Source organism: Streptococcus suis, from assembly GCF_019794555.1.
GTDB classification, from domain to species: domain Bacteria; phylum Bacillota; class Bacilli; order Lactobacillales; family Streptococcaceae; genus Streptococcus; species Streptococcus suis_AB.
The window spans coordinates 1-91,388 of sequence record NZ_JAIMEP010000009.1; the positions used below are offsets into that span (position 1 = coordinate 1).

Below are 91,388 nucleotides of genomic sequence, written 5' to 3' on the forward strand. Positions count from 1 at the left end.
ACTCTATTATACCACAGTACGAGAAAGTACGCAAGAAATGTATACAAAAATTTGACAAAAAAATAGCGCTATATCAATGATTAGAGCACTTTTGCGTCATTCAAACTGTCAAATTCCCGCGCAGACAAATTTCAAGATTAAATATTAGGACGATGTTTTTAAACATCGTTTTTCTATAAATACAAAAAAGGTATAAAAAAAAAATATATCAAAAAAGCATATTAAAAATATTGACAAGGTGATTTTTTGATGATAAAATAAATCCATCAAAAGTAAAGGAGAATTTTATGAAGAAGTTTTTAAAGAATCTCATCATTATGTCTTTATTGGGAGGTTTAATTTTAGCGATTGGTAAAGTTGGAACGAATAAAGTTCAGCCAATGAATGAAATTGATCCAGGACCTGCAAATAGTGTAATTAAATAGATTGTTATATATTATGGGGTTTGATAAGATTTATCCTCACCGGACAAAAATCTTAAATATAAATGAAGGAGAGACACAATGAGTAATTTAATGGAACTTGAAAAATTACCATTCCAAATGGATCAGACTGCTGAGGGACGTCTTTGTGACTATACGTGTTCATACACTGCTTAATAAATTTTAATTTAGTGAGGGGAGGATTTTTATCCTCCCCTCACTAAATTATACAGGCATAAAAGGGAGTAAATAATGGATAATTTAGAAAAGATAATAAATAAAATTCAAAGGTCTTATAAAGAAAAAGGTGCATGGATTTATTTCAATTCTGATAGAGAAATTCCCCAACAAGGTTGGAAAATTCATGTTAGCTCTCAGCTGAAAGATTCTGTAGATATATTCAATATATGCCAGGAAGTACTTTTCGATAAAGATTGTTACTTTAAAGTTGCAAAGGATATGGAAACGCTTAAAAAAATTAATTCACCGAGAGAAACATCATCAACGGCAAATAAATTTATAACGATTTATACAAAGGATAATAGCCAAGCAAGGGAACTTATTTTAGAGTTGAATAGCCTTTTGTATAATTTTGATTCTCCGAAAATATTGTCGGATTTTCAGTGTGGAAAACATTCTTCAGTCCATTACCGCTTTGGAGCCTTCAAAGAGATAAAATCCTATAACAAAGAAACTCGTGAAGTTATCTATATGCTACAGAATGAGAAAGGAGAGCTTGTTGAAGATGTAAGAAACAGCTATTTTTTTATGCCAGAGTGGCAAAATGATTTATTTTCTGAAGATGAGAAGAAAAAATATTTTAATTTATTTGAAGATATCCCTAATCAAAGCGTAATAAATAATTATATATTTGAGAAAATATTAAAAAAGTCGAATAGAGGAAATGTATATCAAGCAATTGATAAAAAAACAAAAGAGAAAGTTATAATAAAACAAGTGCGTCCTTTTATAACAGATGATATGGAGGGTAAATGGTATGCTATAGATGAGCTAAAAAATGAATCTAAAATGTTGAAATATTTTACTAACAAGAAGTATACAGCAAATTTTTTAGATGAATTTGAGATAAATGGAGATAATTTTTTAGTTCAAAGTTACATTGAGGGATTAAACTATTATGACTTTGTTCAACAAGATGTACCAATGAAGATAAAAGAACAAATAGTAGATAAGATAGTTGCTATCATAAATAATATCCATTCTGAAGGTTATAAATTAGTTGATATTTCTCCATCGAATTTCATTTACAGAATAGATGGTAGTGTTCATTTGATTGATTTAGAAAATATAACTCATTCGAGTAATGAAATTAGACGTGTAAAGACTCCTTTTATGGTAAATCCAGATAATGATTTATCCCATAGTTCTTTTTATCAAGATTATTTTTCATTAGCAATGTTGGCGTTTTCTATTTTATCGGGCCAAGTTATGTCATTTTCCAAACGAGATGAAGTCTATGAATTAGATTGTGTTGCAAAAGTAATTCAAACGATAAATTATGCAGAAAGAAATGCAATAATAACCAAGAAGCATTCGTCATGGTTAGTTCATATAATTCATTGTAGTGTAGAAGAGAATAGTAGACAAATAGGATGTGTTCCAATACTTTCAACTTATAAAGAAAATAGTTCAAGTATGAATATTTGGGATCCGAATATAGTTGATTATGAAGGTGAAGCTCAAAAAATTATAGATTATCTTTTAAAAAAAGTTATTGCTGATAATGGAAGAATTGAACGATCTAGTATATTTGGAGAATTTGTAAATCCAGTCTCTTTTCAACACGGAATTTCAGGATATGTAAAATTCATTTCAAAGGTGAATAAAATCTCTGACTTGAGTGCTGTAAAAACTTGGATAAGATATATAGAATCTATTAGGAGAAAAAATAAATATACATATGAAAATTCATTACTATTTGGACAAGCAGGCTATGCTTGGAGTTTAATTGATTTGTATTTAGAAACTGGTGATGAAGATTATAAGTTAATTTGTAAAAGACTTATTCAAGAAATAATGATTTCTTTTTTGGAATCGGAAGAAATCGATTTTGCTCTTGGTAGTGCAGGAATATTACTTACCTTGATAAAGTACTCAAGTATTTTTAAAGATAAAATTGTAAAACAATTTGTGGAAGATAATATTAATAGACTAGCTGATTTTATTGAACAGTTTGATATTAATGAAAGATTTGATGTTTTAAGTTACAGCTTTGCTCATGGGGTATCGGGGATTGCGTACACTCTGGATTGTTATATAAAAAACTTTAATGATGGTACATATCAAAGTTTAGTTGAGAAAGTTAATAATAATGTAGTCAGGTTATTAGAAGAATTTTCATCAGGCAAAAAAGTAGCATATAGTAATTTGGAGTTATCGTGGTGTGAAGGAATATCAGGATTAATTTTATATCTTTGCTTGATTAACCCCCAAAAATACATTAGCATTATAAATAAAGCTCAAGATAGAGTTATTAATAATAGCTTAGCTATGGGAACTTCATACTGTCATGGAGTGAGTAGCTTGATTCAAACATTCGGATATGTAGATAGAAATGCTGATGATATAAATGGATTATTGATTTCAAAATCTTATCGTAAGGAGGATCTTTTAGTTTTTCAGAGCGAAAATAGACATGAAGATTATTTTGATTTTGGAGTAGGGACATTGGGGATTTATTGGGTATTATTAGGTTACCCATTTCCATTTGAGGTATAAAAGGAAAAATTGAGTATGGATATATTTTTGAAAAATAAACTTTATAGAATGTTACTTATAAATCAAATGATTTCATCATTTGGCGATACCATTTTTTATTTGGCCTTAATAAATTATGTTTCTTCATATCCCTTTGCTCCGTTAGCGATTTTATGCATTACAGTTGCAGAAACAATCCCTCAAATATTACAGATATTTACAGGTGGTCTAGCTGACTTTCAAAATAATCGAATTAAGAAATATGTAACGATTTCAGGACTTAAATTTGTGATGTATTCTTTATTAACAATTATTGTCGGAACCAGTAAGTTTAGTTTAATTACTGTTTTTATTATTTGTGGAATTAATTTGATATCAGATACCCTCAGTTATTTTGCAGGATCTATGCTAACCCCGATATATATGAGAATTATAGATGAAGATATAACATCTGCAATGGGATTTAGGCAGGCGGCTATAAGCTCGGTTAACGTTGTTAGCAACACAACAGGAGGACTATTATTGGGGATTCTTTCTGTTGAATTATTTATTGGGATTAATGCATTAACCTTTTTGATAGCTTTTATGGGTGTGTTATCCATAAGTAGATCCCTTAAGGAGGTTGAAGAGAAAATAAATATATATAGAGAACACGTAAATCTACGATTATTGTACAGCCATTTTAGAGAATCTATAAATATATTGAAAAAATTTCCAGTTGTTGTGGAATTATCAACTATATCAATTTTTAGTCAAGTCATTTTGAGTTCTCTATTACCTATGTCAAGCTTGATGCTATTGAAAACTCCCTTTTATTCATTAAAGCCAGCTCAGTCAATTGCTATTTTATCTGTTTTACTATTTTTAGGTTCAGTTATTGGTAATCTTTTTAGTGGTTCTTATTTGAAAGACTTTTCGACTAAAAGAATTTTATTTATCAGTCAGTTTGCACGTCTGTTTATTATTGTTGGATTTTGGTCCGAGAACTATTATATTGTATTACTTTCATCATTATTTTGTGCTGTTACGGTGGGGATAGTCGGTCCACGTATAGGAAAATATACATTTACATTGATTCCAGAAAACGTCATTGGAACAGTACAAGCTGGTCTAGCTGCTCTCAATTTGGTAGTCTCTGGTGTTATTACTATGGGGATTATTGCATTATCTAGTATAGTTGGCTTTAAATTCGGATCGGTAGCATTACTACTTTCAGTTATTATTGTTTTTTTTATTATAAGTCATACAAAAAATCTGGATTAATTGTAATTGGATTTATATTTTAAACTGTCATAATTTTCGATAAAGTGAATGTTACAATATTTATCTGGAAACAGGTATAATATCAATTAATTGTTAAAAATTTTTATGTCATAATATGACAATTTTCCAGCTTTTTTCTGAAAGTGATATATACTTTTCTTAGGAGAAAGCTAGATGTACCAATGGATAAGAGATTTGAGGGAAGATCATGATCTCACTCAAAAGTTTGTTGCAAATTTACTTTCCTTTTCTCATACAAATTATGCAAAAATTGAGAGAGGAGAGGTTGCCTTAACGGCAGATGTTCTTGTGCAGCTTTCTAAACTCTATAACGTTAGTACAGATTACCTATTAGGGTTAACAGATTGTCCAGATAGGATAAAACATAAAATAAAATAGTCTCTCCTTGATTTGTTCATTGACAATTGAATATACCGAGGTGGGACTTTCTTATTTGTCGAGCAATTTAGTGAGATACGCCGTGATAAGAGCGATAATTGTCGGCTATAAAATAGAGTGGTTATCTATCTGCCAAGACCACAAATAAGGACAATGATACTTCTGAACGTTCAGGCTGCCATCGTAAAAGGACAGCGGGTGAAATGCCCATGAGTGATTTAACCAATCATACCCACGGAGGTTAATAATATTAAATAGAGAGAAACTATTATGAAAATTAAATTTGTATCGATTGAGAATAGTATAGCTGAGTGGGCAGATAAAAAAGCTATATTGAGGAGGTGGGAAGGTCTGAATCAATATACACTGAATAGATGGTTAGGTGAAATGAGAGATAATAAGCAGTTTAAAGATTATGTGATTAACCCAACTCATAAACTAGTCTTTATAAATTTGGAAGGTTTTGAAGAGTTTTTAAGATGGAAGCAGAGGGCGGTAAAATAAAGAGAATCATGATATAATATAAAATGGTTATATTTCTATGATTGATTTTTCTTTTCAAGTTTAAGGAAACGAAAATGTACTATAGAACAAAAACTAATTCAAAAGGAGTTACTCGATACGAAGTTGTAGATAAATATAAGGATCCACTAACTGGCAAGTGGAAGACAGCTGTTGTAAGTTATCATAAAAACACAAGTCGCGCTCGAAAACAAGCAGAACGCGAGCTCGAAGATAAAATTGAGAGATTAGTTAATGGCAGTGAAGCTCAATTTAATCCCCAGTTGATAAGAACATTCGGAGAGTTAAAGATGAGTTGGCTAGAAACCTGGTCAGTATCAGTAAAACCTCAGACAGTAAAAAGAGAGGCTTTTGTGATAGAACGTCTTGGTGAAATTATTGGTGATGATTATTTACTCGAACGTTTAACACCGTTATTGATGAAAAAGTGTTTGACTACCTATATGGAGAAATATAATGCGTCACAATCTACTATGATACATATAAAAAGCACTTGTAACAAAATTTTTAACCATGGTGTTCTTTATAATGTTATTCAGTTTTCACCAATGTCTGTAATAAAGCTAGAAACGTCCCTTGAGAAAAAGCGTGAAACAAAGAAAAAACGAGAAGCAAAGTTTTTAGAAATTCATGAAATTAGAGCTTTCTTTGAAACACTAAGTCGAAGAAGAAACCCGAATTATTATGACTTGGCTATAGTTTTACTATTTTCAGGACTGCGAATCGGGGAAGCTGCTTTTACAAAGGAAGATTTTGATGCTGAGAGAGGTATACTACATATTGATAAGGCTTTGCAATATCATGATTTGAAAGTTTCAGAATTCTACTTTGATGAAACTAAAACAATAAATGCTGATCGAGATGTTGCTTTACCTAAAGTGGCTTGTGATGCTATATTAAGGGCTATACAACGAAGTGAAGAGTTTGACCGCTATGCGATTGAAAATCCTTGCGAAGCATTTACATTCTCTGAGAGTGTTTTTAGAACAGAATACGGTTCACCAATAACTTCGCATTCTTTCCGGGAAGTACTTGCTCGTGTTGAAACTGATCTTATTAAAAAACTGCGAAGAGAGATACGGTTTCAAATGGACATAGCATGTAACCCCTCATTCATTTAGACATATGCATATTACCTATTTACAAAGTGAGGGTATGAAAGTTGCTATAAAAGAAATTATGGAACGTGTTGGACATGCTAATTATGAAACAACTATGTTGTATACTCATAGCCAAGGAATATCTCAAAATCAATCAGTTAAAGCCTTAGATAAATTTATTGATAGAAATAATTTTAGATTTGAAGCATTAAAATCTTGGTCTAGCAAATATTCCAAAATATTAAATGATGAAATAGAAAATAATCTTGATTCAAAAATAATTGAATTTTCTTTAGATGATTTTAGAGACAAACTTGGTCTAAAATCAACTTATACACCTAGGCATATAACTGCAAATATAATTCCTAAGATTAAGAAAGATTTATCAAAATATTACAAGTCATTTGATATTTCTTATTTAAGAGAAGGAAAACAAAAGGTTGTTGGTTATAGGTTAACTTGGTGAATACAAAATCTTGGTGCCTGTTTGGTGCCTAATAAAAAACAGGCAGGTTTTTCAAACGAAAAACCTTGCTACGAAAGGATTTATAAACTCATGGCTACTATTCAATGGTTTCCGGGCCACATGTCCAAGGCTCGCCGTCAGGTGCAGGAAAACATCAAGCATGTTGATTTCGTGACCATCTTGGTTGATGCCCGCCTACCTTTATCCAGTCAAAACCCAATGCTGACTAAGATTGTTGGTGACAAGCCCAAACTAATGATTCTAAACAAGGTTGATTTGGCTGACCCTGTTCGTACCAAAGAATGGCAGAGCTATTTTGAAGGTCAAGGCATCCGTACCCTTGCTATCAACTCAAAAGAGCAAGCGACGGTGAAAAAGGTGACCGACGCAGCCAAGAGTCTGATGAAAGACAAGATTGAACGCCTCCGCGAAAGAGGAATTCAAAAAGAAACCCTGCGAACCATGATTATCGGTATTCCAAACGCTGGAAAATCCACTCTCATGAACCGTCTGGCTGGTAAGAAAATCGCCGTTGTCGGAAACAAACCAGGTGTGACGAAGGGTCAACAGTGGCTCAAGTCCAATAAAGATCTTGAAATCCTTGATACACCAGGTATTCTCTGGCCTAAATTTGAGGATCAGGAAGTTGGACTTAAGTTGGCTCTGACAGGAGCCATTAAGGATCAGCTCTTGCCTATGGATGAAGTGACAATTTTTGGTTTGGACTATTTCAAGGCAAACTACCCAGAACGCTTACAAGAGCGGTTCAAGGGTATGGATTTGGAGCAGGAAACACCTGAACTCATCATGTACTGGACTAAAAAATTGGGTTTCCGTGATGATTATGACCGTTTTTATAACCTCTTTGTCAAGGATGTTCGAGACGGGCGTTTGGGCACCTATACATTGGACAAGGTGAGTGACTTAGATGGCAACGATTAAGGAAGTGACTGCTCTGCTAGCTCAGGTGGACAGTCTAGACAGCCCTGTCTGGGCGGACTTAGCTCAGGATGATCGAGCAGGGGTTCAGGCTGCCATCAAGAAACGCCAAAAGGAGTTGGAAAAAGAAGCAGCAGAAGACGCTCGCATAGAAGCTATGCTATGTTACGAAAAAAACCTTTATGAAAATGGGGTGGAGTTCATCGCAGGCATCGACGAAGTCGGCCGGGGGCCTCTAGCAGGTCCTGTGGTGGCAGCTGCAGTTATCTTGCCCAAGGGCTGCAAAATCCGCTACCTCAACGACTCCAAGAAAATTCCAAAGTCCAAGCACGAGGCTATTTACAATGAAATAATTGAGCAAGCTGTAGCAGTCGGTGTGGGCGTCAAAGATGCAGCTGTCATCGACCAGGTCAACATCTACGAGGCGACCAAGTTAGCTATGTTAGAGGCTTTGGGAAAACTGAACCAAGAGCCGGAACACCTCTTGATAGATGCTATGAAGTTGGATTCTTCCATACCGCAAACCTCTATCATCAAGGGCGATGCCAATAGTTTGTCTATCGCAGCAGCCTCAATCGTTGCCAAGGTGACGCGGGACAAGATGATGGCGGATTATGACAAGGAATTCTCAGGCTATGGCTTCGCCAAAAATGCAGGCTATGGAACGTCAGAGCATTTGAAAGGTTTGAACAAGCTAGGAATTACGCCTATTCACCGTAAGACCTTTGAGCCCATTAAGTCTATGGTAGCTGGGGGGAACTAGTCTTGACAGTCTTTTTCTGGTTTTTTTTAGTGGCGATCGGTTTGTTTGCTCTCGTCTATTTCTGGGAGCGGCGGTCGATATTTATCTCATTGTTTACCTTGAATATCCTCGTCTGGGCCTTGGCATGGATTATCTCAACAGGCATTCTCGAAAACAATGAAATCTTGCGCTTGCTGGCTATAGCAGTGGCTATGGTGCTCTTTTTAGCCTTCTTAAGTGGTCCATTTGTCTTGCTTTTCACACTTTATCTAAATGGTTTTCAGATTTTGAAGAGAGAAGGGGTTCGCTTCCATAATTTCCTATCCATGGGACTGGCAGTCGCCCTGACTTTCTATCTCTTCATCGCTCCCTTTGTGGTTCAATCCCTTTCAGACATCACCTTTTTCAATATGGTGTTCGTTTACGTTGGTTTTTTGGCGTCCTATGCCATTATCATCAGCATGCTCTATACCACGTCTAGCTTTGTCAATTTGGTTAATCTTTTCCCTGGAAAGCTGGATTATGTGGTGGTGCTAGGAGCAGGTCTGATTGGTGATAAGGTGACGCCACTTTTGGCTTCGCGGATTGAAAAAGGCATAGCGATCTACCAGAAACATCCTGGCAGCAAGCTCATCATGTCAGGCGGACAGGGTCCTGATGAACTCATAGCTGAAGGTCAAGCTATGGCAAATTATGCCTTGGAGAAAGGAGTGGCTGCTGAAGACATTCTCATCGAAAATCAATCAACCAACACAGAAGAAAATTTGAAATTCTCCTATGCCTTGATGAAATCAAGTAGCCGATTTGCACTTGTAACCAATTACTATCACGTTTTCAGAGCTCTGCTATTGGCACGACAATTGAAAATCAAATGTATCGGCTACGGCGCAAAAACCAGATTTTACTTTAGCCTCAATGCCTTCATTCGGGAATTTGTTGGCTATGTTGTCATGAGTCGAAAGGCGCATTTAGTCTTTTTGAGCATCGTGTCAGCCCTTTACCTGATCGGAGTGATCATCAGTTTAATGCATTAAAAACAGCCTCTAGGTGACTAGAAGCTGTTTTCTTATAACATAAAGTAGACAATGGCGATATATTGCAGTGCTGAAGCTAGTAGGATAAAGAGATGCCAAATCATATGGAAATAGGGCTTTTTCTTGGCGTAGAAGAGGGCGCCAATGGTATAAGATAAACCACCAGCTAGCATTAGAATTCCGAAAACAAGTCCAGTCTTTTGAAGAATGGCTGGCAAGATAAAGACAACCAACCAGCCCATAAAGAGATAGAGAAAAAGGCTGAATTTTTCATTGATTTTTTTGGCAAATATTTTGTAGAGAATGCCAAAAATAGTTAATCCCCACTGCAAACCAACAATTAGATACCCCAACCAACCACCGACCAAGGATAGGGCAACAGGTGTGTAGCTTCCAGCGATAGCAATGTAAATCATGCTATGGTCGATGATACGCAGGATGTATTTGTGGATCGACGCGTAGGGCATGGAGTGATAGATAGAAGAGGATAAGAACATGAGGAAGAGGCTGATGACAAAGATAGACATGCCAACTACCGCTGTCACATTATAATCTTGAAAGGAATGAATAGCTGTAACAGGAAGCAAAGCAAGCATCAATAGAGCTCCAACCGCATGTGTGACACTGTTAGCAACTTCTTCACCAAAGGAAAGTTGTAGGCTTAATTTCAAACTAGGATTCATGTTGGCTCCTTTCTAAATCAACTGTGAGCTGACGGGTTTTATAATAAAGTTTGACGGACTGACAAGCAAATCGGATAATATCAGGTGTTTTTTCGTTCCCTTTATCCCTCATACAATCTACAAAATGATTGTATAGGCTTTCTGAATCACTAGAATTGAGTAACAAGTTTAAGGTTTGACTAATTTCTTGAATAGAAAAGACATTTTTTAATATGGTCAAAGCTATCAACCGTGCCACCTGGTGTTTCTGATATTTTTTCTTAATTGGTTTTTCAATCTGTTTGTGTTTGACGTAGTTATTGATCATTGCAGCAGTTAATACTCTTCGTAAATCAACATTATCCGTTGTCAACTTGCCTTGATGAACCCCAGTTCTATCATCGGCCTCGTTTCCTAGGTTGCTATTGATTTTCATTGAGTATAAACAATTCTGTTCAAGGCTTTCCTGAGAAATGACTATTTGATTTACATACAGCAGGACTTGGTCCAAATACAAATCTAAATCAGGTAATTCATGCCAGTAGGGGAGGGTTTGTTTCATAATCATTCACTTTCTATTATCTAGTATTCATAACTAGATTCTAAGACAATCCTTTTCTATTGTCAAGAAAAAAAGTATCTGCATTCGGAAATGACAGATACTTTCTTCTTATGTTGGTACAACAATTTTTTCTGGCAAGGCCATTTTGTATAGCGAATAAGCGCCATCCAAATTTTTTACGGTGAATCCCATTTCTTTCAAAAGCCGTTCGGCAATGTAAGAACGGAGTCCGCTGTGACAGCTGACGATGTATTCTTTTGCAGGGTCCAACTCGTCAATTCGATCACGTAGTTGATCCAGGGGGATATGAAGAAAGTCCATGAATTGTCCATTTTGAAGCTCTGCTGGATTACGAACATCCAGTAAGATTTTTCCAGCAGCGAGTTCTTCCTCTAACTGGTGCCATTGGATGTTTTGGCTAATTCCTTCAGCGATATTCATGGCAGCATATCCAATCATATTGACAGGGTCTTTGGCTGAGCCAAATGGCGGAGCATAAGTCAATTCTAATTCTGGCAAATCAAAAATTGTTAAACCAGCTTTGATGGCTGTGGCCAGTACATCGATTCGCTTGTCAATCCCTTTTTTTCCAACAGCTTGAGCACCAAAGATTTTACCATCAGTTGGTGAGAAAATGAGTTTTAGAACAATGTCTGTTGCACCAGGATAGTAAACAGCATGGTCTTTACCTGTTGTATGGACAACGGCATGTTTGTAACCTAATGCTTGTACAGCACGTTCGCTTAATCCTGTTGAAGCAGCAGCAAGATCAAAGACCTTAACGATTGCAGTTCCGATTGAACCTTTATTCTTGCGAGGGAGACCTGCAATGACATCGGCCACTTGTCGCCCCTGACGGTTTGCAGGTGAAGCTAATGAAATTAAGGCATCCTGACCTGTGATTTCTTGTTTGACAATGATGGCGTCTCCAACAGCATAGATATGTTTTTGACTAGTTTGATAGTTCTGATCAACTAGTATGCCCCCTCGAAGACCTAGATCGATTCCTGCTTGACTTGCTAATTCACTATCTGGTGCAACACCGACTGAAAGAATTGTAATATCTGAAGCTAAGGTTTGACCATTAGACAGTTCTAATATTTGTCCCTTATCATGAAAAGCGGTAACAGATTGCCCTGTCATCACATGTACACCTTTTTCACTTAACTCTGTCTCAATGTACCGAGCCATTTCCAAATCAAAAGTTGGTAAGACATGAGGAGCTTGCTCAACTAGAGTGACTGTCAGTCCTTTTAGGGCCAAGTTTTCAGCCATCTCTAAACCAATAAAACCAGCACCAATTACAACTGCCTTTCCTGAATTTATTTGTTCTAATTTTGCCATAATCTTATCTAGGTCAGGTACATTCCGCAAGGTAAAGAGATTTTCAGCTTCAGTAATCCCTTTTAGTGGTGGGATGACAGGCTTAGCTCCCGGTGACAAAATGAGTTTATCATAGGATTCCATGATTTCACCATTAGGTGTTTGAACGGTAACTGTTTGAAGGTCAGGGTTGATGTTGACTACCTTGTGGTAGGGGCGGACATCTAAGTTAAATCTATTTCTTAAACTTTCTGGCGTTTGAAGTAATAAGCTATCGTGCTCAGCTATTTCTCCAGAGATATAATAGGGTAGACCACAGTTGGCAAAGGAGACAAATGGCCCTTTTTCAAAAACGATGATTTCTGCATCCTCCATGAGACGACGAAGACGTGTAGCAGCGGACATTCCACCTGCAACACCACCTACAATAATGATTTTCATGTATTTCCTCCTTTAATTGCTCCATTCCATGCATTCATACCACCCTGAATGTTGGTTGCTTGATAGCCTTGCTCTTTGAGAAAATCTGTCGCACGCTGACTGCGCATACCTGATTGACAGATGATAACATAATGTGTATCTTTATTACCTTTGAAAGAATCTAGTTGGCTCAATGGCATATTTTTCGCCTGTGGAATATGACCATTGATAAATTCGTCCTCTTCGCGAACATCAAGTAAAATGGTGTTATCCTCTGTTAGTGTTTGCTCTAAGGCAGAAATTGGAATGCCTTCTCCTGTTGAAAACATTCCTGAAAAAATTTGTTTAAACATATCTACTCCTTTTTAATACCCTGTAGGGTATATAAAATATAACAATTATATAAGTAGGTGTCAAGTATTTTAATTGACATTTTGTAAAACTAACTGTACCATAGTTAGTATGAAAACAGAAAAAAAGAACATGTTAAATCGTCTAAAACGTGCAGAAGGTCAACTTCGTGGTATCCAAAAAATGATTGATGAGGAGCAAGAATGTATTGATATTGTGACTCAATTGAGCGCTGTCCGTTCAAGTATTAATAGTATTATGGGGTTAGTGATTGCTCAAAAAGTACAAGCTTGTATTGAGCATCCATCTGATAATCCGGAAGAACAGGAAGCTCGGTTACAAGAAGCAATCAACTTGATTGTTAAAAAATAGGGGATAGGGTATGCAAACTGAGAGAGAAAAAATGGTTGCTGGCCAATTGTACATTGCAGCGGATCCAGAATTAAGACATATGAGGAAAACCGCCCGTCAACAGATGCAAGACTTTAATAATGAACTTGATGGAGCTAAGCGATCGGAGATTTTGAAGACTTTGTTTGGCAAGACTGGCAATCGCATTTACATGGAACCTAATTTCTATTGTGATTACGGAAGCAACATTCATGTCGGAGAGGATTTCTATGCTAATTTCAACTGTACTATGCTTGATGTCTGTCCGATACGAATTGGGAAAAATGCTATGCTCGGTCCAAATGTTCAATTGTTGACACCATTACATCCTTTAGATCCTGAAGAAAGAAATTCAGGAAAAGAATATGGTGCACCCATTACCATTGGTGATAATTTCTGGGCTGGCGGTGGTGTGACAATCTTACCAGGCGTGACCTTGGGCAACAACGTCGTTGTCGGTGCAGGTAGTGTTGTTACTAAATCTTTTGGCGATAATGTCGTGTTGGCTGGTAATCCTGCGCGTGTTATCAAAGAAATACCTTATCACTAATTCTCCCTTTGGGAGATTTTTTCTTTCCCTTGCGAATTGTATAAGTGAGGTGAAGAAAATGAATAATTTTGAATTGTTTAAATGGAAAAAAGCAGGCTTGTCCAATCTTAATATTAATAAAGTTTTGGCCTATCAAGAAAAACAAGGTAAAAAATTAACTCTACGGAATGTCGCTGTCGTATCTGAATGTAAAAACCCAATTCTTTTCATGGAAAATTATAAGAATTTAGATACGAAAGCTTGCCGGGAGGAATTTAATAAGTATCCATCTTTTTCAATTTTGGATGATATTTATCCCACAGCTTTAAAACAAATTTATAATCCACCAGTTCTCTTATTTTATCAAGGTGATCTTGAATTACTTGAAAAATCAAAATTGGCAGTGGTAGGTACACGCAATGCCAGTGAAAATGGCATTCAATCTGTTCAGAAAATTATCAAAGAACTCAATAACCGCTTTGTCATTGTGAGTGGTATGGCCAGGGGGATTGATACGGCAGCTCATATTGCGAGTTTGAAAAATGGCGGACAAACCATTGCAGTTATTGGAACAGGATTAGATAAGGTATATCCTAAGGAAAACAAGGAGTTACAACACTATATTGGAAAACATCATTTAGTGCTAACAGAGTATGAACCAAATGCCCAGCCTTTAAAATACCATTTCCCTGAGCGAAATCGCATTATTGCCGGATTGGTTGAAGGTCTGGTGGTCTGTGAGGCAAAAATGCGGTCTGGTAGCTTGATTACTTGCGAACGTGCCTTGGAAGAAGGAAGAGAAGTTTATGCCATTCCTGGTTCTATTGTGGATGGAAAATCAGATGGCTGTCATCATTTGATACAGGAAGGAGCAAAGTGCATTACATCAGGTTTGGACATCCTTTCAGACTACCGATTTTAAAACAAGTTTTCCTATAGGAAAATAAAAATCTTGACACTGACTAAAAAATAGTATATTCTTTGTGAGATTAACAATATCAGTAAGGTAAAAGAATGGCTACAAAAACAGTTAGTAAGAAAAAATCAACAACCAAGAAAAATCTTGTGATTGTGGAGTCGCCTGCTAAGGCGAAAACAATTGAAAAGTATCTTGGGAAAAATTATAAGGTTGTTGCTTCAGTAGGACATATTCGTGATTTGAAAAAATCGAGTATGTCTATTGACTTTGACAATAATTATGAACCTGAATATATAAATATTCGGGGAAAAGGTCCACTGATTAATTCATTGAAAAAAGAAGCAAAAAATGCCAAACAAGTCTATTTAGCGAGTGACCCGGACCGTGAAGGGGAGGCTATTTCTTGGCATCTGGCTCACATATTGGGCTTGGATGAAAATGATAAAAACCGTGTTGTCTTCAATGAAATCACAAAAGATGCCGTTAAAAATGCCTTTCAAGAACCACGTGCTATCAACTTAGATTTAGTAGATGCTCAACAAGCGCGTCGTGTTTTGGACCGCATTGTCGGCTACTCTATTTCTCCCATTCTATGGAAGAAGGTTAAAAAAGGTTTGTCTGCAGGGCGTGTCCAATCAGTTGCTCTCAAGCTGATTATTGACCGCGAAAATGAAATCAGTAATTTTAAGCCAGAAGAATACTGGACAATTGATGGAACCTTTAAAAAGGGTAGTAAGAAGTTTCAGGCTTCTTTTTATGGCTTAGATGGTAAGAAGGTCAAAATTGAAACCAACGACCAAGTTAGGGAAATACTTGCTCGTCTTGATGGAAATGACTTTCTTGTCCAGCAGGTTGAACGAAAAGAACGCAAACGAAATGCGCCTCTGCCTTACACAACATCCACCATGCAGATGGATGCGGCCAATAAAATCAACTTCCGTACTCGTAAAACCATGATGGTTGCGCAACAATTATACGAAGGGGTAAGTCTTGGTACAGGCGGTACACAAGGTTTGATTACCTATATGCGTACGGATTCAACTCGTATCAGTCCTGTTGCCCAGGCGCAAGCTGCTGAATTTATTACTGAGCGCTTTGGTTCTAAGTATTCAAAACATAGCAATAAAGTCAAAAATGCTAGTGGTGCACAAGATGCCCACGAAGCCATTCGTCCATCAAATGTAAACTTAACACCAGAGTCGATTGCTAAGTACTTGGATAAAGATCAATTACGACTTTATACTCTTATTTGGAATCGTTTTGTTGCTAGTCAGATGGCTGCGGCAGTCTTTGATACCATGAGTGTCCGTTTGGGACAAAATGGCGTTATCTTCGCTGCTAATGGCAGTCAAATCAAGTTTGATGGTTACATGGCTGTTTATAATGATGCTGATAAAAATAAAATGTTACCAGAAATGGAGGAGGGTGACACTGTTGTTAGAACAGCTACAACTCCTGAACAACATTTCACTCAGCCACCAGCTCGTTATTCTGAAGCCACTTTGATTAAAACCTTGGAAGAAAATGGAGTAGGTCGTCCCTCAACTTATGCACCAACGATTGAAACCATTCAAAAACGGTATTATGTCAAGCTTGCTGCGAAACGATTTGAACCGACAGAGTTGGGTGAAATCGTAAATAAGCTGATTGTTGAATTCTTCCCTGATATCGTAAACGTCACCTTTACAGCTGAAATGGAACAAAAATTGGATGATGTTGAAATTGGGAAAGAGCAGTGGCAGAAGGTCATTGATAGTTTCTACCAGCCATTTAAGGTTGAATTATCAAAGGCTGAGGAACAGATGGAAAAAATCCAAATTAAGGATGAACCAGCTGGCTTTGATTGTGATGTCTGTGGACATGAAATGGTTATTAAATTAGGACGTTTTGGAAAATTCTATGCATGTAGCAATTTCCCGGATTGTCGCAACACCAAGCAAATCACTAAAGAAATTGGTGTGACTTGTCCTGTTTGCCAAAAAGGACAGGTCATTGAACGTAAAAGCAAACGCAACCGTCTTTTCTATGGTTGTGATCGCTACCCAGAGTGTGAATTTACTTCTTGGGACAAGCCAGTCGGGCGTTCTTGTCCGAAATGTGACCACTATCTCGTAGAGAAAAAAGTTCGTGGTGGTGGTAAACAAGTCGTTTGTCCAAATGGTGACTACGAAGAAGAAAAAGTAAAATAATATCAGTCTGGTAACCTATACAGTTACCAAATTTGTGAAACCCCTGTATAATAAAAGCTTAAGATCACTGTGTCAACGACAGGATCTTAAGCTTTTTTCTATTTTAGAGTGACTGATTAGCTGACATTAACGACGCCTTTCAGCGAGAAATAGAATTTTTTTTGAAAAAAATAGTAAGAAGTTCTTGCATTCTTAGGATTTGTATGGTAATATGAATGAGGTTTGAAAAAACTGACCTAAGACAGTAGGGGAGCTAGACTCATAAACATCCTACCGAGGCACAAAACGATTATTGATTTATAAACGTATTTGTACTTTCGTGTCTAGGTTTAGGTGCGATTTTTTTGTGCCTAGCCCAAAATAAAAACGGAGGTAAAAAAATGAGTGAAGCTATTATCGCTAAAAAAGCGGAATTAGTAAATGCCGTTGCTGAGCAAATGAAAGCTGCAACATCTATCGTTGTTGTAGACGCTCGTGGTTTGACAGTAGAACAAGATACAGTTCTTCGTCGTAACTTGCGTGGTGCAGAAGTTGAGTACAAAGTTATCAAAAACTCAATCTTGCGTCGTGCTGCTGAGCAAGCTGGTCTTGAAGGTCTTGCAGAATTGTTTGTAGGTCCATCTGCTGTTGCATTCTCAAACGATGCAGTTGCTCCAGCTAAAACAATTTACGATTTCGCGAAAACTGCTGATGCTCTTGAAATTAAAGGTGGAGCTGTAGAAGGTAAAGTTTCTTCTAAAGAAGAAATCGAAGCACTTGCTACATTGCCAAACCGCGAAGGCATGCTTTCTATGTTGCTTTCTGTACTTCAAGCACCAGTTCGCAACGTTGCATACGCTGTCAAGGCTGTTGCAGAAAAAGAAGACGCTGCTTAATGCGTCAGAGCGTAGCTGCTTAGTGCTACACACTATTTAAATAAACCTAAATTGGAGGAAAATCACAATGGCATTGAACATTGAAAACATTATTGCTGAAATTAAAGAAGCTACTATCCTTGAGCTTAACGACCTTGTTAAAGCTATCGAAGAAGAATTTGGTGTAACTGCAGCTGCTCCTGTAGCTGTTGCTGCGGCTGGTGCTGCTGCTGAAGAAGCTAAAGATTCATTCGACGTTGAATTGACATCTGCTGGCGACAAAAAAGTTGGCGTTATCAAAGTTGTACGTGAAATCACTGGTCTTGGTCTTAAAGAAGCTAAAGAACTTGTTGATGGTGCACCAGCTGTCGTTAAAGAAGGCGTTGCAACTGCAGAAGCTGAAGAAATCAAAGCTAAACTTGAAGAAGCTGGCGCTTCAGTTACTCTTAAATAATAGAGTATCGCAATTTGATTGCGGAAGCCTAGTAAATCAAGGTTTTAGAATTGCTTAGAGCGATAAAAAATCGGGAGAATGTTATTATTCCCCACCAAAACCCCACCAAGATTTAATCTTGGTGGGGTTTTATTTATGGTATAATATGTATATATATCTCTAAGGGTACCCTTAGTCTATTGTGTAAGCAATAGACTAATACTATCAGCTATTAGATAAATCAGTTAAGGAGTCTATTTCATAGCAATAAAGGGAATTACATTAAAAGAGAGTATGAATCGCTCTGTTCAAGCAATTATGCCACTTGATGAAGAAAAAGAGGTTTTTAATCAAAAATTGGTTAGTTATTTGACTCATTTAAAAGACAAAGAGGATGAGTCAGAGGAATACCAGAAAAATCTTCTCAAGGGATTTTTAGAAAGTGTATTGCCTTATAATTTTATTAATACTTCTAGTAGAATAGACCTTGCTATCTATAATGGAAAAGACGCCAATTCGTCACTAGGTATTCTTTTTGAATGCAAGAGTTTGACTAACAAGTCTGAAATGATGTCAACGGAAAAAATCAATTCCAAAGCACTTCAAGAAGTTGTTTATTATTACCTACAAGAGCGCCTATTTAATAAAAATTTAGAAATCAAAAAGTGTATTATCACAAATGGCCTATCTTGGTTTGTGATAGAGGCTAAAGAATTTGAAAAACATTTTTTCAAAAATAAAAAGCTAGTTGACCTCGTGACAAAGTTTCGAAATAATCAACTTTCTAGCAATAAAACAGATTTTTTATATTCTGAAGTTATCGCACCAGAAATTGATAAAGCCATTGAAAAGGGAATCGTGATTGCTCACTTTGATTTACGTCAAGCTTTGGTCAAATCTGGCAAAAACATTGAAATCAAGAAAAATAATCTAACTCAACTTTACCGATTCTTCACAGCAGAGAATCTTCTCAATAAAGAGATTTTTACTGATTCAAACAAACTCAATAAGAATTTCTATGATGAATTGCTTTATTTGATGGGGCTGGAAGAAACGAAGTTAGGGACTTCAAAAATTATCTCACGCTTAAAACCCACCAAACGTCAGCGATATTCTTTTGTTGAGAATATTATTGATAAATTGGAGATGAAAGATGTTCCAAAAGAAAGGCAGGAAGACATTGCTATTCAACTAACAGTTGTCTGGATAAATAGAATTCTATTTTTGAAACTGTTAGAATCTCAGCTGGTGCTGTTCAACAAAGATGAATCGTATAGGTTCTTGACCTATGAAAAACTGCCTAACTTTGAGGAGATTTATAGTTTATTCTTTGCTGTACTTGCTAAGAAAGTGTCGGAAAGAAATGAACGAGTGCAAGAAAAGTTCAGTTATGTCCCTTATCTGAACTCATCACTGTTTGAAGAAACAGAATTAGAAATTTCTAAAGATGGGATTGGTATTGATAGATTACCAGAGGGAGATATTGAAATTTTCTCCAAAACAGCTCTTAAAGGCGTAGATAAAAAACGTAAAAAAGGGAACATCAATTTTATTGAATATCTCTTTGAGTTTTTGGATTCTTATGACTTCTCGACCTCCATCAGCCACCATGAGAAATCTAAGAATGACCTTATCAATGCGTCAGTTCTGGGATTAATTTTTGAGAAAATCAACGGCTACCGTGACGGCTCTTTTTATACGCCAGGCAATATTACCATGTATATGTCACGTAAGGCGATTCGTACAGCAGCAGTGGACAAAGTTAATGAGGCACTCGACTGGCAGTGTGAAACAATCGAAGATATAAAGTTTAATATACGTAATGCTCAGATTGCTAAAAAGGTATCAGATGCGATTGACAGTTTGAAGGTTTGTGACCCAGCGGTTGGATCCGGTCACTTCCTCGTATCAGTCCTGAATGAAATTATTGCTCTTAAAAGTGATTTAAATGTTTTGTTTGACGCTGATGGCAAATATATTGGAAACCTGATTCAATGTTATGTCATCAATGATGAGCTAGTCATTCAAGATATGTCTGGAAATAATTTTTTGTATCAGACAGGTAATCAGCAGTCAGAACAAATTCAAAAGGCAATTTTCAACCAGAAGAGACATATTCTGGAAAATTCGCTCTTTGCAGTTGATATTAACCCAAGTTCGGTCAATATTTGCCGTTTGCGTCTCTGGATTGAACTCTTGAAGTCTTCTTATTACTATCAGGATACTGATACCAACCAACCTGTTTTGACGACTTTGCCAAATATTGATATCAATATTAAAGTAGGCGATAGTCTCTTACATAAGTTTGGATTTGACTATGAATTTGATATGAGAAAAACAGATTTCAAGGACTATCTATCTCTAGTTAAAGACTATAAGGAGACGAATAATAAACGAGTTAAAGCAGAAATCTGGGAGAAAATCGAAAGGCTCAAACATTCCTTTGATGACACAGCTTCAAGCCCTGAATTAAAGAAATTATCTCGGCTCATATCTGAACGAAATAAGGCTGGTGCCATTAGCTTATTTGAGGAAGAAAATAAAAACTCTAAAGAAGTAGCGGAATTAAATAAGCAACTAGCAAAAGCTGAAAAGGAATTGGAATACAGACTGAAAAATCCACTATTCGCTAAAGGTATGGAATGGCGAATGGAATTTCCTGAGATTTTGGGAGAAGCTGGCGAATTTATCGGCTTTGACCTTGTAATTGGGAATCCGCCTTATATCTTTGCTCGTAATCAGTCCTTTACAGATGAGATGAAAGCCTACTATTCAAGGACTTATCAAGTAAGTGAATACCAAGCCAATACCTATACTATATTCATGGAATTGGCTTATCAACTCTTGCGTAAAGGTGGGACATTCTCCTATATCATTCCAAATAATTTTCTGACCATTCAGACCAATTCAAGAGTTCGTCAGTTTATCACGGAGCAGACGAGTGATGTTGTTCTGATCAATTCTCTGGATAAAATTTTTGCGGATGCTAGCGTGGATAACTGTATCATTTTCTTCAAGAAGAATGCGCCAAACTGGATTGAGGTAGCAGAATTACATCACGGCGAGTTCAACACTGTTGGACGAGTTGCGCCAGATTTCTTTGGTGAAATCCCTACCTTTTCAATCTCGATGGTCAAGTATCGTCAGGCGATTGACATCTTCTGGAAAGTCAACCGTTTTCCAATACTAGGACGACCAGAAATTTCCACTGTAAAATCTGGAATCAAAGCCTATGAAACTGGAAAAGGGAATCCTAAAATGACCGCTCAAGATAAGGATAATCGAATTTATCATGCAAGAGAAAGGTTAGACGACTCCTACCGTCCCTATCTTGATGGCGAGAATGTGTCACGCTATAAACTGACTTGGAATGGTGAATATGTCAAGTATGGTGAAAATTTAGCTGCACCAAGAGATAAAGAAATTTTTGAAAAACCACGAATTTTAGTTCGTCAGATTCCAAGTAAATCAACTTATGCTGTTGAAGCTGTTTATACTGATAGTGATGTTATTAACGACTTAAACTCCATGGTCATCACAGATATTCAGGTTAATCCTTTTTATCTTTTAGGTATTTTGAACTCTCGCTTAATCTCTCTTTGGTTTTTCATGAAGTTTGATAAATTCCAACGTCGCCTATTCCCACAGTTCAAAGTTAATGAACTAGGAGATTTTCCAATTCCAGATGCTACTGATTCCCAGCAAGAAGAAATAGCACAGCTTGTTGAACAACTGATGGAGGAGATGAAGAAAGATTCTCCTGACACTGAAACAGTGAACCAGCTTAATCTAGCGATAGACGACTTGGTTATGGACTTGTTTGAATTGACAGAAGAGGAAAAGCAGACAGTTAGAGAGTTTGAGGTATAGAAAGTAGGTATAAATGGCAAAAAGTTTAAAAAGTCAATTACGAGATATTGAGAGAAATTTGGTCAGAGAAACGAATAAAATGGTGAAGAGAGCTAATAAGAAGATAAAGCCCGTTATCCTTCCAACACAACTAGACTCCTCTAAAACAGCACTAAACTTCAACGAATATCATCAAGATAATAGTACTCATGTTTCTGTTAATGGAGATTTGATAAACTCACAGATTGGTGGACAAAATAATGCGTTAAATATTACCTATACTGAGATGGAAATTGAGAGAGTATTTGAGAATATCAGGGAGTACTCTAGGACATTAGATGAAGAAGAACAGACAGAATTAGTGACAATTTTAAATGAGGTACAAGAAGTCGGAAAAGTTGGTAACCATCAAACTTTCTTTGAAAAGCACCCAATACTTGCAATGGCTCTTAGTGCTAGTGTAAGCTGGGGAGTTGAGAATGGAATTGATAGATTAGTTAGTGTCATTTCAAATACATTTAAGTGAAAAGTTTAATATTTAAGTTTGATTAAAAATTAAACAATTATCAAATTTTTTAATATGTTATGAAAAAAAGTTCATTAAATCCAATAGTTTACCTGTCCTTGAAATGGAGGAGTGAGATTTGCTTGACTTAGAAAGAATCTTGAGAAAGATAATCGCTTATAGATTTAAAAAGTTGCGTGGGGATATTCCTTATGAGTTGATTTCATCACAACGTGCTAATATGAATCGGATTGAGCAGGGAATAAATGTAACAAGTGGTAACTTTGTGTCGGATACTTTGCTCGATGAGTATTCTAAATATTTCGGAAAAAGTAAACCAGAATTAATATTTGGAAATGATGCAGAGATAGAAAATACTTTATGTTTCATGTTCCTACAAGTATTTGTCAAAATAATTCCTGATGTTAAGGTGCCTGATATGCAGTATCCATTTAAATCGGAAGAATTTCAAGATGATATTTCTCCAGATACTTATGAAAAATTTAGGGAAATATTTACTATTTTTGGAGATTATTACAGGTGGTATAAAATAAGAAGGTTTGAAGATATTTCCGATAAAGATATTGATGTAGTTTCTATGTTTAAAATAGTATGGGCTTTGCTGAATAAAAAAGTGGTAAGTTCATTTAAGGTGCAAGTAATTACAGAATTTTTTAATGATTCGGAACCTAAATTTAATTTCAATCAAATTAATGTAAAGTTTAATTTATGGTACGAGAAGTATTTTGTGAATAGCATTATACCTGAGTTTTTGCAGAAGTTAAGAACCAATAGTATTTTTAAAATGGGATTTATGGTTAAGGATTTAATTGATAATTTCATAGAAGTAGATTTACCAAAATCCTATCTGGAAGATGTACCGTTGGAAGAATTTTACTTACCAATGAAAAATTATCATATTAGTTTCAAAGAGGACATTTCAGATGAAGATCTTGAGAAATTATCGACTGAAATTGTTGAGATGTTAACACGTGATACTTCTATAAACGGTTTGGATGATATAAAAAGAATAGATGGAGAAAAATTTTTTACGGAATTTGATTTTGTAACTGATGAAAGCATCTCCTTTGTAGATGAGACACGTAGAGTAAGTGCACAGTCTCTTTTGGATTGTATTCTTATGACACCTGACATTTTTGATAGACTCCATGACCTAAATTCAAACGAGAGGAAAATTCCTGGTCTATTGACTGTAAATAGTCAAGCTTCTAAATTATTTCAAATTAAAGTAAATGAAGTATATCTTCAACAGATTGATGAATTAGTGCGTTTTCAAAATATTTATATCAATTTAATAAAGTGGGATAAATTGGAAACATTTCTTTAGACAGAGTAAAATTTGATAAAAAGTGGTTAGTCATTTGTGGCTAGCCATTTTTCTTTTATTCTCAAAAAATGTAAAAACTAAGAACGAAACTGGATATTCATAGATAACAGTTCTCGGTTATACTAAACCTATCAAAGCACAGCAAGGCTTTGATGGTGACCAATCAAAAGAGTTGCAAATCTTTTGATTCGCTTTGTTAGGAAGTTGCTGATTCCTAATACTAAGTATGGGAGAAAATCAAACATGAAAACACGCAATCGTAAAAGTGGCTATTCAGTCAATACCGCAAATGAGTATATCGACCCTAAACAAGCAATTTATTGCATGAGTGTAGAACTTGAACCACAAATTAAGTTTGAAGACAATCAACCTACTGGTGAGATTATCGCTTATAAGGGCTGGTTCTCTCAAAAAGGGCTTCCACCTTTCATGGTGAAGTTTGAAAATGAAGTCACATTGCCACCCTATATGGCAATGGTGCAGTTTGACAATCTTCAAGCCTGCGAAGTCGGCTTCAATGTGTATTTCAAAGCTGATAATATCAGAGTCAGAGAGGTTAAATAATGACCAAGAAGGAATTGTCACAGTATCTTTTACAAAGTCTTAATATGGGGCTTGGAACTTTTATAAAGGGGGAAACCAGTTATACCAATAGTTTTGACTGCAAAATTATGGAAGAAGGATTTCTCTTTCTTCCCCGCTTACCAGCGGGATATATTATTGATGATGAACTCTATCAAAAAATATTCCTAATCGCCAATGCTTCACTCTTCCCTCGTTACACACTATTGAAACAAAATTCTGCCTATTTCATGGCACTTGATACAGAAGATATTCATGTTCAACGTGGGCTATTTTTCCCATGGAAAGAAGGCGTATCTGAACGCTTAGTCATTTCTGACTTGGAAGATTTCGCAAGCTCTCAAAAGGAAACTCTGATTCCTATCATGAAAAATCTATCTCTTGATTTTAACAAGGTCAATCATATTGCCATTGCAGGAAATTCAGGATCAGGTAAATCTTATGCTCTGACCTACTTTCTGAGTCTCTTAAAAGGGATTTCAGAACTGATAATCGTTGACCCTAAATATGATACCCCAAGCAGATGGGCAAGAGAAAATGGTATTGCAGTGATTCACCCTCAAAAGAATCGCTCTAAGTCTGATTTTGTATCGGAAATCAATGAGAATCTAAGTTCGTGCTTAGAGCTTATTCAACAACGCCAAGAAATTCTCTATGAAAATCCTGACCACGAATTTGACCATCTAACCATTGTCATCGATGAAGTTCTGGCACTTTCAGAAGGAGTGAACAAAGTTATCAAAGAATCCTTTTTCTCACTACTTTCTCAAATTGCCTTACTGGGAAGAGCCACTAAAATCCACTTATTGCTGGTTTCGCAAAGATTTGACCATAACACTATTCCGATTTCGGTCAGAGAACAGTTAAATGTCTTGATTCAGATTGGAAATATCAACAAGAAAACGACTCAGTTTCTCTTTCCTGACTTAGACCCTGAAGGCATTGTTATCCCAATTGGTAAAGGTACTGGCTTAATTCAAATTATTGATCATGAACACCCATATCAAGTATTACCTTTACTTTGTCCAACCTACTACACTAAGAAAGGCATTTTATAAAATGAAAAGAAGTTTCTTCCAAAAAACGTTTAACCTTAACCTGAATTTACTTTTCTTTGGTTTTGTTACCTTCTTACTAAGTTATGGATTTCATTTACTAGGCAAACAAATCAAGACAAGTTCTTTCTTGAATTCTCAATCAGTCTTTGTAGATATTCAAACAATGTTACAAGTGGTAGAACAATGTATTCATTCAATAGCATATTTGCTTATTCTGATTGCCATTATTCTAATCTTGACTGAACTCTGTCAGCGAATTATGAAGGACTCAATATGGAACTACTTTAAGTCTGTTTATCAAACCTTACGATTGAGACAATTTCTTAGACAGGAAGAACATTCTGAACCTGTTATGACAATAGAAAATCAAACGGTCACTCGCTTTAATCCTATCCTAAGAAGTTTCAATCGGGTTGTTTCTAAGTGCACGGTGGATGTCCGAAAGGATTCTGTTTCTGTCTTTCTAAAAGTCCCTAAAACGCAACAGGCACAAAAACTCTTGCGAGAAATGGAAGAACATATCAAGGAAGAAATTTCGAGCCGAAATCCCAAGTATTATTTCTCTGCCCCAAATCGGGAGAAAAGCAAGCTCTGGTTCACAGGTACTAAACGGTAAGGGAAAGGGTGGTGCTTGGCTCACGAAGTGAAAGCCAAAAGCACCACTCTTTCTTATAACTGTTTTTAACATGTGTAATGGGGTTACTACGACCCCCATTACACCAATAATCAATAATCATGAAAGGAAGTATATGACAAAAGATAAACGCTCGAATAAATGGGCATTTCTACTCTATCAAGAAAGTGCACCTGATAACTATTTAGAAGTTCTTGAAGAGTTGCATATTCCCTTTGTTTTGAGTCCGTGGCACGATAGAGACGTGAACAAGGAAACAGGAGAAATCAAAAAAGCTCACAAACATGGAGCTCTATTCTTTGAATCTCTCAAGAGTTATTCGCAAGTCTCTGAATTGTTGACTAAACACCTGAAAACTCCTAATCATGTTGAAATTATCATGTCCCCTAAAGGCATGTATGATTATTTTATTCATGCGGAGAATCCAGATAAAACACTCTATGATATAAATGATATTGAATCGGGTTGCGGATTTGAATTAGACAAATTTCTCACTAGCAATAACCATGATAAATTTTTATCTCTGATAATTGATATTATCGAAGAACACAATTTCACTGAGTTTAATAATCTGGTTAGGTATGCGAGAACTGAAAATCCTCAACTGCTTAACTTGATAATGGATAAAACCTATTTCTTTGCTAAATATCTGGATTCAAGAAGATATGCAAGGAGGGAATAAATCTTGACAAGGACAATAAATCATAAACGATTAATGGAGCTTGGTTTTCCAAAGCATACAGCAAGGAATATCATTCATCAAGCTAAATCGATTGCAGTGGCAAAGTTTGAAGAAACTAGCAATTCTTTGGATAATGTGCTAGAATTAAGAAAATCGCTCTTTGACAATTCAAGACTTGACCTTGCCCCTACTTATATCGTAGAAGAATTACTAGGCTTTGAGTTACCTTTTGATAAAGAAAGGAACTTAAAGAATGGCAACTAAAAAATATCGTGGAGTATCGCGAGATAAACAAGGCAAAATTTATTATCAAACAGAGTTTAAAGCAAATGACTTAACTGGTAAGCGACAACGAAAGAAAAGCTATAAAGACCAGTTTGGAAATCCATTCAGGAGTGAAAAACAGGCTTATAATGAATTGTGCCGAGTAAGAGCAGAGTTTCAAATCTCCCAAAATAGGAACGGAGATTACATGACCTTTGCTGAATATATGGAAGAAATTTATCTACCTTATTATAGGCAAACAGTTCAAGCGGTTACCTATAAGACGGCACTTACTCATCATAAAATGTTTGTAGAAATTTTTGGTCACAAGAAATTATCATCTATAACGATTAGAGAGTGCGAGCAATTTAGAATCTATCTGATTGATAAATACTCCCCTAACTATGCTAAAGGTGTTTGGATTCGATTTAAGCAATGTCTGGGCTATGCTGAACGCCTTCAAATTATAGATGAGTTTCCTTGTAAATCGCTTGATAACCCTAAGGGTTCACGACCAGATACAAAATTTTGGACACTGGATGACTTTAGAAAAGTTATTGCAACCTTTGACCTATCGGACTACGAGGCACGACATAGATTTACTGCAATTTGGCTATATTTCTTTACTGGACTTAGAGTATCTGAGGGATTAAGTTTGATTTGGTCTGATATTGATTTTGAAAGAAAGTTGCTTCATGTTCAAAGTACACTTGAGTATGAGGGAAATGGCATTTTCACACGGAAAAATCAGACCAAAACAGAGGCAGGGCTTAGATGGATTGAGCTTGATGATGAAACGGTAGAAGTACTACAACAATGGAGAATCGTACAGGTAGAAAACAATGATGATGATTACGTTCTAGCACGATTTGGAAAACCATTAAGTAAATGTACTTTGAGCCGTATTCTCAAAAGGCATGCAAAAAAAGCAGGAGTAGAAGTAATCACTGGAAAAGGGTTGCGACATTCTCACGACAGTTTTTTGATAAACGTACTGGGAAAAGATGTTCTGTATGTTTCTAAACGTTCCGGACGAGTTGACAAGGCAACTACATTGAATACCTATTCTCATCTGTATGAAAGTCAAAAAGCTAGTGGTGGAAGAGAGATAACCCAAGCACTACATAAGTTTGGAGTATCATCAAACCCCACCAAAACCCCACTAAACTAAATAAGAGAAAGACAAACCTGATTATATCAGCGTTTATAGGCATTGTGTAACTGTTACTCTTAAATAATAGAGTAACTACTCAAGTAGCCTAAAAACATTATTAAACCGCTATTCTTCGGAGTAGCGGTTTTTTGTTGGAAAGAATATCCGTTGGATTTTAAATGAGTATTAGTTACTAAAGTGAGCGATTAATAAATTCAATTTTGTATATCCAAAATCAAACTCCAACAGGGTTCAACGTAGTCTGATTTCAAAATACTATATCTTTGAAATAATTAGAATATTCAGGTTGCTTTTCTTTTTGAATAATGATGTAAGAGGTGTATATGAACGCACTATTGTTTGATGAACGGCCAATAATCGCAAATTCTGTCCAAATGGCTCATACCTTATCTCCGAAACCAATCACAATGGCAATCCCAACTACACCTTCCGTAAATTATCAGGAGTGGATAGTAGCTTGAGTTTTGCCTATACGACGAAATAAAAAAGGATATGCTAACAAAATGAATAAATGTTAGCATATCTTTTTTATTTTTTGTCACGATTAATCAGAATTTATAGAAATGAGAACTGTTATGAGATGAATCATCTCATCAAGTACATCTGCAAGTGAAATCCCCTTTGTATAACTATATTTTTTCGAATAATTTTGCCATTGTTTATTCTGAGTAGGGTCAGATTTGAATCTCTCGAGTAGTTCAATAATCTTTGCAAAATCGAGTTCTGTTACGCGATATGAAAATGTTCTCTGACAGGCATTTTTCAACTGAATGAAGTCAATGGCTTCTTTCTTCAGTTTTGAAAGAATATAGACATCGTAAAAATCTTTGCTTCTACTGTTCAAGAAGTTGCGTGAATAGATGGTTTAAAGTTTCTCAGCTAGAATTGTTTCAATTGTATAAGCAATAATTGGAAAATTGTCTTCATCAAAAATAGCTTTATAGTCGTATGTAATCGGCTGAGGAGTTACAACATCACCTGTCGCAATATCCAAATGGATGACTTGTTTAATATTCTCAAGTTGGCACAAAATGGTTGCTCGATAGCCACCATAGTCATCACTTTCTTTAATAGCAGTGATTGATTGAATCACAAAAGATATACCTTCTTCGGAATCTGCTAAAATTTCCTTGCGTTGCTGCTTCACAGTTTCTTCTGAGAGTGTTATTTGATGGAACAAAAAATCAATATCAACCGTGCTACGAGATTCAACTCCAATAACATTTGACAGCAGGAACCCCCCTTTGAAGATATAGTGATTTGAATAGGTACTTTGACTTAATTTTTTTAAAATCACTTCTAGAAAGTAATAGGTCATCACGGAATTAAAGGTTAATCCAGTATTCTTTGATATTTTATGACAGAGTGCTGTTAACTTAGCTTTATTCATACTAGGACCTCCAGAGTTTGTTTGACCTTGTCCAAGATGTTCATTTTTGTCGCATATTCATAGAGTTTTGTAAGATTTTTTTTAGGATAGTTTCCGTAATGTTGAAGTGTTTTGACAAAAAGCTCAGTGTCTATTTTTTCTCGATGAATCACAAAATCACAGATAATACGTTCGAAATCATACACTCTGACCTCGTTTCCCATAGGGGTTTTTACAAGAGTAATTCCTAGTTCACTATATTCCTTAGAAACGGAATGAATGTTCAGATTTGCTGGAGGAGTATTAAAACGGTAGCCTCTAGGAATGGTTACGTCAAAATATTGAGGAATTTCATCTGTAAATTGTTGTAGGTAAAGCGCTGAGATATAAGAGAAAACAGCCTTGGGATAACGGTACTGAAAGAAGTAGTATTCGTCGTAGTCTCCATACTGGGTTAGGAAAATTCCTTTTTTGACGCGGTAAACAATCCCTTCTTTTTCTAGTCTTGTCAAATATATTGTTGGAATCTTTAGAGCTTTACAATCTTTATAGGTGATAATGCCATTGTGGGTTTCTATAAATTCAAGTAGAATCTCTTTTTTAGACATGTTTACTCCTTCTTATGTTGCTTTTACACTACAATTTTACAACATTTGTAGTGTAAAAGCAACATTTTCTTTTCCCTTAATGTATTGTGATAACAAAATCAAGCCTTCTTTTTTATGATGGTATTGAACTTGGGCTACGAGCTGTACAAAAAAGAGAGTTTCTCCTAGAACGGAAAGTTCATCGTCAAAACTTCTATTTTTGTCGTGCTCGCTTAACGCCCTCGTATCTAATAAAGAGTAACAGTTTGTTGCTACATAAAAAAGAAAAGAAGGACACATTATGACCAAAACATGTAATCATCACTTTCTTGTCAATCAGGAAAAAGGCGAGAAACACGTCTTTCGCAAGAGTAAAAAATATCGCACTCTATGTTCCGTTGCCCTTGGAACCATGGTCGTTGCCCTTGGAACCATGGTGACCGCTGTTGTTGCTTGGGGAGGAACGGTTGCACATGCTGATGAAGTCACATCATCAGTTGACACCACCATCCAACGAACGGAGAATCCAGCCACGAATTTACCAGAAGCACAACCAACCCATGTTTCTGAACAAACTGAAAGTTTAGGGTCAACTGGACAATCTAACGGAGCGGTTGCTGTCACCGTACCGTATGATACGGTAACACAAGCAGTTGAAGAGGCCAAGGCTGAGGGTGTTTCTATGGTTGAAAACAACCTAATTTATTTTAGGTAACACAAGCTCTGTAGCAGAAACTAACCAACAAATTTCAATAGCAGAAGCAGATGCTCAAAAACAGGTTGAGTCTGTCAATGAAGTCACTGAAAGCTACAAAGCTAAAAATGACTGTTCAGCTTCAATTGATAAAAGCAATCGACTATGATAAATATTAGAATTTATTTCCTATTTTTGTTACAATGTAAGCAATGAATGAAAGAAGTGTGATAAAAAAATGAAAAAATACATGTTCGGAATGGTGTGTTGTTTAGTATTAGCTGGTTGTAGCCAGCAGAGTAATTCTACTAAAGTAAGCTCCTCAACATCAACTGAAATTACTGAGTCTCAAACTCAGACAACTAGTAGCTCTGCTCAGAGCTCTTCAACGGGAGAAGAAACGATTGAATCCTCTTCTAGTAGTTCGGAAACAGGAACATCCACAAAGGCAACCTTCAATGGTTCTTATTATAGTGTTCAAGGGAAATATGGTGAAGTAGTTATTGCCAATAAGAAACACCCTCTTGCGAAAGACTATGCACCAGGGGAAAATCCAGAAGCTCTTGCTGCTTTTCAGCAATTAGTTGCAGACATGCAAGCGAAAGGATTTGATGTTTCAAATAATTACAGTGGCTTCCGGTCTTATGAAACCCAGGCTACACTCTACCAATCCTATGTAAATCAAGAAGGACAGGCTGCAGCAGACACTTATTCTGCTCGACCAGGCTATAGTGAGCACCAAACTGGTTTAGCATTTGATTTGTTGGATTCTGCAGGTAATTTGTTAGAAGAACCGACAGCTTCAAAATGGCTAGCAGAAAACGCGCATTTGTACGGATTTATAGTACGCTATCAACCAGGAAAGGAAAGTAGTACTGGCTATATTGCAGAAACGTGGCATGTTCGCTACATTGGTCAAGAAGCAACGGAAATTTATCAATCTGGTTTAACCTTAGAAGAATATTATGGTGTTCCTGGTGGCGATTACCAAGAATAAGCTTATCAAAATAAAAATTTAAGACCGAGACCAAAGATTTGTCCGTATGATTCACTCGTGTTATAATGAATCATCAAACAGTTGGAGGTCCATCATGCTTAAAGCAATGGAAGTATATTTGGTAACAAACGGTAATGGTTTGGAAGCTATTGAGTTTTACAAAGAGGCGCTCGGTGCATCTATCGAACGAGTGAATTTATTCAAAGATTTCTTGCCAGATTGCCCAGCAGAATTGGAAAATTTTGTTATGAATGCACAATTCCGTTTACCGAATGGTCAACGTTTCATGTTGTCAGACAACAACCCAGAAATGCCTTATTCAGTAGGCGATAACATCACTGTTGCCTTGATTACCGATGACGCAGAAACTGCTAAGAATTTCTATGACAAATTATCAGTAGATGCGAAAGCCATTAATATGGAACTTCAAGCAGTTCCATGGTCACCAGCCTATGGCAATGTAACGGATAAATTTGGTATTTCATGGCAAGTGAATGCTGAAGTTGCAAATTATGGTCAGGAATACTACGCAGAACAAGAATAATAACAATTCAAAACGACACAGTCTGAACATGCTGTGTCGTTTTTATAATCTATTTTGTCTTTCTTATTGCGGTAGTTTGCTCCAATATGCCTTGTGAAGAAATACTTGGAGTAAGGTTGCTGCAACCAAAATAAGGGTTAGTAGAGCTGCACTAACATAAACAGCATTATAGGCATTTGCGACAATGATGCTGATAGTGACTAAGATAGCACCAACCATCATGGTCAAGAGGATGCTTCCAGCTATCAGCCATTGCCCACTTCCACGGCCAAATAATTGATTGCTGTTTTGCCAATTGAGAACTAATAGTCGTTGATCGCGCCAATAGTAAATCTGGCCAACCAATAGGGCAGAAAGTAGAAGCCCTATTGTAAAGAAAATGGATAAAAGAAGGTGAACTTTAAATAGCACAAAGGCTAAGGTGAAGTATAAAATAGTTGGAAGTAGGAATTGTACAAATGCGATGACTTTAAATTTTTGAATAGTAAATTGTTTAAAGGAGAGAGGTAATGTACGGATAAAATGATAATTTTCCTTCTCTAGGGACATTGCAACTCCTAAAAATGTTGTTGCACCGGCAAACATACTTCCTAATAGGATACCGATTAACATAGCAATGCCAAAATAATCAGGTGATAGTGTACTCAATCCTCCGTCATTAGCAAATCGTGAGACACTAGGATACAAAGCAAAACCAATCACAACAGGCTGGACAAAACTTTGAACCAACAAGTTGCTATCTTTCAATGTAGATAGATGGTGTTTTACCAAGGCTTTTTGTAAATTACTTGGTAGTTTTGCAGGTTTTTTCTTGCGGGTTTGTCCAGAAACCGCATCAATTTCTAATAACTGATCGAAATAGTGAGGCATTATCTCTTTTACGATATAGTATACTAAGCCAAGTGTGATTGCGAGCGGTAGTAGGAAGTTGATGGCAGTTCCTAGTGATAAAGGTTGGCTGACGATGTAATGAAATCCTACAAAAATTGGAATTATTGGAAAGTTGACAAACCCATTAGATTCTAAAGAAACAACTTGTTGAGATTGAAGAAACAGCATTGCACCAATCGCAATGAGCGTAGACACTGTCATCAGGATTGTTGAAATCATGGTTTTTTGTGAACTTTTACGCAATACTTGACCGATAAAATGCAAAAGGACCAAGTTGATAATGTTTATGAACAGCCACAATACGATAAATGATGGTAGAACAGCAATGAGTGCAGGAGCTCCTCCAATTTGCCAATAGGTAATTGATAAAAGAGAAAGACAGGGCATGAGGAAAGGTAGAACCATGCCTTGTGCAGACAAGACTTTTGCGATGAATACGTCCTGTGAACGCAGTGGTAAAGCGAGGTACAATTTTGTATCCTTACTGTCGTAGAACACTGAGAAAAATCCAGTGAATCCATAGACAATCGACATAATGGCAAAGATAGAAAGTTGGAGTGAGAAAAATCCGACTGATTCTGAATAATCTACGCCTAAAAAGAAAATAGTGTAAATAAAGGCGAACATGATCATCATAAAGATTTGTTGCCGTAGGATACTTTTATAGGCTGAAAATGATGCATTTTTCTTTTTATTCTGTTTCTTTTTGACAGAGGCCAGCAGTTGTGGGTTGGAATATAAAATATTAATTTTAATCAATTCCCAGATGATGGACTTCTTCATACTTCCTCACCTGCCTTATCTTGTTGGCGTCCTGCTAATTCCAGATAAATTGTTTCTAAATCTTTATCTGGATATTGTGATTTCAATTCGTCAAGACTTCCAAGAAAAATCAAGCGGCCTTTTCGTAAAATACCGATACGGTCACATAATTGTTCTGCAACAGACAAAACATGTGTTGAGAATAAGACGGTATTGCCAGCAGCTGCATGTTCTTTCATCATCTGTTTCAAATCAAAGGAAGCCTGTGGATCCAGTCCAGTTAATGGTTCGTCCAATATCCAAATATCAGGATTGGAAATAAGCGCGCCAATGATAATTGTCTTTTGCCGCATACCATGAGAAAAGCTGTCAATGGTTTCGTGCTGACGAGTTGTCATATCGAACAGTTGTCCTAATTTGCCGATTCGTTCATCAATCAAATTCTGAGGGACCTCGTAGACTTTACCCATAAAATTCCAATACTCGTATGCAGTTAGGTGGAGAAAGATATCTGGAGAGTCTGGAACGTAAGCGATACGTTTTTTAATGGCATTGCGGTGTTCAGCTAAATTTAACTGATCGACTAAGACGAGACCCTCAGTCGCTTCAATAATAGAGGTTAATAGACTGATCGTTGTTGTTTTTCCAGCACCATTGTGTCCAATCAAACCGAATATCTCTCCACTTTCAATCCTTAAATTAAGATCGTCAAGTGCAAGGGTTTCGCCATAAGCTTTTGTAACGTGGTCAAATTGTATCATATTTTCCTCCTCATATTTCCCAAGGCTTGCCTATTCTACAAACTTTTAAATGGCATTTCTTTTAGTCATTGAATATTAAACCAATGTATCGTAAAGCCATTTTGGAAGTGTAAAAGAATAACATATTTATATTTTTAATGTTATTATACTACTTTATTAATACAAAATCAATTGTTTTTTTATAGGTAGTGACCATGAAGCTGTTTTAAAGAATTTGAGAATGAATCAGTTTGATGATCAAAAATAGACTTACTATTTCTGATTCTGATATAATTAATCTATGAACGAAATCATTAAACATAAGTTAGAGTTGCTTCCAGATAGTCCTGGTTGTTATCTCCATAAAAACAAGTACGGAAAGATTATTTATGTTGGTAAGGCCAAAAACCTGCGTAATCGGGTGCGGTCTTATTTTCGTGGCGCCCATGATACCAAGACTGAAGCTTTAGTATCTGAAATTGCCGATTTTGAATTTATCGTAACAGATTCCAATATCGAGGCGCTCTTACTAGAAATCAATCTGATTCAGGAAAACAAGCCTCGCTATAACATCATGCTCAAGGATGACAAGTCCTATCCCTTTATCAAAATTACCAAGGAACGTCATCCACGGCTGCTCATTACACGGCAGATTAAGAAGGATGGTGGTCAGTATTTTGGTCCCTATCCAGATGTGGGTGCGGCCAACCAGACCCTCAAACTATTGGAGCGTCTGTATCCTTTCCGCAAGTGCAAATTGCCTGAGAACAAGTACTGTATGTATTATCACTTGGGCCAATGTTTGGCCCACGGGGACAAGATGCCTAGTCTTTCTGATTATGATAAGATGAGTAAGGAAGTTGCTCAATTCTTAACAGGACATGATGATAAGATTGTTAGACAGGTGCAAGAAAAAATGAAAGTTGCTGCAGCCAATCTTGAATTTGAAAGAGCTGCGGAATATCGTGATATTCTTCAATCTATTTCAACCCTACGGACCAAGCAACGTGTGATGGCTCATGACTTGCAAAACCGCGATGTCTTTGGCTACTACGTGGACAAGGGCTGGATGTGTGTACAGGTTTTCTTTGTTCGTCAGGGGAAACTGATTGAGCGGAATGTCAATCTTTTTCCATATTATAATGATGCGGACGAAGACTTTTTGACCTACATTGGTCAGTTTTACAGGGACCAGCAACATTTGATTCCCTCTGAGGTCTTGATACCGCAGGATATTGACCAAGAAGCCGTAGAAGCTCTGGTAGATACTAAGGTCATCAAGCCTCAGCGTGGCGAGAAGAAGCAACTCATCAATTTGGCAACCAAGAATGCGCGTGTTAGTCTGGAGCAGAAGTTTAATCTTTTGGAGAAAAATCTGGAGAAGACGTACGGTGCTGTAGAAAATATCGGTCAGCTTTTGGGGATTCCGACGCCTGTGCGGATTGAGGCTTTCGATAACTCCAACATCATGGGGACCAGTCCTGTATCGGCCATGGTGGTCTTTGAAAATGGGGTGCCTAATAAAAAGGAATACCGCAAGTATAAGATTAAGACGGTGGAGGGACCGGATGACTATGCTTCCATGCGAGAAGTTTTGCAGCGGCGATACAGTCGGGTACTGCGGGACGGTTTGACACCGCCTGATTTGATTATCATTGACGGTGGTCAGGGGCAGGTTAACATTGCCAAGCAGGTCATCGAGCAGGAGTTGGGTATGTCCATTCCCATTGCAGGTTTGCAGAAGAATGACAAGCACCAAACCCATGAATTGCTCTTTGGAAATCCGTTGGAAGTAGTTGAGTTGCCTCGTAATTCACAGGAATTTTTCCTCCTGCATCGGATTCAGGATGAGGTTCACCGCTTTGCCATTGAGTTTCATCGTCAGGTCCGGTCTAAAAATTCTTTCTCATCCAAATTGGATGGTATTGATGGCTTGGGACCAAAACGAAAGCAGGCATTGATGAAACACTTCAAATCAATTGGAAAAATCCAATTGGCAAGTGTCCAAGAAATTGCAGATGTAGGTGTTCCCTATAAGGTGGCGGAGAAAGTCAAAGAAAGCCTTTCTTCAAAGGATGAGAATTGAAAACATTCCCATAATGTGTTAGAATAAACTATCAATGACTGAATAAGGAGAAAGCAATGGCTTTTGGTGAAGAAAAACACAAGAAATCAACATTTGAAAAAGTTACTTTAGTAATTGTTGTCGTGATGGTAGTCGTGACATTAGCAGGCTTGATTTTACCAGCAATCAATGCATTGATGAATTAAGAAACTGTATTCACAGTTCAGCTCTTTTATCTAAGGCTAGTTTTTAAGCTACTCAAGGTTAGTTTTTTCAAGATATTGTCAGTATTTCTTAAAAAAAAACGGCATTGATTCCTTAAAAATGGTTTCTTATTTATTAGCACTTTGTTTGTGAATACAGGATATAAAACGCTATTAAGCGTTTTTTTCTAGGAAAGAATAGGTTAATTATGAGTATGTTTTTAGATACTGCTAAGATTAAGGTCAAGGCAGGTAAGGGAGGCGATGGGATGGTTGCTTTCCGTCGTGAAAAGTATGTACCAAATGGCGGTCCTTGGGGCGGTGATGGAGGTCATGGTGGGAATGTTGTCTTTGTTGTAGATGAAGGCTTGCGTACCCTAATGGATTTCCGTTACAACCGTCGCTTTAAGGCTGACGATGGCGAAAAGGGAATGACCAAGGGCATGCATGGTCGTGGTGCGGAAGATTTAATTGTTCGTGTACCGCAAGGAACAACTGTGCGTGATGCTGATACAGGAAAAATTATTACAGACTTGGTTGAGAATGGGCAGGAATTTGTTATTGCCCACGGTGGTCGTGGTGGTCGTGGAAATATTCGTTTTGCGACACCTAAGAATCCAGCGCCTGAGATTTCTGAAAATGGAGAACCAGGTGAGGAGCGCAATCTTGAATTAGAATTAAAAGTTCTTGCTGATGTTGGTCTAGTTGGTTTTCCATCTGTCGGGAAGTCAACTCTCCTAAGTGTGATTACAGCAGCTAAACCTAAAATTGGTGCCTACCATTTTACAACCATTGTGCCAAATTTGGGAATGGTTCGGACCAAATCTGGCGAGTCATTTGCAGTGGCAGATTTACCTGGTTTGATCGAAGGTGCTAGTCAAGGTGTTGGATTGGGAACGCAATTCCTGCGTCACATCGAGCGGACACGTGTTATCTTGCATGTTTTGGATATGTCCGCTAGTGAAGGTCGTGATCCTTATGATGACTATGTGGCCATCAACAATGAGTTGGAAACTTATAATCTTCGTTTAATGGAGCGCCCTCAAATTATTGTTGCCAATAAGATGGACATGCCAGAGGCAGAGGAACATCTGGAAGAGTTCAAGAAAAAATTAGCTGCCAACTATGATGAGTTTGAAGAATTGCCACAGATTTTCCCAATTTCTGGTATTGCTCACCAAGGTTTGGAAAATCTACTAGAAGCAACAGCAGAATTACTTGAAAAAACACCAGAGTTCTTGCTCTATGATGAAGCTGACTTTCAAGAGGAAGAAGCATATTATGGCTTTCATCCTGATGAACCAGAATTTGAAATCAGTCGTGCAGATGATGCAAGTTGGATACTATCTGGTGACAAGCTGGAAAAACTCTTTACCATGACGAACTTCGATCGCGATGAGTCAGTCATGAAATTTGCTCGCCAGTTACGTGGCATGGGTGTCGATGAAGCTCTTCGAGCGCGTGGAGCCAAGGATGGGGATATCGTCCGTATTGGCAAATTTGAATTTGAGTTTGTGGATTAACGTAGCAGTTTGACTGCAAGTTAACTTGCTAGTCAAACTACGCCAAGTCCTAGGGGACCTTGGCTAGCTACCTTACTAACTTCACCCAAATGGTAGTATCGACCATTTGGGCTCCGTGTCGTAACTTTGGAATCGCATCTAAATCCTAAAGGACTTGATGTAGTACGGTAGCCGCTATGGCGGACTACCTACCAACCTTACTAATTCCGCACAGGCAGTAGTATCGACTGCCTGCGCTCCATGTCGTAACGTTGGAATCACATCTAAGATCTAATGGACTTGATGTAGTACGGTAGCCGCTATGGCGGACTGCCTACCAACCTTACTAATTCCGCACAGGCAGTAGTATCGACTGCCTGTGCTCCATGTCGTAACTTGTCCAGTGGAGTGAAACAGTTTGGGGAACTGTTTCAGCTGGTCGCCTTGAAATATGAAAGCGACCACAGTAGCTCGAGCCAGAAAATTCGAAAGCGAGGTAAGCAGTTTGACTGGTAGTTAACTTGTTAGTCAAACTACGCCAAGTCCTAGGGGAATTTGGCTAGCTACCTTACTAATTTTGTTCCGTTAGTGACGGTTAATTATGAATAAGTAATAAAAAATTGGAGGTCTTTATGGGTGATAAGCCGATATCCTTCAAGGATAAAAATGGGAATTTTGTTTCGGCAGCCGATGTTTGGAATGCTGAAAAATTAGAAGAACTCTTTAACAAGCTTAATCCCAATCGCAAGCTACGATTGGAACGCGAGCGTTTAGCTAAAGAGCAAGAAAAGAGTAGTTAGAAGGTTTTACCTTTCTGAAAAAATGGTCCATTGGACCATTTTTTTTGTTTGAATTTTGATATACTAGACATAGTATATTCAACGAAAGAATGAGAATTTGATATGAAATTAGTCTATACAGATATTCGCAATCCTCTGACGCAGTATTTAACGGATACCGCAGCAGAATTTGCTAAAGAAGGTAAGCGAGTTTTTTATATTGCTCCAAACTCTCTATCCTTTGAGATGGAGCGCAAGGTCTTGGAATACCTGCCTGAACAGGCAACTTTTGATATTATCGTGACCCGTTTTGGGCAATTGGCCCGCTATTTGATGATTGATAGGAAAAAAGCAGGTCAACCGCTGGATGATGTTGGTCTTGCTATGATTTTCTTTCGTGTTCTATCGCAATTTGAAGATGGCGACTTGAAAGTCTATTGTCGTTTACAGACAGATTTTGGTTTTATTAACCAGCTAGTTGCTTTATACAAAGAATTGCAACGGGCAAATATGTCTATTCTGGACTTGGAAGCCATGGAGTCACCAGATAAACAGGCTGATTTGGTAAAGATTTTTCTGGCTGTAACTGACATTTTGTCCAAAGAAGGCTTTGAGCATCAGTCTAAGTTAACACAGCTGACTAGCTTGGTGGAAACTGGTCAGTTGGATGAGCAGTTGAAAAACATCGTGCTGGTGGTAGACGGATTTTCTCGTTTTTCGGCAGAAGAAGAAGCTCTAGTAAGTGCTTTAAATGAACGGGTGTCGGAAATCCTGATTGGTGTATATGCCAGCAAGAAAGCTGTGCAAGCCGCCTATGCGGAAGGGAATGTTTATCAAGCTAACGTTGACTTTTTACGTCAGTTATCAGCGCAGTTCCAGACTAAGGCTACTTATATTGGTCAAGAGCCAGTCTTGGACAGTATCGGTAAATTTTCAAAGAATATGGAAGCCTATTATGACTACAGCGGGACCATGCTTGACTTGACTCCAGCAGACCAAGAAAAAATCCAACTCTGGGAGGTTGTTAACCAAAAAGAAGAGGTGGAGCAAGTTGCAACTGCAATTCGTCAGCATGTGCATCAAGGTGCTCGCTATAAAGACATCTTGTTGCTTTTGGGTGATGTAGATAGCTATAAGTTGCAGATTGGCAAGATTTTTGACAAGTATGATATTCCTTACTATTTTGGCAAGGCAGAGGAGATGAGTCATCATCCGTTGGTCCACTTTGTGGAGTCCTTGGAACGCTTACGTCGCTATCGTTTCCGTGCGGAAGACCTGCTCAATCTCCTCAAATCTGGTTTGTACGCCAGCATTTCACAAAAGGAGCTGGACCTATTTGAGTCTTACATCCTCTTTGCGGATATGAAGGGGCAGGCTGCTTTTTCGAGGGCTTTTTCGGTCAATGGCAGAGCAGACTATGATGCTGAAATCATCAAGGAGAAAAGGCTTGTCTATGATTTGAATGTCTTGGAACCTCTACGTGCTAAGATTATGGAGCCTTTGAACCAGCTGTTTAAGGCAGGTCCCCAATCAGGTGCCAGTTTGCTTGAAAAATTCATGGCCTTTTTGGAGGCAATTGAGCTTCCTAAAAATATGGATAAAATGTCTCGAAATTTGAGTGAAGTAGAGCAAGAAAAAGAAGAGCAGGTCTGGAAAAGTTTTACCCATATTCTAGAGAATTTTTATCAGATTTTCGGAAAAGAAAAATTAAAAATGGATGATTTTCTGGCTATTTTACAGGCTGGTATGCAGGCCAGTCACTATCGTACCGTTCCTGCAACGGTTGATGTGGTCAATGTTAAATCCTATGATTTGATCGAGCCGCACACTGCAAAGTATGTTTATGCTATCGGGATGGGCCAGTCTAATTTTCCAAAAGTTGCTCAGAATACCAGTCTATTGACAGAAGAAGAGATGGAAAAAGTCAATCTTGTCTCGGCTAGTTCCTCACGTTTCGATTTGGTCAGCCGAGAGAATATCAAGAAGAACCATGCTGCCATGATGTCTCTGCTTAATGCTGCGACGGATCAATTAGTTATTTCTACTCCTCAGATTTATAACGAAGGTGAAGATAGTCTCTCCCCTTATATCAAGATTCTCCAAAAAATGGGGCTGAAATCCGAAGAACGTGGTCGGATTAAAACACTTAGTCCGCAAGATATCGGTCACTACAAGAGTCTCTTATCCCGTTTGATTGAGTCGGAAAGACCAAGCCTTGAAACAGAGGAGTGGGAAGGACAGAGGGCCTTCTGGACAGTCTTGGTTCGCCATTTGAAGAAGAAATTGGAGTCGCAAGGCATTGAAATTCCGACCATTACTGGTGATATTGCTTCTAAACAGCTTGCAGCTGATACCTTGGCTGCTTTATATCCAGAGGATAAGCCACTCAATCTTTCAGCATCCAGCTTGACCAATTTCTACAATAACCAATATCTTTACTTTGTACGCAATGTGCTTCGCTTGCGGGAACAGGAATCCATCCATCCGACGGCCTTTCAACACGGGCTCTTCTTGCATCGGATTTTTGAACGAGTGGTCATGGACCAATCTGAACTAGATTTTGATCAAAAAGTGGACAAGGCCATCCTGCGTACACGTGACGAGGCAGAATTTGCTATGTTTTATAACCAAGATGCGGATGCTCGCTATACGGAGGAGGTGCTGGATAAGATTGCTCGCTCCAGTGCGACTATTTTGCGGGATAATGATTTGGTTGAAATTGATGGTCAGGAAAAGAGTTTTCGTCAGGATAAGGCGCTGGTTTTTGACCTTCAAAATGGCAAGAGTGTGCATGTAAATGGTACCATTGATCGCTTGGATACCTTACAAATCAATCAGGCTGTAGGTGTTGTGGATTACAAGTCCAGTGACCAATCTTTTTCAGTTGGGGATTTTTACAATGGTCTAAAACCTCAGTTGGTAACCTACTTGGCAGCTTTACAAGAGCTGGATGAAACCAAGGATAAACCTGTTTTTGGAGCTATGTATTTGCATTTGCAGGATCCGATTATCAAATTAAAAGACACGAAGAATTTAGAACAGCTAGAAGGAGCTGCCAATACTAGCTTGGTTTACAAGGGGCTTTTCTTGAAGGAGGAAAGTCTGGGGCTCAATCATTTTTATCAGACTCGTAACCAACTCTACACGAAAGATGAGTTTGCGGTTTTATTGAACCACAACCAAGAACTATACAAACAAGCTGCCATGGACATTCTGGCTGGTCGCTTTGCTATTAACCCTTATACCAAAGATGGGCGTTCGGTGGCAGGTGAGCAGCTGAAGGCAATCACTGGTTTTGAGGCGGATCGGCACATGGGCATGGCACGGCGGTTGGTCAAAGAGGCCAAGCGTCAAGATTGGATGGAACGAATGAAAGGAGGTCAGGACTAATGGCTTTTGAAGAATTTTTAAGCGCGGAAGAAATCAAGGCTGTGCAGCTGGCGGAAGCCAATTCTGATAAGCAACAAAAACGCACACCTGAGCAGATTGAAGCTATCTATACGCACGGTCAGAATGTTCTGGTCTCTGCATCGGCTGGGTCAGGAAAGACCTTCGTCATGGTTCAACGGATTTTGGATAAGTTGAAGCGTGGCGTCGGGATTGACCAGCTCTTTATCTCGACCTTTACAGTCAAGGCGGCTGGTGAGTTGAAGGAGCGGATCGAGAAAAATCTCAATGAAACCATTGCGGAGACGACCGATATGGAATTGCGACGGCATTTGTCGGCCCAGTTGGCGGATTTGACTAAGGCGGATATTGGGACCATGGACTCCTTTACGCAGAAATTGGTAACGACTTACGGTTATAGCCTTGGTATTTCTCCGCAGTTTCGGATTTTACAAGATGAGACAGAAAAAGCGAGTCTGAAAAAAGAGGTTTTTGACCAGCTCTTTGCAGATTATCTTGAACAGGATGAAAATGGTGCATTCCGCAAACTGGTTCGCAATTTTTCGGGCAACCGTAAGGATAATAGTGGTTTCCGTCAGGTTGTTTATCAGGTGCATGATTTTAGTCAATCGACCAGCAGTCCAACTAAATGGCTGAAAGAGCAGGCTGTTCAAGCTGATTTGTACAGTCAAGAGCGTATTGAGCAGATCTTAGAGCATGGCTTTAAGGAAAAAGTGTTAGACAAGCTCTATCAAGCTGCAGATTTCTTCCGCTACCATGTGGAATGGGGCAGAAATGACTTTGGTTCCGCTAAGTATTTTGCAAATGTGGAAGAAGTTTTGGATTTGCTGACAGGTTTAGATAGCCTGGACCAGAAGGACTTGATGGAGCGGGTTGAAAGAATCCTTCTCATCAATGACCAGTCCAGAGGCAAGGGCCTGACCAATGCCAATCGACCAAAAGATGAGCATTTGATAGCCTTTAAAGAAGAATACAATGCTGGCAAGAGCCAGATTATCTCAGGACTACGAGATTTGGGTCAGGAAGTTTATGAATTGACCCTGCTGAAAGATTATCAGGTTCAAGCTTTGCCAATGCTGATATTATTACGTGACTTTGTCTTGGATTTTTCGCAGGCTTATCTGGATGTCAAAATCAAGGAAGCAGCCTTTGAATTTGGCGATATCGGGCATTTCGCTATTCGTATTTTAGAAGAAAATGCGGACATCCGCCAGTTTTTCCAAGAAAAATACCACGAAGTCATGGTGGACGAGTACCAGGATAACAACCATAGCCAAGAGCGAATGCTGGACCTGCTGTCTAACGGTCACAACCGCTTTATGGTGGGCGATATTAAGCAGTCCATCTATCGATTCCGTCAGGCGGATCCGATGATTTTCCAAGAGAAATTTGAACTGTATCAGGCAAATTCTCAGGCTGGGAAATTGATTTTGCTTAAGGAAAACTTCCGTAGTCAGATTGAGGTTTTGGAGGCAACAAATGCTATTTTCACGCGCCTGATGGACCGTCAAGTAGGGGAAATCAAGTATGACGACACCCACAGTCTAGTGGCTGGTAGTCCTGGTCAAAAAATTGCCCAGCCCAAGCATGAGATGGAATACTTGATTTATGACCAGCAGGATAGCGCAAACTCTTCAACAGATGCTGAGGAGGAAACACCTCTGACTGCCGGTGAAATTGAGGTCGTTGCAAAAGAGATTATTCGTCTTCACAATGAAGAAGGAGCAGACTTCAAGGACATCACTCTCTTGGTGCAAAAACGGACGCACAATGACCTCATTATGTCCATTTTTGAAAAACATGGGATTCCTATTGTGGCAGATGGCGGAGCAGCCTCCTATCTGCAATCTTTGGAAGTCATGATTATGCTGGATACCTTGCGGGTTATCAATAATCCACTCAATGACTATGCCTTGGTTGCCCTGCTTAAATCACCTATGTTCCGATTCGATGAAGATGAACTGACACGGATTTCCTTGCAGGCTGGGACAGGTTTCTTTTACCAGAAAATGGAAATAGCCCATCAAACAAATGGGCAACATCCTGAACTTATGTCAGGAGAGTTGAAGAAGAAAATTAAGGATTTCTTGTCTATCTTAGAAAACTGGCGTGCCTATGCCAAACTGCATTCTATCTATGATTTGATATGGAAGATTTTCAATGAAAAATTCTACTATGACTATGTCGGTGCTCTTCCAAATGGCAGCAAGCGTCAAGCTAATCTCTATGCACTAGGTCTGCGTGCCAACCAGTTTGAAAAAACAGGTTACAAGGGCTTGTCCCGCTTCATCGCCATGATTGACCGTGCCTTAGCAAATGATAAGGATTTGGCAGATGTACAAGAGTTTCTACCGCAAAATGCTGTTCAGCTGATGACCATTCATAAGTCAAAAGGTCTGGAGTTCAAATATGTCTTCCTCATGAACATCGATAAGCGATTTAACTTGGAAGACCATTACCAATCAGTCATCATCAGCCGGAAAAATGGTCTAGGTATCCAATATTTAGCGGATATGAAAGATAAGGTAAATAGCCCATTGCCTCAGGTGCGAGTCTTAATGAACACCCTTCCTTATCAAAATAATCTCCAAGAGCTAAAAATTGCCAATCTTTCAGAACAAATGCGGTTGCTTTACGTTGCACTAACGCGTGCCGAGAAGAAGCTGTATCTGGTTGGAAAGGGCAATGCTGACAAGTTAGCTGAAAAATACGATGGTAAGAAGGAAGATGGCGTACTTGCCCAATCAACTCGTGAAAGTATAGCGACCTTCCAAGATTGGATACTAGCCATTGATGAGGCCTTCTCAGGAGAAGACTTGCACTTCAAGAAAGTCTTTGTAACGGACGAGGATTTGACAGAGGAGAAGATTGGTAAACTGAAATTGAAGAATAAGCTAGAAGACGCCAGCCTTAAAGATATTCGTCAATCAGAAGACATCGCCCAGGCCTTGGACCAGTTGTCTTCTGTCCAAGAGTTGAACGAGCGCTATAAGGCTGCCATTGAATTACCAAGTTTACGGACTCCAAGTCAAATCAAGAAACTCTATGAGCCTGTCTTGGAACAAGAAGGCATGGAAGTTATGGAAAAATACCAGCCCAAACGGACCTTCAACTTGCCAGATTTCTCCAAGAAACCAAAAATCACTGGAGCCCAAGTCGGTTCGGCAGTCCATGAACTTATGCAACGTTTGGATCTGTCTTGGTTGGTGACAGAAGATACGGTAAGAGAAGCTCTAGAAACTGTTCATGCTGAGCAAGCGGTTAAAGATAAAATCAATGTTCAGATGATTTTGGATTTCTTCGATACAGACTTAGGAAGAGAAATTCTAGCCAATACGGACAAACTCCACCGAGAAGCTCCGTTTGCAAGTTTGCAGACTGATCCTGTATCACAGGAACAATTTGTCCTTCGTGGGATTATAGATGGCTACCTACTATATGATGATCATATTGTCCTCTTTGATTACAAGACAGACAAATATGACCAGCCAAGCCAACTCAGCCAACGTTACCAAGCTCAAATGCAACTCTATGCCGAGGCATTGAAAAAAGCCTACAAGATAAATCGTGTAGACTGCCATTTGATATTGCTTGGTGGGGAAAGAATTGAAGTGGTAGAGGTCAATTTGAAGGGTAAGCCTTCATTATGAAAGGTATTGGATAGAGAGTAGGAGATTATATGTCACGTAAACAATTGGTTACACTTACGAATATGTGTATGATAGAGGATAAGGATGGAAATGTAGTAGTTCAGATTCGAGATCCTAAACGGTATCGTTGGTCTGGCGCAGCATTTCCAGGTGGACATATTGAAGAAGGTGAGAATTTCTCTGACTCTGTTATACGTGAGGTTTTTGAAGAGACTGGCTTGACGATTTCAAATCCCCGCTTGGTGGGTACCAAGCACTGGCCTGACAAAGAAGGACATCGCTATATTGTCTTTCTTTATAAGGCTACGGAGTTTTCAGGAACTATCCACTCAACTGAAGAGGGAGAAGTTCGATGGGTTAAGAAATCCGAACTGAGTCAATTGGATTTAGCCTATGATTTGCTTGAAATCGTAAAAGTCATGGATGACCCAACCTTATCTGAATTCTTTTACACCAAGAAGGACCAAACTGGGGAATGGGACCGGAATTTTAGGTGAGGGTTAGGAACTGGTTTGAAAACGTTTTTGAACTTGAATGTAGAATACTAATACTCAATGAAATTCAAAATCCGACTTGTTCCAAAGGTTCGGGGAACCTTTGGAGGTTGGAAAAAGGCGAACGTAGTTCGTTTCGCTCTGATGCAAATAGAACTCTGTTCCTTTTATATTTCAAGGGAACAGGCTGTCAAGCTCCACTGGAGCTTGACAATCATCAAGTCAACAAGGTCTGATTTTGATTTTCGAAGTGTATAAAAAACAGATTGAGTTTTCCTTGTGATACCCAATCTGTTTTTGATTTTTTTGAGGAGATGAATTAAAGGCGATTTTGACGTTCCTTTTCCAAGTAATGATATCTGTACATTGCAAAGTGTTCAATAAGACGGTAACCAAATCCGCCGAGTATGATGAATATTATAATTACAAATAATTGTGTTAAAGTGGTTTGAAAGAAAAATTTCATCACAATGGATATGACTACAAAACCCAAAACCCACCACCAAAGAGTCTGTAAAGGAGTATATTGCCCATTTTCATCATAAATCTTATTTGAAATATATATACTATAAACAGTTAGGTTTCCTAAGACAATGAGAAAATAGGACACAAACGGATTTGGAAAAAGTGAATATAGGAAAAAATTACCTAAAATTGTTAAAGTGAGTAACCATAAGAAAGTTGGCACTTTTAGGATGAAGTATTTCATTCCATCACCTCCCAAAATTAGTATATCAAATAGTAAATAGGGAGACAAGTATTTATGTGTTTTTATTGGCCAGAAGTATTTTCAGAAGCTCCGCTAGTCACTTCTTCACTGGAAGTTGTAGTTGAACTTGTTTCAGTGCTTGTTCCTGTTGAGGAGGAATCAGTAGAAGCAGAGGAGACTTCTGATGTTGCTGTTGAGCTACTTGTAGCTGTTTGAGTCGTCTCATCTGCTGTTGATGTAGAGGAGTCAGTTGAAGAACTACTGGTCGTTCCTTCTTGACTAGAACTTTGTGTAACAGTACTAGAAGGCACTTGTACAGTTGAGCTGCTTGTATTTGACACTGATTGAGCAGATGATTTGGAGCTAAAAGTGTAAATTGTAATACATGCAGTAATAATCCCTAGAATGGATCCAATAAAGGTCAGAACCTTTTGGAAATGGGAAAGACCAGCGACTTTTGTTGTTTTTTCTTTTTTTGTACGTGTATTCATGTTATACCTCCGAACCTAGTGTACGAAATGAAGTTTAAATCTAACTTAAAGAGTGGAAACAAGATGTGAAACGTGATAAAATAGGACTATTGCAAACAAAGGAATGAAAATAATGATCTATTTCGATAACGCAGCCACAACACAGACTCATCCAGAAGTTATTAAAACGTACACGGAAGTTGCTACGAAAATTTGGGGAAATCCCTCCAGCCTGCACAATCTTGGCACTCAGGCGACACGAATCCTAGAAGCATCCCGTAAGCAAATAGCAGAGCTATTGGGGAAAGAAAGCAAGGAAATCTTTTTTACTTCAGGCGGTACAGAAGGTGATAACTGGGTCATTAAAGGTGTCGCATTTGAGAAGGCACATCTGGGTAAGCACATCATCGTTTCAGCTATCGAGCATCCAGCGGTAAAAGAGTCAGCACTTTGGCTCAAAACACAAGGTTTTGAGGTGGATTTGGCTCCGGTCAATGCCCAAGGTTTTGTTGATGTTTCTGCCTTAGAAAGCTTGATTCGTCCAGAAACTACATTGGTTTCTATCATGGCCGTCAACAATGAAATTGGTGCCATTCAGCCCATTCAGGAAATTTCACAACTCCTAGCTGATAAGCCAACCATTTCCTTCCATGTGGATGCTGTGCAGGCTATCGGCAAGGTGCCGACGGAACGGTATTTGACAGACCGAGTTGATTTTGCTAGTTTTTCAGGTCACAAATTCCACTCTGTCAGAGGAGTAGGTTTCGTCTATATTAAAGCTGGCAAGAAAATCGCTCCGCTATTGACAGGAGGAGGACAGGAAAGCGACAAACGCTCAACAACTGAAAATGTGGCAGGTATCGCAGCGACAGCTAAGGCGCTCCGCTTGACCCTGGACAAGGCAGCAGATAGCCAGAAGCAACTGGCAGCTATGAAGCAGATTCTGGTGGATGAATTGAGCAAGTATCAAGATGTGACGGTCTTTTCTGGAATGGAAAACTTTGTACCTAGTATTTTGACCTTTGGAATTAAGAATATTCGTGGTGAGGTCATTGTTCATGCTTTTGAGGACCATCAGATTTACATTTCGACAACCTCAGCCTGCTCGTCTAAGGCAGGGAAACCTGCGGGTACACTAATTGCCATGGGCGTTCCTCAGAAGTTGGCACAAACTGCAGTCCGTGTCAGCTTGGATGATGACAACGATATGGGGCAAATCGAACAATTCCTCACAATTTTTAAACAAATTTATCACAATACACAGAAAGTAAGGTAGAATGAACTATTCAGAAATTATGATTCGCTATGGCGAATTGTCAACTAAAGGGAAAAACAAGATGCGGTTTGTCAACAAACTCCGCAATAATATCAAGCATGTCCTTTCTGTTTACCCAGAAGTGACCGTTTATTTTGACCGTGACCGTGGTCATGTCTATTTGAATGGGGCGGATTATCAGGACGTTTCAGCTTCTTTGAAGAAGATTTTTGGGATCCAAAATTTCGCACCGTCTTATAAGATTGAAAAGTCTGTTCCAGCTTTGAAAGAAGCGGTTGTGGAAATAATGCAGACCATTTACAAGGAAGGGATGACCTTCAAGATTGCTGCGCGTCGTAGTGACCACAATTTTGAATTGGACAGCCGTGACCTTAACCAAGTCCTTGGAGATGCAGTTTTTACAGCTATTCCAAATGTACAGGTACAAATGAAGTCACCAGATATTACTCTGCGAGTGGAGATTCGTCCGGACGCTGCTTATATTTCCCATGAAGAAATCAAGGGGGCAGGTGGTCTGCCAGTTGGAACATCTGGAAAAGGAACGCTTATGTTATCAGGTGGTATTGATTCGCCTGTTGCGGGCTATTTGGCTCTCAAACGTGGGGTTGAAATCGAAGCCCTCCACTTTGCTAGTCCGCCTTATACGAGTCCAGGTGCACTTAAGAAAGCCCATGATTTGACTCGTAAATTGACTGCCTTTGGTGGTAATATCACCTTTATCGAAGTGCCTTTTACAGAAATTCAGGAAGAAATCAAGGAAAAAGCACCTGAAGCTTATTTGATGACCTTGACACGTCGCTTCATGATGCGGATTACAGACCGAGTTCGTGAAGAACGTGGTGCCATGGTTATTATCAATGGTGAAAGTCTAGGACAGGTGGCAAGTCAAACCTTGGAATCGATGCAGGCTATCAATGCGGTGACCAATACACCTGTTATCCGTCCAGTCGTTACCATGGACAAGCTGGAAATCATTGATATTGCTCAAGAAATTGATACCTTTGAAATTTCAATCCAGCCATTTGAGGATTGCTGTACCATCTTTGCCCCTGACCGTCCAAAAACCAACCCGAAAATCAAACATGTCGAGCAGTACGAAGCTCGTATGGATGTAGAAGGATTGGTAGAACGAGCTGTGGCTGGGATTATCGTAACTGAAATCACACCGAAAGAGGAAGTGAAAGACGAAGTGGATAGTTTGATTGAAGACTTACTGTAGCATACAATTATTTCGACATACATGTAAATCCAGTTATTGCTGGATTTTTTAGTTCGAATCGTTCGGAAAAATCGAATTTTTGTGGTATAATGGACTTTCGAAAAAGATATGAAGGAGTTTTTATGAAAAAAGGAGCCTTAACAGGTTTACTACTGTTTGGTATGTTTTTTGGTGCAGGAAATTTGATATTTCCTCCAGCGCTCGGTATTTTGTCTGGTGAATATTTCTGGCCAGCCATTTTAGGATTTGTTGTATCTGGTGTCGGTATTGCCGTGATTGCTTTGATTGTAGGAACACTCAACCCTAAAGGGTACGTGCATGAGATCTCACGTAAGATTTCACCCTTGTTTGCTACTGTTTATCTTGTTGCCTTGTACTTGGCAATTGGACCATTTTTTGCAATTCCACGTACAGCTACAACGTCATTTGAGGTTGGAATTGCTCCATTGTTGGGTGAAGCAAACCTTGGAATTTGGCTATTTGGTTTTACAGCTCTCTACTTTGTGGCAGCCTACCTGATTGCCCTTAATCCTTCTCAGATTTTGAATAGTATTGGACGAATTTTAACTCCAGTATTCGCTATTTTGATTGTTATTTTGGTTGTTCTAGGAGCTATCAAGTATGGTTCGACCAGTCCTCTGCCAGCTGCAGAAGCTTACTCAGCTGGACAGGCTTTTGGTACAGGATTTATTGAAGGATATAACACTTTGGATGCACTTGCCTCTATCGCCTTTAGTGTGGTAGCTGTTAATACCTTGAAACAACTTGGTTTTTCAAGCAAAAAGGAATATGTTTCTACAATTTGGTCAGTTGGTTTAGTCGTTGCTTTAGCCTTCTCAGCTCTGTATGTTGGTTTGGCTTTCCTAGGAAATCATTTCCCTGTTCCGTCTGATGTATTGGCATCTAAGGAAATCCACAAAGGCGTTTACGTTTTATCTCAAGCAACCCAAGCCATCTTTGGACCAAGTGCGCAGATTTTCTTGGCTGCTATGGTTATCGTAACCTGCTTCACTACAACAGCTGGTTTGATTGTGTCTTCTGGTGAATTTTTCGCTGAGCGTTTTCCACGTTTTAGCTACAAAGTATATGCGACTGTCTTTACCTTGATTGGTTTTGGTATTGCCAATCTTGGTTTGAGTAAGATTATTGCCTTCTCTATTCCAGTTCTTTTGATTCTGTATCCAATTACCATCTGTATTGTTTTAATTACTATTGTCAATAAATTTGTTCCTCTGTCAAAACCTGGTATGCAACTGACAGTTGGTGTGGTGACAGTCTTGGCCCTGGTAGAAGTCTTGGCTGGACAATTTGGCTGGTTAGGAATTTCAAACCTAATTGGAGCTCTGCCATTTGCCGAACAATCCTTATCATGGATAACGCCAGCAGTGGTTGGCATCCTGCTCTCGCTCTTCTTGCCGAACAAACAGACCAGCGAAAGCTTTGAAATGTAAAAAAATCATACAAAACACTTGCATTTGCAAGTGTTTTTGTTATAATAGGACTGTTGACTATGCACACCTGTGCAACCGCTCGATTACCGTTTTTTCAAAAATAAGTGGTTCGTCCCACGGTACTAGGCGAGTCTTCACAAAAAATTCGGGCAAGACCCAAAAATCATAGGAGGTGCATAATGAGCACATACGCAATCATTAAAACTGGCGGCAAACAAGTTAAAGTTGAAGTCGGTCAAGCTATCTACGTTGAAAAATTGAACGTTGAAGCAGGTCAAGAAGTTACTTTCGAAGAAGTAGTTCTTGTTGGTGGTGAGAAAACTGTTGTGGGTACTCCACTTGTAGCAGGCGCTACTGTTGTTGGTACTGTTGAAAAACAAGGTAAACAGAAAAAAGTTGTTACCTTCAAGTACAAACCTAAAAAAGGTAGCCACCGCAAACAAGGTCACCGTCAACCTTACACAAAAGTTGTTATCAACGCTATCAACGCTTAAGGCGTAGCTTGAAGCAATCATTACAGAAATTCGGAGGAATAACATATGTTAAACTTGAATCTTGCTAACTTGCAATTTATGGCCCACAAAAAAGGTGGAGGTTCAACGTCAAACGGTCGTGACTCACAAGCGAAACGCCTTGGTGCGAAAGCTGCTGACGGCCAAACTGTATCAGGTGGTTCAATTCTTTACCGTCAACGTGGTACAAAAATCTACCCAGGAGCTAACGTAGGTCGTGGTGGAGATGACACTCTTTACGCTAAAGTAGAAGGCGTTGTACGCTTCGAACGTAAAGGTCGCGATAAGAAACAAGTATCTGTTTACCCAATCGCAAAATAAGTCTGAAAATGGCTTAACAATAGGCTTTCCGAGATTTCGGAAGGCCTGTTTTTTTGTTTTGATACCCACCGTGATACCCAAATTTTAAAAACCAATGTAGGAAGCGAACTTATCAGCAACTTCATTCTTTGCTTTTTGAGTGACATGGCATAGATGTCTATGGTGGTTTGGATGTTCTTGTGACCTAATGTTTCCTGCACTTTCTTGATGGTGGAATCAGCTTTAAAGAGTAGGGAGCAGTGGATGCGTTGGGAGCCGTGTGGTGTAATGCGTTTGAAGTCTAGGTGTTTTCTCCAAACATTTGAAAAATCAATCTTTTGATTGCCATTTTTTTAATGATTAGAAAAAGATACTATCCAACTTTGGACTGATGATTGTTGAAATGTGTGTTTTAACCCTTGGTCTTTCACCCTTTTCTAGGTTGGTATAGAAGTGACGCTTTATGGTGTAATTTGAAGTCTCCCAAAATCTGCATATTTCTGGTATAATAGAAAAAGTAGTATAAAAGAGGATTTCACGATGAATATTCAACAATTACGATACGTAGTGGCTATTGCTAATAGTGGAACGTTTCGAGAAGCAGCGGAAAAGATGTATGTTTCTCAGCCAAGTTTATCCATTTCCATTAAAGATTTGGAAACAGAGCTTGGTTTTCAAATCTTTAGTCGAACCAGTTCTGGCACCTTTTTAACGCAAAAAGGGATGGATTTTTATGAAAAAGCTCAAAATTTGGTAAAAGGTTTTGATCAGTTTGAACATCTTTATTTGCAACCTGAAGAAGGTGAGAAAACTTTTTCTATTTCTAGTCAACACTATGATTTTTTACCTCCATTGATTACCGAGTTTTCGAGACAACATCCACAATATCCTCATTTTCGTATTTTTGAATCAACCACAGCACAAATTTTAGATGAGGTTGCCCAAGGATATAGTGAATTAGGTATTATCTATTTAAATGATAAAAATACGAAAGGTATTATGCAAAAGTTAGATAAACTTCATTTGCAAGCGATTGATTTATCTGATTTCCAAACACATATCTACCTTCGGGAAGACCATCCCTTGACAAATAAAGAGGAGATTGAACCAACAGATTTGGTTGGTTTACCAACTGTTCGATTTACCCAAGAGAAGGAAGCCTATCTATATTATTCAGAAAATCTGATTGACACCTCTGACTCATCAGTAGTTTTTGATGTGACAGATCGAGCTACCTTAAATGGCATTTTAGAACGTACAGACGCTTATGCGACTGGTTCGGGTTACTTGGATGATGAGAGTGTGAATGGGATTACAGTAATACCATTTAAAGGAAAAGTTGACAATCGCATGGTCTACGTTAAACGTGCGAGTGATGAATTGAGTCAATGCGCACAGGATTTTGTGGAGACTATGCAGTCATATTTTGATAAAAAGAAGGAAGAACATGCGTAAATTTGGGTTTCCGCTCCTTGCGGCGGTTTTAATTGCTATTGATCAATATGTGAAAGCTTGGACAGTTGCGAATATTGAGTTAGATTCAGTAAGGGAATTTTTACCTGGTTTCATGAGTTTGGCCTATTTGCGCAATTATGGTGCAGCTTGGTCGATTTTGCAAAATCAACAATGGTTTTTTACGATTGTAACCATTATTGTATTGATTGGGCTAGTTTGGTACTATATTCGACAAATAAAAGGAAGTCTATGGACATTATTCAGTCTTTCTTTGATGATGGCTGGAGCTTTGGGTAACTTTATTGACCGTGTTCGTTTGGGGTATGTTGTTGATATGTTTCACCTGGATTTTATAAATTTTCCGATTTTTAATGTCGCTGATATGTGCTTGTCGGTTGGGGTTGGATTGTTATTTATATGTATATTGAAAGAAGAGTATGATGGAAATAAAGGTTGAAACAGGCGGTGTTCGTCTGGATAAGGCATTGTCAGAATTGACAGAATTATCTCGTTCGGTGGCAAATGACCAAATCAAGGCTGGTCAGGTATTGGTCAATGGTCAAGTAAAGAAGGCAAAATATACTGTACAAGAAGGGGATATCATTACCTATCAAGTACCAGAAATTGAAGAAATTGATTATGTCGCTGAAGATATTCCTTTAGATATTGTTTATCAAGATGAAGATGTCGCTGTTGTCAACAAACCTCAAGGAATGGTTGTGCACCCCTCAGCTGGGCATACTTCCGGGACCTTAGTTAATGCTCTTCTATACCATGTCAAAGACTTGTCTGGCATCAACGGTGTCCTTCGTCCTGGGATTGTTCATCGAATTGATAAGGATACCTCAGGTTTATTAATGATTGCTAAAAATGATGAGGCCCATACAAAACTTGCAGCTGAATTGAAAGATAAAAAATCCCTTCGCAAGTATTGGGCCATTGTACATGGAAACCTTCCTAATGATCGTGGAGTCATTGAAGCTCCTATTGGTCGTTCTGAAAAGGATCGTAAGAAACAGGCTGTGACGGCAAAAGGGAAAGAAGCGGTCACGAGATTCCAAGTATTGGAACGATTTGGTGACTATACCTTAGTTGAATTGACATTAGAAACAGGTAGAACCCACCAAATTCGGGTTCACATGGCTTATATTGGTCATCCAGTTGCTGGGGATGAAGTTTATGGTCCGCGAAAAACGTTAAAAGGACATGGCCAATTTCTCCATGCCAGAACTCTTGGATTCACTCATCCGAGAACTGGAGAAGTAGTTGATTTTACAGCAGAAGCGCCAGCTATTTTTCAAGATACACTAGAATATCTCCGTCGAATTGCTAAAGGCTAGGGTGTTCGAAAACAGACTATTCTCTGAAAAAATAGTGAAAATTTCACTTTGGTGAATGGTTTTGCCTACTTGCTCATTTTTTAAAAAGATGATAGACTAGTACAGATAACATTTGAGGAGAGAATGAATGGAAACTTTACCAAATTGCCCAAAATGCAATTCTGAATACGTTTATGAGGATGGAGCACTATTAGTTTGCCCTGAATGTGCCTATGAATGGAACCCAGCTGATGTGGCTGAAGAAGAAAACGGTCCGGTGGCGATTGATGCAAATGGCAATCGTTTGGCTGATGGGGATACTGTTACACTTATAAAAGACTTGAAAGTCAAGGGTGCACCTAAGGACTTGAAGCAAGGTACACGTGTAAAAGGGATTCGTATTGTCGAAGGTGACCACAACATTGATTGCAAAATCGATGGGTTCGGTGCGATGAAGTTAAAATCTGAGTTCGTTAAGAAAATTTAGTATAGATTTGGAAAGGACTGGTTGACCAGTCTTTTCGCGTTTTTAAAAGGATATTATGAAACATCAAAGTATTTTGTTTTACAGTCGGTGTCTGCTGGCTATTTTAGCTGTTACTGGTACAGCAGTTCCTTCGAATAAAGGCTGCGGTAACAATGTCAATAATGATTACCTGTGTGGTCTATCATTTTATGTTGGCACCACTGGCCGAAGATTTTTGGCGTGTCGAAAATATACTTTGCCACTATGTTGTTCCTTTGTACTTTTTGTTAGATACCATCTTTGTAGATCAGCAGCGCCAGTATAAATGGTTTGATCCGATTTGGTGGACGTTATTACCAGTTCTGTATATGATTTTTGGGTTAATCAATGGCTTTTTCCTCAAGATTCCAATTCCGGATGCCAAGGATAGCCCATTTGCCTATTTCTTTTTAAATGTGCCTAAATATGGCTGGTCGTATGTATTGACCTATGTAGGAATTATTTTTGCAGCATATCTTATCTGCGGATTTGGATTAGCTGGAATCAAGTGTCTACGTGTTGTGCCTAATAAACAGATTAAAAATGATTTCCACTAAAAACCGAAAGTTAGTATTTTTTTCAACAAAAAAATTGTCAAGGACAGTATTTTATGCTATACTCTGCTTAATAAATCCTTTAATACCTGTCCAGAGAGGCAGACAAGGAGTCGGATGATCATTAGGCTGGTCTTGATTGTCTTTTAGTTTACTTTTGATATTGAGCAAGGTTCTCAGCATTGGGAAATAGGAAACAATGTTTTTTATTCGTTGCCATAATAATCGTAGGACTCAAAGACCATATTAGCTGATATTTTCAAAGTCTCCTTGGAAAAGGAGACTTTTTCTATATTTTTTGGAGGTCTTATGAAGACAAAAGAAATCGTTGATGATATGACCATGAAGCGGGCGATTACCCGCATCACATATGAAATTATCGAACGCAACAAAAATTTAGACAATATCGTTCTTGCTGGCATTAAAACACGAGGTGTTTTTATAGCGAAGCGAATTCAAGAAAGGCTGAAGCAAATTGAGGGGATTGATGTACCTCTGGGTGAATTAGATACCAAGCCTTTCCGAGATGATGTGAAAGTTGAAGAAGATACAACGAATTTTACTGCGGATGTCAATGATCGGGATGTCATCTTGGTAGATGATGTACTCTATACTGGACGAACCATTCGTGCAGCAATTGATAATATTGTGTCACTTGGAAGACCCGCTCGCGTTAGTTTGGCTGTATTGGTTGACCGCGGTCATAGAGAATTACCGATTCGTGCAGATTATGTTGGAAAAAATATTCCAACAAGTCGGACAGAGGAAATCATTGTTCATATGACGGAAATTGACCAACAAGATGCTGTTTTATTAGTAGAAGCGGAATAAGTCAAGTAGATTAAAGGCGGTAAGTATCATGACAATTGTAGATGGTAAAGTATCTCTAAAACATTTGGTGACAATGGAAACACTTTCGAATGAAGAAGTGCTGGGACTTATCCAACGGGGATTAGCTTTCAAAAAAGGTGAGCCTGTTGCTTTAAATCGTAAATATTATGCCTCAAATTTATTCTTTGAGGATTCAACACGCACTCACAAATCATTTGAAATGGCTGAACTTAGATTAGACATGGGAATGATAGATTTCGATGCCCGCACGAGTTCGGTAAATAAAGGCGAAACCCTTTATGATACAATTCTAACCATGTCGGCATTAGGGGTCGATATTTGTGTGATTCGACACTCAGAGGTAGATTACTACAAACAATTGATTGATAGTCCGACAATACAGACTTCAATTGTCAATGGAGGAGATGGTTCAGGTCAGCATCCGAGTCAATCTCTGCTTGATTTGATGACAATTTATGAAGAATTTGGCCGCTTTGATCAGTTAAAAATCGCTATTGCAGGGGACATCACTCATTCGAGGGTTGCTAAATCAAATATGCAAATTCTCAAACGATTGGGAGCTGATATTTACTTTACTGGTCCTGAAGAATGGTATGCGGAAGAATTTGATATTTATGGTAAACATGTAAATATTGATGAGATTATTGAAGAAGTAGATGTCTTGATGTTGCTCCGTGTTCAACACGAACGACATGATGGGTCAGAAAGTTTTTCAAAAGAACATTACCATCGTTTGCATGGATTAACTGAGGATAGATATAAACGACTTAAAGAACAGACAATTGTAATGCATCCAGCACCAGTAAATCGTGATGTAGAAATTGCTGATCATTTGGTTGAAGCACCTAAATCACGCATTGTCCGACAAATGCAAAATGGTGTATTTGTCCGAATGGCTATCTTAGAAGCGATAGTGAATGGCAAAGCATAAAAGTTTCCCTTGCACTAGCTTAACAGTTCATCTATTATCGAGCTGAACTGTTAAGCGTCGGACTATTATTTAATTCTATCCGGAGAGATAGAAAATAGAAAGGAGAAGATACAGGTTCGAGTTTCCTATTCGAACACGCCCTAAGGACTGTGCGAAAAAGATAAACGTCGTCTTGATGCTTGGTGCATCAGCGTCGCGTTTCCTATTTTCGCTTTGTCCTTTTAACGGGCTTTGTATCATTGATTATGTCAAAAAGACGATTAATTTTGGAAGATGGAACTATTTTTGAAGGGGAAGCCTTTGGTTCCGAATTAGATGTGACTGGTGAACTGGTTTTTTCAACGGGCATGACAGGTTACCAAGAGTCCATTACAGACCAATCATATAATGGTCAAATTTTAACATTTACGTATCCTTTGGTAGGGAATTATGGTGTCAATCGTGATGATTATGAGTCCATTAATCCAACTTGTAAAGGAGTAGTTGTTAGTGAGTGGGCTAGACGGGCAAGCAACTGGCGGAACCAACTAACATTAGATGAATTTTTAAAAGCAAAAAATATTCCAGGGATTTCTGGTATCGATACGCGTGCCTTAACAAAAATTATTCGTAAACATGGGACTATGAAGGCAACAATTGCAAATGTGGGTGATTCCATTGAGCATTTGACAGATCAGTTGCGTGCGACAGTATTACCGACCAATAATATTCAGCAAGTATCAACGAAAACAGCTTATCCTGCTCCGGGAATTGGGCGTAGCGTGGTCTTGGTTGATTTTGGTTTGAAGCATTCAATCTTACGTGAATTGTCCAAGCGTGAATGCAATGTTACTGTAGTTCCATTTGATACGACAGCAGAAGAAATCTTAGCACTCTCTCCAGATGGTGTGATGTTGTCCAATGGTCCTGGAAATCCAGATGATGTACCGGAAGCGTTGGAGATGATTCGTGGTATCCAAGGGAAAATCCCTATTTTTGGAATTTGTATGGGACATCAATTGTATGCCAAGGCAAATGGTGCTAAGACGTATAAGATGAAGTTTGGACACCGTGGCTTCAACCATGCTGTTAGAGAAATTGTAACTGGTCGTGTAGACTTTACAAGCCAAAACCATGGTTTTGCGGTTTCGCGTGAAGATCTGCCGGATTGTCTCATGATTACGCATGAAGAAATCAACGATAAATCGGTCGAGGGTGTGCGTCATAAATACCTTCCAGGATTCTCGGTACAATTTCACCCAGATGCAGCACCCGGTCCTCACGATGCTAGCTATCTTTTTGATGAATTCATGGACTTGATGGACTCATTTAAACAAGAGCACAATTGACAAACAAAATGTAGTGCGACTTTGAGATTACATGCGCGTATGCAATTGTCCACTAAGCTGAAAAGTTGAGTCGAATTCTGAGAACTAGTGCTGCGTTTTCGTTCAGTTGCTAGCTTAGACACTAGTTTTAAAACCTCAATTATGATTGAATAGAGATTTCAGACATCGGTTGATTATTTCATTCTATCCGGAGAGATAGAAAATAGAAAGGCAAGGGACAGGTCAATGGTTGCCAGCAACTCATTTCCCTACGCCTGCCTCTATGGAGGTCAGGCTATCCCTTGCACTAGCTCGAAAATGGATTAATGTCGAATCCATTTTCTCACGTCGGTCAGAGCAAGTCGGACTTCATGCGAACGCATTTGTCCTCCTACGCAAAGTCCTATGGGATCTTTGCTAACTCTGACACTAGCAGTAAGGTTTAACTAATATCGAGCTAACCCTTACTGCGTCGGACTATTGTTTAATTCTATCCGGAGAGATAGAAAATAGAAAGGCAAGGGACAGGTCGATGGTTGCCAGCAACTCATTTCCCTACGCCTGCCTCTATGGAGGTCAGGCTATCCCTTGCACTAGCTTAACAGTTCATCTATTATCGAGCTGAACTGTTAAGCGTCGGACTTATCTTATTTAATGTCAACCTGTGAGTTGACAAATAGAAAGGAGAAGATACAGGTTTGAGTAAGATTTGATTATCCTATTCGAACACGCCCTAAGGACTGTGCGAAAAAGATAAACGTCGCCTTGATGCTCAGAGCATCAGCGTCGAGTTTCCTATTTTCGCTGTGTCCTCTTAACGGGCTTTGTATCATTAATTATGCCTAAACGTACGGATATTAATAAAATTATGGTGATTGGGTCTGGTCCCATTGTGATTGGTCAGGCTGCGGAGTTTGACTATGCTGGGACACAGGCTTGTCTAGCTTTGAAAGAAGAAGGCTATAGCGTTGTCTTGGTCAATTCAAATCCTGCGACAATCATGACAGATAAAGAAATCGCGGATAAGGTTTACATTGAACCTATCACGATTGAATTTGTTACACGTATTTTGCGGAAAGAGCGTCCAGATGCTCTCTTACCAACACTTGGTGGTCAAACTGGTCTAAATATGGCTATGGAACTGTCTAAAGCTGGTATTTTAGATGAACTTGGTGTTGAGTTATTGGGAACTAAGCTGTCAGCAATTGATCAGGCTGAAGATCGTGATTTATTCAAACAGTTGATGGAGGACCTGAAGCAGCCTATTCCAGAATCTGAGATAGTAACAACAGTTGAAGAAGCTTTAGCTTTTGCTAAGACTATCGGATATCCAGTCATTGTTCGTCCAGCCTTTACCTTAGGAGGTACTGGTGGCGGTATGTGTAGCAATGAGTCTGAGTTGAAAGAAATCGCTGAAAATGGATTGAAACTTTCACCTGTTACTCAATGTTTGATTGAACGTTCTATTGCTGGATTCAAAGAAATAGAATACGAGGTCATGCGTGATGCTGCGGATAATGCTCTTGTTGTATGTAACATGGAAAACTTTGACCCTGTTGGAATTCATACAGGTGACTCGATTGTATTTGCGCCAACTCAGACGCTTTCAGATATTGAAAATCAAATGCTACGTGATGCCAGTCTGACAATCATTCGTGCCTTGAAAATCGAAGGTGGTTGTAATGTTCAGTTGGCTTTAGATCCACATAGTTTCAAATACTACGTCATTGAGGTGAATCCACGTGTTTCTCGTTCATCAGCCTTAGCTTCAAAAGCAACAGGCTATCCAATTGCCAAACTAGCTGCTAAAATTGCTGTCGGTTTGACCTTGGACGAGATGGTTAACCCTGTAACAGGAACAACTTACGCTATGTTTGAACCAGCACTCGACTACGTTGTTGCTAAAATTCCTCGCTTCCCATTTGATAAATTTGAAAAAGGGGAACGTCGTCTTGGTACACAGATGAAAGCAACTGGGGAAGTGATGGCGATAGGTCGTAATATTGAAGAAAGTCTTCTGAAGGCTTGTCGTTCCTTGGAAATTGGTGTTTACCACAATGAAATGCCTGAGCTAAGTCACTTGTCTGATGATGCTTTAGTAGAAAAAATTGTTAAGGCTCAAGATGACCGTCTTTTCTATCTTTCAGAAGGTCTAAGACGAGGATACACTGTTGAAGAGCTTGCTCAATTAACAAAAATTGATATCTTCTTCCTTGATAAACTACTTCATATATTAGAAATCGAGCAGGAATTAGCCATTAATCATGATAATATTGATTTGTTGAAAAAAGCTAAAAAATATGGCTTTGCAGATCGTAAAATTGCAGAACTTTGGGGTAGAACAGAGTCCTATATTCGTCAGTTGCGTACTGATCATAAGATTATTCCTGTTTATAAGATGGTAGACACCTGTGCAGCTGAATTTGAAAGTTCAACACCTTATTTCTATTCGACTTATGAGTGGGAAAATGAATCCATTCGGTCTGAGAAAGAATCTGTCCTTGTGTTAGGATCAGGTCCGATTCGGATTGGGCAGGGTGTTGAGTTTGACTACGCGACAGTCCATTCGGTAAAAGCCATTCAGGCCGCAGGCTATGAAGCGATTATTATGAATTCAAACCCGGAAACAGTTTCGACAGACTTCTCTGTTTCTGATAAGTTATACTTTGAGCCTCTGACTCTTGAAGATGTCCTCAACGTGATTGACTTGGAACAACCAAAGGGTGTTATCGTTCAATTCGGTGGACAGACTGCGATCAACTTGGCGGAACCATTGGAAAAAGCTGGTATTCCAATCTTAGGTACGCAAGTGGCTGATTTGGATCGAGCAGAAGATCGTGATTTGTTTGAAAAAGCCTTGAAAGATTTGGGTATTCCACAACCACCTGGGCAAACTGCGACAAATGAAGAGGAAGCGTTAGAAGCAGCTCGCAAGATTGGATTCCCTGTGCTTGTACGGCCATCTTATGTTTTGGGTGGTCGCGCTATGGAAATTGTTGAAAATGAAAATGATCTACGTTCCTACATGCGAACAGCAGTTAAGGCATCGCCAGAACACCCTGTCTTGGTTGACTCATATATTGTAGGTCGTGAATGTGAAGTGGATGCTATATCAGATGGTACTGATGTTTTAATTCCTGGTATCATGGAGCACATTGAACGTGCTGGGGTTCACTCAGGGGACTCAATGGCAGTTTATCCACCGCAGACTTTATCGAAAAAGGTGCAAGAAACAATTGCGGATTATACTAAACGTCTAGCTATCGGTTTGAACTGTATTGGTATGATGAATATTCAGTTTGTCATCAAAGACGAAATAGTTTATGTCATTGAGGTAAATCCACGTGCCAGTCGTACGGTTCCATTCTTGTCAAAAGTAACAGATATTCCGATGGCGCAAGTGGCAACGAAATTAATTTTGGGGCAAGGCCTTTCAGAACTTGGTTATGAAGATGGACTCTATCCTGAAAGTCAACAAGTCCATGTCAAAGCTCCTGTCTTCTCATTCTCAAAATTAGCTAAAGTAGATAGTCTTTTAGGCCCAGAAATGAAGTCAACTGGTGAAATTATGGGTTCAGACGTCACACTCGAAAAAGCCCTTTATAAAGCTTTTGAAGCAAGTTACCAGCATTTAGAAGAATTTGGGAACATCGTCTTCACTATTGCAGATGAAGATAAGGAAGAGGCCCTTGCTCTTGCAAAACGGTTCTACGAATTGGGTTATGGTCTATTTGCGACAGTTGGTACTTCAGACTATCTGATTGAAAATGGCTTACCTGTTACGCTCATTGGAAAACTAGGAGATCCTGAAAATCAAGATATTCCTAGTCTCGTTCGAGCTGGGAAAGTCCAAGCTATTATTAACACAGTTGGTAAAAAACGTGTAGCAGATGGTGCTGGACAAGTGATTCGTAGTTCTGCTATCGAAGGAGGAATTCCTCTCTTTACAGCTCTTGATACTGCTGAAGCCATGGTTAAAGTTCTAGAAAGCCGTAGCTTTATGACACAGGCAATTTAATAGGACCTAAAAACAGGATGAATGTTGAGTTCATTCTGTTTTTTGAGTATACTAGATACAGTATGAAAGTAATAATCACTACGAGTCTGAGGATGGATGATAATCTTGTTGCAAAGGCGAAACAGCTGGCTGAGGAGTTAGGTATAGAATACTTGAAAAGAAACAAGTGGTCCATTTCGTCTTTATTAAAGGAAGTAGAAAAGGTGCTTGTGCTCTATCAAAATAAGCTTGTTTTAGAGCAGAGAAATGGTCAAACCTTCTTTTTCCACCCTGACACAGCAATGTTGCGAATAAAAGCAGGACATGATCCGCTATTAGATCTAATTGGGCCATCAAAGAAAACGATTTTAGATTGTACCATGGGTCTAGCTTCTGATAGTATCGTATTAGCTAGTGCAGGTCATCAGGTGACATCCTTGGAGAGTTCACGGCTTATTCATTTTATTGTTAGTCGTGGTTTACAGGATTTCAACAGTAGTAATGTGCTGGTGGATTGTGCTATGCGATCCATTCAAACCAAATGGATAGATAGTTTGACCTATCTGAAAGAACAAATAGATAAGTCTGTTGATGTCATTTACTTTGATCCCATGTTTTCAGAAGAAATCAAGGAATCAAACAATCTTGCTGGTTTAGTGGAGATGGCTGACGGAAGTCGATTGTCAAAAGAGTTGCTTCTTGAGGCAAAACGGGTTGCAAGGGAAAAAATTCTTGTCAAGGCTCATTTCAGAGACAGTGTTTTTGAAGAATTTGGCTTTAAACGTCATGTAAGACCCAATCAAAAATTTCATTATGGAGAAATTCATTTGAAGGAGTGAGAACAGAATGAAAATATTAGTAACTGGTTTTGATCCATTTGGAGGTGAGTCTATCAATCCTGCACTGGAGGTCATTAAATCTTTACCAAAGCAGATTGCAGGCGCAGAGATTCTTCTTGAGGAGATTCCAACTGTTTTTTATCAAGCTGCAAGTGTTCTTGAAGAAGCCATGGCTAAGTATGCACCAGATATTGTGCTATGTATTGGACAGGCTGGTGGAAGGACGGAATTAATACCTGAGCGTGTTGCCATTAATCAAGACGATGCTCGCATTCCAGATAATTTAGGACAACAACCAATTGACACTATGATTCGTGAAGATGGGCAACCTGCTTATTTTTCAACCTTACCCATCAAAGCAATGGTTGAAGCCATTCGTGCAGCAGGTCTTCCAGCCTCTGTTTCTAATACCGCAGGGACCTTTGTCTGCAACCATCTCATGTACCAAGCTCTTTACTTAGCTGATAAACAATTTCCAAAGACTAAGGCTGGTTTTCTTCATATTCCGTTTCTGCCGGAACAGGTTCTTGACAAACCAGGCTTTGCCTCTATGTCTCTAGCCGATATTGTTAGAGGAGTTGAAGCATCCATTGGGGCAATAGTTGCATTTAATGACAAAGAGGATGTGAAGAACGTTGGAGGTGCAACACATTGATGGGGGATTGTATGGAAGCTAGGAAACGTATCGAGGAGATGGAGAAAATATTTAATATGCATCTGGAGATGAACAAGTTCCTTGCTGATAGTGTTACCCAGCTCAATCAGGCACAATCAAGTTATTTACGTTTGCTAGATTATTATCAAAGCCAGACCTATATGGAAGATCTTGATTTATCCAATAATGGTTATTTTGATGGTATTCCTTGTGGTGTATTGAGTGAAGATGGAGTCTATAATTTGCTTTTTGACCGCTCAAATTTAGCAAGTCAACTGAGAGAACTAGCGGATCTGCTGGAGAAATAAAAATGGCAATAAAATTTTTAAAAAGTGTCAAGTTTTTTTCTTGACACCTTGTTAAAGTGTGTTATAATAGAACATGTGCTAAATAGCTCTGCTATTTCACCGAATAATAAAAATTAAAAGAAAAGAGACATTAAAAAATGGCAGTAAAAATCCGTTTGACTCGTATGGGTTCTAAAAAGAAACCTTTCTACCGTATTAATGTTGCAGACTCACGTGCACCACGTGATGGTCGTTTCATTGAAACAGTTGGTACTTACAACCCACTTTTGGCTGAAAACTCAGTAACTCTTAAAGAAGAACGTGTACTTGAGTGGTTGGCAAAAGGTGCACAACCATCTGACACTGTTCGTGCCCTTCTTTCAAAAGCTGGCGTATTGGCTAAATTCCACGAACAAAAATTCTCTAAATAAGAACAGTAAGCGAGAACACTTATGGACATGATTGAAAATCTCATTATTGCGATTGTGAAACCTTTGATTTCACAGCCTGAAAACTTGACGATTAAAATCGTTGATACACCTGAATTCTTAGAATACCATTTGGATTTAGATCAATCGGACATCGGCCGTGTCATCGGTAAAAAAGGACGTACCATTTCTGCAATCAGAACGATTGTTTATTCTGTCCCTACAAGTGATAAAAAAGTTCGTTTAGTGATCGACGAGAAAGAATAGAAAGTCACCTTTTGGTGGCTTTTAAATTTACAGTCAGGGGCCATGCCCCTTTTAACATATAGAAAGGATGAAAAGATGAATCTGATTTGGACTTATTTGAAAAAATATCCAAAATGGTTAGCATTAGATTTGTTGGGAGCTATTTTATTTGTTGTAGTAAACTTAGGCTTGCCAACTTTTTTGGCAAGAATGATTGACCAAGGTATTACCAAAAATGATGCCAGTCAGCTCTATTTCTGGGCTGGGATGATGGGGCTTATTGTCTTATTAGGAATTGCTGGTCGGGTGATTTTGGCTTATGCAGCTGGGAAGTTAACGACAACTATCGTAAAAGATATTCGGAATGATTTGTATGAGAAAATTCAAGACTATTCCCATCATGAATATGAGCAAATTGGTGTTTCTTCCTTAGTTGCTCGTATGACAAATGATGCCTTTGTTTTGATGCAATTCTCTGAGATGGTTTTGAAATTGGGAATTATTACTCCGTTGATGATGGTAGCCAGCGTTGTGATGACCTTGGTTACGAGTCCAAGTTTAGCATGGACAGTGGCGGTCGCTATTCCTTTCCTTATTTTCGTTATCTATTATGTTGCGACTAAAACACGTCCCTTATCCGAAAAACAACAAAAACGGTTGGATACCATTAACCAGTATGTTCGTGAGAACTTAATGGGACTTCGTGTCATTCGTGCCTTTACTCGTGAGGAGTTTCAGGAAGAGCGTTTTTCAGATGTCAATGAACAATATACAGAAACATCTAAAAAGCTTTTCAACCTTACTGGGTTGACGGAGCCCTTGTTTGTGCAGATTATCATTGCTATGATTGTGGCAATCGTTTGGTTTGCTTTGACCCCTTTACAGGAGGGCAGTTTACAAATTGGTGATTTGGTAGCCTTTATCGAATATAGTTTCCATGCACTTTTCTCTTTCTTGCTCTTTGCTAACTTGTTTAACATGTATCCACGTATGTCGGTATCGAGTCATCGGATTCAAGAAGTCTTGGATATGTCCATTTCCATTTCTAAGAATGAAGATGGCATCACTGAGACTGATTCACGTGGTTATTTGGAATTTGAAAATGTGACCTTTGCTTATCCAGGGGAAACGGAGTCGCCTGTTCTACACAATATTTCATTTAAGGCTAAGCCTGGTGAAACCATTGCCTTTATTGGTTCAACAGGTTCTGGCAAGTCTTCCTTGGTCAACTTAATTCCACGTTTCTATGATGTGACACTTGGTCGTATCTTGGTGGATGGTGTGGATGTCAGACGTTACAATCTAAAAGCACTTCGTAGTAAGATTGGTTTTATTCCGCAGAAAGCTCTGCTATTTACCGGAACTATCGCGGAAAATTTAAAGTACGGTAAGGTAGATGCTAGTCTTATGGAGCTTCACGAGGCGACGGATGTGGCTCAAGCTAAGGAATTTATCGAGAGTAAGGAAGAGAAATTTGACACCCATCTTGCTGAGGGTGGAAGCAATTTGTCTGGTGGGCAGAAACAACGTCTTTCGATTGCGCGTGCTATTGTGAAGCAGCCGGATATTTACATTTTTGATGATTCCTTCTCAGCATTGGATTATAAGACGGACGCAATTTTGCGAAGTCGGTTGAAGGAAGTAACGGAAAATGCGACAGTGCTGATTGTTGCCCAACGTGTTGGAACCATTATGGATGCAGACCAAATCATTGTACTGAATGAAGGTGAAATCGTTGGTCGCGGAACCCACAATGAATTGATGGAGACCAACGAGATTTATCGTGAAATCGCGAATTCTCAGCTCAACCGTCAATCTTTGACAGAAGAATAGGAGGAATTATGAAGAATAGATCAGTATTTATCCGTGTTTGGGACTATTTACGTCATTATCAATCTTCAGTATTTTTAGCTGTTTTTCTAAAAACCATTAGCGCAGTGATGAATGCCCTGGAACCCTTCGTTTTGGGACTGATCATTACAGAATTGACGAAAAATCTGTTAGATATAGCAAATGGAGTAGAAGGGGCCCGTATCAATGTTTCCTATATTGCCATCATGCTTGCGCTCTATGCCCTTCGTGCCCTTATGTATGAAATCGGAGCCTATGGTTCTACCTATTTCATGACTAAGGCGGTACAGGGAGCAACCAAGGAGCTGCGTCAGGATTTGAGTCACAAGATTAACAAAATTCCCATTTCCTATTTTGATAAACACCAGTATGGTGACCTATTAGGTCGATTTACAAGTGATGTGGAGACAGTCTCAAATGCCTTGCAGCAAAGTTTTCTTCAGCTCGTCAATGCTGTACTAACCCTTTCTTTAGCCATTTTTATGTGTTTTTGGTTGGATATATCACTGGCTCTCGTAGTCGTAACCTTGGTTCCAGTGACCTATTTGGGTTCCAAGTTTGTCATGGGCAAGTCCCAGCCCTATTTTAAACAACAGGCGGATGCATTGGGACGATTGAACGGTTTTGTCCAAGAAAATCTGACAGGTTTCAATGTCCTCAAACTCTATGGACGAGAGGAAATCTCTACAGAAGAATTTCGCCAGATTACTTCGGATTTGCAGGAAGTTGGCTTCAAAGCCAGTTTCGTATCAGGTTTGCTCATGCCTTTAGTTCACGGTTTTTCTAATATTGCCTATGTCGTCGTAGCCCTACTTGCTGGTTTGAAAGTCCTAGCAGGTAAACTAACGGTTGGTAACATGCAGGCCTTCGTCCAATACGTTTGGCAGATTTCTCAGCCCGTCCAAACCTTGACCCAGTTGGCACCACAGTTGCAGTCTGCCAAATCTTCCCTTGAACGCATCTTTTCAGTCTTAGATGAGCTTGACGAAGAAGACGCCAATGCGCTAGAGTTGACAGCTGGTTTGACTGGACAAGTCAGCTTTGAACAGGTTGAATTTGGCTATTCAGAAGATAAGCCGCTTATCCGTAACTTTATTCTTGATGTTAAGCCAGGAGAAATGGTGGCTATCGTAGGACCAACAGGAGCTGGTAAGACAACCCTCATCAACCTTCTCATGCGTTTCTATGATGTCACATCCGGTGCTATCAAGGTGGATGGTCAGGATATTCGGAATATTTCTCGTCAATCCTACCGTAGTCAATTTGGTATGGTCTTGCAGGATGCATGGCTTTACGAGGGGACCATTAAGGAAAACTTACGTTTTGGGCGTTTGGATGCGACGGATAAGGAAATTGTGGAAGCTGCTAAAGCCGCCAACGTTGACCATTTTATTCGTACCCTGCCTGGCGGTTATAATATGGAAATGAACCAGGAATCCAGCAATATTTCCCAAGGTCAGAAACAGCTTTTGACCATTGCGCGTGCCTTGTTGGCGGATCCTGCTATTCTGATTCTTGATGAAGCGACTTCCTCAGTTGATACTCGTTTGGAACTTTTGATTCAAAAGGCCATGAAACGATTGATGAAGGGGCGGACAAGTTTCGTCATCGCCCACCGCTTATCAACCATTCAAGAAGCTGATAAGATTTTGGTCTTGAAAGATGGACAAATTATCGAACAAGGTAATCATGAAAGTCTTTTGGCTGACAAAGGTTTCTATTATAACCTCTATCAAAGCCAGTTCAGTCAGTCTAAATAGGGGATAATAGTGTACAGTGAAAAGTATCGATTCAATCGGTACTTTTTCTAATCCTTGTGCATTCTTCCACTACATGTTAAAATATATGGATAGAAATACAAAGGAAGATATCATGAATTATTTTAATGTCGGTAAAATTGTTAATACTCAAGGTTTGCAAGGAGAAATGCGGGTTTTATCCGTAACAGATTTCACGGAGGAACGGTTTAAAAAAGGTTCAGTCCTAGCACTTTTTGATGAAAAAGACAGATTTGTTATGGATGTGGAAATTGCTAATCATCGCAAGGCAAAGAATTTTGATATTATCAAGTTTAAGGGAATGTACCATATTAATGATATTGAAAAATATAAAGGGTACAGTTTAAAAATTGCTGAAGAAAAACTGACAGATCTTGAAGATGGTGAATTTTACTATCATGAAATTATTGGTTTAGATGTCTATGAAAATGATCAAGTTATTGGTCAAATAAAGGAAATTCTTCAGCCAGGTGCCAATGATGTTTGGGTGGTTAAGCGAAAAGGTAAGAAAGATTTGCTTTTACCATATATCCCACCTGTTGTATTGAATATTGATATTCCAAACAATCGTGTAGATGTGGAATTACTTGAGGGTTTGGACGATGAGAATTGATATTTTAACGCTGTTTCCAGAGATGTTTGCCCCGTTAGAGCACTCAATTGTCGGAAAGGCAAGAGAGAAGGGGATTCTCGAAGTAAACTACCATAATTTTCGAGAAAAAGCAGAGAAAGCGCGACATGTTGATGATGAGCCGTATGGCGGCGGGCAAGGGATGCTATTAAGGGCTCAACCAATTTTTGATACAATGGATGCGATTGAAAAGACAAATCCTCGCGTTATTTTATTGGATCCTGCTGGTCGGACATTTAATCAAGCCTATGCAGAAGAATTATCAAAAGAAGACCAGTTAATTTTTATCTGTGGACATTATGAGGGCTATGATGAGCGTATCAAGACACTAGTCACCGATGAAATTTCACTTGGTGATTATGTCTTGACAGGTGGAGAATTGGCGGCAATGACCATGATAGATGCGACTGTTCGTCTCATACCAGAGGTCATTGGGAAAGAAGCCAGTCATACAGATGATAGTTTTTCTTCTGGTTTATTGGAATACCCACAATATACTCGTCCCTATGAATATCGTGGTATGGTCGTACCTGATGTGTTGATGAGTGGCCATCATGAAAATATTCGGAAGTGGCGACTGGAACAAAGTATTAGAAAAACCTATGAGCGACGTCCAGATTTACTAGCATGCTATGAATTATCGGATGAAGAACGCTTCATTTTGGATAAGATCATATCAGAACAATAATTAGATGAGTTCAAATGAGATGCCTAAATGGGTATCTCTTTTTTTTTTCAGAAAATGTGTATCATTTGCAATTACAAAAAAACCAAGCCCCTTTGAAAGGACATGGTTTGAAAAAAGTATGGTATCTATCAGTGGATATTATGGTGTTATTTCATTTAGGAGTCCTTCTGCACTTGTAGTTGGAAGAACGCGAACACGATTAAGACTTAATAAGCCATCCGCTAGACTAGCTAAGCCATTATTTGTAGTTAAACCTAATTTATAACCGGCTTGCTCACTGATGTTTAGGGTATCTTGTGAGTAGCTACCAGATGGATAAGCTACTGCAAGAGTCTCTTGATTAAGTTGGCTATCTAAATAATTTTTGGATTGACTCAATTCGCTCATCTGATCATCCGTGCTGCTTACCTCTAAGTCAGGATGATTGACTGTATGTCCTTGGAAAGACATCCCATTTGCTTGCATCTCTTTCATCTGATCAAGGGTTAAATATCCCTCAATTCCATTTTCGGTAAAACCAGTTATTACATTGTTTGTCGCCTTCATGTGGTATTTTGCCAAAAGAGGATAGGCATAAGAATAAAAATCCCAAAGGCTATCATCAAAGGTTAACCAAACGACTTTTTTATCCTGTGGAAGAACATTTTCAGTTAGAACTTTATAGGCTTCTTCCGGTGTAAGAGTGTAGTAGCCATTTTGTTCTAAAACTTGCAAATGACTTTCAAAGACTGCTGGTGAGACGATTAAGTTGGCATTTGCTTCCTCTTCAGGAGCCATTTCGTGAATCGCATGGTACATGAGAATCGGTATTTGGACAGGCTCATCCACTTTAACCCAGTTTACAGAACTTGTTTGGGTTGATGAATTGGAATCAGCTGTAGTAGTATTTTGGGTAGATGCTTGACTGCTTGATTGGCTAGAAACAGTAGTCTGTGAAGCATTTGAAGAGCGAGGAATCAAGGTGGGGAGTAGAAGATAAATCAAACTTAGTACAAGAATTGTAAGAAGAGAGAGAAAAATATAATGAATATATTTCTTGGATGGTTGAGGTTGTTTTCTACGTCTACGCGCCATGATTGTTCTCCTTTTGAATCTAGATACATTAATTATATCAAATTATTTGGAAAATTATCAGAATATTTGGTATAATAGTCGAAATACATTTAAATAAGGAGAAAATATGGCTATCAAGGTAGGATTATTAGGATTCGGTACAGTAGCAAGTGGTGTACCATTTCTATTGAAAGAAAATAAAGAAAAAATTGAAAAAGCTGCTGGGGATTCGATTGAAATTGCTAAGGTATTGGTAAAAGATGAGACAGAAAAAGACCGTTTGGTAGCTGCTGGTCACCAATTTCATTTTGTGACCAATATTGATGATATTTTAGATGATGCAGAGATTGCTCTTGTTGTAGAATTGATGGGGCGAATTGAACCGGCAAAAACATTTATCACTCGTGCTTTAGAAGCTGGCAAACATGTTGTAACAGCTAACAAAGATTTATTGGCCGTTCATGGTACAGAGTTGCGTACACTTGCTGAAGAGAAAGGGTTAGCACTTTATTATGAGGCAGCAGTAGCTGGGGGCATTCCTATCTTGCGTACGCTTGTGAATTCATTTGCTGCGGATAAAATTACCCGCATTTTGGGTGTATTAAATGGTACATCAAACTTCATGCTGACCAAAATGGTAGATGAAGGTTGGACGTATGAGAAAGCATTGGAAACAGCCCAAGAGTTGGGTTATGCTGAGTCTGATCCAACAAATGACGTAGAAGGAATTGATGCTGCCTATAAAGCAGTCATCTTGAGTCAGTTTGGTTTTGGGATGACCGTTGATTTTGATGCTGTAGGACATAAAGGAATTACCACAATTACACCAGAAGATGTTGCAGTAGCTCAAGAGCTGGGGTATGTCATCAAGTTGGTAGGTGATATCCGAGAAACAGCTTCAGGAATCGCGGCCGAAGTCTCACCAACATTTTTACCTAAGAACCATCCGTTAGCAAGTGTGAATGGAGTAATGAATGCGGTATTTGTTGAGTCTATCGGTATTGGCCAATCCATGTATTATGGGCCAGGTGCGGGGCAAAAGCCAACTGCAACCAGTGTGACCGCTGATATCATTCGAATTGTACGCAGGATGAAAGATAAAACTGTAGGCAAACCATTTAATGAATATTCTCGCCCGCTTCAATTAGCTATACCAGAAGATGTGACAAGCGAATACTATTTCTCAATTCTGACTCCAGACACAAGTGGAAAAATGTTACGAATTGCAGAGATCTTCCATTCTGAGGGAATTTCATTTAAACAAATCCTACAAAAAGGTACAAAGGACGACACTGCTCGCCTTGTAATTGTTACACATGCGATGAATAAAACTCAGTTGGAGCAAGTGACTAGAAAATTAGCAGAAGCGACTGATTTCACACTCGTTAATACCTTTAAGGTTTTGGGGGAATAGTCTATGAAAATTATTGTTCCAGCGACATCAGCAAATATTGGACCAGGATTTGATTCTGTTGGTGTAGCACTCTCAAAATATCTTTCGGTCGAAATTCTAGAACCTACTAATGAGTGGATTGTTGAGCATCAATTAGAACATGTTCCCTCTGATCAAAATAATTTACTCATCCGGACTGCCCTGACAGTTGCAAAACATTTACAACCACATCGTTTAAAAATGGAAAGCGATATTCCCTTAGCTCGTGGCTTAGGTTCATCTAGTTCAGTCATTGTTGCAGGTATCGAACTGGCCAATCAGTTAGGGAAACTTAACCTGAGTCAGGATGAAAAGTTACAATTGGCTACAAAGATTGAAGGACATCCAGATAATGTAGCTCCAGCTATTTATGGAAATTTGGTCATTTCAAGCTATGTCAATAAAAAAGTTCAAGCAGTTGTAACTGACTTTCCACCAACAAGTTTTGTTGCGTTTATTCCAAATTATCCTCTTCGTACAAGTGAAAGTCGTGGTGTACTTCCTTCACAAATGGGCTATAAAAAGGCGGTTGCTGCTAGTTCGATAGCAAACGTTGCAATTGCAAGCCTTATGTCAGGAGATATTGAAAAAGCGGGTCAACTGATTCAGTTAGATATGTTTCATGAACCCTATCGGCAACTACTTGTTAAAGAGTTTTGTCCGATTAAGCAGTTGGCGCAAGAAATTGGCGCTTATGCAACCTATCTCTCTGGAGCTGGACCGACCGTGATGGTATTGGCACCTGCTGAGAAAGAAACGGAACTTATTGCGGCGATTGAAGCTCTGCAACTAGATGGCTCTGTCCATTCCCTAACAGTTGATACAAAGGGAATTCAAGTTATTTTATAAATGGCTCTTTGTCAACTGTAGTGGGTAGATGAAAAGCTAACATCTAGAGAGGACGAACTTCGTTCTCTCTTTCTTTATGTTCAAAGCAATCAAAATCCGTTTTTTAAAGTTTTCAAAGTTCCTGAAACCAAAGGCATTTCTCTTAATGACTTTGATGAGATTATTGGTAGCTTCCAGTTTGGCGTTGGAATAAGGCAATTCCATGGCATTCAAAACCTTATCTTTATCCTTTAGAAATGTCTTAAATACCGTCTGGAAAATAGGATTAACAGTGGCTAATTCCTGTTCGATGAGGTCAAAGAAATGGTCTGAGTTCTTCTCTTGGAAATGGAACAAGAGCAATTGATAGAGTTCATAGTGCTGTCGTAGTTCCTCGGAGAAAGACAGGAGTTTTTCCAGTATTTCCTTGTTGGTCAAATGCATTCGAAACATAGGGCGATAAAATCGTTTATCGCTGAGTTTACGGCTATCTTGTTGTATCAATTTCCAGTAACGTTTCAAGGCACGGTATTCCTGCGATTTTCTGTCGAATTGATTCATAATTTGAATACGAACACGGTTCATAGCACGGCTAAGGTGTTGAACAATATGAAAGCGGTCGAGTACAATTTTTGCATTCGGAAAAAGTTGTTTAGCAAGTTGATAATAGGGACTAAACATATCCATGGTAATCACTTTGACCCGATTTCTAATCTTTCTAGGATAGCGTAGAAAGTGGTTTCGGATAGTTGCTTGAGTTCTTCCGTCAAGGATAGTAATGACGTTTAGGGAGTTGAAATCTTGAGCGATGAAGCTCATTTTCCCCTTTTTGAAGGCATACTCGTCCCAGCTCATCACCTCAGGTAAGGTATTCCAATCCGTTTCAAACTTGAACTCATTGAGCTTTCTCATAACTGATGATGTTGAGATAGATAGTCTGTGTGCAATATGTTGCATTGCTTGATTTTCGATGAGTAATTGAGCGATCTTTCGGTTAACAGCGACGGAGATTTGGTGGTTCTTCTTGACAAGAGGAGTTTCGGCGACCGCTATTTTTCCGCAATCTTTACACTTGAAGCGACGCTTTCTAAGACGGATAAGTAAGGGATAGCCAGCTGTTTCTAGGTAGGGGATCTTAGAGGCTTTCTGGTAGTCGTACTTAGCCATTTGTCCCTTGCATTTTGGGCATTTAGGGGCTGAGTAATCCAAGTGACCGTGGAGTTCTAAGTGAGTTCCCATATCATATTCATCAGTGATAGTGATATTTTTGTCTTTAATTCTTAGAAAATTTGTGATAAGATTTAGTTGTTCCATATGAACCCTTTCTAATGTGAGTTTAGTCGCTTTTCATTATAGGTCATATGGGACTTTTTTTCTACACTCAAAAAGGCTCCATAATTTCCATGGTGGTTTTACCCACTACAGAAATTATAGAGCCTTATAAATGAAAGTCCAGTTTTGGGCTTTTTTATTTAAGGCTTCAATTTAATATATTTTATTTTCTATTCGTTTTTTATCCGAATTTTTGGTATAATATTCTCCGTATATAACTTGGAAAAGAGAAGGATATGAAAAATAAAATAAGAGTTGAACTTGAAGGCATCGATATCCGTTTTGATGAGCCTTTGAAAGAGTACACATACACAAAAGTCGGTGGGGCAGTTGATTATTTGGTCTTTCCTCGAAACCGTTATGAAATTGTTCGTGTCATTGAATTTGCGAAACGTGAAGGGATTCCCTGGCAAGTGCTTGGTAATTCAAGTAATGTCATCGTTCGTGATGGTGGTATTCGTGGTTTTGTTATCCGAATGGATAAATTAAATACGGTAACTGTTTCTGGCTATACTATCGAAGCAGAGGCTGGAGCTAACTTGATTGAGACAACTAGAGTTGCGCTATTTCATTCACTGACCGGTTTCGAGTTTGCTTGTGGAATACCTGGTAGCATCGGTGGAGCTGTCTATATGAACGCTGGCGCTTATGGTGGTGAAGTATCGCATATTTTAGTATCTGCACAAATTTTGACGCCTGCTGGCTATGTAGAAACTTTAGATAATCGTGAATTACGCTTTGGTTATCGTACTTCTATTTTACAGGAAAATGGCGCAATTGTTTTATCTGCAAAATTTGCTCTACGTCCTGGTAATTACACAGTTATCGAGCAAGAAATGGCCCGTCTGACCCATTTGCGTGAGTTAAAACAGCCATTGGAATTACCATCTTGTGGTTCAGTCTTTAAACGGCCACTTGGCCATTTTGCTGGTCAACTGATAATGGAAGCAGGCTTGAAAGGCTATCGTATTGGTGGTGTAGAAGTTTCTCAAAAACATGCAGGTTTTATGGTAAATGTTGAAAATGGGACTGCAAATGATTATGAAAGTCTCATTAAGCATGTCATTGAAACTGTAGAAAAATCTTCAGGCATTACCTTAGAGCGTGAAGTACGTATTATTGGCGACCCTGCCGAAACTCTTTAGCCAATTGGCTACTATATAAAGAAGGAATTTATGTGAATTGAAAAAGCCGATTATTGAATTTAAACATGTATCTAAAGTTTTTGAAGATAGTGGAACAACTGTTTTAAAGGACATTAGTTTTGAATTAGAGGAGGGCAAATTTTACACTTTGTTAGGTGCCTCTGGTTCTGGAAAATCAACTATTTTGAATATTATCGCTGGTTTATTGGATGCAAGCTCTGGCGATATTTATTTGGATGGTCAACGGATAAATGATGTGCCAACCAACAAGCGTGATGTCCATACCGTTTTCCAATCTTATGCCCTTTTCCCTCATATGACTGTCTTTGAAAATGTGGCTTTTCCTCTAAAATTGCGTAAGATAGATAAGTCAGAAATTGAACGTCGTGTCACAGAAGCCTTACAGATGGTTCGCCTCTCTGGCTATGAGAAACGTTCCATTCAGAAATTGTCTGGTGGACAACGGCAGCGTGTTGCCATCGCGCGTGCCATTATCAATCAACCTCGCGTTGTCTTGCTGGATGAACCCTTATCTGCATTAGACTTAAAACTTCGGACTGAAATGCAGTATGAATTGCGTGAGTTGCAACAGCGCCTTGGAATCACCTTCGTTTTCGTAACGCATGATCAAGAAGAAGCCTTGGCCATGAGCGATTGGATTTTTGTCATGAATGAGGGTGAGATTGTTCAATCTGGAACACCTGTAGATATCTATGATGAGCCAATTAACCATTTTGTTGCAACCTTTATCGGTGAGTCCAACATTCTTCCGGGGCGTATGATTGAAGATTATCTTGTAGAATTCAATGGTAAACGGTTTGAAGCTGTCGACGGTGGTATGCGACCGAATGAGGAAGTTGAGGTAGTCATTCGCCCAGAAGATTTACGAATTACCTTACCTGAAGAAGGAAAACTACAGGTTAAAGTCGATACTCAGCTCTTCCGAGGTGTTCACTACGAAATTATAGCCTACGATGATTTGGGCAACGAGTGGATGATTCATTCCACTCGTAAAGCCATTGAGGGTGAGGTGATTGGTCTCAGTTTTGAGCCAGAAGATATTCATATCATGCGCCTCAATGAAACTGAAGAAGAATTTGATGCCCGTATCGAAGAGTATGTTGAGGTGGAAGAAGTGGAAGATGGTTTGATTAATGCCATCGAGGAGGAACGCAATGAAGAAAACCTCTAGGCTCTTTGCAATTCCCTATGCCTTATGGGTCTTTCTCTTTGTACTAGCACCCGTTGCTTTGATTATCTTTAAATCGTTCTTTGATATTCATGGCAATTTCACTTTGGCTAACTATCAAACCTATTTTAATTCACCAAATATGACCTATCTGCGAATGAGTTTCAACTCCATTTTTTACGCAGGTATTATTACCTTGGTCACCCTTTTGGTATCCTATCCGACTGCCTATTTCTTGACCAAGCTCAAGCATCGACAACTCTGGCTCATGTTGATTATCTTGCCAACCTGGGTCAATCTTTTGCTGAAAGCTTATGCCTTTATCGGTATTTTCGGTCAACATGGTTCCATTAATCAATTTTTAGAGTTTCTGGGGTTAGGGACTCAACAAATTCTCTTTACAGATTTCTCCTTTATTGCTGTTGCAGCCTATATTGAGATTCCATTTATGATTTTGCCAATCTTTAACGCTTTGGATGACTTGGATAAAAATCTCATTAACGCTAGTCGTGATTTGGGTGCAACTTCTTGGCAAACATTTTCAAAGGTTATTTTTCCTCTCTCAATGAATGGCGTCCGTTCTGGAGTACAGGCCGTTTTCATTCCAAGTTTAAGCCTCTTTATGTTGACTCGTTTGATCGGAGGTAACCGAGTGATTACTTTGGGTACTGCCATCGAGCAGCATTTCCTCACAACACAAAACTGGGGAATGGGTTCAACCATTGGTGTGGTCTTGATTTTAGCCATGCTCTTGATTATGTGGATGACGAAAGAGAGGAAGAAATAATGAAGAAATTTGCTAATGTCTACTTAACCATTGCCTTCCTCGTGCTTTATTTACCCATTTTTTATCTCATTTTCTATGCCTTTAATGCTGGTGGAGATATGAATGGTTTTACTGGCTTTACCTTGGATCATTTTTCTTCGATGCTTGGTGACAGCCGACTGATGCTGATTTTAGCACAGACTTTCTTACTTGCTTTCTTAAGTTCTTTGATTGCAACCATTATTGGGACATTTGGAGCTATTTATATTTATCAGGCAAAACCTCGTTTTCAAAATGCCCTCTTGTCTATCAATAATATCTTGATGGTGGCACCTGACGTTATGATTGGGGCAAGTTTCTTGATTCTCTTTACCATGATTGGATTTCAATTGGGGTTTGTTTCTGTCTTACTCAGTCACATTGCCTTTTCGATTCCAATCGTCGTCTTGATGGTTTTACCCCGTTTGAAAGAAATGAACGCGGATATGATTTCAGCTGCATATGATTTGGGCGCAACTCAGCCGCAAATGCTGAAAGAAATTATGTTGCCTTATCTGACGCCGGCAATTATCGCAGGTTATTTCATGGCTTTTACTTACTCTTTGGATGACTTTGCTGTAACCTTTTTCGTGACAGGAAATGGCTATTCAAATCTTTCGGTTGAAATCTACTCAAGGGCTCGACAAGGTATTTCTTTGGAAATCAATGCCTTGTCAGCGGTTGTGTTCCTTTTCTCTATCTTGTTGGTAGTGGGTTATTATTTCATTTCACGTGAAAAGGAGGCCAACTAATGAAAAGACTGTATTCATTTTTTGTAGGTATTGTAGCTATTATCCTTGTTTTATGGGGAATCAGCTACAAGTTAGAAGCCGATTCGACACAAGGAACGACAGATAAATTGGTCATCTATAATTGGGGCGATTATATTGATCCTGAATTACTAGATGAATTTACTGCCGAGACAGGAATTCAGGTTGATTATCAGACTTTTGATTCCAATGAGTCCATGTACACAAAGATCAAGCAGGGCGGAACAACCTACGATTTAGCAGTTCCATCAGAATATATGATTTCCAAAATGACGGAAGAAAATATGCTGGTTAAGCTCGATAAGTCTAAAATCGAAGGTTTGGAGAATATTGACCCTCAATTTATGGGATTGAGCTTTGATAAGAATAATGACTATTCTATCCCCTACTTTTGGGGAACCTTGGGGATTGTGTACAACGATACTATGGTTGAAAATCCTCCTCAAGAGTGGGAAGACCTATGGTCCGATGAATACCGTGACAACATCATGTTAATTGATGGCGTGCGTGAGGTTATGGGCTTTGGTCTACAATCCCTAGGTTATAGCCTGAATTCTAAAAATCCTGTAGAGATTGAAGAAGCAGCTGAACATCTCTACAACCTGACACCAAATATCAAGGCTATTGTTGCTGACGAAATAAAGGGCTATATGATACAAGATGCAGCAGCCATTGCGGTGTCTTTCTCAGGTGAAGCCAGTGAAATGTTGGATGGAAATGAGCATCTTCATTATGTCGTGCCATCGAAAGGATCGAACCTTTGGTTTGATAACATGGTAATTCCCAAAACAGCTAAAAACATTGATGGCGCCTATGCTTTTATGAGTTTCATGCTCCGACCTGAAAATGCATTGCGTAATGCAGAATACGTGGGTTATTCCACTCCAATTCCTGCAGCAAAGGCTATGTTGGATGAAGAAACACAAAGTGATGAAGCTTTCTATCCTTCAGAGGAAACGATGAAGCAGATGGAAGTTTATGATAATTTAGGAAAAGAACTACTTGGTACTTACAATGATTTGTACCTCCAATTTAAAATGTATCGTAAATAATTTGATTGGACAGGTAGCAACATAAATATAAGAATGGGAGTGAGGTTCTTTACAAAGTACTTATTGCTCCTATTTTTTGGGTGTATATGCTATAGAAAGAAGGGAAAAGGAATTCCAATGGAAAATCACCGGAAAGAAGTTAGTTTTATTTCGCAATCAATCCTCTATTCGGTTCTGCGTGGTGGTATAGTTGGTATTGCGGCTGGTCTAGTGGTTGTTGTATTTCGCTTAGCCATTGAAAAACTATTTGTTGTCTTTACACACCTCTATTCTCTGGCAACAGACAATGCAATCTATTTACTTCTTATTGGAGTGCTTTATCTGGTTATAGCTTTGCTTGTTGGCCACTTGATTAAGGACGAACCCAATGCAAAAGGTTCCGGAATTCCTCAAGTTGAAGCGGAACTAAAAGGATTGATGCATTTAAATTGGTGGTCAGTTCTTTGGAAAAAATTTATCGGTGGCGTTTTATCCATTGCATCTGGCTTAATGCTAGGTCGTGAAGGTCCCAGTATTCAACTAGGTGCTGTAACAGCTAAAGGTGTATCATTTCTTCTTAAATCCAGTGAAATGGAAAGAAGGAGTTTAATTGCTAGTGGTGCCGCGGCTGGTTTGGCAGCAGCTTTCAATGCCCCTATAGCTGGACTTTTATTTGTTGTAGAGGAAGTCTATCATCAGTTTTCACGGCTGGTTTGGGTCTCAGCCTTAGCTGCCAGTATCACTGCAAACTTTATTTCCTTACATGTTTTTGGATTAACACCTGTTTTGCACATGCCGGAAGATTTGCAACTATTATCTCTTGACCAATATTGGATCTATATCTTACTTGGTATTTTCCTTGGACTTGCTGGATATGTATATGAAGTTGTTATCCTCAACATACAAGTTTTCTATACTATGCTTGCAAAAATCATTCCTCTCCCAGCTCCGTATTATAGTGTGTTTGCCTTTTTGTTCATCATGCCGATTGGTTATTATTTCCCTAACCTATTGGGTGGCGGGCATCATTTGATTTTAGAGCTTCCACATTTGGATCAAGGGCTACTGACATTGGCATTCTTGATTTTAATACGATTTGTATGGAGTATGATTTCATATGGTTCTGGTCTACCAGGGGGTATCTTCTTGCCAATATTAACCTTAGGAAGTCTCCTTGGTTTATTTGTTGCACGGTTCTTCCTTGATATTGGTTTCATCAGTCAGGACCAGATGCAATTGTTTATTGTCTTAGGGATGGCAGGCTTCTTTTCAGCGATTTCCAAAGCCCCTCTAACTGCTATTATTTTAGTAACTGAAATGGTAGGAAGTTTGAATCAATTGATGGTCATTGGGTTGGTGGCTTTGAGTTCCTATGTGATAATGGACATCTTAGGTGGCGCGCCTGTCTACGAAGCGATGTTGGAAAAAATTCTGCCAGAAGAAGTAGAACAGCAAGAACATATGACTTTAATAGAGGTTGTTGTCAACGAAACTTTGGATCAAACCTTTGTAAGTGAGTTACGTTTGCCGGATTCATGCTTGATTACCAGCCAAATTCATCACGGAAAGCCTGGGATTGTGAAAGGAAACAGCCAACTTTTTATGGGTGATTCCTTGCTCGTTGCAGTTCCAATTTCACAAATTCACACTGTTCGTAAGATACTCGAAGGTGCTTAGTTAGTTAGTATCAAGTTTCCATCGAAAGGTTGATAACACCTTTGGCATTCTGATTTCATTTCTCATTTATCGTATGTTATAATGGTTTTATGGTATTATCAAAAAAACGTGCTAGAAAAGTTATTGAAGAAATTATTGCACTCTATCCTGATGCCAAACCTAGTTTGGATTTTCAGAATCATTTCGAGTTGTTGTGCGCTGTGCTACTTTCTGCTCAAACGACTGATGCTGCTGTAAATAAAGCTACTCCAGGTTTGTTTGCTGCTTTTCCAACCCCTCAAGCAATGGCAGCTGCGAATGTGGAAGATATTGAACCCTTTATTTCTCGCTTGGGTTTGTATCGAAATAAGGCAAAGTTCTTAAAAGAATGTGCCCAGCAGTTGATAGATCGTCATGATGGGGTAGTTCCTCAAACACGTGAGGAGTTGGAGGCGTTGGCAGGCGTTGGCCGAAAAACTGCTAACGTAGTATTGAGTGTCGGATTTGGGATTCCAGCGTTTGCTGTCGATACCCATGTAGGACGCATCTGCAAACACCATGATATTGTGAAAAAATCTGCAACACCTTTGGAAACAGAAAAGCGGGTTATGGAAGTTTTGCCACCTGAACGATGGCTTCCAGCTCATCAGGCGATGATTTACTTTGGAAGAGAAGTATGCCATCCAAAGAATCCTGAGTGTCACAAATATCCGCAATTATATGAATTTGATTAAAAAAATCTTCAGTTTTTTGGAGATTTTTTTGTTTTTGAGACAGAAATATATGGTAAATTCAGAATATTTTTTTAAAAATAGTAGAAAACTTTCTTAAAAACTGAACAATACGTATATTAGTGTATCACAATAATAGAATATAAACGAATACACGAACAATGTTTCTATACACACCATTTGTATTGACAAAAACCAAACAATAAACTATAATAATACATGTGAATTCGTTTAATTACGAAAATTTGTTGTTTTTTTCTGGAAATTATATGAAAATAGAGGTGCGATTATGATTAACGAGACTCCAATTTTTGACTACGAAGATATTCAGCTTATCCCAAATAAATGTATTATCAATAGTCGTTCAGAGGCAGATACATCTGTAACTCTGGGAAAGTACAGCTTTAAGTTACCTGTAGTTCCGGCCAATATGCAGACGATAATAGATGAAAATGTTGCAGAGATGTTAGCAAAGGAAGGTTATTTCTATATTATGCACCGTTTCGATGAAGCCGGCCGCCTTCCATTTATCAAACGCATGCATGAACAATGCTTGGTAGCTTCTATCTCTGTTGGTGTAAAAGAATATGAATATGACTTTGTATCAAGTTTGAAAGCAGATGCACCTGAGTTTATTACCATTGATATTGCTCATGGTCATGCTGATAGTGTAATAAATATGATTCAGCATATTAAAAAAGAATTGCCAGAAACATTTGTGATTGCTGGAAATGTTGGCACACCAGAAGCAGTTCGTGAATTGGAAAATGCTGGTGCAGATGCCACGAAAGTTGGTATCGGCCCAGGGAAAGTATGTATTACTAAAGTAAAAACAGGTTTTGGTACAGGTGGTTGGCAATTAGCTGCGCTACGTTGGTGTGCAAAAGCAGCTCGTAAACCAATCATTGCGGACGGCGGTATCCGTACCCACGGAGATATTGCTAAATCCATCCGTTTCGGGGCAAGCATGGTCATGATTGGTTCGCTTTTTGCAGGACATATCGAAAGCCCAGGAAAAACAGTTGAAGTAGATGGAGAGAAGTTTAAAGAGTACTATGGTTCTGCATCTGAATATCAAAAAGGTGCTTATAAAAACGTTGAGGGTAAGAAAATTTTATTGCCTGCTAAAGGTCACTTGAAAGATACTCTGATTGAAATGGAGCAAGATTTGCAATCATCTATTTCTTATGCTGGTGGGCGTGATCTCACAAGCTTAAAACATGTGGATTATGTTGTAGTAAAAAATTCAATTTGGAACGGCGATTCCTTATAATTCCATTGGACTTGCAATGCAGGTCCTTTCTTTGTTTGCAGAATGCTTTCAGTCCTGTTACAATAATAGAGGTACCCGTTGACAGTTTGATAATCAAGTCAATTGTATTTATTTAAAAGGTGCCTTAGAATGAAAAAGGAATCATTATGTATCCAACTCACACTCGAAAAGATAAGTTTCTTCTATTTTTAAAGATTTTTCTCCCCATTCTCATATATCAATTTGCAAATTTTTCTGCATCTTTTATTGATACTATGATGACCGGTCAATATCGGACCCTTGATTTGGCAGGAGTTTCTATGGCAACAAGTCTTTGGAATCCGTTTTTCTCTTTTCTAACAGGAATTGTTTCCGCTATGGTACCTATTATTGGTCATCACTTAGGGCGGGGAAACCGTGATAAAATCAGAGAGGAATTCCACCAATTTGTTTATCTAGCTCTTGGTTTGGCAGTCATCTTATTTGTATTGGTAAAGTTTGCTGCGGCTCCGGTTCTTGGTCTCTTGCACTTGGACGCTGAGGTAGAGTCTATAGCAAAATCGTATCTTAACTATATTTCAATTGGAATTTTGCCTCTTTTACTCTTTAGTGTCTGTCGTTCATTTTTCGATGCATTAGGGATGACACGCTTGTCCATGAATTTAATGTTATTGCTAGTTCCCTTTAATAGCTTATTTAATTATCTATTTATTTATGGTAAGCTGGGATTCCCGACTTTGGGCGGGGCAGGAGCTGGGTTGGGAACTGCTTTAGCCTATTGGGCTGTCCTAGTGGTGATAATCTTGGTCATGCTTAAAAATAAGCGTATCGCTTCATATCAACTGTGGCAATGGAGCGCTATTCAATCCCCCCTCTTAAAAGCTGGGTTAAAATTGGGTCTTCCAATTGGTTTGCAAGTCTTTGCTGAAGTTGCTATTTTTGCAGTTGTCGGTTTACAAATGGCAAAATTTTCTTCTCAGGTTATTGCTGCTCACCAGTCTGCGATGAATTTTGCGACCTTGTTATATGCTTTTCCAGTTAGTATCTCTATGGCCTTACCGATTGTGATTTCATATGAAATAGGTGCAAACCGGCCTCAAGCGGCGCGACAGTATGCTGTTATCGGTCGTTTGACTGCCATTTTATTTGCTGGTTTAACCCTAACATTCCTCTATTTTAATCGGCAGATGGTGGCGGGTTGGTATGGTCAAGATCCTGAGTTTATCCGATTGACGGCAGACTTTTTGGTCTTTGCCTTATTCTTCCAGTTAGCAGACGCGTTTACAGCTCCGATTCAGGGAATTTTGCGCGGGTACAAAGACACAACTGTCCCATTTTTACTTGGCCTCATTTCGTTTTGGTCATTGACGTTCCCAATAGCATTTTTATTAGAAGGAACGACAGATTTAGGTCCTAAGTCTTACTGGGGTGGTTTGATAGTTGGTATTTTTACCTGTGGTATTACCTTAAATATCCGTATGCATATTGTTGAAAAACGAACGGTTCAGTAGGGAAATTTTATCAGTTATTTGTTTGTATCTATCATTGGCGCTATTCGAAGAGTATCATAGTAACTGTCGAGAATTTTCTTTCAGGGCCAGAGGCTTTATAACGATCCAAAGTATGTGATAGGTTCAAAACAATAGAAAGTAGGAGAAAATGAGCTTATTTAGAACAGATATAGGAAATTTAGAACCCTATAAATTGCCAGGTCAGGCAAAGTACAATTTAGGTGATAATGAGAATCGACTGATCGATTGGTCTTTTCTCTTACAGGAGGCCTTAGAGGCTGTTACAGCTGGCGAGTTATCTTTCTACGGAGATAATCGGTATGCTGAATTGATTGAGACTTATGCGGCCTATCTTGGGGTACAGCCTCAGCAATTGACGGTTGGGGTTGGATCAGATTTCATCATCCATATGCTGATTACAGGGGTTTTGAAAGTGGATGAAGTCTTTTTAACCATCGATCCTGATTTCTTTATGTACGAAGTTTACAATCAGTTACATGGTAGCCGATTCAAACAATATGAATTGCCTAGTGATGGAGAAACACTTCGCCTGAAAGCTGATGATATACTAGCTTATGCGAATCTTGTAGGAGCGAAAATGATTATGTTTTCTAATCCGAATAATCCTTCTTCAGTGGCATTTGATGAAAAAGAGGTCGAAGAACTCATACGCAATTTTGATGGCTTGGTCGTGATTGATGAAGCCTACATAGAATTTTCTGACACAGCTAGTTTTGTTAACCAAATCAATCAATATAAGAATCTGATAGTCCTGCGAACCTTATCAAAAGCTTTTGGTTTAGCAGGTGTCCGACTTGGATTTGCAGTTGCAGACGAGCAACTTATTTTTGAATTAGATCGGGTTATTCCTCCTTACAGTTTGCCAAACCTGACAGCTAAAATAGGGACAATGGCCCTTGGATATACCGACTTGGTTCAAGAAAAAATCCAGGAAATAAAAAGTAGTCGTGCAACATTTATTGAATTTTTGGAAACAATGCCAAACTGTTGTGTTCTGCCAAGTCAAACCAACTTTGTCACTTTTTCTGCACCATGGACTCAAGAATTGCATCAATATGCCTTGGAAAAAGAGTGGAATTTTAAGTATTATCCAAGTGGAAAGTTGTCCAATCATATACGAATGGCTATTGGCAGAAAAGAAGAGATGGAAATGATGAAAGAAATGATACGTAACATTGCCACTGCCGAATAGTAGAACTTCTGTTTAATATTTAATGATATAGAGAAAAAACTATAAGACTGATTCATCGTTTGATGGATCGGTTTTTTCGTCAATATAAAATAATAGGAACCATTTATACTCTTTGAAAATGAAAAAATATCCCTTGTCAAGGGCCTTGATGAGTGAAAAGCTCAAGTGGAGCTTTTCAGCCTGTTACCTTGAAATGGGAAAGTGATAGAGTAACATCGTCGTCTTAATGACGGCGACACAGTTTTCTATATTTCCAACATTCACCTATCTTCCAGATAGATAAAGCTAGGTTACTTTTATTTTCATTGATTTTTAGTTCACGAATTTTTTCAAAATTTTAAAAATGAAGTTTTTTGATGGGATTTGATAGAAAATGATTGACAGGATAAATTTTTCGTGTATAATAGATTTTGTAAACGATTGCAGGAGGTGTTAAACATACTCAAATCAGAACGAAAACAACTCATTTTAGAGCGAATACAGGCACAACAGTATGTTCGTTTGGAAGAGTTAGTTGACATTCTCGAAACGTCTGAGTCCACTGTTCGTAGGGATTTAGATGAATTAGAGAATGAGGGAAAACTGAGACGTGTGCACGGAGGAGCTGAATCAACAGGCAATTTACAGTTAGAAGAATCGATACTGGAAAAATCTGTCAAAAACGTTCAAGAAAAACGAGAGATTGCTGAACGAGCGGTTCAGCTAATTGGAGATGGCGATGTAATCTTTTTAGACGCCGGAACCACTACAGGACTGCTGATTGACTATCTTCATCAAGAGAATCTTACAGTTGTGACAAATTCGATTCATCACGCGGTCAAGTTGGTTGAACGCAAGATAAAAACCATTATTATTGGTGGGTTTGTCAAGCAATCAACAGATGCTTCCGTTGGTGCGGTAGCAATAGACCAAATACGGCAACTCAATTTTGACAAGGCATTTCTTGGTATGAATGGTATTGACAAACACTACTTGACAACACCAGATGTTGAAGAGGCAACTATAAAAAGGACTGTTATTGATAACGCAAAAGAAAGTTATGTACTTGTGGATGCATCTAAAATTGGACAATTTTCCTTTGTGAAAGTTGCTGCAATCGAAAAAACCACCATTATCTGCCAATCATCAGAAAGCAGTTTATTGGATATAATAAAAGAGAAAACGAGGGTTATCGAGGTATGATTTATACAGTTACGCTCAATCCAGCTATTGACTATATTGTTCGTTTAGAGCATGTCGAAACAGGCAGTGTCAATCGTATGGAGAGCGATGATAAGTATGCTGGTGGTAAAGGAATTAATGTTAGTCGTGTCTTAAAGCGTTTAGGGTATTCCAATACAGCAACTGGCTTTCTTGGAGGCTTTACGGGTCAATTTATTGAGGATGGATTGGTAGCCGAAGGGATAGAAACTAATTTTGTTCAAGTAGATCAAGATACAAGAATAAATGTAAAAATCAAGGCTGATCAAGAAACTGAAATCAATGGATTGGGACCAGTCGTGACAGATTTACAGTTGGCAGAATTAGAGATGATTCTTGCAGGTCTTACCAAAGACGACATTGTTGTATTTGCAGGTTCTGCACCGGCAAGCCTTGGTAATGAAGTATATAACCGATTAATTCCAGTGGTGAGAGAAACAGGGGCACAGGTTGTCTGTGACTTTGAAGGTCAAACACTTCTTGACTCACTAGCACACCAACCACTATTGGTCAAGCCAAACAACCATGAACTTGAAGCAATCTTCAATGTCGAATTGAGTGGCATTGCAGACATCGAGACCTATGCTAAGAAAATCTTAGAAATGGGTGCTCAGAATGTAATCATTTCTATGGCTGGTGATGGTGCTTTGTTGGTCACTCCAGCAGCTACTTACTTTGCTAAACCAATCAAGGGTACAGTGAGAAACTCTGTCGGAGCTGGAGATTCCATGGTGGCAGGTTTTACAGGTGAATACGTTCGCTCACAAGACCCAATCGAAGCCCTCAAATGGGGAGTTGCTTGCGGTACGGCAACAGCCTTTTCAGATGATCTGGCAAGTATCGAATTTATTAAGGAAACTTATGAAAAAGTTGAGGTAGAAACACTATGAAAATTCAAGACGTTTTGAGAAAAGATGTCATGTTGCTTGATTTGCAAGCGACAAGCAAGGAAGCAGTTATCGATGAAATGATTGCTAGTTTGGTTGATAAAGGCTATGTAACGGATTTTGACGTATTCAAAACAGGTATCATGAACCGTGAAGCACAAACGACAACAGGTCTTGGTGACGGTATCGCAATGCCACACGCTAAGAATGCGGCTGTAAAAGAAGCGACTGTTCTCTTTGCAAAATCAAACAAGGGTGTCGACTATGCAAGTCTTGATGGTCAACCTACTGACTTGTTCTTTATGATTGCAGCTCCAGAAGGTGCCAACGACACGCACTTGGCAGCCCTTGCTGAATTGTCTAAATACTTGATGAAAGCTGGTTTTGCTGACAAACTTCGTGGCGTTTCTAGCCCAGAAGAAGTCATTGCAGTCTTTGATACAGCTGAAGCAGCAGACAAGGCAGCAGAAGAAGTGGTTGCAGCTCCAAGTGGTGACCGTCCATTTATCGTTGCCGTTACAGCATGTACAACAGGGATTGCACACACTTACATGGCAGAAGAAGCTCTAAAGAAGCAGGCTGCTGAGATGGGTGTTGACATCAAGGTTGAAACAAACGGTGCGTCTGGGGTTGGTAACAAACTAACTGCTGAAGATATCAAGAATGCAGCGGGTGTTATTATCGCTGCAGATAAGGCTGTTGACATGCCTCGTTTCAATGGCAAACCATTGGTATCTCGTCCAGTTGCAGCTGGTATCAAACAACCAGAAGAATTGATTAACCTTATCTTGGAAGGTAAAGCATCAGCTTATACAGCGTCAGAAGGAGCAGCTACTGTGGAATCTTCAGAAAAACTTAGTCTTGGTAAAGCTTTCTATAAGCACTTGATGAGCGGTGTATCTCAAATGTTGCCATTCGTTATCGGTGGTGGTATATTGATTGCTCTTGCCTTCTTATTTGATAATTTACTAGGTGTTCCAAGTGATCAACTCGGAAATCTTGGTTCATACAACGAAATCGCAGCTATGTTCATGAAGATTGGTGGAGCAGCCTTTGGCTTCATGTTGCCACTCCTTGCAGGTTACATTGCTTACTCAATCGCTGAAAAACCAGGTTTGGTTGCAGGATTCGTAGCTGGTGCAATTGCTAGCAGCGGTCTTGCTTTCGGTAAAATCCCTTATGCAGCTGGTGGTGAAGAAACCCTTGCCCTTGCTGGTGTATCATCTGGTTTCTTGGGTGCGCTTGTCGGTGGTTTCCTTGCTGGTGGTGTAGTGCTTGTTCTTCGCAACGCTTTACGTAACATGCCAAAATCACTCCAAGGCTTGAATGCTATCTTGCTCTTGCCACTTTTGGGTACAGCTATCACTGGTTTCTTGATGTTCTTTGTGAATATCCCAATGGCAGCAATCAATACTGGCATGAACAACTTCCTTGCTGGTCTTGAAGGTAGCTCTGCTATTCTCCTTGGACTTGTCCTCGGTGGAATGATGGCAGTCGATATGGGTGGTCCAATCAACAAGGCAGCCTATGTCTTCGGTACAGGTACACTTGCAGCAACTGTCGCAAATGGTGGTTCAGTTGCAATGGCTGCCGTTATGGCTGGTGGTATGGTTCCACCATTGGCAGTATTCGTTGCTACTTTGCTTTACAAAAATAAATTTACTCAAGAAGAGCGCAATTCAGGTTTGACAAACATCGTTATGGGGCTTTCATTCATCACTGAAGGTGCGATTCCTTTTGGTGCTGCTGACCCAGCTCGTGCAATTCCAAGCTTTATCGCAGGTTCTGCCCTTTCAGGTGCCTTGGTTGGTTTGTCAGGCATCCAATTGATGGCTCCACACGGTGGTATCTTCGTAATTGCTCTTACATCTAATCCACTTCTATACCTTGCTTATGTTGCAATCGGTGCAGTAGTTTCAGGTGTCCTTTACGGAGCGCTACGTCAACCTAAATAAGAATCGAGTAGGGACTAATTTCTAGTCCCTCTCACACCACCGTGCGTGCCGTTCGGCACACGGCGGTTCAACTAACTTTTAACGCATGTCGTTTTAGATAATAATCTAGGCAAGAAACCA

Annotated in this window: 81 protein-coding genes, 5 pseudogenes and 2 other annotated features; of the genes and pseudogenes, 73 read left to right on the forward strand and 13 right to left on the reverse strand. The window is 38.8% G+C overall.

Features of this window, described 5'->3' with window-relative positions:
• Positions 1-287 precede the first annotated feature (287 nt).
• From K6V48_RS05375 to K6V48_RS05415, 9 genes and pseudogenes are all read left to right on the forward strand, one after another.
• Positions 288-425 (forward strand): hypothetical protein, encoded by a 138-nt coding sequence (locus K6V48_RS05375; protein WP_172039367.1) that lies wholly within the window; start codon positions 288-290, stop codon positions 423-425.
• A gap of 249 nt (positions 426-674) precedes the next feature.
• Positions 675-3,161, forward strand: a complete 2,487-nt coding sequence (locus K6V48_RS05380; protein WP_222368402.1) for a class III lanthionine synthetase LanKC N-terminal domain-containing protein — start codon at positions 675-677, stop codon at positions 3,159-3,161.
• A gap of 15 nt (positions 3,162-3,176) precedes the next feature.
• Entirely contained in the window at positions 3,177-4,403 is a 1,227-nt protein-coding gene (locus K6V48_RS05385; RefSeq protein ID WP_222368404.1) for an MFS transporter, read from the forward strand.
• Between the two features lie 174 nt (positions 4,404-4,577).
• Positions 4,578-4,802, forward strand: coding sequence for a helix-turn-helix domain-containing protein (locus K6V48_RS05390; protein WP_222368406.1), 225 nt, complete (start codon positions 4,578-4,580; stop codon positions 4,800-4,802).
• A gap of 270 nt (positions 4,803-5,072) precedes the next feature.
• The gene (locus tag K6V48_RS05395) at positions 5,073-5,306 is read left to right on the forward strand and encodes a DNA-binding protein (RefSeq protein WP_222368407.1); all 234 of its coding nucleotides are present in this window, start codon (positions 5,073-5,075) and stop codon (positions 5,304-5,306) included.
• Positions 5,307-5,380: 74 nt separating this feature from the next.
• A pseudogene (locus K6V48_RS05400) lies at positions 5,381-6,890 on the forward strand (tyrosine-type recombinase/integrase).
• 90 nt (positions 6,891-6,980) lie between these two features.
• Positions 6,981-7,832, forward strand: coding sequence for a ribosome biogenesis GTPase YlqF (ylqF, locus tag K6V48_RS05405; protein WP_222368409.1), 852 nt, complete (start codon positions 6,981-6,983; stop codon positions 7,830-7,832).
• A complete protein-coding gene (locus K6V48_RS05410; protein WP_222368411.1) occupies positions 7,819-8,592 on the forward strand; it encodes a ribonuclease HII in 774 nt (257 codons plus the stop codon). The genes ylqF and K6V48_RS05410 overlap by 14 nt, the downstream gene beginning before the upstream one ends.
• Positions 8,593-8,594: 2 nt before the next feature.
• Positions 8,595-9,605, forward strand: coding sequence for a YdcF family protein (locus K6V48_RS05415; RefSeq protein WP_222368413.1), 1,011 nt, complete (start codon positions 8,595-8,597; stop codon positions 9,603-9,605).
• A 32-nt stretch (positions 9,606-9,637) separates the two neighbouring features.
• Here K6V48_RS05415 and trhA read toward each other — a convergent pair whose 3' ends face one another.
• The 4 genes from trhA to K6V48_RS05435 form a co-directional block, all read right to left on the reverse strand.
• Positions 9,638-10,288 carry a PAQR family membrane homeostasis protein TrhA gene (trhA, locus tag K6V48_RS05420; protein ID WP_172016610.1) on the reverse strand — a complete coding sequence of 217 codons (651 nt, stop codon included), beginning with the start codon at positions 10,286-10,288 and terminating at the stop codon, positions 9,638-9,640.
• The gene (locus tag K6V48_RS05425; protein ID WP_222368474.1) at positions 10,278-10,829 is read right to left on the reverse strand and encodes a DUF1836 domain-containing protein; all 552 of its coding nucleotides are present in this window, start codon (positions 10,827-10,829) and stop codon (positions 10,278-10,280) included. Before K6V48_RS05425 ends, trhA begins: the two co-directional genes overlap by 11 nt.
• Before the next feature lie 108 nt (positions 10,830-10,937).
• On the reverse strand, positions 10,938-12,593 hold the full coding sequence (locus K6V48_RS05430; protein WP_222368416.1) for an FAD-dependent oxidoreductase: 1,656 nt from the start codon (positions 12,591-12,593) through the stop codon (positions 10,938-10,940).
• Entirely contained in the window at positions 12,590-12,925 is a 336-nt protein-coding gene (locus K6V48_RS05435) for a rhodanese-like domain-containing protein (protein WP_222368418.1), read from the reverse strand. Before K6V48_RS05435 ends, K6V48_RS05430 begins: the two co-directional genes overlap by 4 nt.
• A gap of 109 nt (positions 12,926-13,034) precedes the next feature.
• Here K6V48_RS05435 and K6V48_RS05440 point away from each other — a divergent pair, with 109 nt between their 5' ends.
• The 16 genes and pseudogenes from K6V48_RS05440 to K6V48_RS05515 all read left to right on the forward strand — a co-directional run.
• Positions 13,035-13,295 carry a metal-sensitive transcriptional regulator gene (locus K6V48_RS05440; RefSeq protein WP_024404257.1) on the forward strand — a complete coding sequence of 87 codons (261 nt, stop codon included), beginning with the start codon at positions 13,035-13,037 and terminating at the stop codon, positions 13,293-13,295.
• A gap of 10 nt (positions 13,296-13,305) precedes the next feature.
• Entirely contained in the window at positions 13,306-13,863 is a 558-nt protein-coding gene (locus K6V48_RS05445; protein WP_172075210.1) for a sugar O-acetyltransferase, read from the forward strand.
• Positions 13,864-13,921: 58 nt separating this feature from the next.
• Positions 13,922-14,764, forward strand: a complete 843-nt coding sequence (dprA, locus tag K6V48_RS05450; RefSeq protein ID WP_172039539.1) for a DNA-processing protein DprA — start codon at positions 13,922-13,924, stop codon at positions 14,762-14,764.
• Positions 14,765-14,856: 92 nt separating this feature from the next.
• Positions 14,857-16,950 carry a type I DNA topoisomerase gene (gene topA, locus K6V48_RS05455; RefSeq protein WP_222368420.1) on the forward strand — a complete coding sequence of 698 codons (2,094 nt, stop codon included), beginning with the start codon at positions 14,857-14,859 and terminating at the stop codon, positions 16,948-16,950.
• Between the two features lie 217 nt (positions 16,951-17,167).
• Positions 17,168-17,304: a sequence feature (ribosomal protein L10 leader region), on the forward strand.
• Between the two features lie 26 nt (positions 17,305-17,330).
• On the forward strand, positions 17,331-17,825 hold the full coding sequence (gene rplJ / locus K6V48_RS05460; protein ID WP_002936486.1) for a 50S ribosomal protein L10: 495 nt from the start codon (positions 17,331-17,333) through the stop codon (positions 17,823-17,825).
• Positions 17,826-17,892: 67 nt separating this feature from the next.
• Complete coding sequence (gene rplL / locus K6V48_RS05465) at positions 17,893-18,258, forward strand: 50S ribosomal protein L7/L12 (RefSeq protein ID WP_172071854.1); 366 nt, start codon at positions 17,893-17,895, stop codon at positions 18,256-18,258.
• Positions 18,259-18,498: 240 nt separating this feature from the next.
• Positions 18,499-22,107, forward strand: coding sequence for a DUF7149 domain-containing protein (locus K6V48_RS05470; protein WP_222368475.1), 3,609 nt, complete (start codon positions 18,499-18,501; stop codon positions 22,105-22,107).
• A gap of 13 nt (positions 22,108-22,120) precedes the next feature.
• Entirely contained in the window at positions 22,121-22,612 is a 492-nt protein-coding gene (locus tag K6V48_RS05475) for a hypothetical protein (RefSeq protein WP_171333557.1), read from the forward strand.
• A gap of 118 nt (positions 22,613-22,730) precedes the next feature.
• Entirely contained in the window at positions 22,731-23,939 is a 1,209-nt protein-coding gene (locus K6V48_RS05480) for a hypothetical protein (RefSeq protein WP_222368422.1), read from the forward strand.
• A 243-nt stretch (positions 23,940-24,182) separates the two neighbouring features.
• The gene (locus K6V48_RS05485) at positions 24,183-24,503 is read left to right on the forward strand and encodes a hypothetical protein (RefSeq protein WP_172085856.1); all 321 of its coding nucleotides are present in this window, start codon (positions 24,183-24,185) and stop codon (positions 24,501-24,503) included.
• A complete protein-coding gene (locus tag K6V48_RS05490) occupies positions 24,503-25,579 on the forward strand; it encodes an ATP-binding cassette domain-containing protein (RefSeq protein WP_222368423.1) in 1,077 nt (358 codons plus the stop codon). Before K6V48_RS05485 ends, K6V48_RS05490 begins: the two co-directional genes overlap by 1 nt.
• 1 nt (position 25,580) lies before the next feature.
• Positions 25,581-26,195, forward strand: coding sequence for a hypothetical protein (locus K6V48_RS05495; protein ID WP_222368424.1), 615 nt, complete (start codon positions 25,581-25,583; stop codon positions 26,193-26,195).
• Positions 26,196-26,328: 133 nt separating this feature from the next.
• A complete protein-coding gene (locus K6V48_RS05500; protein WP_172085859.1) occupies positions 26,329-26,895 on the forward strand; it encodes a replication protein in 567 nt (188 codons plus the stop codon).
• A 3-nt stretch (positions 26,896-26,898) separates the two neighbouring features.
• Positions 26,899-27,159, forward strand: coding sequence for a DUF3173 family protein (locus tag K6V48_RS05505; protein WP_222368425.1), 261 nt, complete (start codon positions 26,899-26,901; stop codon positions 27,157-27,159).
• On the forward strand, positions 27,149-28,330 hold the full coding sequence (locus K6V48_RS05510; RefSeq protein ID WP_222368426.1) for a tyrosine-type recombinase/integrase: 1,182 nt from the start codon (positions 27,149-27,151) through the stop codon (positions 28,328-28,330). Before K6V48_RS05505 ends, K6V48_RS05510 begins: the two co-directional genes overlap by 11 nt.
• Positions 28,331-28,694: 364 nt before the next feature.
• Positions 28,695-28,817: pseudogene (locus K6V48_RS05515) on the forward strand (CHAP domain-containing protein); the annotation flags it as partial.
• Positions 28,818-28,877: 60 nt separating this feature from the next.
• Here K6V48_RS05515 and K6V48_RS05520 read toward each other — a convergent pair.
• Together K6V48_RS05520 and K6V48_RS05525 are read right to left on the reverse strand one after the other, a co-directional pair.
• Positions 28,878-29,723, reverse strand: a pseudogene (locus K6V48_RS05520) (nucleotidyl transferase AbiEii/AbiGii toxin family protein).
• The gene (locus tag K6V48_RS05525) at positions 29,720-30,310 is read right to left on the reverse strand and encodes a type IV toxin-antitoxin system AbiEi family antitoxin domain-containing protein (RefSeq protein WP_222368430.1); all 591 of its coding nucleotides are present in this window, start codon (positions 30,308-30,310) and stop codon (positions 29,720-29,722) included. Before K6V48_RS05525 ends, K6V48_RS05520 begins: the two are co-directional and overlap by 4 nt.
• Before the next feature lie 280 nt (positions 30,311-30,590).
• Between K6V48_RS05525 and K6V48_RS05530 the strand changes: the two are divergent.
• The 3 genes and pseudogenes from K6V48_RS05530 to K6V48_RS05540 all read left to right on the forward strand — a co-directional run.
• Positions 30,591-31,107: pseudogene (locus K6V48_RS05530) on the forward strand (putative cross-wall-targeting lipoprotein signal domain-containing protein); the annotation flags it as partial.
• A gap of 114 nt (positions 31,108-31,221) precedes the next feature.
• On the forward strand, positions 31,222-31,980 hold the full coding sequence (gene ldcB, locus K6V48_RS05535) for an LD-carboxypeptidase LdcB/DacB (RefSeq protein WP_222368432.1): 759 nt from the start codon (positions 31,222-31,224) through the stop codon (positions 31,978-31,980).
• Positions 31,981-32,074: 94 nt separating this feature from the next.
• Entirely contained in the window at positions 32,075-32,524 is a 450-nt protein-coding gene (locus tag K6V48_RS05540; RefSeq protein WP_172018025.1) for a VOC family protein, read from the forward strand.
• Between the two features lie 63 nt (positions 32,525-32,587).
• On the opposite strand, the gene K6V48_RS05545 is transcribed toward K6V48_RS05540, so the two are convergent.
• Positions 32,588-34,198 (reverse strand): permease, encoded by a 1,611-nt coding sequence (locus K6V48_RS05545; protein WP_160863554.1) that lies wholly within the window; start codon positions 34,196-34,198, stop codon positions 32,588-32,590.
• Positions 34,195-34,938: an ABC transporter ATP-binding protein gene (locus K6V48_RS05550; RefSeq protein WP_024392262.1), complete on the reverse strand. Its 744-nt coding sequence runs from the start codon at positions 34,936-34,938 to the stop codon at positions 34,195-34,197. The genes K6V48_RS05545 and K6V48_RS05550 overlap by 4 nt, the downstream gene beginning before the upstream one ends.
• A 280-nt stretch (positions 34,939-35,218) precedes the next feature.
• Here K6V48_RS05550 and uvrC point away from each other — a divergent pair, with 280 nt between their 5' ends.
• The 7 genes from uvrC to K6V48_RS05585 all read left to right on the forward strand — a co-directional run bounded on the left by uvrC (position 35,219) and on the right by K6V48_RS05585 (position 47,021).
• On the forward strand, positions 35,219-37,003 hold the full coding sequence (gene uvrC, locus K6V48_RS05555; RefSeq protein WP_222368434.1) for an excinuclease ABC subunit UvrC: 1,785 nt from the start codon (positions 35,219-35,221) through the stop codon (positions 37,001-37,003).
• A 56-nt stretch (positions 37,004-37,059) separates the two neighbouring features.
• A complete protein-coding gene (locus K6V48_RS05560) occupies positions 37,060-37,188 on the forward strand; it encodes a DUF4044 domain-containing protein (RefSeq protein ID WP_024388852.1) in 129 nt (42 codons plus the stop codon).
• A gap of 206 nt (positions 37,189-37,394) precedes the next feature.
• Positions 37,395-38,708: a GTPase ObgE gene (gene obgE / locus K6V48_RS05565; RefSeq protein ID WP_032535930.1), complete on the forward strand. Its 1,314-nt coding sequence runs from the start codon at positions 37,395-37,397 to the stop codon at positions 38,706-38,708.
• 611 nt (positions 38,709-39,319) lie between these two features.
• The gene (locus tag K6V48_RS05570) at positions 39,320-39,487 is read left to right on the forward strand and encodes a hypothetical protein (RefSeq protein WP_024392259.1); all 168 of its coding nucleotides are present in this window, start codon (positions 39,320-39,322) and stop codon (positions 39,485-39,487) included.
• Between the two features lie 102 nt (positions 39,488-39,589).
• Complete coding sequence (gene rexB, locus K6V48_RS05575; protein ID WP_222368437.1) at positions 39,590-42,856, forward strand: ATP-dependent nuclease subunit B; 3,267 nt, start codon at positions 39,590-39,592, stop codon at positions 42,854-42,856.
• Positions 42,856-46,524 carry a helicase-exonuclease AddAB subunit AddA gene (gene addA, locus K6V48_RS05580; RefSeq protein ID WP_222368440.1) on the forward strand — a complete coding sequence of 1,223 codons (3,669 nt, stop codon included), beginning with the start codon at positions 42,856-42,858 and terminating at the stop codon, positions 46,522-46,524. The genes rexB and addA overlap by 1 nt, the downstream gene beginning before the upstream one ends.
• Positions 46,525-46,553: 29 nt before the next feature.
• The gene (locus K6V48_RS05585; RefSeq protein WP_024404822.1) at positions 46,554-47,021 is read left to right on the forward strand and encodes an 8-oxo-dGTP diphosphatase; all 468 of its coding nucleotides are present in this window, start codon (positions 46,554-46,556) and stop codon (positions 47,019-47,021) included.
• A gap of 316 nt (positions 47,022-47,337) precedes the next feature.
• On the opposite strand, the gene K6V48_RS05590 is transcribed toward K6V48_RS05585, so the two are convergent.
• Together K6V48_RS05590 and K6V48_RS05595 are read right to left on the reverse strand one after the other, a co-directional pair.
• The gene (locus K6V48_RS05590) at positions 47,338-47,727 is read right to left on the reverse strand and encodes a hypothetical protein (RefSeq protein ID WP_222368441.1); all 390 of its coding nucleotides are present in this window, start codon (positions 47,725-47,727) and stop codon (positions 47,338-47,340) included.
• 62 nt (positions 47,728-47,789) lie between these two features.
• Positions 47,790-48,218 carry a DUF6556 family protein gene (locus K6V48_RS05595; protein WP_222368442.1) on the reverse strand — a complete coding sequence of 143 codons (429 nt, stop codon included), beginning with the start codon at positions 48,216-48,218 and terminating at the stop codon, positions 47,790-47,792.
• Positions 48,219-48,330: 112 nt separating this feature from the next.
• On the opposite strand from K6V48_RS05595, the gene K6V48_RS05600 reads away from it, so the two are divergent.
• The 5 genes from K6V48_RS05600 (at position 48,331) to rpmA (ending at position 52,976) form a co-directional block, all read left to right on the forward strand.
• Complete coding sequence (locus K6V48_RS05600) at positions 48,331-49,473, forward strand: cysteine desulfurase family protein (protein ID WP_222368443.1); 1,143 nt, start codon at positions 48,331-48,333, stop codon at positions 49,471-49,473.
• A 1-nt stretch (position 49,474) separates the two neighbouring features.
• Complete coding sequence (thiI, locus tag K6V48_RS05605; RefSeq protein ID WP_222368444.1) at positions 49,475-50,692, forward strand: tRNA uracil 4-sulfurtransferase ThiI; 1,218 nt, start codon at positions 49,475-49,477, stop codon at positions 50,690-50,692.
• A 122-nt stretch (positions 50,693-50,814) separates the two neighbouring features.
• Positions 50,815-52,143 carry a branched-chain amino acid transport system II carrier protein gene (brnQ, locus tag K6V48_RS05610; protein WP_222368445.1) on the forward strand — a complete coding sequence of 443 codons (1,329 nt, stop codon included), beginning with the start codon at positions 50,815-50,817 and terminating at the stop codon, positions 52,141-52,143.
• A 63-nt stretch (positions 52,144-52,206) separates the two neighbouring features.
• Positions 52,207-52,287 (forward strand) — a sequence feature (ribosomal protein L21 leader region).
• A gap of 35 nt (positions 52,288-52,322) precedes the next feature.
• On the forward strand, positions 52,323-52,637 hold the full coding sequence (gene rplU, locus K6V48_RS05615; protein ID WP_002941330.1) for a 50S ribosomal protein L21: 315 nt from the start codon (positions 52,323-52,325) through the stop codon (positions 52,635-52,637).
• Positions 52,638-52,682: 45 nt separating this feature from the next.
• Positions 52,683-52,976 (forward strand): 50S ribosomal protein L27, encoded by a 294-nt coding sequence (rpmA, locus tag K6V48_RS05620; protein ID WP_009909754.1) that lies wholly within the window; start codon positions 52,683-52,685, stop codon positions 52,974-52,976.
• Here rpmA and K6V48_RS11825 read toward each other — a convergent pair.
• Positions 52,958-53,290 carry a tyrosine-type recombinase/integrase gene (locus K6V48_RS11825; RefSeq protein WP_315863154.1) on the reverse strand — a complete coding sequence of 111 codons (333 nt, stop codon included), beginning with the start codon at positions 53,288-53,290 and terminating at the stop codon, positions 52,958-52,960. The two genes, rpmA and K6V48_RS11825, sit on opposite strands and share 19 nt — an antisense overlap.
• A 205-nt stretch (positions 53,291-53,495) precedes the next feature.
• Here K6V48_RS11825 and K6V48_RS05630 point away from each other — a divergent pair, with 205 nt between their 5' ends.
• The 18 genes and pseudogenes from K6V48_RS05630 to trmD all read left to right on the forward strand — a co-directional run bounded on the left by K6V48_RS05630 (position 53,496) and on the right by trmD (position 71,278).
• A complete protein-coding gene (locus K6V48_RS05630; RefSeq protein WP_024392250.1) occupies positions 53,496-54,410 on the forward strand; it encodes a LysR family transcriptional regulator in 915 nt (304 codons plus the stop codon).
• Positions 54,403-54,867, forward strand: coding sequence for a signal peptidase II (gene lspA / locus K6V48_RS05635; RefSeq protein WP_222368446.1), 465 nt, complete (start codon positions 54,403-54,405; stop codon positions 54,865-54,867). The genes K6V48_RS05630 and lspA overlap by 8 nt, the downstream gene beginning before the upstream one ends.
• A complete protein-coding gene (locus tag K6V48_RS05640) occupies positions 54,851-55,750 on the forward strand; it encodes an RluA family pseudouridine synthase (RefSeq protein ID WP_222368447.1) in 900 nt (299 codons plus the stop codon). The genes lspA and K6V48_RS05640 overlap by 17 nt, the downstream gene beginning before the upstream one ends.
• Positions 55,751-55,877: 127 nt before the next feature.
• Positions 55,878-56,216, forward strand: a complete 339-nt coding sequence (locus K6V48_RS05645) for a zinc ribbon domain-containing protein YjdM (protein ID WP_024392247.1) — start codon at positions 55,878-55,880, stop codon at positions 56,214-56,216.
• Between the two features lie 55 nt (positions 56,217-56,271).
• Positions 56,272-56,791, forward strand: a pseudogene (locus K6V48_RS05650) (Pr6Pr family membrane protein).
• 306 nt (positions 56,792-57,097) lie between these two features.
• Positions 57,098-57,619: a bifunctional pyr operon transcriptional regulator/uracil phosphoribosyltransferase PyrR gene (pyrR, locus tag K6V48_RS05655; protein ID WP_024392245.1), complete on the forward strand. Its 522-nt coding sequence runs from the start codon at positions 57,098-57,100 to the stop codon at positions 57,617-57,619.
• A 28-nt stretch (positions 57,620-57,647) separates the two neighbouring features.
• Complete coding sequence (locus K6V48_RS05660; RefSeq protein WP_172071155.1) at positions 57,648-58,571, forward strand: aspartate carbamoyltransferase catalytic subunit; 924 nt, start codon at positions 57,648-57,650, stop codon at positions 58,569-58,571.
• A gap of 245 nt (positions 58,572-58,816) precedes the next feature.
• Entirely contained in the window at positions 58,817-59,899 is a 1,083-nt protein-coding gene (locus K6V48_RS05665) for a carbamoyl phosphate synthase small subunit (protein WP_024392243.1), read from the forward strand.
• 817 nt (positions 59,900-60,716) lie between these two features.
• Entirely contained in the window at positions 60,717-63,896 is a 3,180-nt protein-coding gene (carB, locus tag K6V48_RS05670) for a carbamoyl-phosphate synthase large subunit (protein WP_222368449.1), read from the forward strand.
• A 62-nt stretch (positions 63,897-63,958) separates the two neighbouring features.
• Positions 63,959-64,714, forward strand: coding sequence for a class I SAM-dependent methyltransferase (locus tag K6V48_RS05675; protein WP_222368450.1), 756 nt, complete (start codon positions 63,959-63,961; stop codon positions 64,712-64,714).
• Positions 64,715-64,721: 7 nt separating this feature from the next.
• Positions 64,722-65,369 carry a pyroglutamyl-peptidase I gene (gene pcp / locus K6V48_RS05680; RefSeq protein ID WP_222368451.1) on the forward strand — a complete coding sequence of 216 codons (648 nt, stop codon included), beginning with the start codon at positions 64,722-64,724 and terminating at the stop codon, positions 65,367-65,369.
• 11 nt (positions 65,370-65,380) lie between these two features.
• Positions 65,381-65,677, forward strand: a complete 297-nt coding sequence (locus K6V48_RS05685; protein WP_261311054.1) for a DUF4298 domain-containing protein — start codon at positions 65,381-65,383, stop codon at positions 65,675-65,677.
• Positions 65,678-65,814: 137 nt separating this feature from the next.
• Positions 65,815-66,087, forward strand: a complete 273-nt coding sequence (gene rpsP, locus K6V48_RS05690) for a 30S ribosomal protein S16 (protein WP_172017802.1) — start codon at positions 65,815-65,817, stop codon at positions 66,085-66,087.
• Between the two features lie 21 nt (positions 66,088-66,108).
• On the forward strand, positions 66,109-66,351 hold the full coding sequence (locus tag K6V48_RS05695; protein WP_024392237.1) for a KH domain-containing protein: 243 nt from the start codon (positions 66,109-66,111) through the stop codon (positions 66,349-66,351).
• A gap of 75 nt (positions 66,352-66,426) precedes the next feature.
• Positions 66,427-68,163: an ABC transporter ATP-binding protein gene (locus K6V48_RS05700; RefSeq protein ID WP_222368453.1), complete on the forward strand. Its 1,737-nt coding sequence runs from the start codon at positions 66,427-66,429 to the stop codon at positions 68,161-68,163.
• 8 nt (positions 68,164-68,171) lie between these two features.
• Positions 68,172-69,941 (forward strand): ABC transporter ATP-binding protein, encoded by a 1,770-nt coding sequence (locus K6V48_RS05705; RefSeq protein WP_222368454.1) that lies wholly within the window; start codon positions 68,172-68,174, stop codon positions 69,939-69,941.
• Positions 69,942-70,053: 112 nt separating this feature from the next.
• On the forward strand, positions 70,054-70,572 hold the full coding sequence (gene rimM, locus K6V48_RS05710) for a ribosome maturation factor RimM (RefSeq protein ID WP_172017808.1): 519 nt from the start codon (positions 70,054-70,056) through the stop codon (positions 70,570-70,572).
• Positions 70,562-71,278, forward strand: a complete 717-nt coding sequence (gene trmD, locus K6V48_RS05715) for a tRNA (guanosine(37)-N1)-methyltransferase TrmD (protein WP_222368455.1) — start codon at positions 70,562-70,564, stop codon at positions 71,276-71,278. Before rimM ends, trmD begins: the two co-directional genes overlap by 11 nt.
• 138 nt (positions 71,279-71,416) lie before the next feature.
• Here trmD and K6V48_RS05720 read toward each other — a convergent pair whose 3' ends face one another.
• A complete protein-coding gene (locus tag K6V48_RS05720; protein ID WP_222368457.1) occupies positions 71,417-72,352 on the reverse strand; it encodes a polysaccharide deacetylase family protein in 936 nt (311 codons plus the stop codon).
• 106 nt (positions 72,353-72,458) lie between these two features.
• Here K6V48_RS05720 and K6V48_RS05725 point away from each other — a divergent pair, with 106 nt between their 5' ends.
• Both K6V48_RS05725 and thrB read left to right on the forward strand, forming a co-directional pair.
• Positions 72,459-73,745, forward strand: a complete 1,287-nt coding sequence (locus K6V48_RS05725; RefSeq protein WP_222368460.1) for a homoserine dehydrogenase — start codon at positions 72,459-72,461, stop codon at positions 73,743-73,745.
• A 3-nt stretch (positions 73,746-73,748) separates the two neighbouring features.
• Positions 73,749-74,612 carry a homoserine kinase gene (gene thrB / locus K6V48_RS05730; protein WP_222368462.1) on the forward strand — a complete coding sequence of 288 codons (864 nt, stop codon included), beginning with the start codon at positions 73,749-73,751 and terminating at the stop codon, positions 74,610-74,612.
• A gap of 36 nt (positions 74,613-74,648) precedes the next feature.
• Here the strand turns inward: thrB and K6V48_RS05735 are convergent, their stop codons facing one another.
• Positions 74,649-75,905 carry an ISL3 family transposase gene (locus K6V48_RS05735; RefSeq protein WP_222368464.1) on the reverse strand — a complete coding sequence of 419 codons (1,257 nt, stop codon included), beginning with the start codon at positions 75,903-75,905 and terminating at the stop codon, positions 74,649-74,651.
• A gap of 254 nt (positions 75,906-76,159) precedes the next feature.
• Here K6V48_RS05735 and murB point away from each other — a divergent pair, with 254 nt between their 5' ends.
• The 13 genes from murB (at position 76,160) to K6V48_RS05800 (ending at position 91,268) form a co-directional block, all read left to right on the forward strand.
• A complete protein-coding gene (gene murB / locus K6V48_RS05740) occupies positions 76,160-77,068 on the forward strand; it encodes a UDP-N-acetylmuramate dehydrogenase (protein WP_105127207.1) in 909 nt (302 codons plus the stop codon).
• A 37-nt stretch (positions 77,069-77,105) separates the two neighbouring features.
• On the forward strand, positions 77,106-78,260 hold the full coding sequence (locus K6V48_RS05745) for an ABC transporter ATP-binding protein (protein WP_172054758.1): 1,155 nt from the start codon (positions 77,106-77,108) through the stop codon (positions 78,258-78,260).
• A complete protein-coding gene (locus tag K6V48_RS05750) occupies positions 78,244-79,044 on the forward strand; it encodes an ABC transporter permease (RefSeq protein ID WP_024396533.1) in 801 nt (266 codons plus the stop codon). The genes K6V48_RS05745 and K6V48_RS05750 overlap by 17 nt, the downstream gene beginning before the upstream one ends.
• Positions 79,044-79,814, forward strand: a complete 771-nt coding sequence (locus K6V48_RS05755) for an ABC transporter permease (RefSeq protein ID WP_024396532.1) — start codon at positions 79,044-79,046, stop codon at positions 79,812-79,814. The genes K6V48_RS05750 and K6V48_RS05755 overlap by 1 nt, the downstream gene beginning before the upstream one ends.
• Complete coding sequence (locus K6V48_RS05760) at positions 79,814-80,884, forward strand: ABC transporter substrate-binding protein (protein ID WP_024404590.1); 1,071 nt, start codon at positions 79,814-79,816, stop codon at positions 80,882-80,884. The genes K6V48_RS05755 and K6V48_RS05760 overlap by 1 nt, the downstream gene beginning before the upstream one ends.
• Before the next feature lie 117 nt (positions 80,885-81,001).
• Positions 81,002-82,540: a ClC family H(+)/Cl(-) exchange transporter gene (locus K6V48_RS05765; protein WP_222368466.1), complete on the forward strand. Its 1,539-nt coding sequence runs from the start codon at positions 81,002-81,004 to the stop codon at positions 82,538-82,540.
• Positions 82,541-82,629: 89 nt separating this feature from the next.
• Complete coding sequence (nth, locus tag K6V48_RS05770; RefSeq protein WP_172065738.1) at positions 82,630-83,253, forward strand: endonuclease III; 624 nt, start codon at positions 82,630-82,632, stop codon at positions 83,251-83,253.
• Positions 83,254-83,539: 286 nt separating this feature from the next.
• Positions 83,540-84,523 carry a GMP reductase gene (guaC, locus tag K6V48_RS05775; RefSeq protein WP_222368469.1) on the forward strand — a complete coding sequence of 328 codons (984 nt, stop codon included), beginning with the start codon at positions 83,540-83,542 and terminating at the stop codon, positions 84,521-84,523.
• Positions 84,524-84,669: 146 nt separating this feature from the next.
• Positions 84,670-86,013 (forward strand): MATE family efflux transporter, encoded by a 1,344-nt coding sequence (locus K6V48_RS05780; protein WP_024404594.1) that lies wholly within the window; start codon positions 84,670-84,672, stop codon positions 86,011-86,013.
• A 148-nt stretch (positions 86,014-86,161) separates the two neighbouring features.
• Positions 86,162-87,226 carry an aminotransferase class I/II-fold pyridoxal phosphate-dependent enzyme gene (locus K6V48_RS05785; RefSeq protein ID WP_222368471.1) on the forward strand — a complete coding sequence of 355 codons (1,065 nt, stop codon included), beginning with the start codon at positions 86,162-86,164 and terminating at the stop codon, positions 87,224-87,226.
• Between the two features lie 429 nt (positions 87,227-87,655).
• Entirely contained in the window at positions 87,656-88,408 is a 753-nt protein-coding gene (locus K6V48_RS05790; protein WP_029751104.1) for a DeoR/GlpR family DNA-binding transcription regulator, read from the forward strand.
• Complete coding sequence (gene pfkB / locus K6V48_RS05795) at positions 88,405-89,316, forward strand: 1-phosphofructokinase (protein ID WP_024404597.1); 912 nt, start codon at positions 88,405-88,407, stop codon at positions 89,314-89,316. The genes K6V48_RS05790 and pfkB overlap by 4 nt, the downstream gene beginning before the upstream one ends.
• On the forward strand, positions 89,313-91,268 hold the full coding sequence (locus K6V48_RS05800) for a PTS fructose transporter subunit IIABC (protein ID WP_222368473.1): 1,956 nt from the start codon (positions 89,313-89,315) through the stop codon (positions 91,266-91,268). Before pfkB ends, K6V48_RS05800 begins: the two co-directional genes overlap by 4 nt.
• The last annotated feature ends 120 nt before the right edge of the window (positions 91,269-91,388 follow it).

What these genes read in the sequence shown, in the direction of transcription:
- K6V48_RS05375 (WP_172039367.1), top strand. Translation starts at nt 288, where the DNA reads ATGAAGAAGTTTTTAAAGAATCTCATCATTATGTCTTTATTGGGAGGT.
- K6V48_RS05380 (WP_222368402.1), top strand. Translation starts at nt 675, where the DNA reads ATGGATAATTTAGAAAAGATAATAAATAAAATTCAAAGGTCTTATAAA.
- K6V48_RS05385 (WP_222368404.1), top strand. Translation starts at nt 3,177, where the DNA reads ATGGATATATTTTTGAAAAATAAACTTTATAGAATGTTACTTATAAAT.
- K6V48_RS05390 (WP_222368406.1), top strand. Translation starts at nt 4,578, where the DNA reads ATGTACCAATGGATAAGAGATTTGAGGGAAGATCATGATCTCACTCAA.
- K6V48_RS05395 (WP_222368407.1), top strand. Translation starts at nt 5,073, where the DNA reads ATGAAAATTAAATTTGTATCGATTGAGAATAGTATAGCTGAGTGGGCA.
- ylqF (WP_222368409.1), top strand. Translation starts at nt 6,981, where the DNA reads ATGGCTACTATTCAATGGTTTCCGGGCCACATGTCCAAGGCTCGCCGT.
- K6V48_RS05410 (WP_222368411.1), top strand. Translation starts at nt 7,819, where the DNA reads ATGGCAACGATTAAGGAAGTGACTGCTCTGCTAGCTCAGGTGGACAGT.
- trhA (WP_172016610.1), bottom strand. Translation starts at nt 10,288, where the DNA reads ATGAATCCTAGTTTGAAATTAAGCCTACAACTTTCCTTTGGTGAAGAA.
- K6V48_RS05425 (WP_222368474.1), bottom strand. Translation starts at nt 10,829, where the DNA reads ATGAAACAAACCCTCCCCTACTGGCATGAATTACCTGATTTAGATTTG.
- K6V48_RS05430 (WP_222368416.1), bottom strand. Translation starts at nt 12,593, where the DNA reads ATGAAAATCATTATTGTAGGTGGTGTTGCAGGTGGAATGTCCGCTGCT.
- K6V48_RS05435 (WP_222368418.1), bottom strand. Translation starts at nt 12,925, where the DNA reads ATGTTTAAACAAATTTTTTCAGGAATGTTTTCAACAGGAGAAGGCATT.
- K6V48_RS05440 (WP_024404257.1), top strand. Translation starts at nt 13,035, where the DNA reads ATGAAAACAGAAAAAAAGAACATGTTAAATCGTCTAAAACGTGCAGAA.
- K6V48_RS05445 (WP_172075210.1), top strand. Translation starts at nt 13,306, where the DNA reads ATGCAAACTGAGAGAGAAAAAATGGTTGCTGGCCAATTGTACATTGCA.
- dprA (WP_172039539.1), top strand. Translation starts at nt 13,922, where the DNA reads ATGAATAATTTTGAATTGTTTAAATGGAAAAAAGCAGGCTTGTCCAAT.
- topA (WP_222368420.1), top strand. Translation starts at nt 14,857, where the DNA reads ATGGCTACAAAAACAGTTAGTAAGAAAAAATCAACAACCAAGAAAAAT.
- rplJ (WP_002936486.1), top strand. Translation starts at nt 17,331, where the DNA reads ATGAGTGAAGCTATTATCGCTAAAAAAGCGGAATTAGTAAATGCCGTT.
- rplL (WP_172071854.1), top strand. Translation starts at nt 17,893, where the DNA reads ATGGCATTGAACATTGAAAACATTATTGCTGAAATTAAAGAAGCTACT.
- K6V48_RS05475 (WP_171333557.1), top strand. Translation starts at nt 22,121, where the DNA reads ATGGCAAAAAGTTTAAAAAGTCAATTACGAGATATTGAGAGAAATTTG.
- K6V48_RS05485 (WP_172085856.1), top strand. Translation starts at nt 24,183, where the DNA reads ATGAAAACACGCAATCGTAAAAGTGGCTATTCAGTCAATACCGCAAAT.
- K6V48_RS05490 (WP_222368423.1), top strand. Translation starts at nt 24,503, where the DNA reads ATGACCAAGAAGGAATTGTCACAGTATCTTTTACAAAGTCTTAATATG.
- K6V48_RS05495 (WP_222368424.1), top strand. Translation starts at nt 25,581, where the DNA reads ATGAAAAGAAGTTTCTTCCAAAAAACGTTTAACCTTAACCTGAATTTA.
- K6V48_RS05500 (WP_172085859.1), top strand. Translation starts at nt 26,329, where the DNA reads ATGACAAAAGATAAACGCTCGAATAAATGGGCATTTCTACTCTATCAA.
- K6V48_RS05510 (WP_222368426.1), top strand. Translation starts at nt 27,149, where the DNA reads ATGGCAACTAAAAAATATCGTGGAGTATCGCGAGATAAACAAGGCAAA.
- K6V48_RS05525 (WP_222368430.1), bottom strand. Translation starts at nt 30,310, where the DNA reads ATGTCTAAAAAAGAGATTCTACTTGAATTTATAGAAACCCACAATGGC.
- ldcB (WP_222368432.1), top strand. Translation starts at nt 31,222, where the DNA reads ATGAAAAAATACATGTTCGGAATGGTGTGTTGTTTAGTATTAGCTGGT.
- K6V48_RS05540 (WP_172018025.1), top strand. Translation starts at nt 32,075, where the DNA reads ATGCTTAAAGCAATGGAAGTATATTTGGTAACAAACGGTAATGGTTTG.
- K6V48_RS05545 (WP_160863554.1), bottom strand. Translation starts at nt 34,198, where the DNA reads ATGAAGAAGTCCATCATCTGGGAATTGATTAAAATTAATATTTTATAT.
- K6V48_RS05550 (WP_024392262.1), bottom strand. Translation starts at nt 34,938, where the DNA reads ATGATACAATTTGACCACGTTACAAAAGCTTATGGCGAAACCCTTGCA.
- uvrC (WP_222368434.1), top strand. Translation starts at nt 35,219, where the DNA reads ATGAACGAAATCATTAAACATAAGTTAGAGTTGCTTCCAGATAGTCCT.
- K6V48_RS05560 (WP_024388852.1), top strand. Translation starts at nt 37,060, where the DNA reads ATGGCTTTTGGTGAAGAAAAACACAAGAAATCAACATTTGAAAAAGTT.
- obgE (WP_032535930.1), top strand. Translation starts at nt 37,395, where the DNA reads ATGAGTATGTTTTTAGATACTGCTAAGATTAAGGTCAAGGCAGGTAAG.
- K6V48_RS05570 (WP_024392259.1), top strand. Translation starts at nt 39,320, where the DNA reads ATGGGTGATAAGCCGATATCCTTCAAGGATAAAAATGGGAATTTTGTT.
- rexB (WP_222368437.1), top strand. Translation starts at nt 39,590, where the DNA reads ATGAAATTAGTCTATACAGATATTCGCAATCCTCTGACGCAGTATTTA.
- addA (WP_222368440.1), top strand. Translation starts at nt 42,856, where the DNA reads ATGGCTTTTGAAGAATTTTTAAGCGCGGAAGAAATCAAGGCTGTGCAG.
- K6V48_RS05585 (WP_024404822.1), top strand. Translation starts at nt 46,554, where the DNA reads ATGTCACGTAAACAATTGGTTACACTTACGAATATGTGTATGATAGAG.
- K6V48_RS05590 (WP_222368441.1), bottom strand. Translation starts at nt 47,727, where the DNA reads ATGAAATACTTCATCCTAAAAGTGCCAACTTTCTTATGGTTACTCACT.
- K6V48_RS05595 (WP_222368442.1), bottom strand. Translation starts at nt 48,218, where the DNA reads ATGAATACACGTACAAAAAAAGAAAAAACAACAAAAGTCGCTGGTCTT.
- K6V48_RS05600 (WP_222368443.1), top strand. Translation starts at nt 48,331, where the DNA reads ATGATCTATTTCGATAACGCAGCCACAACACAGACTCATCCAGAAGTT.
- thiI (WP_222368444.1), top strand. Translation starts at nt 49,475, where the DNA reads ATGAACTATTCAGAAATTATGATTCGCTATGGCGAATTGTCAACTAAA.
- brnQ (WP_222368445.1), top strand. Translation starts at nt 50,815, where the DNA reads ATGAAAAAAGGAGCCTTAACAGGTTTACTACTGTTTGGTATGTTTTTT.
- rplU (WP_002941330.1), top strand. Translation starts at nt 52,323, where the DNA reads ATGAGCACATACGCAATCATTAAAACTGGCGGCAAACAAGTTAAAGTT.
- rpmA (WP_009909754.1), top strand. Translation starts at nt 52,683, where the DNA reads ATGTTAAACTTGAATCTTGCTAACTTGCAATTTATGGCCCACAAAAAA.
- K6V48_RS05630 (WP_024392250.1), top strand. Translation starts at nt 53,496, where the DNA reads ATGAATATTCAACAATTACGATACGTAGTGGCTATTGCTAATAGTGGA.
- lspA (WP_222368446.1), top strand. Translation starts at nt 54,403, where the DNA reads ATGCGTAAATTTGGGTTTCCGCTCCTTGCGGCGGTTTTAATTGCTATT.
- K6V48_RS05640 (WP_222368447.1), top strand. Translation starts at nt 54,851, where the DNA reads ATGGAAATAAAGGTTGAAACAGGCGGTGTTCGTCTGGATAAGGCATTG.
- K6V48_RS05645 (WP_024392247.1), top strand. Translation starts at nt 55,878, where the DNA reads ATGGAAACTTTACCAAATTGCCCAAAATGCAATTCTGAATACGTTTAT.
- pyrR (WP_024392245.1), top strand. Translation starts at nt 57,098, where the DNA reads ATGAAGACAAAAGAAATCGTTGATGATATGACCATGAAGCGGGCGATT.
- K6V48_RS05660 (WP_172071155.1), top strand. Translation starts at nt 57,648, where the DNA reads ATGACAATTGTAGATGGTAAAGTATCTCTAAAACATTTGGTGACAATG.
- K6V48_RS05665 (WP_024392243.1), top strand. Translation starts at nt 58,817, where the DNA reads ATGTCAAAAAGACGATTAATTTTGGAAGATGGAACTATTTTTGAAGGG.
- carB (WP_222368449.1), top strand. Translation starts at nt 60,717, where the DNA reads ATGCCTAAACGTACGGATATTAATAAAATTATGGTGATTGGGTCTGGT.
- K6V48_RS05675 (WP_222368450.1), top strand. Translation starts at nt 63,959, where the DNA reads ATGAAAGTAATAATCACTACGAGTCTGAGGATGGATGATAATCTTGTT.
- pcp (WP_222368451.1), top strand. Translation starts at nt 64,722, where the DNA reads ATGAAAATATTAGTAACTGGTTTTGATCCATTTGGAGGTGAGTCTATC.
- K6V48_RS05685 (WP_261311054.1), top strand. Translation starts at nt 65,381, where the DNA reads ATGGAAGCTAGGAAACGTATCGAGGAGATGGAGAAAATATTTAATATG.
- rpsP (WP_172017802.1), top strand. Translation starts at nt 65,815, where the DNA reads ATGGCAGTAAAAATCCGTTTGACTCGTATGGGTTCTAAAAAGAAACCT.
- K6V48_RS05695 (WP_024392237.1), top strand. Translation starts at nt 66,109, where the DNA reads ATGGACATGATTGAAAATCTCATTATTGCGATTGTGAAACCTTTGATT.
- K6V48_RS05700 (WP_222368453.1), top strand. Translation starts at nt 66,427, where the DNA reads ATGAATCTGATTTGGACTTATTTGAAAAAATATCCAAAATGGTTAGCA.
- K6V48_RS05705 (WP_222368454.1), top strand. Translation starts at nt 68,172, where the DNA reads ATGAAGAATAGATCAGTATTTATCCGTGTTTGGGACTATTTACGTCAT.
- rimM (WP_172017808.1), top strand. Translation starts at nt 70,054, where the DNA reads ATGAATTATTTTAATGTCGGTAAAATTGTTAATACTCAAGGTTTGCAA.
- trmD (WP_222368455.1), top strand. Translation starts at nt 70,562, where the DNA reads ATGAGAATTGATATTTTAACGCTGTTTCCAGAGATGTTTGCCCCGTTA.
- K6V48_RS05720 (WP_222368457.1), bottom strand. Translation starts at nt 72,352, where the DNA reads ATGGCGCGTAGACGTAGAAAACAACCTCAACCATCCAAGAAATATATT.
- K6V48_RS05725 (WP_222368460.1), top strand. Translation starts at nt 72,459, where the DNA reads ATGGCTATCAAGGTAGGATTATTAGGATTCGGTACAGTAGCAAGTGGT.
- thrB (WP_222368462.1), top strand. Translation starts at nt 73,749, where the DNA reads ATGAAAATTATTGTTCCAGCGACATCAGCAAATATTGGACCAGGATTT.
- K6V48_RS05735 (WP_222368464.1), bottom strand. Translation starts at nt 75,905, where the DNA reads ATGGAACAACTAAATCTTATCACAAATTTTCTAAGAATTAAAGACAAA.
- murB (WP_105127207.1), top strand. Translation starts at nt 76,160, where the DNA reads ATGAAAAATAAAATAAGAGTTGAACTTGAAGGCATCGATATCCGTTTT.
- K6V48_RS05750 (WP_024396533.1), top strand. Translation starts at nt 78,244, where the DNA reads ATGAAGAAAACCTCTAGGCTCTTTGCAATTCCCTATGCCTTATGGGTC.
- K6V48_RS05755 (WP_024396532.1), top strand. Translation starts at nt 79,044, where the DNA reads ATGAAGAAATTTGCTAATGTCTACTTAACCATTGCCTTCCTCGTGCTT.
- K6V48_RS05760 (WP_024404590.1), top strand. Translation starts at nt 79,814, where the DNA reads ATGAAAAGACTGTATTCATTTTTTGTAGGTATTGTAGCTATTATCCTT.
- K6V48_RS05765 (WP_222368466.1), top strand. Translation starts at nt 81,002, where the DNA reads ATGGAAAATCACCGGAAAGAAGTTAGTTTTATTTCGCAATCAATCCTC.
- nth (WP_172065738.1), top strand. Translation starts at nt 82,630, where the DNA reads ATGGTATTATCAAAAAAACGTGCTAGAAAAGTTATTGAAGAAATTATT.
- guaC (WP_222368469.1), top strand. Translation starts at nt 83,540, where the DNA reads ATGATTAACGAGACTCCAATTTTTGACTACGAAGATATTCAGCTTATC.
- K6V48_RS05780 (WP_024404594.1), top strand. Translation starts at nt 84,670, where the DNA reads ATGTATCCAACTCACACTCGAAAAGATAAGTTTCTTCTATTTTTAAAG.
- K6V48_RS05785 (WP_222368471.1), top strand. Translation starts at nt 86,162, where the DNA reads ATGAGCTTATTTAGAACAGATATAGGAAATTTAGAACCCTATAAATTG.
- pfkB (WP_024404597.1), top strand. Translation starts at nt 88,405, where the DNA reads ATGATTTATACAGTTACGCTCAATCCAGCTATTGACTATATTGTTCGT.
- K6V48_RS05800 (WP_222368473.1), top strand. Translation starts at nt 89,313, where the DNA reads ATGAAAATTCAAGACGTTTTGAGAAAAGATGTCATGTTGCTTGATTTG.